The sequence below is a fragment of the Streptomyces abikoensis genome (assembly GCF_014648775.1).
Taxonomy (GTDB): Bacteria; Actinomycetota; Actinomycetes; order Streptomycetales; family Streptomycetaceae; genus Streptomyces; species Streptomyces abikoensis.
In genome coordinates this window covers 619,384-730,858 of the sequence record NZ_BMRT01000004.1, presented here as the reverse complement: position 1 = coordinate 730,858, position 111,475 = coordinate 619,384, and the positions used below count along the sequence as shown (strand labels likewise).

Annotated in this window: 104 protein-coding genes, 5 tRNA genes, 1 pseudogene and 1 riboswitch (1 of these 111 cut by a window edge); of the genes and pseudogenes, 60 read left to right on the top strand and 50 right to left on the bottom strand. The window is 72.6% G+C overall.

What is annotated here, in order from left to right; genetic code table 11:
• From IE096_RS17575 to IE096_RS17545, 7 genes are all read left to right on the top strand, one after another.
• Window positions 1-346 carry the 3' portion of a DUF2017 domain-containing protein gene (locus IE096_RS17575; protein WP_189452685.1) on the top strand. It extends 248 nt beyond the left edge of the window, so 346 of the gene's 594 nt are visible here — the last part of the coding sequence; its start codon lies beyond the left edge, outside the window; its stop codon occupies window positions 344-346.
• A gap of 322 nt (window positions 347-668) precedes the next feature.
• A complete protein-coding gene (locus IE096_RS17570; protein WP_189452683.1) occupies window positions 669-2,117 on the top strand; it encodes an amino acid permease in 1,449 nt (482 codons plus the stop codon).
• A 76-nt stretch (window positions 2,118-2,193) separates the two neighbouring features.
• Entirely contained in the window at window positions 2,194-2,616 is a 423-nt protein-coding gene (locus IE096_RS17565) for a M67 family metallopeptidase (RefSeq protein ID WP_189452674.1), read from the top strand.
• A gap of 137 nt (window positions 2,617-2,753) precedes the next feature.
• Window positions 2,754-3,035: a MoaD/ThiS family protein gene (locus tag IE096_RS17560; protein ID WP_189452672.1), complete on the top strand. Its 282-nt coding sequence runs from the start codon at window positions 2,754-2,756 to the stop codon at window positions 3,033-3,035.
• A 17-nt stretch (window positions 3,036-3,052) separates the two neighbouring features.
• Window positions 3,053-4,003, top strand: a complete 951-nt coding sequence (locus IE096_RS17555; protein WP_189452671.1) for a PLP-dependent cysteine synthase family protein — start codon at window positions 3,053-3,055, stop codon at window positions 4,001-4,003.
• 121 nt (window positions 4,004-4,124) lie between these two features.
• On the top strand, window positions 4,125-4,244 hold the full coding sequence (locus IE096_RS32175) for a transposase (RefSeq protein ID WP_126914323.1): 120 nt from the start codon (window positions 4,125-4,127) through the stop codon (window positions 4,242-4,244).
• Between the two features lie 397 nt (window positions 4,245-4,641).
• Window positions 4,642-5,394 (top strand): MBL fold metallo-hydrolase, encoded by a 753-nt coding sequence (locus IE096_RS17545; RefSeq protein ID WP_189452669.1) that lies wholly within the window; start codon window positions 4,642-4,644, stop codon window positions 5,392-5,394.
• Window positions 5,395-5,471: 77 nt separating this feature from the next.
• On the opposite strand, the gene IE096_RS17540 is transcribed toward IE096_RS17545, so the two are convergent.
• Window positions 5,472-6,668, bottom strand: a complete 1,197-nt coding sequence (locus IE096_RS17540; protein ID WP_189452869.1) for a PTS transporter subunit EIIC — start codon at window positions 6,666-6,668, stop codon at window positions 5,472-5,474.
• A 347-nt stretch (window positions 6,669-7,015) separates the two neighbouring features.
• Entirely contained in the window at window positions 7,016-8,326 is a 1,311-nt protein-coding gene (locus IE096_RS17535; protein WP_189452666.1) for a PTS transporter subunit EIIC, read from the bottom strand.
• A 192-nt stretch (window positions 8,327-8,518) separates the two neighbouring features.
• Here IE096_RS17535 and IE096_RS17530 point away from each other — a divergent pair, with 192 nt between their 5' ends.
• The 3 genes from IE096_RS17530 to IE096_RS17520 all read left to right on the top strand — a co-directional run bounded on the left by IE096_RS17530 (window position 8,519) and on the right by IE096_RS17520 (window position 10,230).
• On the top strand, window positions 8,519-8,752 hold the full coding sequence (locus IE096_RS17530; RefSeq protein ID WP_189452664.1) for a PTS sugar transporter subunit IIB: 234 nt from the start codon (window positions 8,519-8,521) through the stop codon (window positions 8,750-8,752).
• A gap of 91 nt (window positions 8,753-8,843) precedes the next feature.
• Window positions 8,844-9,575 (top strand): ribonuclease PH, encoded by a 732-nt coding sequence (gene rph / locus IE096_RS17525; protein ID WP_189452663.1) that lies wholly within the window; start codon window positions 8,844-8,846, stop codon window positions 9,573-9,575.
• A gap of 52 nt (window positions 9,576-9,627) precedes the next feature.
• Entirely contained in the window at window positions 9,628-10,230 is a 603-nt protein-coding gene (locus IE096_RS17520; RefSeq protein ID WP_189452661.1) for an XTP/dITP diphosphatase, read from the top strand.
• 63 nt (window positions 10,231-10,293) lie between these two features.
• On the opposite strand, the gene IE096_RS17515 is transcribed toward IE096_RS17520, so the two are convergent.
• Window positions 10,294-10,377 (bottom strand) — tRNA-Leu (locus tag IE096_RS17515).
• Between the two features lie 203 nt (window positions 10,378-10,580).
• Between IE096_RS17515 and IE096_RS31855 the strand changes: the two genes are divergently transcribed.
• Together IE096_RS31855 and IE096_RS31850 are read left to right on the top strand one after the other, a co-directional pair.
• Complete coding sequence (locus IE096_RS31855; RefSeq protein ID WP_189452659.1) at window positions 10,581-11,105, top strand: hypothetical protein; 525 nt, start codon at window positions 10,581-10,583, stop codon at window positions 11,103-11,105.
• The gene (locus tag IE096_RS31850; protein WP_189452657.1) at window positions 11,105-12,397 is read left to right on the top strand and encodes a sensor histidine kinase; all 1,293 of its coding nucleotides are present in this window, start codon (window positions 11,105-11,107) and stop codon (window positions 12,395-12,397) included. Before IE096_RS31855 ends, IE096_RS31850 begins: the two co-directional genes overlap by 1 nt.
• Here the strand turns inward: IE096_RS31850 and bcp are convergent.
• Window positions 12,378-12,845 carry a thioredoxin-dependent thiol peroxidase gene (gene bcp, locus IE096_RS17500; RefSeq protein WP_189452655.1) on the bottom strand — a complete coding sequence of 156 codons (468 nt, stop codon included), beginning with the start codon at window positions 12,843-12,845 and terminating at the stop codon, window positions 12,378-12,380. The genes IE096_RS31850 and bcp overlap by 20 nt on opposite strands.
• A gap of 149 nt (window positions 12,846-12,994) precedes the next feature.
• On the opposite strand from bcp, the gene IE096_RS17495 reads away from it, so the two are divergent.
• The 3 genes from IE096_RS17495 to IE096_RS17485 all read left to right on the top strand — a co-directional run bounded on the left by IE096_RS17495 (window position 12,995) and on the right by IE096_RS17485 (window position 14,181).
• Complete coding sequence (locus IE096_RS17495) at window positions 12,995-13,354, top strand: DUF3618 domain-containing protein (RefSeq protein ID WP_189452653.1); 360 nt, start codon at window positions 12,995-12,997, stop codon at window positions 13,352-13,354.
• A gap of 109 nt (window positions 13,355-13,463) precedes the next feature.
• Window positions 13,464-13,766: a GroES family chaperonin gene (locus tag IE096_RS17490; RefSeq protein WP_048831771.1), complete on the top strand. Its 303-nt coding sequence runs from the start codon at window positions 13,464-13,466 to the stop codon at window positions 13,764-13,766.
• Window positions 13,764-13,829, top strand: a riboswitch (guanidine-III (ykkC-III) riboswitch). (Overlaps the previous gene by 3 nt.)
• A 31-nt stretch (window positions 13,830-13,860) precedes the next feature.
• On the top strand, window positions 13,861-14,181 hold the full coding sequence (locus IE096_RS17485) for a DMT family transporter (protein WP_189452651.1): 321 nt from the start codon (window positions 13,861-13,863) through the stop codon (window positions 14,179-14,181).
• 20 nt (window positions 14,182-14,201) lie between these two features.
• Here the strand turns inward: IE096_RS17485 and IE096_RS17480 are convergent, their stop codons facing one another.
• On the bottom strand, window positions 14,202-16,511 hold the full coding sequence (locus IE096_RS17480) for a transglycosylase domain-containing protein (RefSeq protein WP_189452648.1): 2,310 nt from the start codon (window positions 16,509-16,511) through the stop codon (window positions 14,202-14,204).
• Between the two features lie 324 nt (window positions 16,512-16,835).
• Here IE096_RS17480 and IE096_RS17475 point away from each other — a divergent pair, with 324 nt between their 5' ends.
• The 4 genes from IE096_RS17475 to IE096_RS17460 all read left to right on the top strand — a co-directional run bounded on the left by IE096_RS17475 (window position 16,836) and on the right by IE096_RS17460 (window position 20,179).
• Window positions 16,836-17,636 (top strand): ABC transporter permease, encoded by an 801-nt coding sequence (locus IE096_RS17475; RefSeq protein WP_126918018.1) that lies wholly within the window; start codon window positions 16,836-16,838, stop codon window positions 17,634-17,636.
• Window positions 17,637-17,718: 82 nt separating this feature from the next.
• Window positions 17,719-18,483, top strand: coding sequence for an ABC transporter permease (locus tag IE096_RS17470; RefSeq protein ID WP_189452867.1), 765 nt, complete (start codon window positions 17,719-17,721; stop codon window positions 18,481-18,483).
• The gene (locus tag IE096_RS17465) at window positions 18,441-19,448 is read left to right on the top strand and encodes an ABC transporter ATP-binding protein (protein ID WP_373298149.1); all 1,008 of its coding nucleotides are present in this window, start codon (window positions 18,441-18,443) and stop codon (window positions 19,446-19,448) included. Before IE096_RS17470 ends, IE096_RS17465 begins: the two co-directional genes overlap by 43 nt.
• A 47-nt stretch (window positions 19,449-19,495) precedes the next feature.
• The gene (locus IE096_RS17460) at window positions 19,496-20,179 is read left to right on the top strand and encodes a DUF1707 SHOCT-like domain-containing protein (RefSeq protein ID WP_373298144.1); all 684 of its coding nucleotides are present in this window, start codon (window positions 19,496-19,498) and stop codon (window positions 20,177-20,179) included.
• Window positions 20,180-20,193: 14 nt separating this feature from the next.
• Here the strand turns inward: IE096_RS17460 and IE096_RS17455 are convergent, their stop codons facing one another.
• Window positions 20,194-21,516, bottom strand: a complete 1,323-nt coding sequence (locus IE096_RS17455) for an SGNH/GDSL hydrolase family protein (protein ID WP_189452646.1) — start codon at window positions 21,514-21,516, stop codon at window positions 20,194-20,196.
• A gap of 138 nt (window positions 21,517-21,654) precedes the next feature.
• Here IE096_RS17455 and IE096_RS17450 point away from each other — a divergent pair, with 138 nt between their 5' ends.
• The 8 genes from IE096_RS17450 to IE096_RS17415 all read left to right on the top strand — a co-directional run bounded on the left by IE096_RS17450 (window position 21,655) and on the right by IE096_RS17415 (window position 29,263).
• A complete protein-coding gene (locus IE096_RS17450; protein ID WP_189452644.1) occupies window positions 21,655-23,004 on the top strand; it encodes a DUF445 domain-containing protein in 1,350 nt (449 codons plus the stop codon).
• 59 nt (window positions 23,005-23,063) lie between these two features.
• Window positions 23,064-23,264 carry a DUF3311 domain-containing protein gene (locus tag IE096_RS17445; RefSeq protein ID WP_189452642.1) on the top strand — a complete coding sequence of 67 codons (201 nt, stop codon included), beginning with the start codon at window positions 23,064-23,066 and terminating at the stop codon, window positions 23,262-23,264.
• Window positions 23,261-24,808, top strand: a complete 1,548-nt coding sequence (locus IE096_RS17440; RefSeq protein WP_189452641.1) for a sodium:solute symporter family protein — start codon at window positions 23,261-23,263, stop codon at window positions 24,806-24,808. The genes IE096_RS17445 and IE096_RS17440 overlap by 4 nt, the downstream gene beginning before the upstream one ends.
• Window positions 24,809-24,879: 71 nt before the next feature.
• Window positions 24,880-25,191 (top strand): DUF6412 domain-containing protein, encoded by a 312-nt coding sequence (locus tag IE096_RS17435; RefSeq protein WP_189452639.1) that lies wholly within the window; start codon window positions 24,880-24,882, stop codon window positions 25,189-25,191.
• Between the two features lie 140 nt (window positions 25,192-25,331).
• The gene (locus IE096_RS17430; protein ID WP_189452637.1) at window positions 25,332-26,111 is read left to right on the top strand and encodes a YidC/Oxa1 family membrane protein insertase; all 780 of its coding nucleotides are present in this window, start codon (window positions 25,332-25,334) and stop codon (window positions 26,109-26,111) included.
• Between the two features lie 87 nt (window positions 26,112-26,198).
• On the top strand, window positions 26,199-27,071 hold the full coding sequence (locus IE096_RS17425) for a fumarylacetoacetate hydrolase family protein (RefSeq protein ID WP_189452635.1): 873 nt from the start codon (window positions 26,199-26,201) through the stop codon (window positions 27,069-27,071).
• A 214-nt stretch (window positions 27,072-27,285) separates the two neighbouring features.
• Complete coding sequence (locus IE096_RS17420; RefSeq protein ID WP_268248323.1) at window positions 27,286-28,668, top strand: choice-of-anchor A family protein; 1,383 nt, start codon at window positions 27,286-27,288, stop codon at window positions 28,666-28,668.
• Window positions 28,669-28,729: 61 nt separating this feature from the next.
• Window positions 28,730-29,263 (top strand): class I SAM-dependent methyltransferase, encoded by a 534-nt coding sequence (locus tag IE096_RS17415; protein ID WP_189452633.1) that lies wholly within the window; start codon window positions 28,730-28,732, stop codon window positions 29,261-29,263.
• 5 nt (window positions 29,264-29,268) lie between these two features.
• Here IE096_RS17415 and IE096_RS17410 read toward each other — a convergent pair whose 3' ends face one another.
• Complete coding sequence (locus IE096_RS17410) at window positions 29,269-30,201, bottom strand: NADP-dependent oxidoreductase (RefSeq protein WP_189452859.1); 933 nt, start codon at window positions 30,199-30,201, stop codon at window positions 29,269-29,271.
• Between the two features lie 87 nt (window positions 30,202-30,288).
• Between IE096_RS17410 and IE096_RS17405 the strand changes: the two genes are divergently transcribed.
• Entirely contained in the window at window positions 30,289-31,245 is a 957-nt protein-coding gene (locus IE096_RS17405) for a GlxA family transcriptional regulator (protein ID WP_189452631.1), read from the top strand.
• A gap of 19 nt (window positions 31,246-31,264) precedes the next feature.
• Here the strand turns inward: IE096_RS17405 and bla are convergent, their stop codons facing one another.
• Together bla and IE096_RS17395 are read right to left on the bottom strand one after the other, a co-directional pair.
• Window positions 31,265-32,191 (bottom strand): class A beta-lactamase, encoded by a 927-nt coding sequence (gene bla / locus IE096_RS17400; protein ID WP_373298143.1) that lies wholly within the window; start codon window positions 32,189-32,191, stop codon window positions 31,265-31,267.
• Window positions 32,192-32,309: 118 nt separating this feature from the next.
• Window positions 32,310-32,942, bottom strand: a complete 633-nt coding sequence (locus tag IE096_RS17395; protein ID WP_189452629.1) for a pyridoxamine 5'-phosphate oxidase family protein — start codon at window positions 32,940-32,942, stop codon at window positions 32,310-32,312.
• A 134-nt stretch (window positions 32,943-33,076) separates the two neighbouring features.
• Between IE096_RS17395 and IE096_RS17390 the strand changes: the two genes are divergently transcribed.
• The gene (locus IE096_RS17390; protein ID WP_189452627.1) at window positions 33,077-34,003 is read left to right on the top strand and encodes a phosphotransferase; all 927 of its coding nucleotides are present in this window, start codon (window positions 33,077-33,079) and stop codon (window positions 34,001-34,003) included.
• Here IE096_RS17390 and IE096_RS17385 read toward each other — a convergent pair.
• On the bottom strand, window positions 33,995-35,095 hold the full coding sequence (locus IE096_RS17385; protein ID WP_189452625.1) for a Gfo/Idh/MocA family oxidoreductase: 1,101 nt from the start codon (window positions 35,093-35,095) through the stop codon (window positions 33,995-33,997). The two genes, IE096_RS17390 and IE096_RS17385, sit on opposite strands and share 9 nt — an antisense overlap.
• 48 nt (window positions 35,096-35,143) lie before the next feature.
• Here IE096_RS17385 and IE096_RS17380 point away from each other — a divergent pair, with 48 nt between their 5' ends.
• The 13 genes from IE096_RS17380 (at window position 35,144) to IE096_RS17320 (ending at window position 47,705) form a co-directional block, all read left to right on the top strand.
• The gene (locus tag IE096_RS17380) at window positions 35,144-36,235 is read left to right on the top strand and encodes an ROK family transcriptional regulator (RefSeq protein ID WP_189452624.1); all 1,092 of its coding nucleotides are present in this window, start codon (window positions 35,144-35,146) and stop codon (window positions 36,233-36,235) included.
• 347 nt (window positions 36,236-36,582) lie between these two features.
• Window positions 36,583-37,398, top strand: coding sequence for a hypothetical protein (locus IE096_RS17375; RefSeq protein ID WP_189452622.1), 816 nt, complete (start codon window positions 36,583-36,585; stop codon window positions 37,396-37,398).
• 85 nt (window positions 37,399-37,483) lie between these two features.
• Window positions 37,484-38,239, top strand: coding sequence for a GntR family transcriptional regulator (locus tag IE096_RS17370; RefSeq protein ID WP_189452855.1), 756 nt, complete (start codon window positions 37,484-37,486; stop codon window positions 38,237-38,239).
• 111 nt (window positions 38,240-38,350) lie between these two features.
• Window positions 38,351-39,472, top strand: coding sequence for a TIGR03364 family FAD-dependent oxidoreductase (locus IE096_RS17365; protein WP_189452619.1), 1,122 nt, complete (start codon window positions 38,351-38,353; stop codon window positions 39,470-39,472).
• A gap of 5 nt (window positions 39,473-39,477) precedes the next feature.
• Entirely contained in the window at window positions 39,478-40,212 is a 735-nt protein-coding gene (locus tag IE096_RS17360) for a phosphonatase-like hydrolase (protein WP_189452617.1), read from the top strand.
• The gene (locus tag IE096_RS17355; protein WP_189452616.1) at window positions 40,209-41,261 is read left to right on the top strand and encodes an ABC transporter ATP-binding protein; all 1,053 of its coding nucleotides are present in this window, start codon (window positions 40,209-40,211) and stop codon (window positions 41,259-41,261) included. Before IE096_RS17360 ends, IE096_RS17355 begins: the two co-directional genes overlap by 4 nt.
• Window positions 41,254-42,183, top strand: coding sequence for a 2-aminoethylphosphonate ABC transporter permease subunit (locus IE096_RS17350; RefSeq protein WP_189452614.1), 930 nt, complete (start codon window positions 41,254-41,256; stop codon window positions 42,181-42,183). Before IE096_RS17355 ends, IE096_RS17350 begins: the two co-directional genes overlap by 8 nt.
• A complete protein-coding gene (locus IE096_RS17345) occupies window positions 42,170-42,976 on the top strand; it encodes an ABC transporter permease (protein ID WP_189452612.1) in 807 nt (268 codons plus the stop codon). Before IE096_RS17350 ends, IE096_RS17345 begins: the two co-directional genes overlap by 14 nt.
• Window positions 42,977-43,004: 28 nt before the next feature.
• Window positions 43,005-44,054, top strand: a complete 1,050-nt coding sequence (locus IE096_RS17340; protein WP_189452611.1) for a 2-aminoethylphosphonate ABC transporter substrate-binding protein — start codon at window positions 43,005-43,007, stop codon at window positions 44,052-44,054.
• A 123-nt stretch (window positions 44,055-44,177) separates the two neighbouring features.
• Complete coding sequence (locus IE096_RS17335; RefSeq protein ID WP_189452609.1) at window positions 44,178-44,957, top strand: HAD-IIA family hydrolase; 780 nt, start codon at window positions 44,178-44,180, stop codon at window positions 44,955-44,957.
• A gap of 169 nt (window positions 44,958-45,126) precedes the next feature.
• The gene (locus tag IE096_RS17330; RefSeq protein WP_189452607.1) at window positions 45,127-45,759 is read left to right on the top strand and encodes a hypothetical protein; all 633 of its coding nucleotides are present in this window, start codon (window positions 45,127-45,129) and stop codon (window positions 45,757-45,759) included.
• A 25-nt stretch (window positions 45,760-45,784) separates the two neighbouring features.
• Window positions 45,785-46,474, top strand: coding sequence for a class F sortase (locus IE096_RS17325; protein ID WP_189452604.1), 690 nt, complete (start codon window positions 45,785-45,787; stop codon window positions 46,472-46,474).
• A gap of 175 nt (window positions 46,475-46,649) precedes the next feature.
• A complete protein-coding gene (locus tag IE096_RS17320) occupies window positions 46,650-47,705 on the top strand; it encodes a glycoside hydrolase family 6 protein (protein WP_189452602.1) in 1,056 nt (351 codons plus the stop codon).
• A 4-nt stretch (window positions 47,706-47,709) separates the two neighbouring features.
• On the opposite strand, the gene glxA is transcribed toward IE096_RS17320, so the two are convergent.
• From glxA to IE096_RS17305, 3 genes are all read right to left on the bottom strand, one after another.
• Window positions 47,710-49,737 (bottom strand): radical copper oxidase GlxA, encoded by a 2,028-nt coding sequence (gene glxA, locus IE096_RS17315; protein WP_189452600.1) that lies wholly within the window; start codon window positions 49,735-49,737, stop codon window positions 47,710-47,712.
• Complete coding sequence (locus IE096_RS17310) at window positions 49,734-51,581, bottom strand: glycosyltransferase family 2 protein (protein WP_189452597.1); 1,848 nt, start codon at window positions 51,579-51,581, stop codon at window positions 49,734-49,736. Before IE096_RS17310 ends, glxA begins: the two co-directional genes overlap by 4 nt.
• 344 nt (window positions 51,582-51,925) lie before the next feature.
• Window positions 51,926-51,999, bottom strand: a tRNA-Lys gene (locus IE096_RS17305).
• 172 nt (window positions 52,000-52,171) lie between these two features.
• On the opposite strand from IE096_RS17305, the gene IE096_RS17300 reads away from it, so the two are divergent.
• Window positions 52,172-52,972 (top strand): C40 family peptidase, encoded by an 801-nt coding sequence (locus IE096_RS17300; RefSeq protein WP_189452595.1) that lies wholly within the window; start codon window positions 52,172-52,174, stop codon window positions 52,970-52,972.
• Between the two features lie 116 nt (window positions 52,973-53,088).
• A complete protein-coding gene (locus IE096_RS17295) occupies window positions 53,089-53,679 on the top strand; it encodes a lytic polysaccharide monooxygenase auxiliary activity family 9 protein (RefSeq protein ID WP_189452593.1) in 591 nt (196 codons plus the stop codon).
• A 51-nt stretch (window positions 53,680-53,730) separates the two neighbouring features.
• On the opposite strand, the gene IE096_RS17290 is transcribed toward IE096_RS17295, so the two are convergent.
• The 5 genes from IE096_RS17290 to IE096_RS17270 form a co-directional block, all read right to left on the bottom strand.
• Entirely contained in the window at window positions 53,731-54,588 is an 858-nt protein-coding gene (locus IE096_RS17290; RefSeq protein WP_189452591.1) for a cytochrome c biogenesis CcdA family protein, read from the bottom strand.
• Window positions 54,585-55,349, bottom strand: a complete 765-nt coding sequence (locus IE096_RS17285) for a DsbA family protein (protein WP_189452589.1) — start codon at window positions 55,347-55,349, stop codon at window positions 54,585-54,587. Before IE096_RS17285 ends, IE096_RS17290 begins: the two co-directional genes overlap by 4 nt.
• A 75-nt stretch (window positions 55,350-55,424) precedes the next feature.
• Entirely contained in the window at window positions 55,425-55,826 is a 402-nt protein-coding gene (locus tag IE096_RS17280; protein WP_189452587.1) for a hypothetical protein, read from the bottom strand.
• A gap of 157 nt (window positions 55,827-55,983) precedes the next feature.
• Window positions 55,984-56,057 (bottom strand) — tRNA-Lys (locus IE096_RS17275).
• 73 nt (window positions 56,058-56,130) lie between these two features.
• A complete protein-coding gene (locus tag IE096_RS17270; RefSeq protein WP_189452585.1) occupies window positions 56,131-56,919 on the bottom strand; it encodes an IclR family transcriptional regulator in 789 nt (262 codons plus the stop codon).
• A 222-nt stretch (window positions 56,920-57,141) separates the two neighbouring features.
• On the opposite strand from IE096_RS17270, the gene IE096_RS17265 reads away from it, so the two are divergent.
• On the top strand, window positions 57,142-58,251 hold the full coding sequence (locus IE096_RS17265) for an LLM class flavin-dependent oxidoreductase (protein ID WP_189452583.1): 1,110 nt from the start codon (window positions 57,142-57,144) through the stop codon (window positions 58,249-58,251).
• 161 nt (window positions 58,252-58,412) lie between these two features.
• Here the strand turns inward: IE096_RS17265 and IE096_RS17260 are convergent, their stop codons facing one another.
• Complete coding sequence (locus IE096_RS17260) at window positions 58,413-60,356, bottom strand: putative bifunctional diguanylate cyclase/phosphodiesterase (protein ID WP_189452581.1); 1,944 nt, start codon at window positions 60,354-60,356, stop codon at window positions 58,413-58,415.
• A 418-nt stretch (window positions 60,357-60,774) separates the two neighbouring features.
• On the opposite strand from IE096_RS17260, the gene IE096_RS17255 reads away from it, so the two are divergent.
• Window positions 60,775-62,004: a M6 family metalloprotease domain-containing protein gene (locus IE096_RS17255; RefSeq protein WP_189452579.1), complete on the top strand. Its 1,230-nt coding sequence runs from the start codon at window positions 60,775-60,777 to the stop codon at window positions 62,002-62,004.
• Between the two features lie 82 nt (window positions 62,005-62,086).
• On the opposite strand, the gene IE096_RS17250 is transcribed toward IE096_RS17255, so the two are convergent.
• The 7 genes from IE096_RS17250 to IE096_RS17220 form a co-directional block, all read right to left on the bottom strand.
• Window positions 62,087-62,160 (bottom strand) — tRNA-Lys (locus IE096_RS17250).
• Between the two features lie 56 nt (window positions 62,161-62,216).
• Window positions 62,217-62,846 (bottom strand): bifunctional DNA primase/polymerase, encoded by a 630-nt coding sequence (locus tag IE096_RS17245; RefSeq protein ID WP_189452577.1) that lies wholly within the window; start codon window positions 62,844-62,846, stop codon window positions 62,217-62,219.
• Between the two features lie 145 nt (window positions 62,847-62,991).
• Window positions 62,992-63,360 (bottom strand): DUF8844 domain-containing protein, encoded by a 369-nt coding sequence (locus IE096_RS17240; RefSeq protein WP_126914274.1) that lies wholly within the window; start codon window positions 63,358-63,360, stop codon window positions 62,992-62,994.
• Between the two features lie 172 nt (window positions 63,361-63,532).
• Window positions 63,533-64,885 carry an AAA domain-containing protein gene (locus IE096_RS17235; protein ID WP_189452574.1) on the bottom strand — a complete coding sequence of 451 codons (1,353 nt, stop codon included), beginning with the start codon at window positions 64,883-64,885 and terminating at the stop codon, window positions 63,533-63,535.
• Window positions 64,882-66,477, bottom strand: coding sequence for a hypothetical protein (locus IE096_RS17230; protein ID WP_189452572.1), 1,596 nt, complete (start codon window positions 66,475-66,477; stop codon window positions 64,882-64,884). The genes IE096_RS17235 and IE096_RS17230 overlap by 4 nt, the downstream gene beginning before the upstream one ends.
• A 103-nt stretch (window positions 66,478-66,580) precedes the next feature.
• The gene (locus IE096_RS17225) at window positions 66,581-67,795 is read right to left on the bottom strand and encodes a hypothetical protein (RefSeq protein ID WP_189452570.1); all 1,215 of its coding nucleotides are present in this window, start codon (window positions 67,793-67,795) and stop codon (window positions 66,581-66,583) included.
• On the bottom strand, window positions 67,716-68,690 hold the full coding sequence (locus IE096_RS17220; RefSeq protein WP_229820261.1) for a phosphatase PAP2 family protein: 975 nt from the start codon (window positions 68,688-68,690) through the stop codon (window positions 67,716-67,718). The genes IE096_RS17225 and IE096_RS17220 overlap by 80 nt, the downstream gene beginning before the upstream one ends.
• Before the next feature lie 288 nt (window positions 68,691-68,978).
• Between IE096_RS17220 and IE096_RS17215 the strand changes: the two genes are divergently transcribed.
• A complete protein-coding gene (locus IE096_RS17215) occupies window positions 68,979-69,572 on the top strand; it encodes a histidine phosphatase family protein (protein ID WP_189452566.1) in 594 nt (197 codons plus the stop codon).
• A 172-nt stretch (window positions 69,573-69,744) separates the two neighbouring features.
• Here IE096_RS17215 and IE096_RS17210 read toward each other — a convergent pair whose 3' ends face one another.
• Window positions 69,745-71,121 carry an NsdA family TPR-like regulatory protein gene (locus tag IE096_RS17210; RefSeq protein ID WP_189452564.1) on the bottom strand — a complete coding sequence of 459 codons (1,377 nt, stop codon included), beginning with the start codon at window positions 71,119-71,121 and terminating at the stop codon, window positions 69,745-69,747.
• Between the two features lie 280 nt (window positions 71,122-71,401).
• On the opposite strand from IE096_RS17210, the gene IE096_RS17205 reads away from it, so the two are divergent.
• Window positions 71,402-71,863, top strand: coding sequence for a hypothetical protein (locus tag IE096_RS17205; RefSeq protein ID WP_189452563.1), 462 nt, complete (start codon window positions 71,402-71,404; stop codon window positions 71,861-71,863).
• A gap of 43 nt (window positions 71,864-71,906) precedes the next feature.
• Window positions 71,907-72,776, top strand: coding sequence for a spermidine synthase (locus IE096_RS17200; RefSeq protein WP_189452561.1), 870 nt, complete (start codon window positions 71,907-71,909; stop codon window positions 72,774-72,776).
• 37 nt (window positions 72,777-72,813) lie between these two features.
• Here IE096_RS17200 and IE096_RS17195 read toward each other — a convergent pair whose 3' ends face one another.
• The 9 genes from IE096_RS17195 to IE096_RS17155 all read right to left on the bottom strand — a co-directional run bounded on the left by IE096_RS17195 (window position 72,814) and on the right by IE096_RS17155 (window position 80,586).
• Complete coding sequence (locus IE096_RS17195) at window positions 72,814-74,202, bottom strand: GH1 family beta-glucosidase (protein WP_189452559.1); 1,389 nt, start codon at window positions 74,200-74,202, stop codon at window positions 72,814-72,816.
• 40 nt (window positions 74,203-74,242) lie between these two features.
• Window positions 74,243-75,091 (bottom strand): carbohydrate ABC transporter permease, encoded by an 849-nt coding sequence (locus tag IE096_RS17190; RefSeq protein WP_189452557.1) that lies wholly within the window; start codon window positions 75,089-75,091, stop codon window positions 74,243-74,245.
• A 9-nt stretch (window positions 75,092-75,100) separates the two neighbouring features.
• Window positions 75,101-76,078 (bottom strand): carbohydrate ABC transporter permease, encoded by a 978-nt coding sequence (locus IE096_RS17185; protein ID WP_189452555.1) that lies wholly within the window; start codon window positions 76,076-76,078, stop codon window positions 75,101-75,103.
• Between the two features lie 10 nt (window positions 76,079-76,088).
• The gene (locus IE096_RS17180; protein ID WP_189452853.1) at window positions 76,089-77,339 is read right to left on the bottom strand and encodes an ABC transporter substrate-binding protein; all 1,251 of its coding nucleotides are present in this window, start codon (window positions 77,337-77,339) and stop codon (window positions 76,089-76,091) included.
• 71 nt (window positions 77,340-77,410) lie between these two features.
• Window positions 77,411-77,620, bottom strand: a complete 210-nt coding sequence (locus tag IE096_RS17175; RefSeq protein ID WP_189452553.1) for a cold-shock protein — start codon at window positions 77,618-77,620, stop codon at window positions 77,411-77,413.
• Between the two features lie 148 nt (window positions 77,621-77,768).
• Window positions 77,769-77,841, bottom strand: a tRNA-His gene (locus IE096_RS17170).
• Between the two features lie 107 nt (window positions 77,842-77,948).
• Window positions 77,949-78,554 (bottom strand): oligoribonuclease, encoded by a 606-nt coding sequence (gene orn / locus IE096_RS17165; RefSeq protein WP_189452551.1) that lies wholly within the window; start codon window positions 78,552-78,554, stop codon window positions 77,949-77,951.
• Window positions 78,555-78,559: 5 nt separating this feature from the next.
• Window positions 78,560-79,885, bottom strand: a complete 1,326-nt coding sequence (locus IE096_RS17160; protein WP_189452549.1) for a helix-turn-helix domain-containing protein — start codon at window positions 79,883-79,885, stop codon at window positions 78,560-78,562.
• 368 nt (window positions 79,886-80,253) lie between these two features.
• A complete protein-coding gene (locus tag IE096_RS17155) occupies window positions 80,254-80,586 on the bottom strand; it encodes a hypothetical protein (protein ID WP_229820259.1) in 333 nt (110 codons plus the stop codon).
• Window positions 80,587-80,922: 336 nt separating this feature from the next.
• Here IE096_RS17155 and IE096_RS17150 point away from each other — a divergent pair, with 336 nt between their 5' ends.
• Window positions 80,923-81,444, top strand: a complete 522-nt coding sequence (locus IE096_RS17150) for a universal stress protein (RefSeq protein ID WP_126918008.1) — start codon at window positions 80,923-80,925, stop codon at window positions 81,442-81,444.
• 337 nt (window positions 81,445-81,781) lie between these two features.
• On the opposite strand, the gene glmS is transcribed toward IE096_RS17150, so the two are convergent.
• The 7 genes from glmS to IE096_RS17115 all read right to left on the bottom strand — a co-directional run bounded on the left by glmS (window position 81,782) and on the right by IE096_RS17115 (window position 90,916).
• Window positions 81,782-83,602, bottom strand: coding sequence for a glutamine--fructose-6-phosphate transaminase (isomerizing) (glmS, locus tag IE096_RS17145; RefSeq protein WP_126914259.1), 1,821 nt, complete (start codon window positions 83,600-83,602; stop codon window positions 81,782-81,784).
• A 121-nt stretch (window positions 83,603-83,723) separates the two neighbouring features.
• Window positions 83,724-83,999, bottom strand: coding sequence for a hypothetical protein (locus IE096_RS17140; protein WP_189452547.1), 276 nt, complete (start codon window positions 83,997-83,999; stop codon window positions 83,724-83,726).
• A gap of 86 nt (window positions 84,000-84,085) precedes the next feature.
• On the bottom strand, window positions 84,086-85,003 hold the full coding sequence (locus IE096_RS17135; RefSeq protein WP_189452545.1) for a DUF4429 domain-containing protein: 918 nt from the start codon (window positions 85,001-85,003) through the stop codon (window positions 84,086-84,088).
• A gap of 86 nt (window positions 85,004-85,089) precedes the next feature.
• On the bottom strand, window positions 85,090-86,253 hold the full coding sequence (locus IE096_RS17130; protein ID WP_189452849.1) for an acyl-CoA dehydrogenase family protein: 1,164 nt from the start codon (window positions 86,251-86,253) through the stop codon (window positions 85,090-85,092).
• A 9-nt stretch (window positions 86,254-86,262) separates the two neighbouring features.
• A complete protein-coding gene (locus IE096_RS17125) occupies window positions 86,263-87,201 on the bottom strand; it encodes a hydroxymethylglutaryl-CoA lyase (RefSeq protein WP_189452543.1) in 939 nt (312 codons plus the stop codon).
• A complete protein-coding gene (locus tag IE096_RS17120; RefSeq protein ID WP_189452541.1) occupies window positions 87,198-89,276 on the bottom strand; it encodes an ATP-binding protein in 2,079 nt (692 codons plus the stop codon). Before IE096_RS17120 ends, IE096_RS17125 begins: the two co-directional genes overlap by 4 nt.
• A gap of 8 nt (window positions 89,277-89,284) precedes the next feature.
• Entirely contained in the window at window positions 89,285-90,916 is a 1,632-nt protein-coding gene (locus IE096_RS17115; RefSeq protein ID WP_189452538.1) for a carboxyl transferase domain-containing protein, read from the bottom strand.
• An 89-nt stretch (window positions 90,917-91,005) separates the two neighbouring features.
• Between IE096_RS17115 and IE096_RS17110 the strand changes: the two genes are divergently transcribed.
• From IE096_RS17110 to IE096_RS17095, 4 genes are all read left to right on the top strand, one after another.
• Window positions 91,006-91,626, top strand: coding sequence for an SACE_7040 family transcriptional regulator (locus IE096_RS17110; RefSeq protein ID WP_373298141.1), 621 nt, complete (start codon window positions 91,006-91,008; stop codon window positions 91,624-91,626).
• A 140-nt stretch (window positions 91,627-91,766) separates the two neighbouring features.
• On the top strand, window positions 91,767-92,924 hold the full coding sequence (locus IE096_RS17105; RefSeq protein WP_189452536.1) for an acyl-CoA dehydrogenase family protein: 1,158 nt from the start codon (window positions 91,767-91,769) through the stop codon (window positions 92,922-92,924).
• 44 nt (window positions 92,925-92,968) lie between these two features.
• Window positions 92,969-93,874: an acyl-CoA thioesterase II gene (tesB, locus tag IE096_RS17100; RefSeq protein WP_189452534.1), complete on the top strand. Its 906-nt coding sequence runs from the start codon at window positions 92,969-92,971 to the stop codon at window positions 93,872-93,874.
• Between the two features lie 62 nt (window positions 93,875-93,936).
• On the top strand, window positions 93,937-94,179 hold the full coding sequence (locus IE096_RS17095; RefSeq protein ID WP_229820257.1) for a hypothetical protein: 243 nt from the start codon (window positions 93,937-93,939) through the stop codon (window positions 94,177-94,179).
• A 37-nt stretch (window positions 94,180-94,216) separates the two neighbouring features.
• On the opposite strand, the gene IE096_RS17090 is transcribed toward IE096_RS17095, so the two are convergent.
• Window positions 94,217-95,650, bottom strand: a complete 1,434-nt coding sequence (locus IE096_RS17090; RefSeq protein ID WP_189452530.1) for a serine hydrolase domain-containing protein — start codon at window positions 95,648-95,650, stop codon at window positions 94,217-94,219.
• A gap of 61 nt (window positions 95,651-95,711) precedes the next feature.
• Window positions 95,712-96,419 carry a hypothetical protein gene (locus IE096_RS17085; RefSeq protein ID WP_229820256.1) on the bottom strand — a complete coding sequence of 236 codons (708 nt, stop codon included), beginning with the start codon at window positions 96,417-96,419 and terminating at the stop codon, window positions 95,712-95,714.
• A 128-nt stretch (window positions 96,420-96,547) separates the two neighbouring features.
• On the opposite strand from IE096_RS17085, the gene IE096_RS17080 reads away from it, so the two are divergent.
• Window positions 96,548-97,183 carry a TetR/AcrR family transcriptional regulator gene (locus IE096_RS17080; RefSeq protein ID WP_189452526.1) on the top strand — a complete coding sequence of 212 codons (636 nt, stop codon included), beginning with the start codon at window positions 96,548-96,550 and terminating at the stop codon, window positions 97,181-97,183.
• Here the strand turns inward: IE096_RS17080 and IE096_RS17075 are convergent.
• The gene (locus IE096_RS17075) at window positions 97,180-97,968 is read right to left on the bottom strand and encodes a phosphatase (protein ID WP_189452524.1); all 789 of its coding nucleotides are present in this window, start codon (window positions 97,966-97,968) and stop codon (window positions 97,180-97,182) included. The genes IE096_RS17080 and IE096_RS17075 overlap by 4 nt on opposite strands.
• Window positions 97,969-98,153: 185 nt before the next feature.
• Here IE096_RS17075 and speB point away from each other — a divergent pair, with 185 nt between their 5' ends.
• The 4 genes from speB (at window position 98,154) to IE096_RS17055 (ending at window position 106,878) form a co-directional block, all read left to right on the top strand.
• Window positions 98,154-99,125 (top strand): agmatinase, encoded by a 972-nt coding sequence (gene speB, locus IE096_RS17070; protein WP_126914246.1) that lies wholly within the window; start codon window positions 98,154-98,156, stop codon window positions 99,123-99,125.
• Between the two features lie 205 nt (window positions 99,126-99,330).
• A complete protein-coding gene (gene kdpB / locus IE096_RS17065; protein ID WP_189452522.1) occupies window positions 99,331-101,439 on the top strand; it encodes a potassium-transporting ATPase subunit KdpB in 2,109 nt (702 codons plus the stop codon).
• Between the two features lie 128 nt (window positions 101,440-101,567).
• A complete protein-coding gene (locus IE096_RS17060; RefSeq protein WP_189452521.1) occupies window positions 101,568-105,320 on the top strand; it encodes an ABC transporter ATP-binding protein in 3,753 nt (1,250 codons plus the stop codon).
• A gap of 127 nt (window positions 105,321-105,447) precedes the next feature.
• The gene (locus tag IE096_RS17055) at window positions 105,448-106,878 is read left to right on the top strand and encodes a S28 family serine protease (protein ID WP_189452518.1); all 1,431 of its coding nucleotides are present in this window, start codon (window positions 105,448-105,450) and stop codon (window positions 106,876-106,878) included.
• Window positions 106,879-106,900: 22 nt separating this feature from the next.
• On the opposite strand, the gene IE096_RS17050 is transcribed toward IE096_RS17055, so the two are convergent.
• The 3 genes from IE096_RS17050 to IE096_RS17040 all read right to left on the bottom strand — a co-directional run bounded on the left by IE096_RS17050 (window position 106,901) and on the right by IE096_RS17040 (window position 109,463).
• Complete coding sequence (locus IE096_RS17050) at window positions 106,901-107,569, bottom strand: hypothetical protein (protein WP_229820254.1); 669 nt, start codon at window positions 107,567-107,569, stop codon at window positions 106,901-106,903.
• 300 nt (window positions 107,570-107,869) lie between these two features.
• The gene (locus IE096_RS17045) at window positions 107,870-108,511 is read right to left on the bottom strand and encodes a TetR/AcrR family transcriptional regulator (RefSeq protein WP_189452516.1); all 642 of its coding nucleotides are present in this window, start codon (window positions 108,509-108,511) and stop codon (window positions 107,870-107,872) included.
• A gap of 46 nt (window positions 108,512-108,557) precedes the next feature.
• Window positions 108,558-109,463, bottom strand: coding sequence for a LysR family transcriptional regulator (locus tag IE096_RS17040; RefSeq protein ID WP_189452514.1), 906 nt, complete (start codon window positions 109,461-109,463; stop codon window positions 108,558-108,560).
• Between the two features lie 93 nt (window positions 109,464-109,556).
• Here IE096_RS17040 and IE096_RS17035 point away from each other — a divergent pair, with 93 nt between their 5' ends.
• Complete coding sequence (locus IE096_RS17035; protein WP_189452512.1) at window positions 109,557-110,531, top strand: EamA family transporter; 975 nt, start codon at window positions 109,557-109,559, stop codon at window positions 110,529-110,531.
• On the opposite strand, the pseudogene IE096_RS17030 reads toward IE096_RS17035, so the two are convergent.
• Window positions 110,482-111,159, bottom strand: a pseudogene (locus IE096_RS17030) (sugar phosphate isomerase/epimerase family protein); the annotation flags it as partial. The gene IE096_RS17035 and the pseudogene IE096_RS17030 sit on opposite strands and share 50 nt — an antisense overlap.
• Window positions 111,160-111,475 lie beyond the last annotated feature (316 nt).

Genomic DNA, 111,475 nt, shown 5'->3' with positions numbered 1-111,475 from the left:
CCAGCAGGAGCGCGCCCACGCGGCCGAATTCCGCCGCTACACCGAGAACGACCTTCGCGAACGCAAGCGCCAGGACGCCCTCGGCGTCGTCCGCTCCCTGGACTCCCTCAGCCCCGGCGGCGAGGGGGGCGCCGTGTTGCGCCTGGAGGCCGAGGGCTGCCGGCAGTGGCTGGGCACGCTCAACGACCTCCGGCTGACCATCGCGGCCCGGCTGGAGATCACCGCCGACGACGACGGCGACGCCCTCTACCGGCTGCCGGACAGCGATCCGCGCAAGCCCATGGTGATGGCCTACCTCTGGCTCGGCGGACTGCAGGAGACGCTGGTGGAGGCGCTCACTTCGTGAAGTTACTTTCCGGTATTCGGAGTACTCTTCGGACGTTCGCTAACCGAACGCTCAATTCCGAATAACGATCACGTCACTGTGACGGCGGCAATTAAGCCGCCGTCTTTGCTTTTGTCCTGATTTATTTGTGTCATGCGCCACAAGAGACACATTGATCTCGCCTTTAGACGTGATACTTCTTGCCGACCTGCCTCCGTGACGCCACCCCTGTCACGGCGGGGGCGCTGAGCCGGCCGACCGTCGGCACCTAGCAGGACTCCATCCGGGGGGATCGGTACCCGATCCGGAGCAACCGGATCGGTATGGAGAAAGGCGCACCACCATGACCTCTGAGCAGGTCGCCGACCGCACCGCAGTGCGGGACGGAGAAGGAAGCGGACAGGAAGCTTCCGAAGGTTACGAGCGGGGACTCGGCAACCGACAGATTCAGATGATCGCCATTGGTGGCGCCATCGGCACCGGGCTGTTCCTCGGCGCGGGCAAGGCCATATCCAAGGCCGGACCCAGCCTCATCCTGGCCTACGCCATCGCAGGCCTGGTCATCTTCTTCATCATGCGAGCGCTCGGCGAGCTGCTCATGTACCGCCCGGTCTCGGGCTCCTTCTCGGACTACGCCCGAGAGTTCCTCGGCCCCTTCTGGGGTTATGTGACCGGCTGGACGTACTGGCTCTTCTGGGTCGTCACCGGCATCACCGAGGTCACAGCGGCCGCCGCCTATGTCCAGTACTGGAACAAGGGCATTCCCCAATGGGCTTCGGCGCTGGTCTTCACCGTCATTCTCTACTTCGTCAACCTGATCTCCGTAAAGCTCTTCGGTGAGCTGGAGTTCTGGTTCTCGATGGTCAAGGTCACCGCCATCATCGGCATGATCCTGATCGGCGTCGGTGTCATCACCCTCGGCTTCTCCAAGGCCGGCGACACCGCTTCCTTCAACCTCCTGTGGAACCACGGCGGGTTCTTCCCCAAGGGCATCGGCGGCACGCTGATGACCCTGCAGATCGTGATGTTCGCCTTCCTGGCCGTCGAGCTCGTCGGCGTCACGGCGGGCGAGGCCGCCGACCCCAAGAAGACCCTGCCCAAGGCCATCAACACCGTGCCGTGGCGCATCGCCGTCTTCTACCTGGGCGCGCTCATCATCATCCTGTCGATCGTCCCCTGGACCGAGTTCATGCCGGGCGTCAGCCCGTTCGTGGCCGCCTTCGCCAAGATCGGCCTGCCCGCCGGCGCCGGCATCGTCAACTTCGTGGTGCTCACCGCGGCGCTGTCGTCCTGCAACTCCGGCATGTACTCCACCGGCCGCATGCTCCGCGACCTGTCCCTCAACGGCCAGGGCCCGAAGTTCTTCGGCCAGCTGTCCAAGAAGGGCCTGCCCTTCCGCGGCACGACCTTCTCCGCCGCGCTGATGCTCATCGGCGTCTGGATCAACTACCAGTGGCCGGGCAAGGCGTTCGACTACGTCGTCTCCTTCGCGACCATCTCCGGTATGTGGGCCTGGATCATGATCCTCGTCGCCCAGCTCCGCTACCGCCGCAAGGCGGACCGCGGCGAGCTGCCCCAGTCCGAGCTCAAGGCCCCGGGCGCGCCCTGGACCAGCCTGTTCGCCCTGGCCTTCATCTTCATGGTGATCGTGCTCATGGGCATCGACAAGGACGCGCGGATCTCGCTGTACTGCGCGCCCGGCTGGGCCGCGATCATGTGGGTGTCCTACCTCGTGCTCAAGAAGCGCAACCCCAAGGCGTTCGAGCGCAAGGACTACACGCCGGCCGCGTAAGCCAGTGTGAATTCTGCCGGAACAGGCCCCGTACCGACCTCGGTACGGGGCCTGTCCTGTGCTTATCCTGACGCGCATGCTGACCATCACCCAGGCCCTGTACGACCGGATCGTCGAGCACGCCCGCGCCGACCACCCCGACGAGGCGTGCGGCGTGGTCGCGGGTCCCGAGGGCGGCGGGCGGCCCGAGCGGTTCATCCCCATGCTCAACGCCGCCCGGTCGCCCACGTTCTACGAGTTCGACTCGACCGACCTGCTCAAGCTCTACCGCGAGATGGACGACCGCGATGAGGAACCGGTCGTCATCTACCACTCGCACACCGCGACCGAGGCCTACCCCTCCCGCACCGACATCTCCTACGCCAACGAGCCCGGCGCCCACTACGTGCTCGTCTCCACCGCCGACACCGACGGCTCCGGCCCCTTCCAGTTCCGCTCCTTCCGCATCGTCGACGGCGAGGTCACCGAGGAGGAGGTGAAGGTCGTCCCGGCGTACTGAGCGGGTACCGGGACCCGAGACGGCACATCCCGCATACCGGGACGAACATACGGCTGGCGCACGGGGAATCGATACGATGCGCCCACCGTTCTCCCACTGGAACCAGGCACCTCTCCGCACTCCGACAGGAGCACCCCATGGCCATCGAGGTCCGCATCCCGACCATCCTCCGCACCTACACGGACGGCCAGAAGGCCGTCGAGGGCAGCGGCGCCACGCTCGACGAGCTCTTCAAGGACCTCGAGACCCGGCACGCGGGCATCCGCGAGCGCCTCGTCGACGACAAGGGCGAGCTCCGCCGCTTCGTCAACGTCTACCTCAACGACGAGGACGTCCGCTTCCTCGGCGGCATCGCCACCGAGCTCGGCGACGGCGACAGCGTGACGATCCTCCCGGCCGTGGCCGGCGGCGCGGTCTGATCGGCGGCGCGTCCCGCATGCGCTACGACAGCCTCCTGGCCGCGGTGGGCAATACCCCGCTCGTCCGCCTGCCGCGCCTGTCCCCGGCCGAGGACGTCCGCGTCTGGGCCAAGCTGGAGGACCGCAACCCCACCGGCTCGGTCAAGGACCGCCCCGCCCTCCACATGATCGAGCAGGCGGAGAAGGCCGGCCGGCTCACCCCGGGCTGCGTCATCCTCGAGCCCACCTCCGGCAACACCGGCATCTCCCTCGCCATGGCGGCCAGGCTCAAGGGCTACCGCATGGTGTGCGTGATGCCGGAGAACACCAGCGAGGAGCGCCGCTCGCTGCTCGCCATGTGGGGCGCCGAGATCATCCCCTCGCCCGCCGCCGGGGGCTCCAACACGGCCGTGCGCATGGCCAAGGAGCTCGCCGAGCAGCACCCCGACTGGGTGATGCTCTACCAGTACGGCAACCCCGACAACGCCGGCGCCCACTACGCGACCACCGGCCCCGAGATCCTCGCCGACCTCCCCGAGATCACCCACTTCGTCGCCGGGCTCGGCACCACCGGCACCCTGATGGGCGTCGGCCGCTACCTGCGCGAGCACAAGCCGGACGTGGCGGTCGTCGCCGCCGAGCCGCGCTACGACGACCTCGTCTACGGCCTGCGCAATCTCGACGAGGGCTTCGTGCCCGAGCTCTACGACGCCTCCGTCCTCACCACCCGGTTCTCCGTGGGCTCCGAGGACGCCGTCCGCCGCACTCGCGAACTCCTCACCGAGGAGGGAATCTTCGCGGGCATCTCCACCGGCGCGGTCCTCCACGCCGCGCTGGGCGTCGCCCGGAAGGCCGTACGGGCGGGGGAGCGGGCCGACATCGTCTTCATCGTCGCCGACGGCGGCTGGAAGTACCTGTCCACGGGCGTCTACACCGCCCCCACCACGGAAGAGGCCGTCGAGAACCTCCACGGCCAGCTCTGGGCCTGACCCCGGTTCCGCCCCAACGCGCCGTCCGAGCGCGCCGGTCCGTAAAAAACAGAACTGTGCACGGGTGAACTTGCACTACCGATGTTGGGAAGCGGCTGACATCATCACGTAGGAGACGCGCATGAACTGTCCCGCATGTGGATCTTCGGACATGAGGCAACTCAACAATGGAAACTGGCAGTGCGGAAGCTGCGGCGCAGTCACGGCTGGATCGAGCGGCCTGGGATGCGCTCGCCCCTGAGACGCGCGAGCGGCTGGCGGCGTTCATGACGCCGGAGGTGTTCACGGTGACGGCCGGCAGCAAGGAGTCGGCCGAGCGCTTCCAGCGCTTCATGGACACGCTGGACCGCGCCGAGGCGCACCGGCCGCCGCTGTAGCCACGTCCGCCGCCCGTTCTCCGTTCCTTCTCGTTCTCCGATCTCTGTTCTCCGTTCTTCACGTTCGCGGGGCCCCGATCGCGCTTCACCGGCAAGCGCGGCCGGGGCCCCGGCGCGTGCGGGCCCACCGGCGCGACCACGTCCGTCCTGGTGATTCCGCCCACACGCACCGTCCCGGAGGAGTCACGGCCCGTTCTCTCGCCTTACCCTCGACTGCACCGCATGGCCCCCCGTAACCGGCCCACGGAGGTTCAGGCCCGCATGAAGCTCACCGTCGTCGGATGCTCGGGCTCGTTCCCGTCCACGGAATCGGCCTGCTCGAGCTATCTGGTGGAGGCCGACGGCTATCGGATCCTCCTCGACATGGGCAATGGCGCCCTCGGCGAGCTGCAACGCCACATCGGTCTCTACGACCTCGACGCCGTGCTCCTGTCGCACCTGCACCCCGATCACTTCATCGACATGTGCGGCTACTTCGTCGCCCGCTACTACCGCCACGAGGGCGGCCGGGCCGACGCCATCCCGGTGTACGGCCCCGCGGACACCGAGCGGCGGCTGGTCACCGCGTACGGCGACGTCCCCGACGAGGCCTGCATGAGCGAGGTCTTCGACTTCCGGACTTTCAATCCGGGCACCTTCACCCTGGGCCCGCTGACCGTCCGCACGGCCCGGGTGAGCCACCCCGTGGAGGCGTACGCCTTCCGGGTCGAGCACGGCGGCACGTCGCTGGTGTACTCGGGCGACACCGGCCCCTGCGAGGCCCTCCACGAGCTGGCCCGGGGCACGGACCTGCTGCTGTGCGAGGCGTCCTTCACCCACGGCAAGGAGGACATCCCCGACCTCCACCTCAACGGTCTGGAGGCGGGCGCGGTCGCCGCCGGCGCCGGGGCGGCCCGGCTGGTCCTCACCCACATCCCGCCGTGGACGGACCCCCTCGCCAACCTCCGCGACGCGCGCTCGGTCTACGACGGCCCGGCGGAGCTGGCGCACGCGGGGGCGGTGTACGAGCTCTGATCCTCGGCGCCGATACGCCGAAGCCCCCGGAACACCTGACAGTTCCGGGGGCTTCGTGACGAGCGCTCGTCAGATCGTCACTTGACGTCCTCGAGCTGGGCCTCGGGCTCGCGGCCCGGGGTCGGGAGGTTGAACTTCGTGATCGCGAAGCGGAACACCACGTAGTACAGGGCGCCGAAGGCGAGGCCCACCAGGGCCAGCAGCCACGGCTTGGTGGCGATGCCCAGGTTGAGCACGAAGTCGATGGCGCCGGCGGAGAAGCCGAAGCCGTCCTTCATGCCGAGCGCCCAGGTCAGGGCCAGCGAGACACCGGTGAGGGCCGCGTGGATCGCGTAGAGGACCGGGGCGACGAACATGAAGGTGAACTCGATCGGCTCGGTCACGCCGGTGACGAACGCGGTGAGCGCGAGCGAGGTCATCATGCCGCCGACGACCTTGCGGTTCTCCGGGCGGGCGCAGTGGACGATCGCCAGGCAGGCCGCCGGGAGGGCGAACATCATGATCGGGAAGAAGCCGGTCATGAACTGTCCGGCGTTCGGGTCGCCGGCGAGGAAGCGGGCGATGTCGCCGTTCTTGCCGTGGAACTCGCCGGCCTGCAGCCAGGGGAAGGAGTTCAGCAGGTGGTGCATGCCGACCGGGATCAGGGCACGGTTGGCGACACCGAAGATGCCCGCGCCCACGGCGCCGGAGCCCACCAGCCACTCGCCGAAGTTGTGGAGGCCCGCGCCGAGGACCGGCCAGATGAGGCCGAAGACGATGCCGATGAGCAGACCGGCGAAGGCCGAGAGGATCGGGACGAGACGGCGGCCGCCGAAGAAGCCCAGCCAGTCCGGGAGCTTCTTGCGGCTGTAGCGCTGGAAGAGCAGGGCCACGACCAGACCCATGACGATGCCGCCGAGCACACCGGCGTCGACCGGCTTCTCCACCATCACGATCTTGTTGTCGACCACCGTGGCGACCTTGGGCAGGTTGCCGTCGGTGAAGGTGGCCAGCACCTTCTGGAAGACCAGGTAGCCGGTGACGGCGGCCAGGGCGGTGGAGCCGTCCGACTTCTTCGCGAAGCCGATGGCGACACCGACGGCGAAGAGGAGCGCCATGTTGCTCAGCAGCGCGTTGCCGCCGGCCGACATATAACCGGCGATCTTGATGATGAACTCGGGGAACGACTTCCGGCCGAGCATGTCGTCGTTGCCCAGGCGCACCAGCAGCGCGGCGGCCGGCAGCACGGCCACCGGCAGCATCAGGCTGCGACCGATACGCTGGGCGATCGCCATGGCGCCGGCGCCGATCTTCTTCTTCTTCTTCTCCGGTGCGTTCTTCTGCTCCGGTGCGGCCTTTTCGGGCTTTTCAGCCTTCTCGGCCTTCCCGGCCTTTCCAGGCGCCTTCTTCGCCGCCTTGGCTGCCGTACTCATCGGATTCCTCCAGGTGAGGCGGGCGCTCGGGGGAAAGGGGGACGGCCCGCGATTTGGTCTACACCACTACTGGTTTAGACCTGTTGTAGCACGTGAGTCGGGCATAAAGGAATCCATCGTTCCAGGTGGCCTGGAGCACAGACGTAAGGGCGGCGTGAGCGCTCAGCGCTGTGTCACGCCACCCTTACGGCACGTTCATTAACGCGGGGTTACCCGACGTTGTCCTTCTCGATCCGCTCCGCCAGCTCCTCCGGCTCACGGCCCGGCGTCGGCAGGTCGAAGAAGGTGATCGCGAACCGGAAGACCGCGTAATAGACGACGGCGAAACACAGCCCGATCGGGATGATCAGCCACGGCTTGGTCGCCAGTCCCCAGTTGATGACGTAGTCGATCAGGCCCGCCGAGAAGCTGAAGCCGTCGTGCACCCCCAGCCCCCACGTGACCGCCATCGAGACGCCCGTCAGCACCGCGTGGACCACGTAGAGCGCCGGCGCGATAAAGAGGAACGAGTACTCGATCGGCTCGGTGATGCCCGTGACCAGCGAGGTCAGGCCCACCGACAGCATCATGCCGCCCACCACCTTGCGGTGGTGCGGCCGGGCGCAGTGGGTGATCGCCAGTGCCGCCGCTGGCAGCGCGAACATCATGATCGGGAAGAAGCCCGAGGTGAACTGGCCCGCGTGGGGGTCGCCCGCCAGGAACCGGTTGATGTCACCGTGCACCACCGTGCCGTCCGGCTTGGTGAACGAACCGAACTGGAACCAGACGAACACGTTCAGGAACTGATGCAGGCCGATCACCAGCAGAGCCCGGTTGGCCACACCGAAGATGCCCGCACCCCACGAGCCCAGATCCGACAGCCACTGGCTGAAGCTCGTCAGACCGCGCCCCACCGGCGGCCAGATCCACAGACACAGCGCGGCGAAGGCGATCGCCACGAACGCCATGATGATCGGCACCAGCCGGCGGCCGTTGAAGAACCCCAGCCAGTCCACCAGCCGCACCCGGTGAAAACGCTGCCAGAACCACGCCGCCAGCAGCCCGATCACGATCCCGCCGAACACCCCCGGGTTCTGGTACGTCGCCGGGCCCGCCGGCCCGGCCGTCCCCACGCACACCCCGCTCAGCAGCCCCAGCCCCGTGAACCGGCCCCCGCCCGGACACGTCTCCGGGAACTGGTGCACCACCGCGTAATAGACGAGGAAACCCGTCACCGCCGCCAGCGCCGTCGAACCGTCCGCCTTCTTCGCCATCCCGATCGCCACACCCACCGCGAAGAGCAGCGGCAGCCCCAGCGAGGAGTCCAGCAGCGCCCCGCCCGCCCCGGCCATCACCTTGGCGACGTCCGTCCACCCCAGGCCGTCCTTGCCGAAGACGTCCGGCTGGCCGAGCCGGTTGAGGATGCCGGCCGCCGGCAGCACCGCGATGGGCAACTGGAGGCTGCGGCCCATCTTCTGCAGCCCCTGGAACAGCCCCTGCGACCACTTCTTCCGGGGCGCCGCCGCGGCGACCGAACTCATCTGCGTCCTCCGGCTGCTGGCATACTGGTGTAGACCACTTATGGGCGGTGAGGCCCCCGGAACGCAGTCCCGGGTGGTCGCCATCTTTCGTGAGATGGCGGACATACGCCCGCATAGTTGGGCTATACGTGGAATACCGTGTGAAAGCCGGTCGGCGACATCGCCGAGGGGCCGAGACAACCAGGAGTGCACATGGCCAGCAAGGCTGAGAAGATCGTCGCCGGCCTCGGCGGCATCGACAACATCGAGGAGATCGAGGGCTGCATCACCCGTCTCCGCACCGAGGTCAAGGACCCCGAGCTCGTCGACGAGGCCGCGCTCAAGGCCGCCGGCGCCCACGGCGTCGTCAAGATGGGCACCGCCATCCAGGTCGTCATCGGCACCGACGCCGACCCCATCGCCGCCGACATCGAAGACATGATGTGAGCTGAGCCACGCGCTCTCCCTCGAGGGCCCTGTTCCGGTTGCTCCCTCAACCGGAACAGGGCCCTCTGCCGTTGCGGATAGGCTCACACCCATGTCTCGCATCGACGGCCGTACCCCCGACCAGCTCCGCCCCGTGACCATCCAGCGCGGCTGGAGCAAGCACGCCGAAGGCTCCGTCCTCGTCTCCTTCGGCGACACCAAGGTCTTCTGCACCGCCAGCGTCACCGAAGGCGTCCCGCGCTGGCGCAAGGGCTCCGGCGAGGGCTGGGTCACCGCCGAATACGCGATGCTGCCCCGCTCCACCAACACCCGAGGCGACCGCGAGTCCGTCCGCGGCAAGATCGGCGGCCGCACCCACGAGATCTCCCGCCTCATCGGCCGCTCCCTGCGCGCCGTCATCGACTTCAAGGCCCTCGGCGAGAACACCATCGTCCTCGACTGCGACGTCCTCCAGGCCGACGGCGGCACCCGCACCGCCGCCATCACCGGCGCCTACGTCGCGCTGGCCGACGCCATCACCTGGGCCCAGGGCAAGAAGCTCATCAAGCACGGCCGCAAGCCGCTCACCGGCACCGTCTCCGCCGTCAGCGTCGGCATCGTCGACGGCGTCCCCCTCCTCGACCTCTGCTACGAGGAGGACGTCCGCGCCGAGACCGACATGAACGTCGTCTGCACCGGCGACGGCCGCTTCGTCGAGGTCCAGGGCACCGCCGAGGCGCAGCCCTTCGACCGCGACGAGCTCAACAGCATCCTGGACCTCGCCGTCGCCGGCTGCGCCTCGCTCGACGCGGCCCAGCGCGAGGCCCTGGCCCGCACGCTGTAAGCGGGCCCGGCCGCCCGGGGGCACCGTCGGAGCCCCCGGGATAATCGGCACCATGAAGCGCCTGATCCTCGCCACCCGCAACGCCAACAAGGTCACCGAGCTCCGCGCGATCCTCGCCGGCGCCGGCCTCGACGTCGAACTCGTCGGCGCCGACGCCTACCCCGAGATCCCCGACGTCAAGGAGACCGGCGTCACCTTCGCCGAGAACGCCCTCCTCAAGGCCCACGCCCTGGCGCGGGCCACCGGCCACCCCGCCGTCGCCGACGACTCCGGCCTCTGCGTCGACGTCCTGAACGGCGCCCCCGGCATCTTCTCCGCCCGCTGGGCGGGCCGCCACGGCGACGACAAGGCCAACCTCGACCTGCTCCTGGCCCAGCTCTCCGACATCGCGGAGGAGCACCGCCGCGCCCACTTCGCCTGCGCGGCGGCGCTCGCCCTGCCGGACGGCACCGAGCGCGTCGTCGAGGGCCGCCTGGAGGGCACCCTCCGCCACGAGCCGGCGGGCACGGGCGGCTTCGGCTACGACCCGATCCTCCAGCCCCTGGGCGAGACCCGCACGTGCGCGGAGCTGACGGCGGAGGAGAAGAACGCCATCAGCCACCGGGGGAAGGCGTTCCGGGCGCTGGTGCCGGTGGTGCGGGAGCTTTTGGGGTGACGGCACGCCGCCGTCCGTACGCCGAAGGGCCGTCCCGCCGGAGCGGGACGGCCCTTCGGTCTGTGCGGCCGGAGGGACTCGAACCCTCACGGGTGTTACCCCACTGGGACCTAAACCCAGCGTGACTGCCAGTTCCACCACGGCCGCCCGGCACCGCCATCGTACTGGGCCGGGCGGCGCGGCCGGGCGCCGCCCGGCCAGGAACCGGGCGGAAGGGGTGACTTGACGCATGGCACACCAAGCCAAGCGGGCCATAAGGGAACGCGCGGGCGCATTTCTCCGTCAGTCAGAGCGGGGAAGGGGACAGGCCCGTGGACGAACAGCCGCCTGTGAGTGAGGAAGAGAGCCCGATGACCGACCGCACCGTGGCCCGCTGGGCGGGTTGGCGCAGCGTGGTGGCGATCCTGGTGGGGGTGGCCGTGCTGGTGGCGGGCGGGGTGTGGCTGGAGAGCGCCACGGACCGGGCGAGCATGGTGGACGAGGCGCCGAAGACCGCGGCGGCGCAGCGGTCGGGGGCCGAGGGCTCGCAGGTGGAGGCCGAGGATTCGGCGGCGCGGGAGTTGCCCGGGGTGCGGGACTGCGGGATGGGCGAGCCGGTGCAGGAGCCGACGATCATCACGCTGGACTGTTCGACGTCGGGCCGGGTGGCCAGTGGTATCCGCTGGGACGCCTATACGGAGGACGGTGCGAACGGCAGCGGTGTCGTGCAGGTGTCGGGCGGGGCGTCGGGGGCGGCGGCGAAGTCGTTCCAGGCGAAGCTGCGGCTGTACGGGCCGAAGGAGGTCGACGGTTCGGTGGCGTTCACCGCGCTGGAGGTCGTTTATACGGGTGCCACCCCTTCCGGTGAGCACCGAGAGGTTCTTCCGATCGCGTGATGGGTATTCGTGGGCGGATCGCGTTCGCGATCTCTTTCGTCACCGCGTTGGCCGTGGTGGTCCTGGGTGTGGCCGTGCACCACATCTCGGGGCTGGAGCGTGACCGGCAGGCGAAGGCGTATCAGGACGGTTTGCTGAGTTCGGCGCTGCAGATCTATCAGCGGGACGGGACGCTGGCGCTGGGGGCGCAGCTGGACGATTCGACGTTGCCGTTCACGTTGTCGCAGGCGGTGGCGCGGGGGCAGTCGGGTACGTACATCAGCGGTGGTGAGGATCCGCGGGTGTGGGCGGCGACGGGGGTGGCCGGGGACCGGGTGTTGTCGATCTCGGCGTCGTACCCGGCGCGTGATCCGTTGCAGCGGGCGCTGGACAAGGCGCTGGTGGTGGCGGGTGCCGCGACGGTGGCGTTGATGGCCGTGGTGGCGTGGTTCGTGGCGCAGGGGTTGTCGCGGCGGTTGCGGTTGAGCGCGGCGGCGGCGCGGCGGATCGCGGCGGGGGAGACCCTGGACGCGGGGGCGCTGGGCGGTGGTGGCCGGGACGAGGTCGCGGAGCTGGGCCGGTCGGTGCATCAGATGGCGACGTCGTTGGCGGCGCGGGTGTCGGCGGAGCGGCAGTTCACGGCGGATGTGGCGCATGAGTTGCGGACGCCGGTGGCGGGGCTGGTGGCGTCGGCGGAGTTGTTGCCGCATCCGCGGGCGGTGGAGATGGTGCAGGAGCGGGCGCAGACGATGCGGGCGCTGGTGGAGGATCTGCTGGAGGTCTCGCGGCTGGACGCGGGGGTGGAGAGCGCGCAGCTGGACGCGGTGGAGCTGCCGTCGTTGGTGCGCGGGATCGTGAAGCGGGCGCGTGGTCAGCGGGGCGTGGACGACGTGGCGGTCGAGGTGGTCGGCGAGGGCCGGATCGTGGCGACGGACGCGCGTCGGGTGGAGCGGATCCTGGTGAACATCCTGGCGAACGCGGCCAAGCACGGCCGGCCGCCGATCGAGATCACCGTGGACGGGACGCGGATCGTGATCCGGGACCACGGGGACGGTTTTCCGCCGGGTCTGGTGGATCAGGGGCCGCGGCGGTTCCGTACGGCCGCGCCGGAGCGGGGCACGGGGCATGGCCTGGGGCTGACGATCGCGGTGGGGCAGGCGGCGGTGCTGGGTGCCCGGCTGGTGTTCGGTTCGGCGCCGGGTGGTGGCGCCCAGGCCGTCCTCGACCTGCCGGAGGCCGAGGACGTGCCGGAGGGCGATCGTCCGGTGTGCCGGGGCGCGCTGGCGCCGGGGGCTACAGCCCCAGGTCCTTGATGACCTTGGCGACGTGGCCGGTGGCCTTGACGTTGTAGAGGGCCCGCTCGACCTTGCCGTCCTCGTCGATGATGACGGTGGAGCGGATGACGCCGGTGACGGTCTTGCCGTAGAGCTTCTTCTCGCCGAAGGCGCCGTAGGCGGTGAGGACCTCCTTGTCGCGGTCGCCGAGGAGGGTGACGCGCAGGTTCTCCTTCTCGCGGAACTTGGCGAGCTTCTCGGGCTTGTCGGGGGAGATCCCGATGACGTCGTAGCCGTGGCCGGCGAGGAAGTCGAGGTTGTCGGTGAAGTCGCAGGCCTGCTTGGTGCAGCCGGGGGTGAGTGCGGCGGGGTAGAAGTAGACGATGACCTTGCGGCCCTTGTGGTCGGCGAGCGACACCTGCTTGCCGTCCGCGTCGGGCAGGGTGAAGGCGGGGGCGGTGTCGCCGGTCGTAAGGCGCTCGCTCATGGCTCTCCTCGACAGATGGTGGTTATGGTCCCGAGGGTAGCCAGGTCACGGTTCGGGGGTGCCGCGGGGCGGTGGCCCCGGGGAGCTGACAGACTGTAGTCATCACTCTTCATCATTCTTATCGACATCGACGGGACGGAGGCAGCGCGGTGGCGGAAGCCAGGACCCCTGCGCAGATCGAGGCGGACATCGACCGCCGGCGGCAGGAGCTCGCCGTTGTGCTCGACGAGATCGGGGTGCGGATGCACCCGAGCACGATCATCGGGGACGCCCGGGCGAAGGTGACCTCGAAGGTGGACCATGTGGCGGGCCGGGCCTGTGTGGCGGCCAGCCGGGTCGTCTCCGAGGTGCGCTCGCGCTTTGTCACCGAGGAGGGCGAGCCGCGTCTGGAGCGGATCGTTCCGGTGGCGTTGGTGGCCGTGGGTGTGATCGGTCTGCTGGTGTCGTCGTCGAAGTCGGGCGAGAAGGCCGCCGAGGCCGCCAAGGCGTCGGGCCGCCGCAAGCGCTAGCGGTGGCCGGTTCGGGCCGGATGACCGCCCAGTGGCCTCGGTGCGGCCTTCGGGCAGGTACGGTCGTGGCGTGAGTACGAATACCACCCACGACAAGCTGCCCATCCGGATGCTCCACGACCGGGTTCTGGTCCGGACCGACATTCCCGAGGGCGAGCGCCGGTCCACCGGCGGGATCGTCATTCCGGCGACGGCGGCGGTGGGCCGCCGGCTGGCCTGGGCCGAGGTCGTCGCGGTCGGGCAGAGCGTGCGTACGGTGGAGCCGGGCGACCGGGTGTTGTACGACCCGGAGGACCGTGCCGAGGTCGAGGTCCGCGGGGTCGCCTATGTGCTGATGCGCGAGCGGGATCTCCACGCGGTGGCCGCGGAGCGGCTGGAGGGGTCCGAGGACTCCACGGGTCTGTATCTGTAGTTGCTACGCTCGTAGGGAACCCGACGAGACGCGCCGTACCGGGTCAGGACAAGACGACGCACCCCAGAGAGTCGTTTCCGCTGGAGGTGCCGTCATGGCATGGGTCCTGCTCGCTGTCGCCGGTCTGCTCGAGGTCGGCTGGGCGATCGGCATGAAGTACACCGAGGGTTTCACGCGGCTGTGGCCGAGCGTGTTCACGGTCGCGGGCATCGTCGCGAGCATGCTGTTGTTGTCGCGTGCCGCGCGGACGCTGCCCATCGGTACGGCGTACGGCGTCTGGGTCGGCATCGGCGCGGCCGGGGCGGCGGTGCTCGGCATGGCGGTGCTGGGTGAGCCGGCGACCGCCGCCCGGATCTTCTTCGTCTGTCTGCTGTTGGTGGCCGTGGTCGGCTTGAAGACGACCTCCGGCCACTGACGGGCCCTGCCCGGTCGCTCTCAGTACTCGTACCCCAGGAGATCGCCGTGGCGGTCCGACTTGCCCTCGCCCGGTGGGCCGAAGGTCGGCGGGCCGGGCGGGGTCGGGAAGCCCGGCGGGGTCGGCGGGGGCGCCGGGATCGTCGGCGGCAGGGTGGGTACCGGGAGGGTCGGCGGGCCGGTCGGCGGGGCCGTGGACGGCGGGCCGGTGGGCGACGGGGGCGCGGTCGTCGGCTCGGGCTCCAGCGTCGGCGGGCTCGCGCCGCTCTCGAGTTCCAGGTCGAAGTCGGTGGCCTCGGTGCCCTCCAGGGCCTGCGCGGTGTAGGCGCCCCAGATCTGGGCCGGGTAGCCGCCGCCGTTGACGCGGTCCTCGCCCGTGGCGCCGTACAGCGGCTTCTGGTCGCCGGTGTCGGGGTCCTGGCCCATCACGGCGACGACGGTGGCGAGGTCGGGGGTGTAGCCCGCGAACCAGGCGGCCTTGTCCTCCTCGGCCGTGCCCGTCTTGCCGGCCGCCGGGCGGCCCGCCGACTGGGCGCGGCGCCCGGTGCCGGCCTCCACGACGCTCTGGAGGATGGACGTGGTGGTGTCGGCGGCCTCGCGGGAGACGGCCTGCCGGGTGTCCTCGCCGTCCGGGAGCTGGAGCTCCTCGCCGCCCTTGGAGATCTTCTCTACCAGCGTGTAGGGGCCGTGCCGGCCGTGGTTGGCGAGGGTCGCGTAGGCCTGGGTCATGTCCAGGACGCTGGCGGTGGCGGGGCCGAGCGCGATGGAGGGCGTGGCGGTGAGGTCGGGGGTCTTCTCGGGGACGCCGAGGGCGACGGCGGTGTCCTTGACCTTGCCGGGGCCGACGTCCTGGGCCATCTGCGCGTAGACGGCGTTGACGGACAGGTCGGTGGCCCGGGTGACGGTGATGTGGGGGTAGGAGTAGCCGTCCTCGTTCTCGGGGGCGTAGCCGACGGGGCCGTTCGGACCCTGTACGGGGCGCTTGTTGGTGCCGTCGTAGACGGTGTTCGGGGTGATGGTCTGGCCGGCGAGGGTGGTGGCGTGGTTGTCGACGGCCGAGGTGAAGACGAACGGCTTGAAGGTGGAGCCGACCTGGTAGTCGCGGCGGGTGGCGTTGTTGACGTACTGCTTGGTGTAGTCGATGCCGCCGTAGAGGGCGACGACCTTGCCGGTCTTGGGGTCGATGGAGGCGCCGCCGGCGCGGACGTAGCGGTCGACCTTGCGGGTGTCGCTGAGTTCGCTCATCAGCTGGTCGCGGACGGCGGCGACGAAGGCGTCCTGCTTCTTCTTCTCGATGGTGGTGGTGATGCGGTAGCCGCCGGTGGCGAGGGTGTTCTCGTCGACGATCTTGTTGCTGGTGAGGTAGTCCTTGACGGCCTCGACGAGGTAGCCGCGCTGGCCGGACATGCTCAGGCGGGGCTTGGTCTTGCCGGGGGTGGGGAAGGTGATCGCGGCCCGGTCGGCGGGGCTGAGCCACTTCTTCTTGACCATGCCGTCGAGGACGTAGCGCCAACGGGCCTCGGCGCGCGGTCTGTTCTCGGGGTGGGCGCCGACGTCGTAGGCGCTGGGGGCGTTGAGGAGGGTGGCCAGGTAGGCGCCCTCGGCGGTGGTGAGTTTGTCCGAGTCCTTGCTGTAGTACGCCTGGGAGGCGGCCTGGATGCCGTAGGCGTTGCGCCCGAAGTAGCTGGTGTTGAGGTAGCCCTCGAGGATGTCGTTCTTGCTCTCCTCGCGGTCCAGCTTGATGGCGATGAAGAATTCCTTCACCTTGCGGCTGATGGTCTGTTCCTGGCCCAGGTAGTAGTTCTTGACGTACTGCTGGGTGATGGTGGAGCCGGACTGCTTGCCCTTGCCGGTGACGGTGTTCCAGGCGGCGCGCAGCATGGCCTCGGGGTTGACGGCGGACTCGGAGTAGTAGTCGCGGTCCTCGGCGGCGAGGACGGCGTGCTGGACGTTTCTGGGGACCTTGCTGAGCGGCACGCTCTCGCGGTTGACCTCGCCGTCGCGGGCGAGCTGGGAGCCGTCGGAGTAGAGGAAGACGTTGCTCTCGGCGGTGGCCGCCTTGTTGGCCGGGGGGATGTTCACGAGCATGTAGCCGGCGATCAGGCCGCCGACGATGATCAGCACGATCAGCAGGAAGCCACCGAGGATCATCCGCCAGGTGGGTACGAGCCGGCGCCAGCCCGTCCGGCGGGGGCGCGCGGCGCGGCCGTTCCGGCCGGGGCCGCCGCCCGGCCCGGCGGGCGGCGCGCCGTGCGCCGGGCCCCTGGGGGCCCAGCCCGGCGGCGCGTGGCCGCGTCCGGCGGGACGCCGCTGTGACTGCTCGTCGCTCATGTCTTAGGGACTCCTCGGCCGCCGCCGGGGTTGTGCCGCCTCGGCGGAGGGGTGTCGTCTCGGGCGGGTCCGGACTGCGTCGTACGCCCCGGAGGACACTGTCGCATCATGCGTTCCGGCGGAAGGGCCCAGCGCACCGTTGGGAGGCCCGGAAGGGCCGTTCGGGCCAGTCCGACCACTCCATGGAGTGAAAATCCGTGGTTCCTGGACGTGGTGTGCGGCTAGGCTCCTGCGCTTCGGGGCGCGGCGGCCCGAAGCGTCCGGACCCGGATCGGGGACATGCGGCGACGTTCAACCGGGTTCAACGAGCGGGGGGTCGGCAGGATGCGGTTGTACGCGGCGGTCGCGGTCAGCGGCTTCCGGCGGCACGCCACCTACCGGGTGGCCACGGCCGCCGGGGTGTTCACCAACACCGTCTTCGGCTTCATCCTCGCGTACACCTACATCGCGCTGTGGAACGAGCGTCCCCACCTGGGCGGTTACGGCCGGGAGCAGGCGCTGACGTTCGTGTGGACGAGCCAGGCGCTGCTGGGCGCCGCGTGCCTGATCGGCGGGGGGTTCCAGGAGGAGTTGCAGGAGCGGATCCGTTCCGGGGACATCGCCGTGGACCTCTACCGGCCGGCCGATCTCCAGCTGTGGTGGCTGGCGAGCGACCTGGGCCGGGCCTTCTTCCAGCTGCTGGGGCGGGGCGTGGTCCCGCTGGCCGTGGGTGCGCTGTGCTTCGAACTGGCCTTGCCGGGCCTGTCCTTGACCTGGGCGGCCTTTCTGCTGTCGGTGCTCTTGGGGCTGCTGGTGAGCTTCGGGCTGCGGTATCTGGTGGGGCTGTGCGCCTTCTGGCTGCTGGACGGGGCGGGGGTCAACATGGCGTTCGCCCTGCTGAGCATGTTCTTCTCCGGGACGCTGCTGCCGCTCAACGTCTTCCCGGGCGTCTTCGGCGAGGTCGCGCGGGTGCTGCCGTGGTCGGCGATGCTGCAGGTGCCCGTGGACGTCCTGCTGGAGCGGCGGACCGGCGCGGGGCTGGCGGCGGCGCTGGGGTTCCAGGCGGCGTGGGCGGTGGCGCTGCTGCTGGCGGGGCGGGCGCTCCAGACGGCGGCCACCCGGAAGGTGGTGGTCCAGGGTGGCTGAGGTTCAGGCTGAGGTGGAGGCGTACGCGCGCGGGCTCTCGCACGTCCGGGACGGGGTGCGTGCCTACGGGCTCGTGGTGCGGATGTGGGTGCGCTCGACGATGGCGTACCGCGTGTCGTTCGTGATGATGACGGTCGGCAACTTCGCGGCGACGGCCCTGGACTTCGTCGCGATCGCGTTCATGTTCTCCCACATCGACGCGCTCGGCGGGTTCACGCTGCCGGAAGTGGCCTTCCTCTACGGCACGACGAGTGTGTCCTTCGGGCTCGCGGACCTCGTCCTGGGCAATCTGGACCGGGTCGGGCGGCGGGTGCGCGACGGGACGATGGACACGCTGCTGACGCGGCCCGCGCCGGTCCTGGCGCAGGTGGCCGCCGATCAGTTCGCGCTGCGCCGGCTGGGCCGGGTGACGCAGGGCGGGCTGTTGCTGGGGTGGTCGCTGGCGCGGCTGGACGTGGCGTGGACGCCGGTGACGGTGCTGCTCGTGCCGGTGATGCTGGTGGCCGGTGCGGTGATCTTCGGGGCGCTGTTCGTGGCGGGCGCGGCGTTCCAGTTCCGGGCGGTGGACGCGGCCGAGGTGCAGAACGCGTTCACCTACGGCGGGACGACGCTGCTGCAGTACCCGCCGTCGGTGTTCGCCAGGGACCTGGTGCGCGGGGTGACGTTCGTGGTGCCGCTGGCCTTCGTCAACTGGCTGCCGGCGCTGCGGGTGCTGGGGCGGGACGATCCGCTGGGGCTGCCGGGCTGGGTGGACTTCACGTCGCCGCTGGTGGCGTTGGTGTGCTGGGTGCTGGCGGGGCTGGCCTGGCGGGTGGGGCTCAGGGGCTATCGAAGTACGGGGAGTTGACGGACGCGGTGGATGATCTCATCGTTCTCGAAGGCGTCGAGAAGGTCTTCGACGTACGCCGCCGGGCGGGTTTCCTGCGGCGGGAGCGGCACCGGGTGCGCGCGGTGGACGGCATCGGCTTCCGCGTCCCGCGCGGGGAGATGGTCGGCTACATCGGGCCGAACGGCGCGGGCAAGTCCACCACGATCAAGATGCTGACGGGCATCCTGACGCCCAGCGCGGGCCGGCTGCGGGTCGCGGGCATCGACCCCTCCCGGGACCGCTCGCGGCTGGCGCGCCGGATCGGGGTCGTCTTCGGGCAGCGCACCACGCTGTGGTGGGACCTGCCGCTGCGGGATTCCTACGGGCTGGTGCGCCGCATGTACCGCGTTCCCGACGCCCGTTACCGGGCCAATCTGGAGCGCTGCGTGGAGCTCCTCGACCTCGGGGAGCTGCTGGACGTGCCGGTGCGGCAGCTGTCGCTGGGGCAGCGGATGCGCGGGGACATCGCGGCGGCCCTGCTCCACGACCCCGAGGTGCTCTACCTCGACGAGCCGACCATCGGACTGGACGTGGCGAGCAAGGCCAAGGTGCGGGAGTTCCTGCGGGACGTGAACGCCGAGCGCGGGATGACGGTGCTGCTGACGACCCATGACCTGACCGACATCGAGCAGTTGTGCAAACGGGTGATGGTCATCGACCACGGCCGGCTGGTCTACGACGGCGGGCTGGACGGCCTCCACGCCAAGGGGGAGAGCGAGCGGACGCTCGTCGTCGACCTGGAGCGGGAGTTCCCGCCCATCACGGGCGTACCCGGGGCCCGGGTGGTGCGGGTCGAGGGGCCGCGCCAGTGGCTGGCGTTCGCCGCCACGCACAGCGCGGCGCCGGTCGTGGCGGCGGTGGCCGAGCGCTATCCGCTGGTGGACCTGTCGGTGCGGGAACCGGACATCGAGCAGGTCATCGCCCGCATGTACGCCGAGGGGTGACGACGGCGCGCTGTGGTCATCCGGCCCGGCCATCTAATCTGTCCGCCATGATGAGCGAACTTCCTGAGATGCGGGCCTCCGACGCGGAGCGCGAACGGATCGCCGAGGTCCTGCGCGAGGCCGTCGCCGAGGGCCGGCTGACCATGGAGGAGTTCGAGGAGCGCCTGGACGCCGCCTACAAGGCCCGTACCCACGCCGAGCTGACGCCGCTGGTGCGGGATCTTCCGGTGGCCCCGGACGCCGGGCGGGCGGCCGTCGCGCCGGTTCCGGCGGGCGGGGGCGGCTGGGCGGAGCGCGTCGGCGGGTCCGCCACATCCACCTGGGCGATGGCGATCTGGGGCGGCTTCAGCCGGGCGGGCGGCTGGACCGTGGGGCGGCGCTTCACCGCCTTCACCATGTGGGGCGGCGGGAAGATCGACCTGCGCGAGGCCCGCTTCGAGGACCGCGAGGTCGTCATCCGGTGCTTCGCCCTCATGGGCGGCATGGCCGTCGTCGTGCCCCCGGACCTCGACGTGGAGGTGCGCGGCATCGGCATCATGGGCGGCTTCGGGGACAGGGCGACCGGGGCCGGTACGCCCGGCTCGCCCAAGGTGCGGATCACCGGTCTGGCGCTGTGGGGCGGCGTCGGGGTCGAGCGCAAGGCGACCCGGGCCGAACGGGAGCGGCTGCGCGAGCGGAAGCGGCTGGAGTGGGAGGACCGGCGGCACGGCGAGGGCAAGAGCCTCGGCTAGCCGCCGGCCGGGCGTCACAGCGCCGCCCTGACCTCCCCCTTGAGCACGCCGAGGTCCAGCGCCCGGGCCATCACCAGATAGCCCGCGTCGTTCGGGTGGAGATGGTCCCCGCAGTCGTACACCGGGAGGAGCCGCTGCGGGTCGGCCGGGTCGCGCAGCACCCGGTCGAAGTCGACGACGTCGTCGAAGACGCGCCCCGAGCGGATCTCGGCGTTGAGGCCCCGCCGGACGAGCTCCTGGTCCGGCCCGGTGCCCGTCCGCCCGCCGAAGGGCGACAGCGTCGCGCCCGTCACCCGCAGCCCGCGCTCGTGCGCCCGCTCGACCAGCGTCCGCAGCCCTGCCGCGATGCGTGAGGGATCGGTCTGGCGGGGGAGGCGCAGGATGTCGTTGACGCCGAGCTCGACGACGACGGCGCGCACACCCGTACGGGAGAGCACATCGCGGTCGAAGCGGTCCAGGGCGCTGGGATTGTTCACGGCGGAAGAACTCATTCCGCCGAGAAGGACGCGATTGCCGCTGATGCCCTCGTTGAGGACGCCCAGGCGCGGGGCGCCGGGCTCGGTGCGCAGCCGGCCCGCGAGGTAGTCGGTCCAGCGGTGGTCGGCGCCGATGGTGGCGGAGACGCCGTCGGTGATGGAGTCGCCGAGGGCCACCACCGCGCCCGTGGCCTCGGTGGTCCAGACGTCGACGGCCGTCGCGTAGCGCCAGAACAGGCTCTTCGCGGTGAACGCGGCGCCGCCCGCGTCCTGCGTCCGGTCGCCGGGGGCGAGGTAGGAGATCTGCCGGGCGTGCGGGTGGATCGTCACCGGGCCGGCCGGGCGCGAGACATAGGTGCTGATCAGCAGGTCGGCGGGGGCGGCGAGGGCGAGGCGGACCGGGTCGCTGTAGGTCGCCCGCCCGGCCGGGACGGTCACCGACCGCTCCCCGCCGAAGGTCAGCTCCCGCATGCCGCCCGGTGCCGCCGCCGGGCCGCCGGGGGTCGCGGCGAGGGCGAGCGAGGCGTGGTCGACGGTCAGCGGGGCGCCGCCGAAGAGGTTGGAGAGCTGGACACGGGCCATGCCGCCGCCGAGCGTGGTGTGCACCACGTTGCGGATGGAGCGGCCGGGATAGCCGCGCTCGGTGCCCGGCTCGGCGGCGGCCGGGGCCGCCGACCAGGCGCCGATCCAGCGCCCGGCGGCGGCGGGCGCGGCCGGGCGCGGGGAGCGCCGCGCCTGGCCGGCCGGGCCGTCCGCCCCGCCCACGCCGGTGAATATCGCCACCGAGGCGGCCACGACCAGGGCCAGCAGCGCGGCCAGCAGGGCGTGGGCCGGGCCACGGGACAGGGGCGGACCGTTCATCGCGGACAACTCCCGGGGACACATCGACGGCGGGCGACGGCCGGACGCGGGGAACGACGCGGGGAACTCTTCGTCCGTTCCCCGAGTACGTCGGGTAGGGACAATGCACAGCGAGGACAGTCGGAACGGGTGGTGTCGATGAAACGGTTCCATGAAGAGGAGCCGGCTGCCGCCGGGGGCGGCGCGAATGCCGCCGATGGAGTGATGCTGCCCGGACCGGCGGCCGGATTCACCTACAGCGCGGCCGACGAGGAGAAACGGCGCGGCGTGCGCCGGATGAAGGCCCTCGCGACGGGGCTGCTGCTGACCGTGGCCCTGGTGTACGCCCTCGCGAAGTGGGCGCAGTCCGCCGGCGCGGGCGGCTGGGCCGGGTACGTGGCGGCCGCCGCCGAGGCCGGCATGGTCGGCGCGCTGGCCGACTGGTTCGCGGTCACCGCGCTCTTCCGGCGGCCCATGGGCCTGCCCGTCCCGCACACGGCGATCATCCCCACCAAGAAGGACCAGCTGGGCCAGAGCCTGGGCGAGTTCGTCGGCGAGAACTTCCTCTCCGGCGACGTGGTGCGGGTGCGGCTGCGGGCCGTCGGCATCGGCTCCCGGCTCGGCGCCTGGCTGTCCGACCCCGCGCACGCCGACCGGGTCACCGCCGAGCTGGCCACGGCCCTGCGCGGCGCCCTGACCGTGCTGCGCGACTCCGACGTCCAGGCGGTCGTCGGCGAGGCCATCACCCGGCGCGCGGACGCCGTCGAGATCGCCCCCGGCCTCGGCGCGACCCTGGAGAAGGTCGTCGCCGACGGCGGCCACCACCGGGTCGTCGACCTGGTGTGCGTACGGGCCCACGACTGGCTCGTCACCCACAGCGACTCCGTCATGTCCGCCGTCACCGGCGGGGCCCCCGGCTGGACGCCGCGCTTCGTCGACCGCAAGGTCGGCGAACGCGTCTACAAGGAGCTGCTGCGCTTCGTCACCGAGACGCGCGACATGCCGGACCACCCGGCGCGCGGCGCGGTCGACCGCTTCCTGACGGACTTCGCCCGCGACCTCCAGTCCGACGAGGACACCCGGGCCCGGGTGGAGCGGCTGAAGTCCGAGGTGCTGGGGCGTGGTGAGGTCCAGGACGTGATCGCCTCGGTCTGGTCCTCGGTCCGCGCGATGATCGTCGCCGCCGCCGAGGACGAGCGCAGCGAGCTGCGGCTGCGCACCCGCGCCTCGATCCTCTCGCTGGGCGCCCGGATGACGGAGGACGAGCGGCTGCGCCGGAAGGTCGACGGCTGGCTGGAGGACGCGGCCGTCTATGTGGTGACGACCTATCGGAACGAGATCACCGCCCTGATCACGGACACGGTGGCGGGCTGGGACGCGGAGCACACCTCCCGCAAGATCGAGGCCCACATCGGCCGGGACCTCCAGTTCATCCGCATCAACGGCACGGTGGTGGGCGCCCTGGCGGGCCTGCTGATCTATACGGCGTCCCGGCTGCTGGGGGCGTGAGCCATGTCGCCAGGGGCGTGAGCCCCGGGACGCGCGCCCCCACCCCCTAGGGTCGGGGCGTGCTGAAGAAACGTCCCCATCTCCTGTGGCTCCTGGGCCCCTACGTGCTCTACCTGGCCGCCCTGCCCCTCGCGGACCGCGTCCACCCGACCGTGCTGGGCCTGCCCTTCCTCTTCTTCTGGCTGCTCCTGGCCACCCTCCTCACTCCCGTCGCCGTCTTCCTCGCCTGGCGCGGCGACCGCGCGCGGGGGCGGGCATGAGCGGGAACGCCGCCGTCGCCTCGGCCATCTTCGGCGTCTTCATGCTCCTGACCGTCGCCCTCGGCCTGCTGGCCGTCCGGGGGCACGGCCGCGGCGGCGGGCTCACCGAGTGGTCGGTGGGCGGCCGCAGCCTGGGCACGGTGTTCATCTGGGTGCTGATGGCGGGCGAGGGCTACACCAGCTTCAGCTACCTGGGCGCGGCGGGCTGGGGCTACAACTACGGCGCGCCCGTCCTCTACGTCGTCGCCTACCTCTCCTGCGGCTACGCCATCGGCTACGTCGTCGGCCCGACGCTGTGGGCCTACGCCCGCCGCCACGGGCTCGTCAGCATCACGGACATGGTGGCCCACCGCTACGGCCGCCCGTGGGTGGGCGCGCTGGTGGCGGTCCTGGCGACGGTGTGCCTGCTGCCGTACATCCAGCTGCAGATCACGGGAATGGGGGTCGTCGTCTCGACGATCTCCTACGGCGCGATCAGCCTGAACTGGGCCTACTTCATCGCCTTCGCCGTCACCACCACCTTCGTGGTCGTGAGCGGCCTGCGCGGCAGCGCGTGGGTGTCCGTGCTCAAGGACGTCCTGGTCATCGGCACCCTCGGCTTCCTCGCCGTCTACGTCCCGCTGCACTACTTCGGCGGCTACGGCCCGTTCCTGGACCGGATGGTGGCGGAGAAGCCGGCCTGGCTGACGTTCTCCGGGCACGGCGGGAGCGGGATGGGCGGGGGCTGGTTCGTCACCACCAGCTTCCTCAACTCCCTGACGGTCGTCATCTTCCCGACGACCGTGGCGGGCTATCTGGGCGCCCGCAACGCCGACGCGCTGCGGCGCAACGCGATACTGCTGCCCTTCTACAACGTGCTGCTGTTCGTGCCGATGCTGCTGGGCATGGCGGCGATCTTCGTGGTGCCCGGGCTCACGGGCGCGGGGTCGAACCTGGCGCTGTTCAAGCTGGTGGTCGACTCGCTGCCGGCGTGGGCGGTCGGGGTGATCGGGGTGGCCGGAGCGCTCTCGTCGATCGTTCCGATGGCCGTGTTCATGCTGGTCATCGGCACGATGTGGGGGCGGAGCGTGCTGGGGGCGATCCCCCGGCTCGCCCAGCGCCCGGAGCGGCAGACCGCGGCGGCGCGGATCGTGGTGGTCGGGGCGGGCGCGCTGGCGCTGCTGCTCACGTACACCGCGCCCAACACGCTGGTGCGGCTGTCGCTGATCTCCTACGAGGGCATGGCGCAGCTCGTGCCCATGATCCTGCTGGGGCTGATGTGGCGGAGGCTGACGCTGTGGGGCGCCCTGAGCGGACTCGTGGTGGGCGGTGCGCTGGTGTGCGCGCTGGTCTTCACCGAGCACGACCCGGTGTGGGGGGTGAACGCGGGCGCCCTGGCGCTGGTGGCGAACGTGCTGGTGGCGCTGGCCGTCTCGTGGTGGGGGCCGCGACCGGGCCCGGCCGAGGCGGCCCGGCCCGACGACGAGGTCCTGGCCCGGGACCCGGGCCGTGATCCGGAGCCGGCCGACGCACCGGCCGGTGGCGTTGTCAGTGGCAGGGGCTAGTATCGACGACAGTTGAGATGTGATCAGGTGTTCGCCTGATCGTGAGACCTGGTCGGCAGGGGGGAGCTGTGGTGAACGTCGTCTTCCGTACGCACGTCGGCGTGCTCCTCTTCGTGCTCGCCGAACTGTGGCTGGCGCAGAGCGGGCTGAGCGGCCTGATGGCCTCGGTCGCCGTCGCCGTGGCCGCCTCCGTGGTGGCCACCGCGGCGCTGCTGCTGGCCGCCGTCGCCGCCCGGACGTCCGGCCCGCTCACCCCGACCCGGATACGCACGGCGATCCGGGACCGTGAGCTGCGGACGGCGTTCCTCGCCCAGCGCGATCCCGATGCCCGGGGCCGTCGACGGCCCCGGGCGCCCGGCCGTCCCGTCCCGACGGCCGCGTAGGCGCGCCCACCCCGGCTCTTCTCGCCCCGTGGGGGTGCCCGCCCGGCTCGTCACACCGAAATTCCTCGCCTCGCCTCTTTTGGCTTCTGGCTTCTGGCTTCGTTCGGTCACGACGGGACCCCGTGGAGGGCTCACTCGCCATGTCTTTCCTCTCACCGCTGTTCACCACTCTCGGTTCGCTCCTCACCCACCTCGCGGACGCGGTCGAACCGCTCTTCGGGGCCTCGGCCACGGCCGCCGCGATCGTGGTCCTCACCTGCTGCGTACGGCTCGCGCTGCTCCCGCTCGCCCGGTCGGCGGCCCGGGGCGAGCGCACCCGGGCCGAGCTCGCGCCCCGGCTGGCCGAGCTCAAGCGCAAGCACGGCAAGGACCCCGAGCGGCTGCGCGAAGAGGGCGCGAAGCTGTACGCGGAGACGGGGGCGTCGCCGCTGTCCGGCTGTCTGCCGACGCTCGCCCAGCTCCCGGTCTTCTATGTGATGTACCACCTGTTCTCCACCGGCGACGGCGGCGATCTGCTGGAGCACACCCTGCTGGGCGCCCCGCTCGGCGGCCGCTGGGCGGGCGCGCTGGGCCACGGCGGAGTGTTCGGCTCCCAGGGGCTGGTGTACCTGGGGCTGTTCGCGCTGATCGCGGCCGTGGCCACGTGGACGTACCTGCGCAACCGCAAGGCGGCCGCCGCGCTGCCGGCGCCGGTGGCGGGCGACGAGCAGGTGCCGGGGATGGCGGCGATGGCGAAGGTGCTGCCGCTGCTGTCGTTCGGCACGCTGGTCACGGCCGGGGTGGTGCCGCTGGCGGCCGGGCTGTACCTGGCGACGACCACCACGTGGACGGCGGTCGAGCGCGCGCTGCTCCAGCCGCTGCGCACACCGCGCGAGGCGGCGGCGGAGCGGGGCCCGAAGGCGCGGCCGTCCGCCGCCTAGGCGGCCAGGGGCTCCTGGGGCTCCGGGGCCGAAAGGGGGCTTGTGGAGAGAGCCTCCGGTCCTGTTCGATCATGTGGGGGTGTGGCGATGAGACTGCTGAGGGTCGGGCCCGCCGGGGCCGAGCGCCCGGCGCTGCTGGAAGAGGACGGGACGCTGCGCGACCTGTCGCCCCTGGTGGCGGACGTGGACGGGGCGCTGCTCGGCGACCCCGCGGCCCTCGCCCACATCAGGGCGGCGGTCGGGGCCCGGATCCTGCCCGTCCTCGACCCGGTGGGGCTGCGCACCGGCCCGCCCCTGGCCCGGATCGGCAAGCTCGTGGGCATCGGCGTCAACTACCGCGATCTCGTCGCCCAGTCGCGGGTGGCGACACCGGCCGAGCCGGTGGTCTTCCTCAAGGCGCCCGACACGGTCGTCGGCCCGGACGACACGGTGCTGGTGCCGCGCGGCAGCGTGAAGACGGACTGGGAGATCGAGCTGGGCGTCGTCATCGGCCGCACCGCGCGCTACCTGCGGACGGACGAGGAGGCGCTGGCGGCGGTCGCGGGCTACGTCCTCTCCCACGACGTCTCCGAGCGGGCGTACCAGAACGGGCGCAACGGCGGGCAGTGGGGCAACGCGTGGGGCAAGGGCAAGAACTACGAGACGTTCAACCCGCTGGGCCCCTGGCTGGTGACGGCCGATGAGATACCCGACCCACAGGCGCTGAGGATGCGTCTGTGGGTCAACGGCCGGCTGATGCAGGACTCCAGCACGGCGGAGCAGATCTTTCCGGTGGCGCATCTGGTGCGCCACCTGAGCCAGTACATGACGCTCCACCCCGGCGACGTCGTCAACACCGGCACCCCGGCGGGCGTGGCGCTGGCGCGGCCCGAGCCCAAGCCGTACCTGCGGGCCGGGGACGTGGTGGAGCTGGAGATCGAAGGACTGGGGCGGCAGCGGCAGCAGCTCAAGGACGCGTGAGCGCTCCGCCGGAGGCACCGGTGGGAAGCGTGTGGTCCGGTCACCCGCGGGCCGGCCGGGGGCTGGTCGCGCCCACGTGGCGGCAGCCGCATATCGACACTGCCCCGCGCCCCTTCGGGTGCGGTACCGCGCCTCCTGGGCCGTCCGGGGGGACGGAGGCGTGTGCTGCGGCGATCCGCCATCCCCAATAGGCATATTTTCGGATATGCACCCCATGCAGCACAAAGAATATGTGCGATGGCTCCGGGTGAACCGCCCGGCGGCCTCGGTGATGGCCCTGCTGTCCCTGATCGGGGGCGCGCTGCTGGCCTGCGCCTTCAGCATGATGGGCCCCGAGGACTCGGCGCCCGTGGCGGGCCCGGGGCCCTGCGTCCCGGGGACGTGCCCGGGCGCGTACCCCGAGCCGAACAACGGGCCCGTCACCAGCCGTGACAACGGCCTCAACATCTTCGTCGGCGGCGACTACACCGTGCGCCAGGCGGCGGCGGACGCCGAGGGACGGATCGTCGTACTGGGCGACTTCGACGTCTCCAAGGCCGCCGGGGTCCCGCCCGTCTACAACGTGGGCGTCGTCGGGACCGGCTCGCGGGTGCCGCCGGAGAACGGCTCGCCGTTCCTGCGGATCGGCGGCGACCTCAAGGTGGCCGCCGGGCAGCGGCTCGTCGCCGAGGAGGGCGCGGTCAGCGGGACCGTGGCGTACGCCGGGAGCGTCCACACCGGGACGGTCAGCCCCAAGGCCGTGCGCGACGTGGGCGCCGTCGCCCTCTACGGGCCCCTGCGCGAGGAGGTGACCTCCGCCAGCGGCTGCTACGCCTACGACCGGGGCGTGGCCCGCCGGAGCACCGGCACGGCCGTCAACCTGGGCGCCGCCACGGTCTTCACCGGCGACGGCCGCTCCCGCCTCCAGGTCTTCAACGCCCCCTTCGACCTGGTCGCGCCCGGCGGCGGCGCGCAGGAGCTGCTGTTCCGCGGCGTCCCGGACGGGGCGACCGTGCTCGTCAACGTCACCAACCCCGAGGGCGGCACGACCCGGGCGCTGAGCACGTCCTCCGGCAGGCTCGCCGGCGTGCGGCGCGAGCGGCTGCTGTGGAACTTCCCCGACGCGAAGGAGGTCCGCCTCACCGGCGCCGGCCAGCTGGACGGCACCGTGCTCGTCGGCCGGCGCTCCAGCGTCACGCGGGTCACCATGGCGGGTGTCAACGGGCGGTTCTTCACGGCCGGTTCGCTCATCCACGAGTCCGGCGCGGGCGCGGTCGGCCAGGCCCTCCACGCCTACCCCTTCGACGGCTCCCTCCCCGACTGCGGCACCACCGTGCCCGCCGGCCCGGCCGACTCCGGCGAGCCCCTGCCGCTGCCGATGCCCAGCGGCCCCGCCGCCCCGGCCGTCGGCCCGGCCGGACTCGCCGGGGCCCCCGGCGCCTCCTGGTCCACCGCCCCGGACGCGCCGGTCGCCCCGGTCGCCGGAGACGGCCACGAACTGGCCCGCACCGGACCGCCGATGGGCGCGTACATGGCGGCGGGCACCGCCCTCGTCGCCGCCGGCGCCGGGCTCGCCCTCGTCGTCCTCTTCCGCACCCGGATGAGGGTGGTGGAGTGAGGGCGGCGGACACACGCGGAAACGTCTCACGGTCCAGCGGTCTCGCGCGGAAAGGTCTCCCATGCCCCGCACCCCCAGCGGCTGCTACCCCGTCGTCAGCCTCCGCCTCGCCCGCCGGATCCTCGGCGACGACCCGCGTCGCGACGTGCGCTGGATCGCGGCCGGACCGGGCATGCGCTGCGCCGAGATCGGCAGCGGCGGCGGGTACTACACGCCCGCCCTCGCCGCCCACCTCGGGCCCGGCGGCCTGCTGGTCGCGCTCGACCCGGCCGCCCACGACCCCCGCGCCCACCGCCGGACGGGCCCGGGCGCGACGACCGTCCACATCAGCGGCGACGGACTGGCCCTGCCCTTCGCCTCCGGCGCCCTGGACGCGCTGCTCTACAGCTACAGCCTGGAGGAGATGGCCGACCCGGCGGCGGCGCTGGCCGAGGCCGCCCGGGTCCTGCGCCCGGGCGGACAGCTCGTGCTCTTCCTCTGGCGGCCCGTGCTCCGGCGGGGGCACGTGGCCGCCCTCGGCGACATCGACGCCTTCGACCTGCGGCGGGCCCGGCGCGGCGGCCAGAACCTGCGCCTGGCCTACCGCAGACGCTGACGTGTTCAGGAAACAGTGAGGACGACCTTCCCGGTCACCCGGTTGGTGTCGCCCAGCGCGTGCCCCTTCGCGGCCTGCTCCAGCGGGAAGACGGCCTCGACGACCGCCTTCAGCCTGCCCGCGCGCATGAGGTCCGCGATGGACCGCATGCCCTCCTGGTCGGCCTCCACGAGCAGGGGGCGGAACCGCACGCCCCGGGCGGCGGCCCGCTCCGGGAGGTCCTCGGCGTAGGACCGGATGGCGATGTTGATCAGCTGCCCGCCGGGCTTGAGGACGTCCAGGGAGCGGTCGGCCGTATCACCGCCGATGGTGTCGAAGACCAGGTCGACGGGGTCGATCTCGGTGAAGTCCTGGTTCCGGTAGTCGACGGTCTCGTCCGCGCCGAGCTCGCGCAGCAGCGCGTGCTTGGGGGCGCTGGCCGTGCCGATCACATACGCGCCCCGCGCCTTGGCGATCTGCACGGCGAGGTGGCCCACGCCGCCGGCCGCCGCGTGGATCAGCACCCGCTGTCCGGGGCGGACGTCCGCCGCGTCCACGAGCACCTGCCAGGCGGTCAGCGCGGCCAGCGGGATCGCGCCCGCCTGGACGTGGTCGACGCCCTCCGGCTTGCGCACCAGCGCGCGGGCCGGGGCGACGACGTACTCGGCGAAGGACCCCACGCCGTAGGGGTAGGGGAGCATGCCGAACACCTCGTCCCCGGGCTCGTGCAGCGTGACGCCGGTCCCGACGGCCTCGACGACGCCGGAGACGTCCCAGCCCAGCACCAGCGGGAGCCGGTCGAGGAAGCCGGAGCCCTGCCGGTGCTTCCAGTCGGTGGGGTTCATGCCCGCCGCGCGGACGCGGACGAGGACCTCGGAGGGGCCGGGGACCGGGCGCTCGGTCTCGATCATGTGGACGACCTCGGGGCCGCCGTAGGTGTCCTGGCTGATCGCCTTCATCGTGCTCTTGCTCATGACGGCAAGGATTCCCCGGGCCGGAACCCCGTCGACAGTGGCCCGGAGGCCATGATGTGCAAGGATCGGGCCATGCATCGTGTGGTGGTCCTGGCGCTGGACGGCGTCATCCCGTTCGAGCTGAGCCTGGCGTCGCGCCTGTTCGGCGTGGCCGTCGACGCCGAGGGGCGGCACCTCTACGAGGTGGTCACCTGCTCGCCGGACGGCGGCCCGGTCCGTACCGGCGCCGACTTCTCGATCAGCGTCGAGCACGACGCGTCGGTGCTGGCCACGGCCGACACCGTGGTGATCCCCGCGTCCGAGACGTTCGCCGAGATCGTCGACAGCGCCGCGCTGCCCGCCCCCGTCGCCGAGGCCCTGGCCGTGATCCGGCCCGGCACCCGGATCGTCGGGATCTGCCTCAGCACCTACGTCCTGGCGGCGGCGGGCCTGCTGGACGGCAAGGGCGCGGCCACCCACTGGTGCCACGCCGACCGCTTCCAGCGGCTGTACCCGCACGTCGCCTTGGAACCCGACGTGCTGTTCGTGGACGCCGGCCGCGTCCTGACCTCGGCGGGGGCCGCGGCGGGCATCGACCTGATCCTCCACCTCGTCCGCCGCGACCACGGCAGCGGCGTCGCCAACCACGTGGCCCGCCGCTGCGTCGTCCCGCCGCAGCGGGAGGGCGGCCAGGCCCAGTACGTGGAGCGCCCGGTGCCGCACAGCGCCGACACCGGCACGTCCGCGACCCGCGCCTGGGCCCTCGACCGCCTCCACGAGCCCCTCCAGCTCGCCGACCTGGCCCGGCACGCGGGCATGAGCCGGCGCACCTTCACCCGCCACTTCCGCGCCGAAGTGGGCCTCAGCCCCGGCCAGTGGCTCACCCAGCAGCGCGTCGACCTGGCCCGCCACCTCCTGGAGAGCAGCGACCTCCCGGTGACCCGCGTCGCCGAACGCGTCGGCTTCGGCACGGACGCGACCCTGCGCCAGCACCTCCACGCGGCGATCGGCGTCTCACCGGGGGCGTACCGGAGGACGTTCCGGGCGTGAGGGGCCGGCCTCGGCCTCGTCAGCCTCGGGTGAGAGCCGTCCCCACCAGGCCGGCGATGTCGGCCACCAGCTGGTTGTTCGTCGGGGCGGTGGCGAAGAGGCTCGTCGTCAGGACGGCGAGGACGATCGGGGCGCGGCGGTGCGGGGGCCAGACGACGCCGACGTCGTTGGCCACGGCGTAGTCCGAGCCGCCGCCGGTCTTGTCGGCGAGGGTCCAGCCCGGCAGGCCCTTGCCGAAGCGCTGCTTGTTGGTGGTGTTGGCGATCAGCCAGCCGGTCAGCCGCTCGCGGTCCGGGCGGGTGAGCGCGTGGCCGAGGACGAGGCGCTCGTAGGTCCGGCCTATGGCGCCGGGGGTGGTGGTGTCGGTCTCGCGGTCCGGCTCGGCGGAGTTGAGCTGGGGCTCCCAGCGGTCGAGGCGGGTCGTGTCGTCGCCGATCGAACGGCAGAAGCGGGTGATCGCGGTCGGGCCGCCCAGCTCGCGGAGGAGCAGGTTCGCGGCGGCGTTGTCGCTCTCGCTGACGGCGGCGGCGCACAGCTCGGCGACGGTCATGCCGTTCGCGAGGTTCTCCGGCTTCTTGGTGGAGTCGGCGTAGCCCGAGTCCTTGAGGAACTGCTCGGTGTACCGGATGCGCTTGCCGAGGAGTTCGCCGTGCCGGTCCTGGCGCAGGACGGCCGCCGCGGCGAGGGTCTTGAACACCGAGCACATCGGGAAAGCGTCGTCCGCGCCGAACTCGACGGTCCGTCCCGTGGCCGTGTCACGCGCGTACACGCCGATCCGGACGGAGTGCTCCCGCTCCCACTCCTTCAGTTGCCGGGTGATCTCGTCCTCGCGCCGCGGCGTGGCCGCCACGGCGCTTCCGCCCGTGGTCAGGGTGGCGGCCAGCGCGGCTCCGGTGCCGAGGGCCAGCATGGCGCGGCGCGACGGGTGTGCCCCTGTGGTCTCCAACGTCTCGGTTTCCTCTCCAGTTGCGGCCAGAACATCACTCACGACGCGGCGAAAGGGTGCATCGGTTCCGCTTCGTGAGCGATCCGGTCAAACGGCTGGAAAGTGCCCGGGGCGCAGGTCAGTCGTACAGATGGTCCGCGTAGCGGGGGCCGTAGTAGCGCTCCAGCTCCTCCAGCGGCGCCTCGGGGCGGTCCAGGCGCTTGGCGATCCGCGCGCGGGAGGGCATCTCCTCGGGCCGCCACGTCTCCGGCTTCCAGAGGGAGGACCGCAGGAACGCCTTCGAGCAGTGGTGGAAGACCTCCTCGATCTCGACCAGGAGCGCCAGTTGGGGGCGGTGCCCCTTGACCACCATCGCGTCGAAGAAGGGCGCGTCGCGCACGATCCGCGCACGGCCGTTGACGCGGAGCGTGTCCCCGCGCCCGGGAATGAAGAAGATCAGCCCGACGTGAGGGTTGCTCAGGACGTTGAAGAAGCCGTCGGCGCGGCGGTTGCCGGGGCGTTCGGGGATGGCGACGGTGGTGTCGTCGAGGACGAGCGCGAGGCCGTCCGGGTCGCCCTTCGGTGAGACGTCGCAGGTGCCGTCGGCCGCCGCCGTCGCCACGAGGCAGAACGGGGACAGGGCCAGCCACTCCTTGTCCAGCTCGTGCAGCCGCGTGCGGACCTTGTCGCGCACGGCCGCCGTGGGCTCGCCGAGCAGTTCGCGCAGTTCCTCGGGCGAGGTGATCTCGGCTATCGAGGCTGTCGAGGTCATCGAGGCTGTCCCGGCGGTTGTACCGGCGGTATCCATGAGTAAGTCCTCCCCGTTGGGCTGGATCATGCTGTCTCGAGCTTAGGTCCCGGGAAAACTCTTCGACAGGACCCCGACCGGACGGCAAGATCATTTCCATGACGAACCTCAGCGAACGCGCCGAACGTGCCGTGGACATCGCCACCCGGGCCGGACGCCGGCTGGGGCTCGACGCCCGTGAACCCCGCGTGCTGCACGACGTGTTCAACGTCCTGGTGCACCTCGCGCCCGAGCCCGTCGTCGTGCGGGTGCCGTCCCTGGGCTTCGCCGGGGCCGAGGACCTGAAGCGCAAGCAGCGCCGCGAACTCGCCGTCGCCGGCTGGCTGGCGGACACCGGCGCACCGGTCGTCCGGCCCAGCCCGCTGGTGCCGCGCGAGCCGGTCGTGACCGACGGGACGTCGCTGACGTTCTGGGAGTTCGTCAGCGAGGAGAAGCCCGCCGCCGACGAGGACCTCCAGGCGCGGTTCGTCGAACAGACGGGGAACGCCGCCGAGTTGCACGCCCTCCTGGCCGGCTACCCCGGCGAACTCCCCGTGCTGTCCCCGCTCGTGCCCGGCCTGCGCCCCCTGCTGGACGAGCTGGGGAAGCGCCGCCCGGACGGGCTCACCACGGCGGACCTGGACCGGGCCGAGAGCGAGTACGCCGCGCTGGAAGCCCTGGTCGCGGACTTCCCCGCGCACTTCCCCGGCGCCCGTCTCCAGCCGCTGCACGGCGACTCCCCGGCGTACAACATGCTGCGCGTCACCGGCGGCCGGCGGCTCTTCAGCGACTTCGAGGACGTCACGCTGGGCCCCGTCGAGTGGGACCTGACCCTCGTCGGCCCGCAGGGCATCGAGGCGTACGAGCGGGCCGGCGGCGGGCCCGTGGACCCCGCCCTCCTGGAGGTCATGGAGGGCGCGCGGCTGCTCCAGGTGGTGGGGGCGCTGGCGTTCGTGCCGGTGATGCCGGAGATGGGCGCGATGCTGGAGCCCGCCGTCGCGCGCTGGCGCGAGAGGGCCCCGCTGTCCGTCGGCCGTTCAGTCTGACAGCGTGACCGTTCGGGCCTCGGCGGCGGAGGTCTTCGCCGCCTCCAGCACCCGCAGCGCGGCCGCCGCCTCCCGGGCCGTCACCGGCGGCAGGCCGCCCGTGCGCAGCGCTTCGGCGATCGCGGCGTAGTACGCGGGGTAGTCGCCCGGCAGCGTCGGCACCGGTTCGCCACCGCCCGTCAGCGGGGACTCGCCTGCGCCCAGCCGGCCCCAGGAGGACTCCGCCTCGACGCCCCAGGAGGCCGCCGTGCCCGGCCGCAGGCCCTCGCGGAGCGCGCCCTCCTGCGGGTCGAGTCCGTACTTCACATAGCCGGCCGTGTCGCCCAGCACCCGGAAGCGCGGGCCGAGCTGGGCGGCGGTGGCGCTCATCCACAGGTGGGAGCGGACGCCGGAGGCGTGGCCGATGGCGATGAACGTGTCGTCGTCGGCCTCCGCGCCCGCCCGGCGCACGTCCGACTCGGCGTAGACCGTGACGGCCGGGCCGAAGAGGGTGAGGGCCTGGTCCACGAGGTGGCTGCCCAGGTCGTAGAGGATGCCGCCGATCTCGGCGGGGTCGCCGGACTCCCGCCAGCCGCCCTTGGGGCGGGGCCGCCAGCGCTCGAAGCGGGACTCGAAGCGCTGGACCTTGCCGAGCGCGCCGCCCTCGACCAGCTTGGCCACGGTACGGAAGTCGTTGTCCCAGCGGCGGTTCTGGAACGCGCTGAGCAGCAGCCCGCGCCCTTCCGCCAGCGCGGCCAGCTCCTCCGCCTCGGCGGCGGTCGCGGCCAGCGGCTTGTCCACGACCACCGGCAGCCCGGCCTCGAGCGCGGCCCGCGCGAGCGGGACGTGCGTGCGGTTGGGCGAGGCGATGACGATCAGGTCGAGCTCGTCGGCACGGCCCAGGAGCTCCTCGGCGGTGGCGGCGGTACGCACCTGGGGGTGCTCGGCGACGGCCTGGTGCCGCCGCTCGGGGTTGGCGGTGACCACCGTGTCGAGGGCGAGCCCGTCGGTGGCGGCGATGAGCGGGGCGTGGAAGACGGAGCCCGCGAGGCCGTAGCCGATCAGGCCGACGCGGAAGGGGGCACGCAGGGAGGCGATGTCGGCGGTGTCCATGCCCACCACTTTGGCAACGCTGTTGCGTAAGCGCAAGTGGAGGGGAGAATGGGCTCTGTGAGCAATCTTGGAGCCAACCTCGCCGCCCTGCGCGATCACAACGCCGCCGTCGTCCTCGGGCTGCTGCGCGACGCGGGCGAGGGCGGCGCGAGCCGCGCGGAGCTGGCGGCGCGGTCGGGGCTGACGCCCCAGGCCGTCAGCAAGATCACGGCCCGGCTGCGGGCGGACGGCTTCGCGGCCGAGGCCGGCCGCAGGCTCTCCACGGGCGGCAAGCCGGCGACGGCGCTGCGGCTGGTGCCGGGGGCGGGGCGGGCGGTGGGGGTGCACGTGGAGCGGGACGCGGTGACGGCCGCGGTCGTGGATCTCGCGGGGGCCGTCGTGGCGACGCGTGCGGTGGCGCTTTCGTCCGGCGCGACAGCGGAAACCTTGGTCGGCGTGGTGGCGGAGGAGGTGCGGGCGCTGGTGGAAGGCGGCGGAGTCCTCGGCGTAGGGGTCGCCGCGCCCGGGCCGCTCGATCATGTCGGGGGCGTCCTGCGGGACGTCACCGGTTTCCCGCACTGGAGCGGCTTTCCGTTGCGGGACGCGCTGGCCGAGCGGCTCGGGCTGCCCGTCGTCCTCGACAAGGACACCAACGCCGCCGCGCTCGGCCTCCTGCGGTCGGCCCCGCGCGAGCCGGGCTCCTTCGCCTACCTCCACCTCGGCACCGGCCTGGGCGCCGGGCTCGTGCTCGGCGGCGAGGTGCACCGGGGCGCCCGGACCGGCGCCGGGGAGTTCGGGCACCAGGTGCTGCGGCTCGACGGGCCGCCGTGCCCCTGCGGCAGGCGCGGCTGTCTGGAAGTGCTGTGCCTGCGGGCCGTCGCCGACGGCGACACCGCCCTCGCCGCGCGCCTGCTCGGCGTCGGCGCCGCCAACCTCGTCCAGCTCCTGGACATCGACCGCGTGCTGCTCGGCGGCCGGACCGCGCTGGCCGACCCCGACCCGTACGTCCGGGGCGTACGTGCCGAACTCCCGGCGTCCGTGCCCGTGGCCGTCGCCCCCGGCGGGGAGCGCGTCGTGGTTGAGGGCGCGGCCGAACTCGTCCTCGCGCCGCTCTTCGGCGCGGGCCGCGCGGGCCGCGTGCTGGCGCCCGCCGCGCCCTAGGCTCTGTCCGGCGGATCTTCGTCACGCGCCACCACGGCGCCCCGTAGGGGCGCGGGGAACTGCGCGATCGGCCGGCGACGGCCCGCAGCCGACACGACACCCCGGGGTCCGGCAATCTGCGGGCACGTCGTGGCTTGTCGCGCAGTTCCCCGCGCCCCTACGGGGCGCCCGCCGCGCCCGGCGTGCTCACCCGCTCGGCCGAGTGACCCGACCGGATCAAACGACTGTCGGCTCATCGGGCGGCGTTTGACGCCCGGTCGGCCGTACGGGGCCGTGCCGCGCGCCCCCGGCGGCGGGGGCCGTGGGAGGTTGCGGACGACCGGAGCCCCCAGCCGCAAAGGTCCTCGATGAACAGGCCATCCACGTCGTCGTCCCGCTCCGCCCCCCGCCGCGCCCTGCTCGCCTGCGCCGCCGTGCTCGCGCTCGGCGCCCTCGGCGCGGCGCGGCCGCCCGCCGACCCGGGGCGGCAGCAGTGCGGCGACCCGCACAGCACCGAGTTCCCGATCACCTCGCGGATCGCCGGCGGCCCCGCCGGGTACGAGCGCGGCGGCACCCCGCGCACCTGGCGGCTGGAGCTGCGCAACGCCACCGGCACCGAGTGCCGGGCCATCCACCCCGTCGCGGTCCTCGCCGACCGGGCCCGGGCCCTCGAACCCGCCGACTTCCACCTGGACTTCCAGGACCCGGGGGACGGCCGCTGGCTGCCCGTGCGGTTCGAGCGGACCGACGAGGCGGAGAACGTCGGCGTCCTGGACGGCGGTTCCCCCGCCCCCGGCGGCGAGGCGCCCGCCTTCCCCGGCTTCACCGTGCCCGCCCACGGCTCGGTCACCGTGCCCCTGCGGCTGGGCTTCGCCGGCGACGCCCCCGAGGGGCCGGTCACGGTCAACGTCACGGCCGTGCAGAAGCGCGGCGGCGACGGCGCGTGGGTGGGGGAGTCGGGCGACTACACGTTCGCCGTCGGAGCCGTCGGGGCCGACGGCGGGGCCGTGACGCCCTCGGCCGCCGCCTCTCCGGCGCGGCCCGACGCCGCCGCCCACCTCGAACCGCCCGGCCTGGCCGACACCGGTGACGAACGGCCCGTGTTCGCCGTCGGTGCGGCCGCCCTCGCCCTGCTGATCGCCGGGACGGCACTGGTCGTCGGGGCACGGCGGCTGAACCGCTGACGCCGGCCGCCCCCGGCGACGCCGGGGCTTCACCCGCGGATGCGAGGATCGCGCCGTGGACAACACGCACACGCACCACCACGACATGGCAGGTCAGCGGCCCGGCGCCGCCATCCGCGCGGGCATCCCGGAACACGGCCGGATCCCCAAGTACTTCGCCGTCAAGACACGCGTGGCCGCGCTCCTCGACGAACTGGGAGAGGGCGGCACGCTGCCTGCCGAGCGCGAGCTCGCGACGCGCTTCGAGGTCTCGCGCGAGACCGTACGACAGGCCCTGCGCGAGCTGCTGCTGGAGGGACGGCTGCGCCGCATGGGGCGTGGCACGGTCGTCGCGGGGCCCAAGCTGGAGCAGCCGCTGTCCCTGGCCAGCTACACCGAGGGCGTGCGCCGCCAGGGCCGCCGCCCCGGCCGCGCCCTGATCGGCCTGGACCGGCTCCCCTGCCCGGAGGGCCTCGCTCCCGACCTCGGGGTGGCGCCGGGGGAGCCCGTCTGGCACATGGAGCGCGTCCTGCTCGCGGACGACGAACGGGTGGGGCTGGAGAGCACGTACGTGGCGGTTGCGCGGGTGCCCTCGCTGGACACGGAGTTCACCCCGGACTCGTCCTTCTACAGCTACCTGCGCGAGCGGCTCGGCATCTCCTTCGGCGACGCCGACGAGCGGCTGGAGACCGTGCTGGCCACCCCGCGCGAGGCGCTGCTGATCGGCACGCCGCCCGCGCTGCCCATGCTGCTGATCCACCGGGTCTCGCGCGACACGGAGGGCCGCCCGCTGGAGCGGGTGCGGTCGCTGTACCGGGGCGACCGGTTCTCGTTCACGGCGCATCTGCGGGGCGAGGGCTGAGCGAGGAGATAACGGAACGATAACGGGTCTAGGCCAAGTTTGGCGGCTCGTTCACCGCCGCGTCGCCGCGCGGCCGCCTCGGCGACACCGCGTCCGACGACCGTTCGAGTCATGCGAGTCATAGTCGTCGGAGCGGGCGTGCTGGGAACCATGCACGCCTGGCAGGCAGTCCAGCGCGGCCACGAGGTCGTGCACGTCGAGCGGGAGGCCGAGGCCCGGGGCGCCTCCGTCCGCAACTTCGGCCTCGTCTGGGTCAGCGGCCGGGCGGCCGGCGAGGAGCTGGCGACCGCCCTGCGCGCCCGGGAGCTGTGGGAGGAGATCGGCGCCGCCGTCCCCGCCCTCGGCTTCCGCGCCAACGGATCCCTGACGGCCGTCACCGACGAGACCGAACTGGCCGTCGCCCGCGCCGCCCTGGCCCGCCCCGACGCCGCCGCCCGCGGCTTCGCACTGCTCACCCCCGACGAGGCCCGCGCCCTCAACCCCGCCCTGCGCGGCGACCTCCTCGGTGCCCTGTGGTGCGAGCGCGACGCGGCCGTCGAACCCCGCACCGCCCAGCGCGCCCTCAAGGACGCCCTCCTCGCCTCCGGCCGCTACACCTTCCTCGGCGGCCGCGAGGTCCGCGAGGTCGTCGGCGAGCGCGCCGTCCGCGACGACCACGGCGAGACCCACACCGGCGACGCGGTCGTCCTGTGCACGGGCGCCTGGCTGGGCGGCCTCGTCCGCGAGCTCGCGCCCGCCCTCCCCGTCCGCCGGGTCCGGCTCCAGATGATGCAGACCGCGCCGCTGGGCGAGAAGCTCACCACCTCCGTCGCCGACGCCGACAGCTTCCGCTACTACCCCGCCTACGCGGGCCCCGGCCTCGACGCCATGGTGGCGGCGAAGCCCCAGCCCCCGGTGGCGGCGGAGCACCGGATGCAGCTGCTCATGGTCCAGCGCGCCGACGGCGGCCTGACCATCGGCGACACCCACGAATACGCCGAGCCCTTCTCCTTCGACGTCGTCGAGGACCCCTACGAGCACCTGACCGCCGTCGCCGAAGGGCTCCTCGGCCGGCCGCTGCCGAAGGTCCGGCACCGCTGGGCCGGGGTGTACGCGCAGTGCGTGGACACCACCCGCGTCGTCCACCGCGAGCGGGTGCGCGACGGGGTCTGGCTGGTCACCGGCCCCGGCGGCCGCGGCATGACCTGCTCCCCGGCGATCGCCGAGACCACCGCCGACGCACTGGAGTGGTGAGAGAGATGCGAGAGACACAAGAGAACGAGAAGATCGGCCTGGTCGTCCTGGACATGGCCGGTACGACCGTCGCCGACGACGGCCTGGTCGAGCGCGCCTTCGACGCCGCCGCCCGCGCCCTGGGCGTCGAGCCCGGCACCCCCGAGCACGCCGCGCAACTGACCTACGTCCGCGCCACCATGGGCGAGTCGAAGATCTCCGTCTTCCGCCACCTCTTCGGCGGCGACGAGGAGAAGGCCCAGCGCGCCAACGCCGCCTTCGAGACCGCCTACGGGCGGCTCGTCGACGCCGGGCACGTGGCGCCGCTCCCCGGCGCCCGGGAGGCCGTCGAGCGACTGCGCGCCCAGGGCCGGACCGTCGTCCTCACCACCGGATTCGCCCGCGTCACCCAGGACGCCGTCCTCGCCGCCCTCGGCTGGACCGGCCTCGCCGACCTCACCCTCTGCCCAGCCGACGCCGGCGGCCGCGGCCGCCCGTACCCCGACATGGTCCTCACGGCCCTGCTGCGCACCCACGCCGCCGACTCCGTCCGGGGCATCGCCGTCGCGGGCGACACCTCGTACGACATGCGCAGCGCCCGCCGCTCCGGCGCCGCCCTCGCGGCCGGCGTCCTCACCGGCGCCCACGACGAGACCGCCCTGCGCGCCGCCGGCGCCACCCACGTCCTGGGGTCGGTCGCCGAACTCCCCGACGCCATCGCCGCGTACGAGCGCGCCGCCGCGGTGGCAGGCGATCGATGAGCGGAATCACGTTTGAGAACGTGACGGTCGCCTACGGACGAACCGTCGTCCTCGACGCGCTCGACCTCACCGTCCGGCCCGGCGAGGTCATGGCACTCCTCGGCCCCTCCGGCTCCGGCAAGACCACCGCGCTGCGGGCGGTCGCCGGGTTCGTCCAGCCGGCCTCCGGACGGGTGCTCATCGGCGACCGGGACGTCACCGCGCTGCCCCCGCACCGGCGCGGCGTCGGCATGGTGGTCCAGCAGTACGCCCTCTTCCCGCACATGCGCGTCGACGCCAACGTCGCCTTCGGGCTCAAGGCCCGCAAGGCGCCCCGCGCCGGGATCGCCGCCCGCGTCGCCGAGGCGCTGGAGATGACCGGCATGACCGCCTACGCCAGGCGCTACCCGCGCGAACTGTCCGGCGGACAGCAGCAGCGCGTCGCCATCGCCCGCGCGCTGGCCGTCCGGCCCGACGTCCTCCTCCTCGACGAACCGCTCTCCGCGCTCGACGCCCGGCTGCGCTCCGGCATGCTCGCCGAACTCGCCCGGCTCCACCGCGAACTGCCCGACGTCTCCATGCTGTACGTCACCCACGACCAGGTCGAGGCGCTCACCCTCGCCGACCGCGTCGCCGTCATGGACAGCGCCCGCCTCCAGGACTGCGGCACCCCGCACGACCTCTACCGCCGCCCGCGCAGCGAGTTCACGGCGTCGTTCGTCGGCGACGCGAACCTGCTGCCCGTCACGGTCACGGAGGGCGGCGCGGATTTCGCGGGCACGCGGCTGGACGTTCCCCCGGCCGGGGACGTCGCCCCCGGTGCCTCGGCCACGCTGTGCGTCCGCCCGCACCTGCTCGCCCTCGGCGCCGGGCCCAACACCCTGCGCGGCACGCTCACCGAGCTCCAGTGGCGCGGCGCCACGCACCGGCTGTGCGTCGACGTGGCCGGGCACCGGGTGAAGGCGGACGTGCGGGAGCTGAGGGAGGCGCCGCCGCTCGGCGCGGAGGTGGCGCTGCACTTCGCGGGGGAGGACGCGGTGTTGCTGCCGACGGGGGTGGCACGTGGCTGAGCGCGGCGGGAGCGAGCCCCGGACCCGCCCCTTCCCGTTTCCCGGGGGGCAGGCCCCCCGGACCCCCCGGGGTCCGAGGGCTCGGGGGGCCGTTCCCGCCTGGGCCCTCGCGCTCCCACCCCTCGCCGTCCTCGGCCTCGTCTTCCTCTACCCCCTCGCCCTCGTCCTCCGGCAGTCCGTCTCCCCGGACGGCGGCGGATTCTCGCTGTCCGCCTACGGCGACGTCCTCGCGCAGGCCGCGTTCCGCGACGCCCTCGTCAACACCGTCCTCATCGCCGTCGGCGCCACCCTCGGCGCCGTCGTCCTCGGCTTCGCGCTCGCGCTCGTCATCGCCTTCGTCCCCTTCCCGGGCGGAAAGGCGCTGAGCCGCTTCGTCGACGTCTTCCTCTCCTTCCCGTCCTTCCTGATCACCCTCGCCCTGCTCTTCGTCTACGGCACCGCCGGCATGGCAAACGGCCTGTGGACCGGGGCGACCGGGGCCGCCCACGGGCCGTTCGACTTCCTCCACACCCCCTGGGGCGTCCTCCTCGCCGAGGTCACCTACTTCACGCCGTTCGTGATGCGCCCGCTCCTCGCCGCCTTCTCCCAGGTGGAGACCGCGCAATTGGAGGCCGCCGCCTCGCTCGGGGCCACCGCGCCCCGGATCGTGCGGCGGGTGATCCTGCCCGAGGCGCTGCCGTCGCTCGCGGCCGGTGGCTCGCTGGTGCTGGTGATGTGCCTCAACGAGTTCGGGATCGTCCTCTTCACCGGAGCCAAGGGCGTGACGACCCTGCCGACGCTCGTCTACGGCAAGGCGATCCTCGACGGCGACTACACGGGCGCCTGCGTCGTCGCGGTCGTGAACATCGCCCTCTCGGTGGCTCTCTACGGGCTCTACCGGTCCATCACCTCCCTCAACGGAGTCCGACGTGCTCGTGCATAGCCGCCCCGCCCGGTGGGCCGTGTGGGCCGCCTTCGCCGCGGTCTTCCTGCCCGTCTTCGCGCTGCCGTTCCTGGTGATCGTCGCGGCCTCCTTCGCCACCGGCTGGAGCGGCGCGCTCCCCTCCGGTGCGACCCTCGCGCACTACCGGGACGCCGCCCGCGGCGACGCGCTCGACGCCCTGGTCACCAGCCTGCTGACCGCCCTCGCGGCGAGCGCGTCGGCCCTCGCCGTCGGCACCTGGTCCGCCCTCGCCGTCCAGGCGCTGCGCACCCGGGCCCGCCGGCTGGGCCGGGCCGTCGACACGCTGTTCATGCTGCCGGTCGCCGTGCCGTCCGTGGTCGTGGGCCTCTCGCTCCTCGTCGCCTTCTCCCGGCCGCCGCTGCTCCTCAACGGCACGCCCACGATCGTCGTCCTCGCCCACGCCGTGCTGGTGACGGCCTTCGCCCACCAGTCCGTGACCGCCGCGCTGAGCCGTCTGGACCCCGTGTACGAGCAGGCCGCGGCCAGTCTCGGGGCGAGCCCGGCGCACGTGCTGCGGCGGGTCAAGCTGCCCCTGCTGCTGCCGTCGCTGTCGGCCGCCGCCGGGCTCTGCTTCGCGCTGTCCATGGGCGAGCTGAGCGCCACGATGATGCTCTACCCGCCGGACTGGCTGCCCCTGCCGGTCACGGTCTTCGCCGCCACCGACCGGGGGTCGCTCTTCTCGGGCGCCGCGCTCGCCGTCGTCCTCATGGGCGCGACGCTGATCGTCCTGACCGCGGTCTCCCGGATCCGTACGAGGGCCTCCTACCGCTAGCCCACCACCGAAGGAGTTCCGGCCCACCATGCCCCGTCCCCTCCGCTTCCTGCCCCTCCTGTGCCTCGGCGGCGCGCTCCTCACCGGCTGCGGCACCTCCGCCGCCGGTGACGCCAAGGAGATCACCGTCTACAGCGCCGACGGCCTCAAGGCCGAGGACGGCTCCGGCTTCTACGACAAGGTTTTCGCGGACTTCCGGAAGGAGACCGGAATCAAGGTCAACTACGTCGAGGGCGGCTCCGGGGAGCTCGTCCAGCGCCTGGACCGGGAGAAGTCCAACACCAAGGCCGACGTGGTCGTCACCCTGCCGCCCTTCATCCAGCAGGCCGACGGAAAGGGCCTGTTGCGGCCCTACACGCCCAAGGGTGCCGAGAACGTCGCGGCCGGCGACAAGGACCCGAACGGCAAATGGACCTCGATCGCCAACAATTACCTCTGCTTCATCTACAACTCGAAGGAACTCAAGGAAACTCCGCCGAAGACCTGGAAGGACCTCCTCGACCCGAGGTTCAAGGGAAAGCTCCAGTACTCCACCCCCGGCGTCGCGGGCGACGGCACCGCCGTCCTGATCAAGGCCATGCACGACCTGGGCGGCAAGGACAAGGCCATGGCCTTCCTCAAGGACCTCCAGGCCAACAACGTCGGCCCCTCGAAGTCGACCGGCCAGCTCGCCCCCAAGGTCGACAAGGGCGAACTCCTGGTGGCCAACGGCGACGTCCAGATGAGTTTCGCGAACATGAAGTCCATGCCGAACCAGGGAATCTTCTTCCCGGCCGGCGACGACGGAAAGCCCACCACCTTCGCCCTGCCCTACGCGGCCGGACTGGTGAAGGACGCCCCGCACGGCGAGAACGCCAGGAAATTCCTGGACTACCTCCTCACCGAACCCGTCCAGAAGGCGGTCTCCGGCGTGGGCGGCGGTTTCTCCTCCCGCACGGATGTGAAGGCCACCGACCTCAGCGCCACCTCCCTCGCGAACCTCATGAAGGGCGTCGAGATATTCCGTCCCGACTGGGCGGATATCGACAGGAACCTGCCCTCCTACGTCGGCGCCTGGAAGGCGGCCACCGGCAGCTGATCAGGGCGACTGATTAGGCTGGAGGTGTCGGGGCGACGCACGAGTGGTGTCGTCCCGGCGTCCCCGGACGCGTCCCGCGACGGGCACGGCACGGCAGGTGCACAGCACGGCAGGAGTCCCGCAGTGGCAGAACGCAAGCCGATCGAGTCCTGGCTCACCGACATGGACGGTGTCCTCATGCACGAGGGCATCCCGGTTCCCGGCGCCGACGCCTTCATCGCCCGGCTACGGGAGTCCGGCAAGCCCTTCCTGGTGCTGACCAACAACTCGATCTACACCGCCCGCGACCTCCACGCCCGGCTGAAGCGGATCGGGCTGGACGTGCCCGTCCCCAACATCTGGACGTCCGCCCTGGCCACCGCCCAGTTCCTGGACGACCAGCGGCCGGGCGGCACCGCCTACGTCATCGGCGAGGCCGGCCTGACCACCGCCCTCCACGACATCGGCTACGTCCTCACCGACGCCGACCCCGACTACGTGGTGCTCGGCGAGACCCGCACCTACAGCTTCGAGGCGCTCACCAAGGCCATCCGCCTGATCAACGACGGCGCCCGGTTCATCGCCACCAACCCCGACGAGACCGGCCCCTCCGCCGAGGGCGCGCTGCCCGCCACCGGCTCCGTCGCCGCGCTCATCACCAAGGCCACCGGCCGCGAGCCCTACTTCGTCGGCAAGCCCAACCCCCTGATGATGCGGGCCGGCCTCAACGCCATCGGCGCCCACTCCGAGACCAGCGCCATGATCGGCGACCGGATGGACACCGACATCCTGGCGGGCCTGGAGGCCGGCATGGAGACCTTCCTGGTGCTCACCGGCCTCACCCGCGCCGAGGAGGTCGACCTCCACCCGTTCCGCCCGTCCAGGGTCGTCGACTCCATCGCGGACCTCGTCGAGCTGATCTGACGCCCGCCCCCGCGCCCGAGCCCCGCGCCCGAGCCCCCGTCCCACCGCCCGGCCGGGCCCGCGCTGACCCGACCGGCTTGGTTGATCGTCAAATGGAGCAATACGGCTACGGAGCGGATGCGTCCACGGACATCGCCGGGTGAACCTCGGGAGTACCAGGAGGTTCACTATGGATGCAGTCCGCTCCGCCCTCTGCGGGGCCCTGACGGCGGCGGCCCTCGTCGCCGGCGCGGGCGCCGCCGACGCCAACGACGGGCCCGTCACCATGTCCGGGACCATGGAGCTCACCCCCGTCACCAGCCGGCCCGGCGCCGAGGTGCAGCTGAGAGTCTCCGGCTGCGCCGGCGACCGCGGGACCGCCACCTCCGAGGCGTTCGTCTCCGACGCCAAGCTCGCCAAGGACTCGGCCGGGCTGTTCGCCGAGGCCACCGTCCGCGAGGCCGTCCGCCCCGGGACCTACCCGGTCCGGGTCAGCTGCGACGGGACGGAACACACGGCCGAGGGCAAGCTGACCGTCGTCACCGACGGCTCCGACGTCCGCCGCGGCGACCACCCCGACGCCGAACACCCGGCCGCCGGCTCCCTCTCCGACCGCGACGACCACGCCCTCACCGGCCGCGACCACCGGCTCGGCCACTCCTCGCCCGTCGCCCCCGTCCCCGCCGGAGGCGGCGGCAGCACCACCCGGGCGACCGCCGTGGAACCGCCCGACACCGCCGGCCTCGTCCTCGCGGGCACCACCGCGGCCATCGCCGGCGCGCTGATCTGGCACCGGCGGCGCACCACCGCGGCCCGGCGCTGACCCGGCCGGAGGACGGACGACCGCCATGGACGAGGACCGCCCCAAAGGCACCGGCCGGCTGCTCACCGGCACGGCCTGGGCCGCCCTGCTGGTGGCGCTGTGGCTGTGGGGACGCGACATCACCGAGGTGCCCATGGCCACCGCCCCCACCACCGGCGACGTGGCCGCCGTCGGCCGGCCCGCCGACCCCGCGCTGCCCCCCGCCCACCGGCCCCTGGCCGGGAGCGCCCCACGCGGCCTGACCATCAAGGCCATGAACGTCCGTGCCCCCGTCGAGGACCACGGCCTGACCCCCGAGGGTGCCGTCGCCCCGCCCCCGTACGCCCGGCCCGGCGCCGTCGCCTGGTACCGGGACGGGCCCCAGCCGGGCAGCCCCGGCGCTGCCGTCCTCGTCGGCCACCTCGACACCGACCACGCGCCCGCCGTCTTCTACGGGCTCGGCGGCATCCGGCGCGGCACCGAGGTCGACGTCACCCGCGCCGACGGCTCCGTCGCCCGGTTCACCGTCGAGGACATCTCCGTCTTCACCAAGGAACGCTTCGACGCCGCGCGCGCCTACGGACCCCGCGTCAAGGACCGCGCCGAACTGCGCCTGATCACCTGCGGCGGCTACTACGACCGTGACCGGCGCTCCTACAGCGCCAATGTCGTCGTCTCCGCCTATCTGACCGGCGCGACCGAGGCCGCCGCCACGGGATCCGGCCGTGCCGTCTGAGCCCCCGGCGGGCGCTCCGGCCCGGCGCCCGGGCGCCCGCCGGCCGGGTCGCCCGACAGGGCGACCCCCCACGTGTCGTGGCATGACTGCCCCCGGGCGTGGGCACGTCTGTGCCAGCATGGGGACGGCACTTCCGTCAATCACCTCCACAGGCAGTACACCCAAGGGGGAGTGGATGTACCGCAGTTACTCCGGCCGCGCGCGCCGGGGCCGCAGGGCATGGGCGCGGACGGGAACGGCGGCGGGGGTGCTCCTGCTCCTGGCGGCCACGGGCTGCGGCTCCTCGGACGAGTCCGGTGTCCCCCGGAAGGACGCCCTCGCCGTCCAGGCCCCCTCCCAGCTCCCCAAGTCCACCTCCCCCTACTGGGTCAACCCCGACGGCACCGCGGCCCGGGAGGCCGTCCGGCTCGGCAAGGCCGGCAAGGCCGAGGACGCCGCGCTGATCGCCAAGATCGCCGGCCAGCCCGTCGCCGAATGGGTGGGCGCCGACGACCCGGACTCCCAGACCCGGGGCTTCACCGAGGCCGCCACGGCCGTCGACCGCGACGCGCTGCTCGTCCTCTACAACATCCCGCACCGCGACTGCGGCCAGTACTCCCAGGGCGGCGCCTCCGACGGCGACGCCTACCGGGCCTGGCTGGACAAGGCCGCCGCGGGCATCGGCGACCGCAGGGCGACCGTCATCCTCGAACCCGACGCCCTGCCGCACATGGAGGACGGCTGCACCCCCCAGCAGTTCCACGAGGAGCGCTACGCGCTGCTCAAGGAGGCCGTCGGCAAGCTGAAGGCCCTCCCGAGGACCAAGGTCTACCTGGACGCGGGCAACCCCAGCTGGGTGACGCCCGCCGGCCGCATGGCCGACCCGCTGCGCCGCGCGGGCATCGACCAGGCCGACGGCTTCGCCCTCAACGTCTCCAACTTCCAGACCACCCAGGACAGCAAGGACTACGGCCACCGGATCTCCGAGCTGCTGGGCGGCAAGCACTTCGTCATCGACACCAGCCGCAACGGCAACGGCCCGCTCTCCGGCGGCGACCACGAGAAGACCTGGTGCAACCCCTCCGGCCGCGCCCTCGGCGCCCCCCCGACCACCCGGACCGGGGACGCGCTCGTGGACGCCTATCTGTGGGTCAAACGGCCGGGGGAGTCGGACGGCGCCTGCAAGGGCGGCCCGGACGCCGGCCAGTGGTGGGAGACCTACGCCCTGGAGCTGGCCCGCAACACCCGCTGAGCACTCATCCCTCCCCTTGCTCCCCGGAGGGCTCCCCCTGCTCCCCGGAGGGCTTCTCCTGCTCCCCGGAAGGCTGTTCCTGCTCCCCGGACGGCTTCTCCGCCACCGGGACCTTGATCCACACCGCCTCGGACGGGGTGCCCTTCTCGTCGACCAGATCCAGCATGTACCAGCCGGGCGGCACCAGGGACGGGTCCCCGGGGATCGTCACGGTCACACCGTCGGCCGATCTGGCCAGGTCCACCGCGATCGAGCGCTGCTCGATGTTGGTGACATGGGTGAAGGACCCCGGCCGGATCAGCCGCGCCCGGGAGATCGCCTTCGGGTCGCTGGTGCGGTACGAGGTCCGCTCGCCCAGCCCGACGGTCCGGGGGCCGGTGTCCTTGAACGCCGGGCGCTCGTCGCGGAAGAGGTACGGCGGGGTGTAGAGGTCGATCTGCTGCTGGAACGTACCGGGCCTGGTGTTGTCCTTGTCGCCGAACAGCGAGTCGGAGCCGAAGGTCATCACCCGGCCGTCGGGCAGCAGCAGCGCACCGGAGTGGTAGTTGCGGCCCACCAGCGGATCGGCGACGCCACGGGTGGAGTTGGCGCCCGGGTCGTAGAGCTCGGCCCGCAGGACGTTGGACTGGCTGCGCCCCCGGTAGTCGCCCGAGCCGTTGGTGGTCAGCACGGTGTCGTCGGGGAGGATGACACTGCTGGGGTAGCGGACCTCGGCGTAGAGGTCGGGGCCGTCGTGGAAACGGGGCTTGTCCTCGCGCAGGTCCACGATGCGCGTCCTGGCCGTGGACTTGCGGTCCTCGCCCACCCCGCCGCCGCCGAGGACCATGAAGCGCTGCTCCTGGGCGGGCGGCAGCAGCACGGACATCGACGTCTCCAGGACGTCCGGGTCGCTGATGCCGGGTACCTCGGTGAAGGAGTTGCTCTCCAGGTCCCACAGGCCCGGGGTGCGGCCCTTGTCGGCCGGTCCGTAACCGGCGTTGGAGCCGGTGTAGAAGATCTTTCCCTTGTCGGCGAGGAAGAGGGCCGGATAGGTGGGGAAGAACCGCTCCTGGGGGAGATACGTCCACTTCTTGGTCTTCGGGTCGTAGATCTCGTTCTTCCCGGGGACGACCTGGCCGATCTCGTCCAGCCCGGAGACCGAGAGCACCCTGCCGTCCTGGAGGGTGGTCAGGGTGGGGTACCAGCGGGCCTCGTGCATCGGGTCGACCGTGATGTAGCGCTCGGCCACGGGGTCGAATTCGAAGGAGTCCTTGATGCCCTGGAAATCCTTCTTGTCGAAGGAGAGTTTGTTGGCGATGCCGTAGTTGTTCTGCGCGTCGACGCCGGTGAGGCCGTCGATGCGGTAGTTGTCGGTGGTTCCCGTCTCGTACGTGGGGCCCTTCTCCAGGGCCTCGACATAGACGCGGGCGGTACTGGCCGTGACCTTGACCTTGTCGCCCTCGCCGGTCTTGGTGGCGCGCGGTACGAGGACGGCGTCCTTGGACTCGAAGGTCTTGTGGTTGGCCTTGCCCGTGAAGCGGGTGCCCGCCGGGAAGGTCATCGGCTTGTCCGGGTTCTCATTGTGGACGATCATCAGGCCGCCGGCCTTGGTGACGTCGCCGTTGAGCTTCTCGTAGCGCTGGGTGCCGCCCGCCACCAGGAGCTTGCCGTCGGGGAGCTGGGTGTGGCCCGCGCAGAACAGGTCCTTGGGCGTGGGGATGTTCTTGAAGGTGTTCTTGCGGGGGTCCCACAGGACCGTGCGGAAGGACTTGGCCTTGAAATTCGCGGCGTTGTTCCCGGAGCCGGCCACGAGGAGCACCTTGCCGGTGTGCAGCAGGGCGGCGTGGATGGTGTTGATGCGGTATTCCGGGGGGACGTCCACGACGTCCCAGTGGCCGTTCCGCGCCTTGTAGGCGGGCTGGTTGATCGTGTACGCGTGATACCGGGCCGCGGTGTAGTCCCAGAGCGCCGGGCCGTTCATTCCCGCCAGGGCGCACACGACCGTCGCGCCCGCCGCCGTTCGCCGGGTGCGGCGGCTCGGTTGGAATCTCATCGCTGACGGGCTCCCTCGGGATGCTTGGCGCGGTACAGCGTCCACGACCACGCGACGATCGGCGCCACGGTGACCGCGAGGGCGAGCGACGCCCAGGTGCGCATGGCCACATGGGTGTGGCCGAGGACGAAGGAGGCCACCAGCGACCCCCCGAAGACGAGTAGGAAGAACAGATGGATGCGGAAGGTGCCGAAGAGGGTGTCGGGGCTGGCCGAATCGCCCTTGGGCGTCACCACGAAGGAGCTCTTGCGGCGCAGCACCGCGTCCGTCAGCGAGCGGGCGTAGATCGGCGCGGAGAGCGCGGACATCACCATGCCCGCGAGGCCGCCCGAGCCCTCGGGCTCATGGGGGGAGACGTTGTGCCGGCGGTTCCAGATGTAGAGGCCGATCTGGAGGGCCGCCGCGTCGCTGTAGAGCATCATCCAGATCTCGGAATTGATCGAGATCCCGGAGGCGCCGAGCCCCAGGAAGAGCGCGCAACTCAGCGCTCCGAGCATCCAGTTGATCGCCGTCATCGGATAATAGATGACCATCAGGGTGTAATTGAGGAACTTCCCCGGCGACAGGGTGAAGGGGCCCTTCCAGTACTGCTTGATGATCGTCTCGTAGGTGCCCCGGGACCAGCGCAGCTGCTGGGTGAAGAAGTCCGTCCAGGCGTTCGGGCCCTCTCCCACGGCGAGGACGTCCGGGGTGTAGACCGAGCGCCATTTCCGGCCCGTTTCCGGATTGCGGTGGCGGTGGAGCTCGAAGCCGGTGGCCATGTCCTCGGTGATCGAGTCGTAGAGGCCGCCGATGCCCTTGAGGGCGCTGATCCGCACGGCGTTGTTGGTGCCCACGAACATGGGTGAGCCATAGCGGTTCCCGGCGCGCTGGATCAGCGCGTGGAAGAGGAACTGCTGGCTCTCCGCCGCCTTGGTGACGGCCGCCTCGTAGTTCCCGTAGACCTGGGGGCCGACGACGAAGGCGATGTCCGGATCGCGGAAGTAGCCCAGCATCCGTTCGAGGAAATTGGGCAGCGGCACGTGGTCGGTGTCGACGGACGCGAAGAAGTCGTAGTCGTCGCCGTGGGCGTCGAGCCAGGCGTTGTAATTGCCGTGCTTGGTGCGCGCGCGGTGGGGACCCTTCGGCTGGTTCCACTTCTCCACGCCCTTGCGGGAGAAGTGCCGGACGCCCAGGCGCTCGCAGACGGCCTTGACCTCGGGATCGTCGCCCTCGTCCAGCAGCCAGACGTGCACGGGGCCCCGGTGGCGGACCGCGACGGCCGCCTCCAGGGTCCTGGTGACCATTTCCAGGGGCTCCTTGCCCGGCACGAAGGAGGTAAGGAAGGCCACCCTGGTGCCGGTCTCGGGGACGACCGGTATCGGGTCGCGGGCGACGAGGGTGGCGTGGGCGTTGGACGTCACGTTCAGCGTGCGGAACAGCTCGATCAGCCCGATCGACACGAGCATGACCGTGTCGAGGGCACGCATCAGCGGGGTGCCGTGCTCCCGCTGGGTCCAGTGGGCGGGCTGCATCAGCCAGATCAGCAGGCCGAGCGAGACCACGGGCGCCGCGCCGAGCAGCAGCGCCGCCTGGACGCGGTGCGGCTCGTCGGCGAGGAGGCTGCGATAGCGCACCCGGTACGGGCCGGGGCCCTCCGGGGGCGGGCTCAGCGGGCCGGCGAGCCGGCTGTAGTGCTCGTAGTCGAAGCGGGGGAGGGGCTCGCGGCGGCGCGGCGACGCGCGTCTGGGCGGGTGGGGCGCCGGTGGCGGTCCGTCCGCGCCGGCCGGGGCCGGAAGGCGCGGGCGCGCCGTCACCGCTGGGTCGTAGGGCTGCTGCCGGGCGTCGGCAGGCGTGGACGTCATGTGTCATTCCCCCCGCACGCATGCTCACTGCGTGTGTGTGCCGTTTCGCGGGCCCCCCGGCCCCCCTGGCCGCGCGCGGGCATGCCCCGTGCCGGCTCCCTGCGGGCGCCACCCAACTACCCGTTGGCGACGTGACATTGGGTGAAGCCGTGCGCTTTAGGATCTCGGACCGCGCATCATGATCGCAAGGGTGAAACAAGGTGTTTACCGGGCAAAGCGGTACGTCGAACGAAGATGCTTACGAATGTTGCGGAAGCGGTCATCAGTGATGCGTGTAGATGTTCGCATCGAACAGAGAACGACTCAGGGCTCCTCACCGATGGTGAGGAGCCCTGAGACTCGCGTGCGCCGCCAGGGACTCGAACCCCGGACCCGCTGATTAAGAGTCAGCTGCTCTAACCAACTGAGCTAGCGGCGCCTGCTGACAGAGAAGACTCTACCCGACGTTCGGGGTGCCCCCGACCATCGAGATCGCTATGCCCGAAAATCAGGCGATATTTATTACGGAGGGTGACTGTCGTGCGACATGCGGTTCTCCTCCGGCGCTGAGAAGCTGTGCCGAGCGGAACCGAGGGAAAGGCGGCGGGGAGATGCCCGAGGAGATACCCGCCGGGCGCGGCCGGCACCGACACTCCCGACATCGACGCCCCGGGCGTCCCCGGCGCACCGGGTGCCGGGCGCTGCTGGCGGCCGCCGGGGCGACGCTGCTGGCCGGTACGGGCACGTTCGCCCTCGCGACCGAGCGGCCCGACCCCACGCCGGACCCCGTGGTGGCGGCCGTGGACGACCCGGACGGCGGCCCGCCCGCGACCAGGCCCGAGGACCTGCCCGCCGAGGTGCCCCCCGAGGCCCTGGCCGACGCCGACGACACGACCGCGGTCGACGGCGACGACATCGCCGATCAGGGTGGCGGGAGCGGTGGCGGCGAGAGCGCCAGGATCCGCGGGCTGGAGCCCGCCATCGCCTTCGCGCTGGCCCATCTGGGCGACCCCTACGGCTACGGCGGTGCCGGGCCCCACCGCTGGGACTGTTCCGGGCTCGTCCAGGAGGCGTACCGGCGGGCGGGGGTCCGGCTGCCCCGGCTGGCGGCCGACCAGTACCGCGCCACCCGGCGCATCCCGCGCTCCGCCCTCAGTCGTGGTGATCTCGTCTTCTGGTCCAGCGACGGCCGGGCCTCCGGGGTGCACCACGTCGCGATCTACCTGGGCGGCGGGCGCTACGTCGAGGCGGCCCGCCCGGGGACCCGGGTGCGGATCTCCAGCCTCGCGTACTTCGACGCGCGCATGTACGGCCGGATCGAGTCACCCGACCGTGACGGGCCTCGCTGGGACGAGGAGTCCGAATCGCCGGTCACCTGTACGGGCGACGAGGAGCGGTGCGACCGACGGTGACGTCAAGACCCCAATTTTGGCCTGGACATGACCGTCGGCCGGTACTAGCGTCACTCTTGGTCTAGACCGCAATCCACTCGGCTCACAGAACCCCCCACGTTCTCGAGGAGTGACGTATGCGCAAAAGGATCAGTGCGGCGATCATCGGCCTGAGCGTCGCCTGTATCTCCCTCGTCTCCACCGGAAGTGCCAACAGTCACGGCTACACCGACGCACCCACCAGCCGTCAGGTGTTCTGCGCCCAGGGTGCGGTGAGCGACTGCGGTGAGATCCAGTGGGAGCCCCAGTCCGTCGAGGGCCCCAAGGGCTTCCCGTCCCACGGGCCGTCCGACGGCACCCTCTGTGCCGGCGGCAACAGCCGCTTCGCGGAGCTCGACGACCCGCGCGGCGGGGAGTGGCCGGCCACCAAGGTCACGGCAGGGCGGGACTACACCTTCCGCTGGAAGCTCACGGCCCGCCACGCCACCACGGACTTCCGCTACTACATCACCAACGACCACTACGACCCGAACCGGCCGCTCAGCAGAGCGGATCTCGAACCCCAGCCGTTCCTGACCGTCCCCTACGGCGGCCGGATCCCCGACGCCACGGTCACCCACCAGGGCACGCTCCCGGCGGGGAAGAGCGGCAAGCAGCTGATCCTCGCCGTCTGGACCGTCGCCGACACGGGCAACGCGTTCTACGCCTGTTCCGACGTGCAGTTCTGACGGTCGCCGTGGGGTGCCCGGCGAACGGGCGCCCCACGGCGGCACCGGGGCCTACGGGCCGTCGGACCCGTCCGGGCCGTCACCGGCCTTGTCGGCCGGGCGCCGCAGCGCGAACCACGCCAGCGCGCCCGCCGCCACCAGGGCGAGCGCTGCCAGCAGCGCGTAGTCCGGCACCGCGCCGCCCACCCGGGAGACCAGCTCCTCCAGCCGGAACTCCTGCTCGGCGTCGACGAGCCCCGGCAGCCCGGTGGTCCCGCCCCAGCCGAGGAAGAGCACCCCGATGGCGATGAAGAACAGTCCGGACACCAGCGAGGTGGTGTGCAGCCGCAGCCGGCCCAGGCGCAGCTCCCGCCCGCGCAGCCAGCGCCGCTGCCCCAGCTTGAAGCGGTCCCAGAGCAGGGCCAGCACGAACAGCGGCAGCGCCATGCCCAGCGCGTAGACGGCGAGCATCGACGCCCCGTGGAGGGGGTCGCCGTCCACGGCCGTCACGGTCAGCACCGCGCCGAGGATCGGCCCGGCGCAGAAGCCGGCCAGCCCGTAGACGCAGCCCAGGAGGAAGGTGGAGGCGGCCGTGCGCGGAGTGATCCGGCCCGCCGCGGCCTGGGCCTTCTTCGAGGCGAAGCCGAGGCCGACGATCTGGGCCGCGCCCAGGGCGATCACCACCCAGCCGCCGACGGTGATCAGCAGCTCGCGGTGGCCGTTGAAGAGCCGGCTGGCGGCGGTGGAGGCGGCCCCGAGGGGGACGAGCGTGGTGGCGAGGCCCAGGTAGAAGACGCCGGTGCGGGCGAGGAGCCTGGTGGGGCTCGCCAGGGAGTAGGCGAAGAACGCGGGCAGCAGCAGCGCGCTGCACGGGCTGACCAGGGCGAGGACGCCGCCGAGGAAGGCGGCGAGGTAGCCGATGTCGGTCACTTGCCCGACTTCCCGGCGGCCTCCTTGACCGCCTTCGCCTGGGCGATGGCGGCCTCGAACTCCTTCATCGGCTGGGCGCCCGCGAGCGGCCGGCCGCCGACGAGGAAGGACGGGGTGCTCTGTACGCCGAGGGAGTAGCCCTCCTCCTGGTCCTTCTTGACCGCGGCCTCGGACTCGGCGCCGGACAGGTCGGCGCGGAATTTGTCGAGGTCCTTCACACCGGCCTTGCCGGCCATGTCGACGAGCTTGTCCTCGGCGAGCGCGTCGCCCTTGCGGAGCTTGGCGAAGACCTCGTCGTGGAACTGCCGGAAACGGCCCTGCCGGCCGGCGGCCCAGGAGGCGCGGGCGGCGCGCTCGGAGTCCTTGCCGAAGATCGGGAAGTTGCGGAACTCGACGCGCAGGACGCCCGCGTCGACGTACTTCCTGACCAGCTCGGGCTGGGTCTCCCGGGTGAAGCGGCCGCAGTAGGAGCACTGGTAGTCGGCGTACTCGACCAGCACGACGGGGGCGTCGGCCTTGCCGAGCGCGAGCGGGTCGCCGTTCTCGCGGCGGCTGGTGGCCTTCTCCAGCTTGTCGTAGGTGGCCTGGTTGGGGTCGAAGGACGGCCCGGCGTCGGCGGCGGGCTTGTCCTTGCCGGAGCCGCCCGTGTTCTTGGCGATGGCGATGCCGGCGGCGACGACCGCCACGACGAGGGCGAGGACCGCGCCGATGGCCGCCAGACGGCGGGAGGGCGAGGAGAGGCGTGCGGGACGTGCGGACATGAGGAGGGGACTCCCTGGGTCGTACGGAATCTGGGTGTGCCGGAGCACGGCCCGGCGCGGGCCGTGGTGGGCGGTCTAGATCCGTAGGACGGGGAGCAGCTCGGCGCGGCCGGCCGCCGCCACGGGCGGGGCCCTGGGGGCGGTGACCTGCGGGGCCCGGGCGCGGGGGAGCGCCGTGCGGGCGGTGCCGGGGGCGCCGAGCGGGTCGGCCTGGGTGTGCGGGACGGCGGTCTCGGCGCCCTTGAGGGGCGTGTCCTGCTGCCGGCAGCTGCCGCCGGTGTCCTTGACGTCGGTGCGCGGCCGCAGCTCGGGCGCCGTGGGGGCGGCCGGGTGCCGGACGGGCGCGGAGACGGCCTGGACGGAGCCGCTGCCCGTCGCGTACGCGGCCGAGCCGGCGCCGCAGACGACCGGGCCGAAGAGGACCGCGAGGAGGAGCAGCAGCGCTGCGGCTGCTTCTCTCCGGCGGTGCTGCGGCACGTGCCCTCTCCTCCCTGTTCCCTGCCCGTCGTCGGCGCGCCCCGGGATCCGGTGCCGGGACGGCCTTCCATGCTACGGGCCGTCCGCCCGCCCGCGACCGCGCGCCCGGGCATACGCCGAAGGCCCTCACCGTGTGGTGAGGGCCTTCGACCGTCTGTGCGCCGCCAGGGACTCGAACCCCGGACCCGCTGATTAAGAGTCAGCTGCTCTAACCAACTGAGCTAGCGGCGCCTGCCGACAGAGAGAACTCTACCCGATGTCCGGAGGTGCTCCGAACCACTGGTCACACCGGCCCCTGCCGCCCCTAGAGGGCCAGGGAGATCAGCATCGGGGCCGCGTGCCGGTTCAGGGTGTCCGCGGCCTCGCGCAGCCGGTGGGCGTGGCTGACCGGGAGCGAGAGCGCCAGCGAGCCCACCGAGCGCCCGGCGGACATCGGCACGGCCGCGCAGACCGTGCCCACGGCGTACTCCTGGAGGTCGAGAACGGGGACGGTCGAGGGCTGGGCGTCCAGCTTGCTGAAGAGGATCCGCTCGTTGGTGATCGTCTTGGAGGTGAGCCGGGCGGTCTGGTGGCGGGCGAGGTGGTCGCGCCGGTCGTCGTGGTCGAGCTGGGTGAGCAGGCACTTCCCGAGCGCCGTCGCGTGGGCGGCGGAGCGGAAGTCGACCCACTCGTGGACCTTCGGGGTGCGCGGCCCGTCCGCGTACTGCGTGATCCGGATCTCGCCGTCGATGTAGGTGCTGAGGTAGACGGCGGCGCCCACCGTGTCGCGCAGCGTGGACAGCGCGTGCTGGAGCTTGCGCTCCAGGGCGGCCGCGCGGTCGCCGCTCGTGCTCAGCAGGAGCAGCGACGTGCCGGTGACGTAGCCGCCGTCGCCGGTCAGCTCCACGTACTCCTCGCGGTGGAGCATCGCCAGCAGGTGGGCGAGCCGCCCCAGGGGCAGCCCGGTCTCGCGGGCGATCTGGGCCTGGCTGACGCCGCCGGTGTATTTGGCGACCGTCTCCAGTACGCGCAGCGCGCACTGCGCCGAGTGGAGCGGTCGGCTCGGGGCTGAGCGCCACGGTCTCCCCCTTGTGGTTACTTGCGGGTGTACCACCCTCCACGGTAACGGCGAAACCGACCGCCGCGAGAGGGAGTTGGCGAGAATCGCGGCGACGGTCCTTTCCTGTTCCTGCCCGCCGCGACCTTGGCATATGCCGGTGTCCCGGGACGTTCCGGCCGCGTCCGGCGGAATAAGCGGAGATATTCTCCGGTTGCTGCTGGTCGGAGCGCCACGAGCGCTCCGGACCGAGGCAGTCAACCAGGGAGGCGGGCCACCGTGGCCGACGTGCAGGACGACATCATCCGGGCGAAACCCCTCGGCAGCGCGCCCGTTGCCCTGTCCGTACTGGATCTCGCGACCGTCGGCAGCGGCCGGACGGCACGGCAGGCCCTGACCGCGACGGTCGAGATGGCGCGGCTCGCCGAGCGGCGCGGCTACCACCGCTTCTGGGTCGCGGAGCACCACTCCATGCCCGGCGTCGCCAGCTCCTCCCCGGCCGTCATCCTGGCCCACCTCGCCGCCCACACCGAGCGCATCCGCCTCGGCTCGGGCGGAGTGATGCTGCCCAACCACGCGCCGTTGGTGATCGCCGAGCAGTTCGGCACGCTGGAGGCCCTCGCGCCGGGGCGCGTCGATCTGGGGCTGGGGCGCGCGCCCGGCACGGACGGCGCCACCGCGGCGGCGCTGCGCCGCCAGGACCGGCTCGCGGAAGGCGCGGACGACTTCCCCCAGCAACTGGCCGAACTGACCCGCTTCCTGGACGACGACTTCCCCGACGGCCACCGCTTCGCCCGCATCCACGCCGTCCCCGGACCCATCCAGGGGCGGGTGCCGGGCGGGGTGCAGCGCGCCGACCGGCCCTCGATCTGGCTGCTGGGCTCCTCCGGCTTCAGCGCCCGCCTGGCCGGGCTGCTCGGCCTGCCGTTCTCCTTCGCGCACCACTTCTCGTCGGCCCACACGCTTCCCGCGCTGGAGCTCTACCGCGAGTCCTTCCGGCCCTCGGACGTCCTCGACCGCCCCTACGCCAAGATCGGCGTCCAGGCGCTCGCCGCCGACGACCCCAAGGAGGCCCGCCGCCAGGTCCTCACCGGCGCGATGGCGATGCTCCGCCTGCGCACCGGCCGGCCGGGCCTGGTCCCGTCGCCGGAGGAGGCGGAGTCCACCGCACTCGGCCTCGCCGAGCAGGAGTTCGTCGCCGATTGGCTGCGAAACGTGGTCTTCGGTACACCGGACGAGGTACGCGAGGGCCTCGACGCGCTGGCCAAGCGCACGGGCGTGGACGAGCTGATGATCACGGCCAACACCCACACCCCCGAGACGCGGCTGCGCAGCTACGAGCTGATAGCCGACGCGTACGGGTTCCCCGGCGGCGCGGCCGGGCAGTGACGTGAGGGGGCGGGGTGGGGCGGATGGGCCCTGGTAGGGGCGTAAAGGCCTCTTCGCCGCTGGAGCCACATACGGGGCAACCAGCACCGCGATAGCAGGCACCGCGAAGAGGCCAGCCCCGTAAGGGCCCGTCCGCCCCACCCCGCCCCCGCCCCGCGGACTTACGGACGTACCCCCGTGGTGAGCAGCGCCGAGATCCGGTCCGCCGGCACGGGGCGGGAGTAGAACCACCCCTGGCCCGTGTCGCACCCGATCCGCCCCAGCCGTTCCGCCTGCTCCGCGCTCTCCACGCACTCCGCCGTCACCGTGAGCCCCAGACGGTGGGCCAGTTGCACCAGCGCCTCGACGATCGTCTCGTCGGCGGGGTTGGGGTGCTCCTCGGCCCGGAAGCCGTGGACGAAGGAGCCGTCGAGCTTGAGGGTGGAGACGGGCAGCCGGCTGAGGTAGGCGAGGTTGGAGTAGCCGGTGCCGAAGTCGTCGATGGCGATGGCGACGCCCATGTCGCGCAGCGCCTGGAGCTGCTGGAGCGGCCGGCCGGCCGAACCCATCACCGCCGACTCGGTGAGCTCCAGCTGCAGCAGCCGCGCCGGCAGCCCCGTCTCGGCGAGGATCCCGGCGACGTCCGCCACCAGGTCGGAGTCCCACACCTGACGTACCGCCACATTGACGCTGACCACGAGCGGTTCGCCCGGGTGGTCGAGCTGCCAGCGGCGCGCCTGACGGCACGCGGTGGCGAGGATCCAGCGGCCGAGCGGCACGATGGCACCGGTCTCCTCGGCCAGTCCGATGAACCGATTCGGCGCGAGCGTCCCGTACTGGGGGTGCCGCCAGCGCACCAGCGCCTCCACCCCCCGTACGACACCGTCGCCCAGCCCCACGAGCGGCTGGTACTGGAGGACGAACTCCCCCCGCTCCACGGCCGGCCGCAGGGTGTTGGACAGCGCCTGCCGGGTCATCCGGTGGGCGTTGCGCTCGGGGTCGAAGAGCGTCCAGCGGGCCTTGCCGTCGGCCTTGGCCCAGTAGAGCGTGGTGTCCGCGGCCTGCATCAGCTCCGTCGCGTGCGTCCCCGCCGCCGGGCGCTCGACGACGCCGATGCTCGCCGACACCGCCAGCCGTTGCCCCGCCACCTCGAACGGGCGGGTGAGCGCCGCCTGGACGGCCGCGGCGAGATCGACCAGCTGCTCGGTGCCCGCGGACTCCTCGACCAGCAGCGCGAACTCGTCGCCGCCCAGCCGGGCCACCAGATGCCCGTCCGGGGCCGCGCACTCCGTCAGCCGCCGGGCGACCGCGCCCAGCAGCAGATCCCCGGCCCGGTGGCCGAGGGTGTCGTTGACCGCCTTGAAACCGTCGAGGTCGAGGTAGCAGAGCCCGATCCGCCCGCCGCGGCGCCGGTCGCCGCCCGACAGTCCGTCCGGGTGCGGTCTGGCGTCCGGGTGCGGCCTGGCGTCGGGGTAGGGCGGGGCGTCGGGGTGGTGCGGGGTGTCCGGGGGCGGTACGCCCTCCGGGCGGGGCATGGCGGCCGCCAGGGCGGCGGCCAGGCGTTCGAAGAACAGGCTCCGGTTGGGCAGCCCGGTCACCGGATCGTGCATCCGCAGGTGCCGCAGCCGGGCCCGCAGATCGCGCCGGTCGGTGATGTCGGAGACCGACAGCAGGGCGTCGCGGGTCTCCGGCAGCGCGGTGACGGTCACCTCGGCCCACACCTCCCGGCCGCCGGGCCGTCTGAGCCGGCGGGTGCAGTTCAGCCGGTCGCGGCGGCCGAGGAGGACCTCGCGGTAGGCGCTCCACGCGCGGGGGTCCTCGCGCAGCCCGGCGAGTTCGGCGGCGGGGGAGTCCCGCAGCAGGTCGGGGTCGGTGCCCAGCAGTACGCCCAGGGCGGCGTTGGCGGTGCGTACGCGGCCGTCGCGGCCGACGACGGCCATGCCGAGCTGTGCGGCCCGGAAGGCGGCGCGGAAATCGTCCGGCGTGACATCCGACGCGACGTCCGACGCGAAATCCGGCGTGGCATCCGAAACGTTCGAGGCGTCATCCGACGTGGCATGACGTTGCGTGACGACTGGCGGCGTGGGGTCGGGCGGACCGCCGTGGCCGTCGAGTGTTCCGCTCAACGCTCGCTCCCGCGTGACAGTGGTTCCGCACGGGGTCCGTGCGGGGAGTCGTACGTCTCGTACGCGTGGTGGAAAAGACGGCAAATCGCCGTCTGTAGGGGGATTCCGTGCTGGAAGTGTGGCGAGCATAGAGCCCGCGCAGGGACCGTTCCAGCGGCCCGGCCGCGAGGGGTGGAGCCGTCGGCTTGGGTCCGACCGTTTCTGTCCGTCCATGCGCGTCCGCGCACACTCACGCCTGAGGCTGGATGGTTGCGTCTAGTCGATTGACCGTCAGTGACTGAGTGTGATGTACCCAGAAGTCGGCTTAGTCACTCGACTGGGGTAGTGAAACGGGGCATAACACCGCAAATAACAAGAGGGTGGGTGAGGTCTCCCGATTCCGTCCCCGGAGGTCGACGTGGTGCGTCCGCTGACACCCATGGGAGTGGACCGGCCGCGACGCGCGGAGCGGTCCCGGCTGCGCCGCATCGGCGCGGTGCTCACCTGCCTGTGCGCGATCGCCACGACCGTGGTCGCCGCGCCGGCCCATGCCACGGGGCCCGGCGGCCCCTGTGCGCTGCCCCGCAGTCAGGCCCACCACTCCGAGGGCCTCGACACCTGGAATCAGGACTACCCCCGGCCCGTCGGACGGCTCGACGCCGTGATGGTCTTCCTGTCCTTCCCGGACTCCAAGCCCTTTGTCACCCCCGACCGGCTCGCCGCCGACCACTTCCCCGGCACCTCGCGCTTCTTCGAGCGCGCTTCCTACGGCAGGTTCACCCTGCGTGTCCACCCGCTGAAGAAGTGGTTCCGGATGCCCCGGCCCTCGGGCGACTACCACATACAGCGCGACTGGGACGGGGAGCAGCGCTCCGCCTATCTGCGGGACGCCATCGCCGCCGTCGACAAGGAGGTCGACTTCCGGCGCTACAACCTCGTCTATCTGGTCGCCGACCCCGACGCCCCCGGCGTCGACTCCGACGCGACCAAGGTCGTCAACCTCGAGGAACCCATCTCCGTCGACGGCACCGAGCTGCGCCGGGTGGTCACGGTCTTCGAGCACCACCCGCCGGACCGCAATGTCCTCGCGCACGAGACCGGTCACGTCCTGGACCTGCCCGACCTCTACCACCGGCCGACCGACGGCAAGGGCGACTGGGACACCCACGTGGGCGACTGGGACATCATGGGCAGCCAGTTCGGGCTCGCCTCGGAGCCCTTCGGCTGGCACAAGTGGAAGCTGGGCTGGCTCGCCCCGCGTCAGGTCGACTGCGTCAGCGGGCCGGGCACCACCGTGCACACCGTTCAGCCGCTGGAGTCCCCCATGCGCCCGGGCCCGGACGCCCGCACCCGCATGGTGGTGGTCCGTACCGGGGTGACCAGCGCGATCGTCGTCGAGGCGCGCAGCGCCACCGGCAATGACTCGGCCACCTGCACCGAGGGGGTCCTCGTCTACCGGGTGCGCAGCGATACCGCCTCGGGCGGCGGGCCCATCCAGGTGCTGGACGGGCATCCGGGCGGGCACGCCTGCTGGGGCGAGTCCGTCTACCCGCCGCTGGCGGACGCGCCGCTGGGGGCGGGGGAGGCCCTGGAGGCGGACGGGGTGCGGGTGGAGGCGCGCGGACACCTGGCGACCGGGGCGTGGACGGTCCGGGTGACCCGGGGCTGACCCCTGGTGGATATACGTCTGGATGCACGTCTGGATACACGTCGAAGGCCCTCACCGTGTGGTGAGGGCCTTCGACCGTCTGTGCGCCGCCAGGGACTCGAACCCCGGACCCGCTGATTAAGAGTCAGCTGCTCTAACCAACTGAGCTAGCGGCGCCTGCTGACGTGGAAGACTTTAGCACCCCGATCCGGTGGAAAGAAAATCCGTATGTTTCAGCCCCCCGTGGTGATGGGTAGGGTCGTCGCCCGGGCGGCCCGGACGCAGGCCCAGAGCAGGGCGTCGGCGCCCGGCAGCCGGGGGCGGCGCACCTCCGGGGCGATCAGCCAGCGGGCGACGGCCGACGTGGGCTCGCTCCCCTCGGGCGACGGGTAGAGCGGGGGGACGGTCACGGCGTCGCCCGTGCCGTAGCAGAGCAGCGGGGGAGCCGTACGGTCCCGGCGGCCCCATTCCTCCCAGGCCAGCAGCGCGGGCAGCCGCTGGGCCGTGCCGGGCGCGGCGAACAGCAGCAGCCTGCCGCGGTGGGCCGCCACCGGCCCGGAGCCGGGGCCGCCGGGCGACCACAGCCGGGCCAGTATCCGGCGGCCGAAGAGGGCCGGGGCGTCGATCACGTCGAACACCGTGCCGCAGGGGAGCACGACCGGGGCCATCGGGTCGTCGGCCCACAGGGCGTGCACCTCGTGGGGCGCTCTGCCGGCGGACGCGAGCCAGTCGGCCCCGGCCAGGGTGACGTACGCGGGGGCGGGCGGCGCCCAGGAGGCGGAGGGCGCGGGGGCGGGCGCGGGTGAGGGAACGGGCGTGGGCCGGTGGCGGGCGGGGCGCGGGTCGTACGGCCGGGAGCTCATGGGCCCATGCTCCAGCCAGGACGGGGGGCCGTCGGGGCGAGTTCCGGGAAACCGGGACAGGGGCGGTGACAGTGCGCTACCTTGTGCGCCGCATATGCCAACGGCCCATGATCGAGGACCATGGGCCGTCCGGCCGTGGGCCGGGTCAGTCGGCCTGGCTGCTGCCGCGCAGCAGGTCACGGCCGAACTCGACCATCTTCTTCGTGTAGTCCTCGCTCCACTCCGCCCGCTCGGCGATCACCGCCGTCGGCAGTCTGTCGAAGCGCCGGGGATCGGCGAGCTGAGCCGCCGCCACCGCCTGGAACTCCGTCGCCCGGTCCGCTGCCGCGCGGAACGCCAGGGCCAGCTCGGTGGAGCGGGCCAGCAGCTCACGCGGGTCCTCGATCGATTCGAGATCGAAGAAGTGCTCGGGGTCGGCGACGGCCTCGGGTGGCTCGAAGAGCAGCTGCGCGGGCTTCAGGCGGCGCGGGCCCTCACTGCCCGGCCCACCGGGAGCCTGCTTCGGCTCGCACATGTACATACCTCCAGAATCGTCTGCACCGTCATCCATTGTCCTGCCGCGCGCAAGTGCGCCCCCGCCCCGCCCCGGGCCGCGCCCCCACGCCCCACACCGCCCGACACGCCGCTGAACACGCCCGACAGCGCTGACCGGACGGGCTCCGAACGGGCTCGGCCCGGGCCCCGGCTCACGGCCGCCACGGGACGCGGTGCTCGGCCAGATGCGCCCACACCGCGTGATTCGCCTCCCAGCCGTCCGGGAACTTCACCGTCACCCCCAGCCGTACCGGCTCCGTCGACGGGTGCTCGTCCAGCAGGCGGTCGACGCCGGCACGGCTCACCACGACGCACGCGTGCCGGTGCCGTGAGGCCAGCACGCACAGGCGACCCGTCTCCAGGTGGAACGCCGTCGCGTCCGGGCGGCCCGACAGCGGGTGGAGCACGACCGTCACGTCGAACTCACGGCCCTGGAGCCGGTTCGCCGTATCCACTGTCACCCCGGTCACCCCCTGTTCCGCAAGGGCCGCCCGGACGGCCGCGGCCTGGTCGCGGTGGGCCGTGCCCACCGCGATCCGGTCCGCGGTCAGCGGCGCCGGATCCGGCGAGCGCTCGCCGGTCACGGCCCCGCCCCGGTCCAGCATCCGGCGGACCACCAGCGCCACCGCGCCCACCGCCTCCGGGTCCGTGCGCGGCGTGTGCCGCGCGGGCAGCTCCAGCAGGCCCCAGCCCGACTCGGCCGCCTCGTCCAGCACCCGGTCCGGGCCCGAGCCGTCGGAGGGCACGCCGAAGGACAGCAGCCGGTCGCCGTGGTCCGTGCCGCTGCGGAACGGGGTGTACGGATAGAAGGCCGCCGACACCAGCGGCGCCGCCGACGCCGGCAGCCGCCACGACACCGGCAGCCGGTGCTGCGGCAACCCCGGATTGTGGGCGAGCAGTGTGCTCACCGCGCTCGCCGACGGGTCGTACGACAGCCCCGCCCACTGCTCCGCACCCACCACGCTGAACGGATCCAGCTGGCCCGGGTCGCCCACGAACAGCGCCCGCTCGAACAGCCCCGCCACCGCCAGGAGCGCGTCCGAGCGCATCTGGTACGCCTCGTCGACGATCGCGTGCCCCCAGGGCTCGGCCACCTTGGTGTGCGCCCACTTCGCCGCCGTGGAGATCACCACGTCCAGCCCGGCCAGATCCGCCGCCTTCGCGGAGGTCACGACCGAGTCGAGCGCGTCGAGCGCCGGGTCGTAGGGGTGGCGCTCATTGCTGTGCAGCCGGCCCACCGGCAGCCCGGGATCCTGCTCGGCCAGCCGCAGCACCAGATCGTCGACCTGGGCGTTGGTCTGGGCGACGACCATCAGCGGGCGGCCGGCGGCGGCCAGCTCCCGGGCCGCCCGCACCACCAGCGTCGACTTGCCCGCGCCGGGCGGCGAATCCACCACGACGCCGCGGTGCGGGCCGTGCAGCGTGTCGCGCAGGATCGCGTCCGTGGCCGCCTTGGCCGCCGCGGCGGGGTCGAAGGCGCGCTCGCGCGCCAAAGGAACGGTCACAGCAGATCCTCCGCGGTCACCGGGTCGGGAGCCTCGGCCGGGCCCTCGGCGGGCGGGCCGCCATGGGTCCAGGGCGTCCGCTCGGGGTCGGGCAGCTCGGGGCCGCCCCGGGGCGCGTGCTCGAACAGCGTCCAGCACACCCGATCGCCCACCTCGGGCACGGAACCCGCGTCGGGCACCTTGCCGCGCCCCATGCCACCGGTCAGCCGCACGGTCAGAATACCGGGGCCGGCGGGGTCGTACGCCACGAACTCGGCGCTCTGCGATCTGCCGTCCGGCAGGGCGCGGTGGAGCGCGACGCCCTCCGCGAGCAGCGGCGCGTCGGCCGTGCGGACGGTCACCAGGGGCCGCGGCCTCGGCACCTTGGCCTCGGTGTACTCCATCACCACCTCGGCGACCTCCCCCGCGAACGCCTCCCCGGCCAGCCGCCGGCCCGCCATCACCAGCGGGTCGTCCAGCGCCTCCTGGGCGTCGAGCTGCGCCTGCGCGCTCTCGCGGGCGGCCAGCTTGCGCGCGGCCGTGACCGCGTCGTCCCGCCGGGGCTGCGGCGGCTCCCCGGCGCGGACGCGGTCGCGGTGCGCGGTGTACGACCAGCGGTCGCGCTTCCAGCGCTCGGCGACCCGCGCGCCCTCCGGGAGCGTCCGCAGCAGGTCGACGCCGTGCCAGACGGCGTCCCAGGTGGGGCGCAGCTGCGTCGCCAGCAGCTCGCGGATCTCGCTCTCGGCGGCGGCCAGCTCCGCCCGGGCGGGCGCGAACCGGTGCGCCGACGCCTCCAGGACGGCCGCGCGGGCCCGGTCGTAGCGGGCGACGGCGGGGGCCAGCCGCTTGTTGTCGAAGACCGGGTCCGTGGCCGGGCCGGCGGGCGGGTGGACCAGCAGCCCGTCCGGCCCGCGCGCCAGCTCCGCGCGCAGCGCCGCCTCCGGGCCCGGCACGCCCTGCGGCGGGTCGATCCAGGCGAGCAGGGAACCGAGGTGCTGGTCCTCCAGCACGCTCTGGCCCGTCGCCCAGTGCCGGCCCAGCACCTGCGTCATCGCCAGCAGCAGCGACGACCCGGGCACCCGGGCGCGCTCCCCGAAGTGCGTCAGCCAGCGCCCCAGCATCGGCACGCGCGGCGGCGCGGGGTGGGGCGCGTCGGGGTCCTGCTCGGCGGTGCGGCGGAAGCGCATGGACCGGCCGAGCAGCCGGACGTACTCCACGCCCGCCGCGCTCGGCACCAGCAGCTGCGGGGCGTCCGCGCACAGCTCGACCTCGACCGGCACCTTCCTCCCCGTGCCGGGGTCGGTCTCCTTGCGCTGCTCCAGCTCGACGGCGTCGCCGAACTCCTCCAGGTACGGCAGCAGCGCGTCGGCCAGCTCGGCGAGGAACGCGGACCGCAGATCCCTGTCGCGCGGCTGCGCCACGAACAGCAGCCGGGGCGCGTCCCGCTCCGTGCCCACCATCGCCCCGAGCGGCGCACCGGCCTCACCGGCGGTCGTCAACGGCACGAACACACACGGCCGCTCGGCGACATGCCGGTGCCGCACGGTGACGACCGGCCGCGCCCGCCCGTCCCGCACGGCTTCCATCCGGGCGAGGGTACTGATCAGTGACATGGGGGCTGCTCCCTTCTTTCCGCCGCGACGGCGCTCCGCCCGCGCCGCGCCGGCCGGCGGTGCCCGGCGGGCATCGGCCGATCCGCCGGCCAGGGCCGCCGGCTCACCGGCCCGCCCCGGCCAGGGCGCCCTCGTCGGCCGGGGCGAGCGCCAGCGCCTCCGCGCGGAGCGCGGACGCGCGGCGGAGGGCCGCGACCGCCGGGTCGTCGGGGGAGCCGGCCTCGCCCGCGGCCGCCGCGAGGACGGACGCGACGGTGGTCAGGCCACCGAGCTCCGCGCGGACGCCGCGCCCCAGGGTCTGCACGGAGTCCGCCGCGCGGGCCCGCGCCCGGCAGTGGAAGGCCAGCTCGCACGCCGCGAGGCACTCCGGCGCGTACGCCGCCGCGACCGCGTCCAGAGCCTCGGCCAGCTCGTCGGCGGGCCGGGTGGGGGTGCGGCCGTCGTCGGCCGGGCACAGATCGAACGTCGTGCCCTCCGGGAGCCCGGCGGCGATCTCCGCCACGCCCGTCAGCCGCTCCAGCTGGCGGCGCGTGGTGGCCAGCGGCTTGCGGAGGTCGACGAGGGCGGCGGCCGGCAGGTTGGAGAAGTCCTTCGGGCAGACCAGCAGGGCCTGCTCGCGCACCGCCGCCGCGCCCTCCGCCATCCGCTCGGCCACGGCCTCGAGCGCCAGCGCGTACACCGCCGCCTGCCGGGCGGCCGCGCCGACCTTCGCCGCGTCGGCGGAACCGTCGATCATCGCGAAGGACTTGATCTCGACGACCGTCCAGCCGCCGTCGGGATGGACGACGATCGCGTCCGGCTCCAGATACGCCGGCGTCCCGGCGACGGTGAGCGCCAGCAGGGGGTGGTCCAGCACGGCCCACCGCCCGGCGGCGGTCGCCTCGCGCAGGGCGAGGGCCGTGCGCGCCGTACGGCCCTGGAGCCCGGTGGCGGAGAGGTCGGGCGTGTCCACGGAGCCCGGGCCGGGCGCGGGGGAGCCGTCGGCCAGCCGGTCGTGGAGCAGGCGGACGAGCTCCGCGCCGCCGTCGGACTTGACGCGGGCCTCGAAGGAATGGCCGCGTACGAAGGCGAACTGCGACTGCCCGAACGTCACGGGCGCGCCCACGGCCCGTGCCAGCGCCGCCTTGTCCACCCCCGCCCCGTCGAGCAGGGCGCGGCGGTGACAGCCGGGGTTCGCGGCGAGCGCCGCGAGCGCGCGGGCGTCGAGCGGGACGGGCGCGACGGAGGGGCCGCGCAGCTCAGCGAGCCGCTGTCGCAGCGCCGTCGGTGCGGCTGTCCCCGGCCCTGCCCCGGGCCGGCTGTCGGGGGATCTGGTCACTGGCGTCCGCCTCGCGAAGTCTCTCCGGCGCCCCCGGGCGAACCCGGGACGGCGCAGTACCCGCTGTACCCGCCGAAGTCTCGCACCCGGCACTGACATTCGCCGCTGCCACGGCCGTTTCCGCAGGTACGGCGGGTGCCGCCGGGGCGAGGCGGGCGCGGATCCGTTCGGCGAGCCGCAGCGCCGGGCGGGCGAGGAGGAAGCCCGTGCCCATCACGGCGGCGCCGGCGACGGCGTCGAGGAGGTAGTGGTTGGCGGTGCCCATCACCACGAGGGTGATCAGCAGCGGATAGGCGACGCCCGCGACCTTGGTCCAGACCGTGCGGCCCTGGGCCCACAGCACGACGCCGCACCACAGGGCCCAGCCCACGTGGAGGCTCGGCATGGCCGCGTACTGGTTGGTCAGCCCGCCCAGGCCGCGCGGGGCGCTGGCGTCGCCGCCCCACCAGCCGTACTCGGAGTACTGCCGCATCGTGTCGACGAAGCCGTAGGACGGGTCGAGGAGGCGGGGCGGGCAGGTGGGCAGGAGGGTGAAACCGATGAGGCCGATGAGGGTGGAGATCATCAGCCAGGTGCGCATCCGGCGGTAGTGGTCGGGGCGTCGCCTGAAGAGCCAGACCAGGAGCGCGGGGGTGAGGAGGTAGTGGAGGGCGGCGTAGGCGAAGTCGGCGGGTATGCCGAGCGCCGAATGATCGGTGAACAGCCGGTTGAGCGAGGGCTCGATGTTTATTCGGAACGTTTTTTCAAGATCGAGTATCGCCACGCCGTGATCCACGGCCGACTGCACATCGCCTCTTACCAACAGCCGCCCGGCCGAGTAGAGCCCGTACACCACGGCGATCAGTGGCAGTTCGGTCCACCAGCGCGGCCGCTTCCCCAGTGGTGCGGTGTACATCCGGACGCTCTCCATGTGTTCAGGCGGCCAATAAGCGCGATATGCAACCGTACGGTGTACGCCACATCTCTCGCACACCGCCCCGTGAGTCCACCCGAACCCCGAGGTGCGGGGTGGGAGACGCCGGGAATGGCCGGAGGGTTGCCCGTTGGTGAAGTGAGTGATGATGGGGAGCGAAACTCATCCTGTTCCCGAGGTGACCGACTTCACGCCTTTCACCCGGGTCCACGATCACGGCACGAAGATCACCGCAGGCATCACCGCACGCACCTCGTAAGGACTCACCCCATGGCACCGCGCATCCTGCTGGCCCGGCACGGACAGACGGAGTGGTCGCTGTCCGGCAAGCACACCGGCCGCACGGACATCCCCCTCCTCGACGAGGGGCGGCGCGGCGCCAAGCTGCTGGGCGAGCGGCTGCACCGCGCCCCGTGGGACGGCCTGCCGGACGTGGAGGTCCGGACGAGCCCCCTCGTCCGCGCCAAGGAGACCTGCGAGCTGGCCGGCTTCGGCGGCCGGGCCGCCGAGTGGGACGCGCTCATGGAGTGGGACTACGGCGCCTACGAGGGCATGACTCCCGCCGAGATCAAGGCGGGCCGTCCCGACTGGCTGATCTGGCGCGACGGCGTTCCCGAGGGCGAGACCCGGGCGGAGGTCGCCGCCCGGGCGGACGAGGTCGTGGAGTGGGCTCGCTCGGCCGACCGCGACGTGCTCGTCTTCGCCCACGGCCACATCCTGCGGACCATCGCCGCGCGCTGGATGGGCGAGGACATCTTCTTCGGCTCCCGCATCCGCCTCGACCCGACCTCCCTGTCCATCCTGGGCTGGGCGTACGGCGCGCCGGCGATCGAGCGCTGGAACGACACGGGCCACCTCGCCTGACGGCTCGGTGGATCACCGGGGTGCGCCCCCCTGGGCGTGGGCCGGTTCGGCACCGCCGGACGCGCGGGCGGGGCGTCCCGCCGTCGCGGCGGAAGGGGGACCCCACCCCGCCGCGACGGTGATCAGCCACCGCGCCGGAGTCCGGCGGTGCCGAACGGCCCAGGGGCACCCCTCAAGCCGGCCGCACGGCCACCTCGTGCCGGCCCAGGAAACCCGACACCGCCGGGTTTGAGGCGTGACGGCGCAACATACGGGCCGTCGACGCCAGCATCGTCCTGATGCGGGCCGACTGGACCTGCTCCAGCAACTCCAGCGCCTTCCCCCCGGCCACGGCCGCCGCGTCCGGGGAGCCGCCCCGGGCCAGGTCGCCCGCCAGCTGCGCGGTGTAGAGCGCGATGTTCCGGGCGAAGTGCGGGTCCTGGAGCGCGACCGCGCGCTCCGCGTGGTCCGCCGCGCGCCGCCAGTCGCCCAGGGCGGACCAGCACTGGGCCTCCAGGCCCTCCAGCTCCGCCTCGCCGAAGAAGGTCATCCACTCCGGGTCGGCCTCGGCCGCCCCGCGCCCGAAGAGCGTCCGGGCCCGCCCCAGCGTCTCCTCGGTCGCCTGCCGGTCGCCCAGCCGCGCCCAGCCCCCCGCCTCGCGCAGGGTCAGCAGGGACATCAGCCGCGCCGACCCCAGCCGCCGCCCCGCCCGCTGCGCGGCCTGCGCGGCGCGGATCGCCTCGCGGGGGCGGGCCGCGTCCCGGGCGAGGAAGGCCATGTTGCAGAAGGCGTGCGCCTCCAGCGCCGGGTCCCCGGCCACCCGCGCGGTGGCCAGGGCCTCCGCGTAGTGGGAACGGGCGTCCGCGAACCGGCCGGAGTCGTGCGCCAGCCAGCCCACGGAGATCGCCAGTTCGCCCGCGCCGGAGTGCAGCCGGTCGGCGACCGACCGCCGTCTGGTCTCCGCGTCCAGCAGTCCGTAGGCCGCCTTCAGGGGACGCGCGGCGCGCCGGTAGAGCCCGTCCGCGCCGTGCCGGTCGTCGAGCAGCCGGATGTGCCGCACCGCCTGTTCGACGGCGGCCGCCTCGGCCTCCCCCGCGTGGCGCCGGTGCGCCCGGGGACCGGCGCCCAGGGACGCGGCGGCCACGGCGACCGTGCCGGAGGTCATGAACGCGCGACGCAACACGTCGCTCTCCTCGCTGCTCTCGGTGGAGCTCTCCGCCGCACCGGAGGAGGTACGGCTTTCGGCGGGGCTCTCGGATGAACCGGGCGGCGCGGAGCCCTTCTTGCGCGCCCCCCTGCCACGCACGCTCTCGCGGGGGGCGAAGCCCATGTCCGCCGGCTCGCGGCCGGGGAACATGTGCCGGAACACCCGCTCGTAGGCGTAGTTGGGGCAGCGGATCTCCCCGGACTCCACACGCCCGATGTAGCGCGCGTCGCACGAGACGTGTTCGCCGATCTCCCGGGCCGCACGACGCACGGCGGCCGCGAATTCCCCTGGTGAACGCGGGCCGCGCAACTGCCGGAACGCGAGGTTGGGACGGGGTGACGAGGACGCGTGGGGCGACGCCATGGCCGGACCCTCTCCTGGCGAGCCGCCCCGAGGGCAACCCGCGAGGCGGGCGGCTGTGCTTGCCGTGTGGCGTGATGACCGTACCGGCTGCGGCGATTCCGCTACATCCGGTTTGACTACAAAACGGATATCCCACCTGTCATCCGCCATGAACTGCCATCCTTTGCGGCGGCACGGCGCCGTAGCCGTTGACGCGTCCACGCGTTGAACCGGAAGAGCGCGAGCGCGCTCGGCGTGGATCCCGACGCGGAGTCGGGCACGGCGTGAGGAGGGGTTTCCCGTGGTGGAGGCCGGAGTGGACATCGACGGCTCGCGGACGACGGCCCTGCGGCGGCCGTTCCAGGACCACAGCACGTCCCCGTACCCGCCGCAGGCCGGAGGCGACGGCGCCGAGGCAAACCCCTGCGACCTGGTCACGGTCCCCGCGCGCCAGGGCCTGGAGGCCGTCGACATCCTCCGGCTGCGCGACGGAGTGGGCCCCGTCCTCCACGACGGCGACTGCGACACCCTCGGCTTCCTCGTCCCGCCCGGCACGGCCGACGGCTGGGACCTGCCCGGCAGCGCCTGCACCCAGACCTACGGCCGCGGCCTGCGGACGAGCGCCGCCGAGCCCCCCGTCAACGGCACGGGCTGGCTCGTCGCCCCCGACGCCGCCTACGCCTCCGCCACCGACCCCGCCGTGCTCCGCGCCGCCCTCGGCGAGGCCGCCCGCACCATCGAGGCCGTCGACCGCTGCCGCTAGCGCCCCCCGTGGGCCCGCCGCCCGCACCGGCGATACTGGAGGGGTGGCGAAGGGCAAGCAGAAGCAAGGGCGCGGGCGCGCCGCCGAACCGATATCCGTGCGGGTGGCGGGCGGTCTGGCGGAGCTCGTCCCCGACCGCGACCGGCCGCGCGGCCGCACCCTGCTGATCGACGGGGCCCCGCAGTCCCACGTCGACCTGGACGACCCCGCCCACCTGGACTTCTCCTACCAGCGACGGCTCGGCCACATCGCCGACCTCGTCGCACCGCCCGGCAAACCCCTCCAGGTCGTCCACCTGGGCGGCGGCGCCTTCACCCTCGCCCGGTACATCGCCGCCACCCGGCCCCGCTCCACCCAGCAGATCGTCGAGATAGACGCGCCGCTGGTCCAGTTCATACGGGCCGAGCTGCCGCTGGAGCCGGGCTGGCGCATACGGGTGCGCGGCACCGACGCCCGGGAGGGGCTCGCCAGGATCCCCGACGGCTGGGCGGACCTGATCATCGCCGACGTCTTCAGCGGCGCCCGCACCCCCGCCCACCTCACCAGCACGGAGTTCGTCACCGACGTCCGGCGCGCCCTGCGCCCCGGCGGCCACTACGCCGCCAACCTCGCCGACGGCCCGCCGCTGGCCCACCTCAAGGCCCAGATAGCGACCGTCCGCACCGTCTTCCCCGAGCTGTGCCTCACCGCCGACCCGGCGGTGCTGCGCGGCCGGCGCTTCGGCAACGCCGTGCTGCTGGCCTCCGACCACGAGCTGCCCATCGCCGAGCTGACCCGCCGGGCCGCCACCGACCCCCACCAGGGACGGGTCGAACACGGCCGCCCGCTCCTCGACTTCACCGGTGGCGCCGAGCCCGTCACCGACGCGAGCGCCCGGCCCTCGCCCGCCCCACCGCCCTCCGTCTTCGAGTGATGGGCCTTCGTGTGACGGGCCTTCGCGTGACGGCCCTTCAGTCGATGGGCAGCTGTCCCGTCCGCGCCACCCGCGCGTACCACCGCGCGCTGGACTTCGGTGTACGGGCCTGGGTGGCGTAGTCCACGTACACCGCGCCGAACCGCTTGCTGTAGCCGTACGCCCACTCGAAGTTGTCCAGCAGCGACCAGAGGAAGTAGCCCCGGACGTCCGCGCCGTCGCCGAGGGCCCGCAGCACAGCCTCCAGATGGGCGCGGAGATAGGCGGTCCGCTCGGGGTCGTCGACCGTGCCGTCGGCGCCCGGCTTGTCGTCGTACGCGGCGCCGTTCTCGGTGACGATCAGCGGCAGCCCGGGGGCCTCGCGGGCGAAGCGCGTCAGCAGGTCGTACAGGCCGGTGGGGTCGACGGCCCAGTCCATCGCGGTGAGCTTGCCCGGCGGCCGGTGGAAGGCCACACCCCCGGCGCCCGGCCAGGGGGAGGGCTCCCGCCGGCCGGGCGCCGGGGGATTGTCAGTGGCGGCTGATACGACTGTGGGCGAGTAGTAGTTGATGCCCAGCGCGTCGAGGGGGTGCCGGATGACGTCCGTGTCGTCGCCGCGTACGAACGACCAGTCCGTGATGGCCGCCGTGTCGGCGAGGAGGTCCTCGGGGTACGCCCCGCGCAGCATGGGCCCGGTGAAGATACGGGTGGCCAGCGCGTCCACGCGTCGTGCCGCGTCCTGATCGGCGGGCGAGGGCGTACGGGCCCGTACGGCGGCGGGGTTGAGCGCCACGGTCAGCCGGGCCCGCGAGGGCAGCACGGCGCGCAGCGCCCGAGCGCCCAGGCCGTGCGCCAGGTTGAGGTGGTGCGCGGCCCGCAGCGCGGCCTCGTCGTCCGTGCGGCCTGGGGCGTGCACCCCGGCCGCGTAGCCCAGGAAGGCGCTGCACCAGGGCTCGTTGAGGGTGGTCCACAGCTCGACGCGGTCGCCGAGCGCCTCGCCGACGAGCCGGGCGTACTCGGCGAAGCGGTGGGCGGTGTCGCGCTCGGGCCAGCCGCCCGCGTCCTCCAGCTCCTGTGGCAGGTCCCAGTGATAGAGCGTCAGCATCGGCTGGATGCCGTGGTCGAGGAGGTCGTCGACGAGTGCCCGGTAGAAGTCGAGCCCGCGCGGCGAGGCCGGGCCGCGGCCGGTGGGCTGGACCCGGGGCCAGGAGACGGAGAAGCGGTACGCGCCCAGGCCCAGCTCCGCCATGAGGCGGACGTCCTCGGCACGGCGGTGGTAGTGGTCCGTCGCCGTGTCCCCGGTGTCGCCGCCGAGCACCCGGCCCGGCGTGCGGGAGAAGGTGTCCCAGATGGAGGGGGTGCGGCCGTCCTCGCCGGCCGCGCCCTCGACCTGGTAGGCGGCGGTCGCGGCGCCGAAGAGGAAGCCGGGCGGGAAGTCCACGGTCATGTCGCACGCTCCGGAAGGAGAGGGGGAAACGGTGGGGGAGTCAGCCCTTGAGCGCGCCGCGCATGATGCCGCCGACGATCTGCCGGCCGAGGAGCGTGAAGGCCAGCAGCAGCGGCAGCGTGCCCAGCAGCGCCCCGGCCATCACCACGGCCTGGTCGGGGACATAGCCGCGGCCGAGCCCGGTGAGGGCCACCTGCACGGTCGGGTTCTCCTGGGTCAGCGCGATCACGGGCCAGAAGAAGTCGTTCCACGCCTGGACGAAGGAGAGCATCCCCAGCACGGCCATCGCCGGCCGGGCGACGGGGAGGACGACGTGCCACACCACGCGCACGCTGCTCGCCCCGTCCACGCGGGCCGCCTCGATCAGCTCGTCGGGCAGCGCCTCGATCAGGTACTGCCGCATGAAGAACACCCCGAAGGCGCTCACCAGCGCCGGCAGGACGACGGCCCGCAACTGGTCGGTCCACCCCAGCCGTGCCACGATCATGAAGAGGGGGACGACGCTCAGCTGCGGCGGCACCATCATCGTGCCGACGGTCAGCAGGAGCAGCGCCCGCCGGAAGCGGAACCGCAGCTTGGCGAAGGCGAAGCCGGCGATGGTGCAGAAGAGCACCGTGCCCAGCGCCACCGTCCCCGCGACGAGCGTGGTGTTGGCGAGGGCGAGGCCCAGCCGGGCGTCGGTCCACGCCGTGCCGAGGTTGGTGAGCAGCCTGCCGCCGAACCACAGCGGCGGCGGGGTGTGTGCCAGCCGGGCGCTGTCGCCGGAGGCGGCCACCGCCGTCCACACGAGCGGGAAGAGCGAGCCGGCGGTGAAGAGCGTCAGGACGGCGTACGCCACGGGCCCCGCGCGCGGCCGTCGCCCGATGCCGGTACCGATGCCGGTCGTCACGTCGCCCTCTCACCGGTCCTTCCCCAGCCACCGCGCGAGGAGCGCGTTCACGGCGGCGATCAGCAGCAGGAGCAGGAACATCGTCCAGGCGACGGCCGAGGCGCGCCCGAGGTGGTAGTTGAACCAGCCCTGTTCGTAGAGGTAGAGCCCCAGGGTCTGGAACTGGTGGGAGGCGCCGCCCTTCTGGCCGCCCGCCCCGCCGAACAGCAGGGGCTCGCCGAAGAGCTGGGTCGCCCCGATGGTGGAGACGACGACGGTGAAGAGGATCGTGGGCCGCAGCGCCGGCACGGTGATGTGCAGGAACTGCCGCGCTCGCGAGGCGCCGTCGAGCGCCGCCGACTCGTAGAGCTCGTCGGGCACGGCCTGCATGGCGGCCAGGTAGATCAGCGCGTTGTAGCCCGTCCACCGCCAGATCACGATCGAGGAGACCGCGCACCGCGAGCTCCAGGTGCCGTTCTGCCAGTCGACCGGGCCGACGCCCGCCGCCTCCAGCGCCCAGTTCACCATGCCGTAGTCCCGCCCGTAGAGGACGACGAAGACGAGCGTGGCGGCGGCGACGGAGGTGGCGTAGGGGGTCAGCAGCGCGACCCGCCAGAAGGTGGCGGCGCGCAGCCGGTAGTGGAGGAGGTGCGCCAGCCCCAGCGCCATCAGCAGCTGTGGCACGGTCGACAGGACGCCGATGGTGAAGGTGTTGCGCAGCGCGTTCCAGAAGAAGCCGTTGCCGAGCAGCCGGGCGTAGTTGGTCAGGCCCGCCCATTCCATGCGCTCGGGGGAGGTCAGCTCGACGCGGTGCAGTGACGTCCACCCGGTGTAGAGGAGGGGGAAGAGCCCGAACGCGGTGAAGGAGAGGAAGAACGGGGCGATGAACGCGTAGGGGCTGTAGCGGAGGTCCCAGCGGTGGAGGCGGCTGCCCGGGCGCTCCCGGCCGCGCGGCCGGGACCCGGGGGCGGTGGCCGCGCCCTCGACGACGGGGGTCGTCGCGGTCATTCGTCCACCGTCATTCGTCCACCGCGTTCTCGATCTCCCGCTGTGCCGCCCGCCAGCCGTCCCGGGGCGATCTGCCCTGCTGTTCGACCTGGGGGATGCCGACCTCGGTGAACGCGAGCCCGATCTGCTGCTCGCGCGGCCCGAAGAACAGCGTCGGGACGTGCCGGGCCGCCTCCGTGAAGATCCTCCCGATGGGCGCGTCGCCGAAGTAGGGGTTGCGGGCGTCCCTGACCTCCGGCATGGCGTAGGAGGCCGGGGTGGAGGGGATGCCCGCCTGCCGTTCGAACAGCTTGGCCTGCTGGGCGGGGGCCGTCAGCCAAACGGCGAGCTCGATCGCGGCGGCCCGGTGCCGGGCGGCCCTGGGCACGCCGATGAAGGAGCCGCCCCAGTTGGCCGGCCGGGGCGCGGCGGCCACGTCCCACTGGCCCCGGCCCGCCGGGCCCGACTTCTCCTTGATGTAACCGAGCATCCAGGGCGGGCAGGCGACGGTGGCGAAGCGGCCGTTGGCGTACGCCTGGTCCCAGGGCTTCTCGAACTGTTTGAGCCGGGCCGTCAGCCCGTCCCGGGCGGCCCGCGTCGCCAGGTCCCAGGAGGCCCGGACGGCGGGGCCGTTCCGGTAGCGGGGACGGCCCTCGCGGTCGTAGTAGCGCTCGGGGTAGCCGTGCACGGCGGCGTTGTAGAGGCCGGCCGCCGAGTCGGTGAAGACCGTGCCCGCCGGGGCCCGGCGCCGGTAGGCCCGGCCGGCCTCCAGATAGCGCCGCCAGTCCCCGGCCCACAACCTGCCGACCGCCTCCCGGTCCGTGGGGAGCCCCGCCCGCTGGAAGAGATCCTTCCGGTAGCAGACGGCGATCGGCCCGATGTCCGTGCCGAGGCCGATGGTCCGGCCGTCGGGGGTGGTGGCCTGCGCCCACTTCCAGGAGAGCCAGTCGCCCTGGTGGACGCCCTTGGCGCGGGAGAGGTCCTCGAAGAGGTCGCCCCGGGCGGTGGCCAGCTCATGGACGTTGGCGACCTCCATGGCCTGGATGTCGGCGAGGCCGCTGCCCGCCGCGAGGTGGGTGAGCAGCTGGGGGTAGTAGGCCTCGTTCCGGTCGATCACGGATTCCTTGATCGTGACGCCCGGGTGGAGCCGTTCGTACTCCGTGTAGAGGCCGGCCTGCTTGTAGCCGAAGACACCGAAGGTGCCGACGGTGATCGTGGTGCGCCGGGCGCCCCTGCTGTCCCCGTCGTCTCCGTCCTTGGCGCAGCCGTCGAGCAGGCTCATGCCGAGGACCAGGGCGGCGGCGACCACGAACAGCAGGGCGCGGCGTCGGTAGGGCCCGCTCGACCAGGCGGTCACTGGATGACGGTGACGTTCTCCGCCTGCGGCCCCTTCTGTCCCTGGGTGACGTCGTACTCGACCCTGTCGTTCTCGTGGAGCTCCTTGAAGCCGGTTCCCTGGACGGCGGAGAAGTGGACGAACACGTCCGGGCCTCCGTCGTCCTGTGTGATGAAGCCGAATCCCTTTTCGGCGTTGAACCACTTCACTGTGCCTGTTGATGCCATCGGTCATGACCCTTCGTCCGGTACCGGCATCTCAGCTTTGCCCGGATGGAGGGCAGAAGTCCCCCGACCGCCCCTGGCGTCACCCCTGAGGACTACAAAACGAAAAGAGCCCGGTCCGCTTGAAGCGGACCGGGCTCTTCCCGATCAGGGTGAGTAACGGGACTCGAACCCGCGACATCCTGGACCACAACCAGGTGCTCTACCAGCTGAGCTATACCCACCACGTCCGGCGTTTGTTTCCGTGTTTCCCACCGGCCGAGAAGAAGTCTACAGGGTCTTGAGGGGTGCTCGCTCCCAGCTTTCGCCGTGCCGGGAGCGAGCTACGTCACTATGCCTGAGCGGACAGGACGTGCTTGGCCGCGATGGCCTTCGCCGTGTCGGAGTCCGGCCCGGGCTGGGGGACGAAGATCGCCTCGCGGTAGTAGCGGAGCTCGGCGATCGACTCGCGGATGTCCGACAGCGCCCGGTGGTTGCCGTTCTTCTTGGGGCTGCTGAAGTAGGCGCGCGGGAACCAGCGGCGGGCCAGCTCCTTCACCGAGGACACGTCCACGATCCGGTAGTGCAGATGGCCTTCGAGCGCGGGCATGTCCCGCAGCAGGAAACCGCGGTCGGTGCCGACCGAGTTTCCGCACAGCGGGGCCTTGCCCGGCTCCGGGACGTGCTCGCGGATGTAGGCCAGGACCTGCCGCTCGGCGTCCTCGAGCGTGGTCCCGCCGTCCAGCTCCGCCAGCAGCCCGGAGGCCGTGTGCATCTCGCGCACGACCTCGGGCATGGTGGCGAGGGCCTCGGCGGGCGGGCGGATGACGATGTCCACGCCGTCCCCGAGGATGTTCAGCTCAGAGTCGGTGACCAGGGCGGCCACCTCGATGAGCGCGTCGGACGACAGCGAGAGCCCGGTCATCTCGCAGTCGATCCACACCATGCGATCGTTCATACGTCTCACCCTACGGGGCGTTCCCGCTGTCCGGGCAGGCGCGGAGCGTAGAGGTCCGTATCCGGCTTCCCCGGATCTCCCGGACCCAGCCCGTGCCCGCCGTGCCCCGGCGAGTGAGAGATGTGTCCGCTGTGTCCACCCGGCGGCGGAGGAGCGCCCAGGGGCGCGCCCGTCATCGCGTGGGCGGGCAGCGCCGCACGGCGCATCGCCATCAGCGACGGCTCCCCCGGCCGGGGATCCAGTGGATCCGGCCGGTCGAACCGGTCGCCGCGCTCCGGCCGCTCGCCCCGCTCCGGCCGGTCCACCGGGCCGCCCTGCGGCCGGCGCGCCCGGTAGGCGGCCCGGTAGGCGGCGGGGGAGGACCCCAGCTGCCTGCGGAAGTGGCCGCGCAGGGCCACGGGCGAGCGGAAGCCGCAGCGTCCGGCGACCTCGTCCACGGAGTAGTCCGAGGTCTCCAGGAGCCGCTGGGCCTGGAGCACCCGCTGAGTGATCAGCCACTGCAGCGGGGCGCTCCCGGTGAGCGAGCGGAACCGCCGGTCGAAGGTGCGACGGCTCATGTACGCGCGGGCGGCCAGGGTCTCCACGTCGAACTGCTCGTGGAGGTGCTCCAGCGCCCAGGCGACGACCTCGGCCAGCGGGTCGGCGCCGATCTCCTCGGGTAAAGACCTGTCGAGGTAGCGCTCCTGTCCGCCGGCGCGGCGGGGCGGCACGACGAGTCGGCGGGCCAGGGCCCCCGCGGCGTCGGCGCCGTGGTCGGTGCGGACGATGTGCAGGCACAGATCGATGCCCGCCGCGGTGCCCGCGGACGTCAGTACGTCGCCGTCGTCCACGAAGAGCTCCCGGGGGTCCACATGGACCGACGGATAGCGCTTCGCGAGCGTGGGCGCGTACATCCAGTGGGTGGTGGCGGGCCTGCCGTCGAGCAGGCCCGCGGCGGCCAGTACGAAGGCCCCGGTGCACAGCCCGACGATGCGGGCACCCTCCTCATGGGCACGGCGGAGCGCGTCGAGCGCGGCGGCGGGCGGCGGCTGGGTGATCGACCGCCAGGCCGGTACGACGACGGTCCCGGCCCTGGAGAGTGCCTCCAGGCCGTACGGTGCGGTCAATTCCAGGCCGCCGGTCGTTCGCAATGGCACATCTTCGCCCGCGCACACCAGCAATCGGTAGCGGGGAACCCCCGCGTCCTGCCGGTCGATGCCGAACACGGAAAGCGGGATGGAGCTTTCGAAGATGGGGCCGCCGCTGAAAAGCAGCACGGCGACGATCTCCCGGCGGCGGCGTCCGGAGAGCTTGCGCGCGGTCTCCGGTACGGTCGTGGAGTCCTGGCTCATGGCGCTAAGCCCCCCTCGGCGGTCGAGTCCTCTCGGTCCTGCACGTTTCCCCTCGGTCCTGAACGGTTCCCCCGCCGGTCATGGCCAAGATCGAATCTACTGCGTCGCTTGGAGACGCGGTGACCAGTTCACCACCCGCCTCTAAATCGACATGACAACTTGGCGCGAAGCGTTCGATCACGAAGCGTTGCACTTGCAGGCTCCGGTGAAAAGTACGCCTCTCGCCCCTGCCCACACTCCTCAGTCGGCAACCGCCCTCAGCGGTTCTTTCCTTGCTGGTCGACCGGCTGATGGGAGGGGTTCAGGCCGAGGTGTGAAGTTCGGACCCAAGTTGGCTGAAAATATATGGGTGCAGGCGTGCGAGGAGGTCAGTCGGCGGGGCTACCGGACCCCTGGCGGCGGGCTCCGCGATGGCTCCCCGCGCCCGTCCGGCCGTGCCGGCCCCGGTGCGGGGACGCCTGCTCCGCGGACACCCTGGCGGCAGTGCGCTCGGACTGGCGCAGGAGTGCGTGGCAGACGCAGGTGAGTGCCACCAGACCGGCGGCCGTACCGGCCGCGCCGCCGAAGGACTGACCGCACATCAGCAGGACGACCGGGACCAGGGCACAGCTGAAGGCCGCCCAGCGGACCACATCGCTCACCGGATCGGGGGACGGGCCCTCGGGCGTCTCCTCGCGGGCGAAATCATGGGTTCCGGGCACGGAACGGCTCCCTGCTGGCGGCTGCTGGCGGTACTAACAACGGCCCGCCGGGGGCGTGGGTCACTGGGCAGTGGGTAGCAGGGGGTGTGAGCCCGGGCCATTGCGCTACGCGCCGCGCTCGTGCATGCTCCGGGGAACCGCCCACGGGGCCGCCGGCCCGGCGGGCGGCCTCTGGGCAGGCAGCGACTGTCGCCGTACCCTGGGGGGTAAGCACTTGAAAAGATGAATCCCGGACGGATTTGGCCGTCCAAGATCCATCAGTGGGCGCGCCCCTCGACAACTCCAACCAGTCCACCGCCGATCCCTCGACCAGAGGCTTCCTTCGCCGAGACACCGATGGCCGGTCACGAATTCTCCGAACCCGCGGACCGCAAGCGGATCGCCGATCAGGCGGCGAATCCCGAAGCGGCGGAAGAAACACGTCATTCCTGCGATCCGGCGTTCCGGCACGGCGTCGTGGTGGGCTTCGACGGTTCCATGTCGAGCGAGCGAGCGCTTGCGTATGCAATCGGTATGGCCCGGCGCTCGGGCTCGGGACTGATCATCGTCCATGTGGCCAACCGGCTGCCGACGACCGTCTGGGCGGGCTGCGAGCCGCCGGTCTTCGTGGACGTCCCCGATCACCGCACCGAGGTCCTGGGCCTGGAGCTGGCCTGCGCCGACCATCTCTCCGAGGTCCCCTGGATCCTGGTGGAGCGCGGCGGGGACATCTGCCACGAACTCGAAGAAGTCGGGCGTGAGTACGCCGCCGACGCCATCGTGGTGGGCTCCACCCACGGTCTGGTCGGCCGGATCTTCGGTTCCGTGGCGGGCCGGCTGGCGCGCCGGGCGCAGCGGCCGGTCGTCGTCATCCCGTAGGTGCCGCAGGGAAACGGTTCCGCCGATCCCTTGGCTCCCCCGGAATCTACTCGCGCGTAGAGGTGCCGGTGGCATCCCGCATGGGTACAACTCCGGCAGTACGTCCCAGGGCGTGCCAGGACGTGCCGCCGGACGGGAGGTGACGGTTCCCGGGGCCGGTGGCATCACCGCCGGCGTGAGGGCGACGCCGGCGCGAAAGGAGGCGGCCCTCCCCGCGCGCGTGGTGGCACGCGTGGGGAGGGCCGTTCTCTCGTACCTGTCGCGGACAGGTGCGGACAGGTCCGAGAGGTCTCGTGGGGCCCGCGGCCGGAGCGGCCGGGCGGGCCCGGGGGCCGGACTACTCGACGGTGACGGACTTCGCCAGGTTGCGCGGCTTGTCGATGTCGCGGCCCATGGCCTTGGCCGTGTAGTACGCGAAGAGCTGGAGCGGGATGCCCATGAGGATGGCGTCCAGCTCGTCCTCGTTCTTCGGCACGACGATCGTGTGGTCGGCCTTCTCCTGCTCCCGGTGGGCGACGGCGAGGATGCGGCCGCTACGGGCCTTGATCTCCTCGAGCGCGGCGCGGTTCTTCTCCAGCAGCTCGTCGTCCGGCACGATCGCGACGGTCGGCATCGCGGGCTCGATCAGGGCCAGCGGGCCGTGCTTCAGCTCGGAGGCCGGGTAGGCCTCGGCGTGGATGTACGAGACCTCCTTGAGCTTCAGCGAGGCCTCGCGGGCCACCGGGTAGCCGCGGACACGGCCGATGAACATCATCGACTTGGCCTCGGCGTACTCCTTGGCCAGCTCCTCGATCTGCGCCTCGTTGGCGAGGATCTCCTCGATCTGGCCGGGCAGCTTGCGCAGGCCCTCGATGATCCGCTTGCCGTCGGCGACGGACAGGTCGCGGGTGCGGCCCAGGTGGAGGGCGAGCAGGCCGAAGGAGACCACCATGTTGGTGAAGCACTTGGTGGAGACGACGCAGACCTCGGGGCCGGCGTGGACGTAGATGCCGCCGTCGGTCTCGCGGGCGATCGCCGAGCCGACCACGTTGACCAGGCCCAGGACGCGGGCGCCCTTGCGCTTGAGCTCCTGGACGGCGGCGAGCACGTCGTAGGTCTCACCCGACTGGGACACCGCGATGTAGAGGGTGTCGGGGTCGACGACCGGGTTGCGGTAGCGGAACTCGGAGGCCGGCTCGGCGTCCGCGGGGATGCGGGCCAGCTCCTCGATCATCTGGGCGCCGATCTGGCCGGCGTGGTACGAGGTGCCACAGCCGAGGATCTTCACCCGGCGCACGGCGCGGGCGTCACGGGCGTCCAGGTTGAGGCCGCCGAGGTGCACGGTGGAGAAGCGGTCGTCGATGCGGCCGCGCAGCGCGCGGTCCACGGCGTCGGCCTGCTCGTGGATCTCCTTGTGCATGTACGTGTCGTGGCCGCCCATGTCGTAGGACTCGGCCTCCCACTCGACGGTGGTCGGCTGGGCGGAGGTGCGGGAGCCCTCGGTGGTGTAGGTGCGGTAGTCGTCCGCCTTGAGGGTGGCCATCTCGCCGTCGTCGAGGGTGACGACCTGGCGGGTGTGGGCGACCAGGGCGGCGACGTCGGAGGAGACGAACATCTCCTTCTCGCCTATGCCCAGGACCACGGGCGAGCCGTTGCGGGCGACGACGATGCGGTCCGGGAAGTCGGCGTGGAGGACGGCGATGCCGTACGTGCCCTCGATGTGCTTGACGGCCTCGCGGACCTTCTCCTCCAGCGTGCCGGCCTCGGAGCGGGCGATGAGGTGGGCGAGGACCTCGGTGTCGGTGTCGGACACGAAGGTGAAGCCGTCGGCGGTCAGCCGGGTGCGCAGCTCGGCGGCGTTGTCGATGATGCCGTTGTGGACGACGGCCACCTTCTCCTCGGCGTCGAGGTGGGGGTGGGCGTTGACGTCGTTCGGCGCGCCGTGGGTGGCCCAGCGGGTGTGGGCGATGCCGGTGGTGCCGTTGAAGCGCTTGGGCAGCCGGGACTCGAGCTCGCGGACGCGGCCCTTGGCCTTGGCGGACTTCAGGCCGCCGGTCTTGCCGCCGGCGTGCAGGGCGATGCCGGCGGAGTCGTAGCCCCGGTACTCCAGGCGCTGGAGACCCTCGAGCAGCAGCGGCGCGACATCACGCTTGCCGATGTATCCGACGATTCCACACATAGGTGACCCTCCCAGGTAAAGCGTTCGTGGTGCCCGGTACTACGGCGGCACTCGATGGCGGTTGCGAGGACGGAACGGGGCGGCTGTGCGGACCGGCCCCGGCCGTCGTCGTCCCGGCGGCTCAGCCGTAGACGATGCGGCGCAGTTGCCGCAGTGAGAGCTCGGGTGGTGCCACCGCGCGGTGCGGCAGCTCCCCCGCGATGCGCTCGAAGATCTCCGCGTTGTTCAGTCCGCCGGACTGGAGCTCACGGTGGCGGCGACGCACGAATTCCTCGGCCGTCTCGTCGAAGTACGCCAGCACGTCCAGCACCACCCGGGCGGCCTCGCCGCGCTGTAGCGGCGTGCTGCGCACCAGGTGGTCGACCAGGTCGTCATGGGACATGCGGCGTTCGAGCACCCGTCGATAGTGAGGGGAAGACGAGTCTTTCGCAAGAATCCTGCCCGATTTCGGGCAGGAGTGCGGGGTGCGGAGTGGGAAAAAGGTTAGAAACGCCGCAGGACAGCCTGTTTCGCCGCGGCGAACTCCTCGTCCGTGAGGATTCCCGCGTGACGCAGCTCACCCAGCTCGCGCAGCCGGCGCAGCAGGACGTCGTGATCGGCGGGGGCGGCGGGCCCGGCCGGGGGCGCGCTCTCCGGGGCCTTCGAGAGGCCGAGGGCCGGGGCGGCCGCCGGAGCGACGGCGGACCGCGCGGCTCCGGCGGCGGAGGGGTGCGGCAGCCGGGCGGTCACGGCGGCGGCCACCAGCGCCATCAGCGGGTCCTTCTTGAAGCCGTAGAGCTCGATGGCGTGCGGGTCGTGCTTGGGCGGCGCGTTCGTGGGCGCCTGGGGGACGGTGAAGCGGAGGTAGCCGTTCTCCAGGCCGGCGGAGGGCTGCCACTCCACGGTGGCGATGTCGGCCACGGGCAGGACGCGCGTCCCCGCGGACTTCTTCCCCTCGGCGGTGACCCAGTTCCACTCCAGGCGGACCCGCTCGCCGTCGAAGGAGGCGGTGCCGTCCCCCGCGCTCACCGACAGCGGCACGGCGGGGCCCGGCAGCAGATAGCGGTCCGTGGGGCCGTCCGGCAGCTGCTCCAGCAGCAGGGCGTGGCGCACCTCGTCCACGAAGTACTCCGCGACGCCCGTACGGTCCTGCTCGACCGCGAGCTGATACGGATCCGCCGCCTCCGGAAGCCGGCCGCGGGCGGCCTGGGTCAGCGGGTCGGACCCGTCGCGCAGCCGCAGCCGGAGCCGTCCGCCCTTGCGGGCCGGCTCGAAGGCGACGCCCGCCACCGCGCCCAGCGGAACGGCGAGCTCACCCAGGGTCTGGCGCAGCGGATGCACTCCCCGCTCCCGGCCCGGCACGATGCGTATCGTGTCGCCGTCGAAGGTCCATGTCCCGTCCTTCTGGAGGATCTCAGCCATGGACGGAATTCTCGCAGGCGGGCCGGGGGCGCGGGGCGGGGAGCGGGGGCGTGACAGGGGTGGGCGCCGGGCGGCGGGCGTGGGCGTCAGGCGCCGGGCAGGCCCAGCTCGCGGGCGATGAGCATCCGCTGCACCTCGCTGGTGCCCTCGCCGATCTCCAGGATCTTGGAGTCCCGCCACATCCGGGCCACGGGGTACTCGTTCATGAAGCCGTAGCCGCCGTGGATCTGGGTGGCCTCGCGGGCGTTGGTGACCGCGATCTCGGAGGAGTAGAGCTTGGCCAGCGCCGCCTCCTTCTTGAACGGCTCGCCGTGGACCAGCCGGGACGCGGCGTCGCGCCAGGCGATCCGGGCCGTGTGGGCCCGCATCTCCATGTCGGCGATCTTGAACTGGATGGCCTGGTTGGCGCCGATCGGCCGGCCGAAGGCCTCCCGGGTCCGGGCGTATACGACGGACTCGTCGACACAGCCCTGGGCGAGCCCGGTGGCCAGCGCGGAGATCGCGATCCGGCCCTCGTCCAGTATCCGCAGGAACTGGGCGTAGCCGCGGCCCTGTTCGCCCAGCAGATTGGCGGCGGGCACCCGGACGTCGGAGAAGGACAGCTCCCGGGTGTCCGAGGCGTTCCAGCCGACCTTGGAGTAGGGGGCGGCGACGGTGAAGCCGGGGGTGCCGGACGGCACGATGATCGAGGAGATCAGCGGCTTGCCGTTCTCGGCGTGGCCGGTGACGGCGGTGACGGTGACCAGGCCGGTGATGTCGGTGCCGGAGTTGGTGATGAAGCACTTGGTGCCGTTGATCACCCATTCGTTGGTCGCCTCGTCGAGCCGGGCCGTGGTGCGGGTGGCCCCGGCGTCGGAGCCGCCGTCGGGCTCCGTCAGACCGAACGCGCCCAGCATCTCGCCGGAGCACAGCTTCGGCAGCCACTCGCGCTTCTGCTCCTCGGTGCCGAAGCGGAAGATGGGCATCGCGCCCAGCGAGACCCCGGCCTCCAGGGTGATCGCCACGGAGGAGTCCACCCGGGCGAGCTCCTCCAGGACCAGCCCGAGGGCCAGGTAGTCCCCGCCCATGCCGCCGTACTCCTCGGGGAACGGCAGCCCGAACAGGCCCATGCGGCCCATCTCCCGCACGATCTCGTACGGGAACTCATGGCGCTCGTAGAAGTCGCCGATCTTCGGGGCGACGACCTCGTGGGCGAACTCCTCCACGGTGCGGCGGAGTTCCTCGTGCTCGGGGGAGAGGCGGTGGTCCAGCGACATGGCTCAGGGCTCCTGGTGGGAGAGGGCACGGACGGTGCGGGACGGGCTGGGTCGGCCCAGGTGGCCGGCCATCCAGACGCTGGTGGCGGTGAGACGGCCGAGATCGACCCCGGTGGCGATGCCGAGGCCGTCGAGCATCCACACGAGGTCTTCGGTGGCGAGGTTTCCGGTGGCGCTCTTGGCGTACGGGCAGCCGCCGAGCCCGCCGGCGGAGGCGTCGACCGTGGTCACGCCCTGGCGGAGGGCGGCGAGGGTGTTGGCGAGCGCCTGCCCGTAGGTGTCGTGGAAGTGCACGGCGAGCCGGTCGACCGGCACACCCGCCTCGTGGAGAGCGGTGAGCAGCGCCGTGACATGGCCGGGCGTGGCGACGCCGATGGTGTCGCCGAGGCTCAGCTCGTCACAGCCCAGGTCGAGGAGGCGACGGCTGACCCGGACGGTCTGTTCCAGGGGGACGGCCCCCTCCCAGGGGTCGCCGAAGCACATGGAGAGGTAGCCGCGCACCCGCAGCCCCGCCTCCCGGGCCGTCGCCACGACGGGGGCGAACATCTCCAGCGACTCGTCGACGGAGCGGTTGAGATTGGCCCGGGCGAAGGACTCGGTGGCGCTGCCGAAGACGGCGATCTCCCGGGCGCCGAGGGCGAGGGCGCGGTCGAGCCCCCGCCGGTTGGGCACGAGCACGGGGAGCCGGGCGGGGACGCCGTCGAGCAGCGGCAGCAGCTCCTCGGCGTCGGCGAGCTGGGGCACCCACTTGGGGTGGACGAAGCTCGTCGCCTCGACGGTGTCCAGGCCGGCGGCGGCCAGCCGGCGGATGAACTCCGCCTTGACCTCGGTCGGGACGGTCGTCTTCTCGTTCTGCAGACCGTCGCGGGGGCCCACCTCGTGGATTCGCACCCGGGTGGGGAGGGCGGGGTCGGGGAAGGCCATGGGCAGTCCGTCGATCATGACTTCTCCGCAAGCGCGACCGGGGTGGCATCGGGAGTGACGACCGGGGTGACGACGGCCAGGACCTGGTCCATCGCCACGGTGCTGCCGGGCGTCACGTCGAGCTCGGTGACGGTGCCGGCGTGGGGGGCGGCGATGACGTGCTCCATCTTCATCGCCTCGACGACGAGGAGGCTCTGACCGGCCTCGACCTCGTCCCCCACGGCCGCCTTGACGACGGTGACCGTGCCGGGCATGGGGGCGGTGAGCGTGCCGGCGTGGGCCCCGGCGCCGCCGCCGGTGAGCGCGGCGAGGACGGGGTCGTACGGCACGAGGTGCCAGGTGTCGCCCTGGTGGGCGAGCCACGTGCCGCCGTCGGGCGTGCGGGTGACGGTGAGGGTGCGGGTGGTGCCGTCGAGCTCGACGGTGGTTTGCTCCCCGGATCCCCGGGAGGGCAGCAGCTTCGCGCTGCGTGGGGCGTCCGGCGCGGCCTCGCCCTCGGGGCTCAGCAGGAACTCCGTGCCCGCCGCGGTGTCGCGCACGCGGACCGTGACCGGGGCGTGGCCCGGGGCGCGGAAGTGGTGGGGCGTCCAGGCGGCCTCGCCGCCGAGGCGCCAGCCGCTCGGGACCGAGAAGGGGTCCACCCAGGTGGGGGTTCCGGTGGGGGACAGCTCGCGCTGGCGCAGCAGCCCACCCGCCACGTACACCTCCTCCGGCACCTCCGCCGGAACGAGCGTCGCCGCGTCCCGGTCGACCAGGCCCGTGTCGAGGTCGCCCGAGACGACGGAGGGGTGCGCCAGCAGCCGTCGCAGGAAGCCCACGTTCGTGTCGACGCCCAGGACGACCGTCTCCGCGAGGGCGGCCCGCAGGCGGCGGAGGGCCGTGGCCCGGTCCGGGCCGTGGGCGACGACCTTCGCGAGCATGGGGTCGTACGACGTGCCGACCTCCGCGCCCGCCACGAGCCCGGAGTCCACCCGGATGCCCTCGCCCGACGGCTCGCGCAGTGCCAGGACCGTGCCCGCCGAGGGCAGGAAGTCGACGCGGTCGCCGCTCACCCGGGCGGTCTCGGCGCAGACGCGCGCCTCCACCGCGTGCCCCGTGAGCGTCACGTCCTCCTGGGCGAAGCCCAGCCGCTCGCCGGCCGCGACCCGGATCTGCCACTCGACCAGGTCCAGCTCGGTGATCAGCTCCGTGACCGGGTGCTCGACCTGGAGACGGGTGTTCATCTCCATGAAGTAGTACGAGGACGGATCGCCGCCCGGGACGATGAACTCGACCGTCCCCGCGCCCGTGTAGCCGCAGGAGCGCGCGGCCTGCGCGGCGGCCTCGCCCATCGCGGCGCGCGTGGCCTCGTCCAGCAGGACGCTGGGCGCCTCCTCGATGATCTTCTGGTGGCGGCGCTGGAGGGAGCACTCGCGCTCGCCCAGGTGGACGACGCCGCCGTGGCCGTCGGCCAGCACCTGGATCTCGATGTGCCGGGGGCGGTCGATCCAGCGCTCCACGAGCAGGGTGTCATCGCCGAACGACCCGCGCGCCTCGCGCCGCGCGGCGGCGATCTCCTCGCCGAGCAGCGCCGCGTCGCGCACCAGCCGCATGCCCTTGCCGCCGCCGCCCGCGGACGGCTTCAGCAGGACCGGCATCCCGATCCCGTGCGCCGCGTCGGCCAGTTCGGCGTCCGTCAGGCCGCTGCCCGTCGAGCCCGGTACGACGGGCACGCCCGCCGCCCGGACCGTCTCCTTCGCCCGGATCTTGTCGCCCATCAGCTCGATCGCCCCGGCGGGCGGGCCGATGAAGACGAGCCCCGCGTCCGCGCAGGCGCGGGCGAAGGCCGCGTTCTCCGCGAGGAAGCCGTAGCCGGGGTGGACGGCCTGCGCGCCGGTGCGGGCGGCGGCGTCCAGCAGGCGCTCCACGGACAGATAGCTCTCCGTGGCGGCCGCGGGGCCGATGCGCACGGCGGTGTCGGCCTCGCGGACGTGCCGGGCGTCGGCGTCGGCGTCGCTGAAGACGGCGACGGACCGGATGCCGAGTGCGCGCAGCGTACGGATGACGCGTACGGCGATCTCGCCCCGGTTGGCGACAAGGACTGTCTCGAACATGCTCCGCCTCACATCCGGAAGACGCCGTAGCCGGGCGCCGCGCCGTCCCTGGCGGGAAGCGGGGCGTTGGCACAGGCGGTCAGGGCCAGGCCCAGCACCTGCCGGGTCTCCAGGGGGTCGATGACTCCGTCGTCCCACAGCCGGGCGGTCGCGTAGTAGGCGTTGCCCTGGGTGTCGTACTGCTCGCGGATCGGCGCCCGGAAGGACTCCTCGTCCTCCGCGCTCCACTCCTCGCCGCGCGCCTCCAGCTGGTCGCGCTTGACGGTGGCGAGCACGGACGCCGCCTGCTCGCCGCCCATCACGGAGATCTTCGCGTTGGGCCACATCCACAGGAAGCGGGGCGAATAGGCCCGGCCGCACATGGAGTAGTTGCCCGCGCCGTAGGAGCCGCCTATGACGACCGTGAGCTTCGGGACGCGGGTGCAGGCGACGGCCGTGACCATCTTGGCGCCGTGCTTGGCGATGCCGCCCGCCTCGTACTGCCGGCCCACCATGAAGCCGGAGATGTTCTGGAGGAAGAGCAGGGGAATGCCGCGCTGGTCGCACAGCTCGATGAAGTGGGCGCCCTTCTGGGCGGATTCGGAGAAGAGGATGCCGTTGTTGGCGACGATGCCCACCGGGTGGCCGTGGATCCGGGCGAAGCCCGTCACCAGCGTCTGCCCGAACTCCGCCTTGAACTCGGCGAATCGCGAGCCGTCGACGATCCGGGCGATGACCTCGCGGACGTCGTACGGGGTGCGGGAGTCCACCGGGACCGCGCCGTAGAGGCCCGCCGGGTCGGCCTTGGGCTCCTCGACGGGCTCCACCGGCCACGGCGGCGCGCCGCGCTCGGGGAGCGTCGAGACGATCGTCCGGACGATGCGCAGGGCGTGCTCGTCGTTCTCGGCGAGGTGGTCGGTGACGCCCGACACCTTCGAGTGGACCTCGCCGCCGCCCAGCTCCTCGGCGGTGACGACCTCGCCCGTCGCGGCCTTCACCAGCGGCGGGCCGCCCAGGAAGATCGTGCCCTGGCCGCGTACGATCACGGCCTCGTCGCTCATCGCCGGGACGTAGGCGCCGCCGGCCGTGCAGGAGCCGAGGACCGCCGCGATCTGCGGGATGCCGGCGCCGGACATCCGGGCCTGGTTGTAGAAGATCCGGCCGAAGTGCTCGCGGTCGGGGAAGACCTCGTCCTGCATGGGCAGGAAGGCGCCGCCGGAGTCGACCAGGTACAGGCACGGGAGCCTGTTCTCCAGGGCGATCTCCTGGGCGCGCAGGTGCTTCTTGACGGTCATCGGGTAGTACGTGCCGCCCTTGACCGTGGCGTCGTTGGCGACGATCACCGTCTCGCGGCCGGAGACCCGGCCGATGCCCGCGATCACACCGGCGGCCGGGGCGGCCCCGCCGTACATCCCCTCGGCGGCCAGCGGGGCGATCTCCAGGAAGGGCGAGCCGGGGTCGAGCAGGGCGTCGACGCGGTCGCGCGGCAGCAGCTTCCCGCGCGCGGTGTGCCGCGCGCGGGCCTTCTCGCCGCCGCCCAGCCGGGCGGTGGCGAGCCTGCCGCGCAACTCCGCCGTCAGCTCGCGATGGGCGGCCTCGTTGGCCCGCCAGGCGTCGGACGCCGGATCGGCGGCGCTCCCCAGCACCGGTGCCTGCTGCATGGACTCGAGCTCCCTTGCTCGGTTAATGAGCGTTAACACAGTGCCTTCAGGTTAACGACCATTAACGCCCGCTGTCTAGAATTACCTTCGTGAAAGACGCTGTGAGCACCCCCCGACAGGCCCCGGCCCCCCTCTCCCGCCGCGAGCAGATCCTGCGGGAGGCCGCCCGGCTCTTCGCCGAGCGCGGCTTCCACGGCGTGGGCGTGGACGAGATAGGGGCGGCGGTCGGCATCAGCGGCCCCGGGCTCTACCGCCACTTCGCCGGCAAGGACGCGATGCTCGCCGAGCTGCTGGTGGGCATCAGCGGGCGGCTCCTCACGGGCGGCCGGCGGCGCGTCGCCGAGGCCGCGGAGGCGGGCGCGGACCCGGCCGAGGTGCTGGACTCGCTCATCGACGGCCACATCGACTTCGCCCTGGACGACCGGGCGCTGATCATCCTCCACGACCGGGAGCTCGGCCAGCTCCGCGACAGCGACCGCAAGCTGGTGCGCTCGCTCCAGCGCCAGTACGTGGAGCTGTGGGTCGACGTCGTCCGCCGGCTCCACCCCGGCACCCTGGAGGTCGAGGTACGGGCCGCCGTCCACGCCGTCTTCGGCCTGCTCAACTCGACCCCCCACCTCGGCCGCCCCGGCGCCCTCCCCGCCCGCACGGCCATGGCCGCGCTGCTGCGCCGCCTGGCGCACGGCGCGCTCGGCTCCCTGGCGGGCTGACGAGCACATCTGGACAGCCTTGGTGACCGGCCGGTAGCTTCCGCTGAGCAAGCGCTTATACAGCAGCGCTTGTACAGCAAGCGCTGATGCGGCGAGCGCCCCACGGCGAGCGCTGCCACAGCCCGAGCGGGGAGGCCGCTGTGCGACGCACTGTCTTCACCGAGGACCACGAGGCGTTCCGGCGGACGATCCGCGACGTCATCGCCGCCGAGGTGGTGCCGCACTACGACGAGTGGCGCGCCGCCGGGGCCGTCCCCCGCGCGTTCTACAAGAGGCTCGGCGAGCTCGGCGTCTTCGGCATCGAGGTCCCCGAGGAGTACGGCGGCGCGGGACAGCGCTCGTTCAAGTTCCAGGCCGTCGTCACCGAGGAGTGCGCGCGTGCGGGCGTCAGCTTCGGTGCCGCCGGCGCCCACACCGCCCTCTGCCTGCCCTACCTCCTCACATACGGCACGGAGGAGCAGAAGCGGCGCTGGCTGCCCGGCTTCGTCTCCGGCGAGCTGATGACCGCCATCGCCATGACCGAGCCCGGCACCGGCTCCGACCTGGCCGGGATGCGGACCACCGCCCGGCTCTCCGAGGACGGCACCCACTACGTCCTCAACGGCGCCAAGACCTTCATCACCGGCGGCGTCCAGGCCGACCGGGTGCTCGTCTGCGCCCGTACGGCCCCGGCCACCGCCGAGGACCGGCGCGGCGGCATCTCCCTCCTCGTCGTGGACACCTCCTCGGAGGGCTACGCCGTCGGCCGCACGCTGGAGAAGCTCGGCCTGAAGGTCTCCGACACCGCCGAACTCTCCTTCACCGACGTCAAGGTGCCGGTCACGGACCTCCTCGGCGAGGAGGGCGCGGCCTTCGGCTACCTCACCCACAACCTCCCGCAGGAGCGCCTCGGCATCGCCGTCGGCGCGTACGCCCAGGCGGCCGCCGCCGTCGCCTTCGCCACGGAGTACGTCCGCGACCGCACGGTCTTCGGGCGGTCGGTGGCCTCGTTCCAGAACACCAAGTTCGTCCTGGCCGACTGCCGTTCCGAGGTGGACGCGATGCAGGCGGTCGTCGACCGGGCCCTGGAGGCGCACGACGCGGGCGAGCTGACCGCCGCCGACGCCGCCTCCGCCAAGCTCTTCACCACCGAGCGGGCGGCCGTCGTCGTCGACAAGTGCCTCCAGCTCCACGGCGGTTACGGCTACATGATGGATTACCCCATCGCCCGCCTGTACGCGGACACCCGCGTCACCCGCATCTACGGCGGCACGAGCGAGGTCATGCGCTCGATCATCGCCAAGTCGATGGGCCTGTAGGGCCCGCCGCGACAGCACGGACACCCGTTAAGGACCACCGGCACATGAACGAACCCCTCACCATCGAGCCCCCCGCCCCCCTCGACGAACTCCTCGGCCTGCTCGACCTCGAGCGGATCGAGGAGGACATCTTCCGCGGCACCACCTCCCGGCCCGTGCTCGTGCCGCGCGTCTTCGGCGGCCAGGTCGCCGCGCAGGCGCTGGTCGCCGCCGGACGTACCGTCCCGGCCGACCGGCACGCGCACTCCCTGCACTCCTACTTCCTGCGCCCCGGCGACCCCGCGGTGCCCATCGTCTACACCGTGGACCGCATCCGCGACGGCTACTCCTTCACGACCCGCCGCGTCGTCGCCGTCCAGCACGGGCAGCCGATCTTCCACCTCTCCGCGTCCTTCCAGACGTACGAGGAGGGGCTGGAGCACCAGGAGCCGATGCCGCCGGCACCGGACCCGCTGACCCTCCCCACGGCCGCCGAGATGCTGCCGCACTACGCCCATCACCTGGGCGGCCAGGACGTCGTCGAGCGCATCCTGGAGGCGCGCGGGGCGGTCGACCTGCGCTACGCGGAGGAGCCGACGTTCGCCCGCGTGGGCGAGCCGCGCGAGCCCAAGTCGCAGGTTTGGTTCCGGACGAACGGCAAACTGGCGGACGATCCACTGCTGCACATCTGCCTGGCCACGTACGTCTCCGACATGACGCTGCTGGACTCGGTGCTGCTCGCCCACGGGCGCGGCGGCTGGGCCATCGGCGACGTCGTCGGCGCGAGCCTGGACCACGCCATGTGGTTCCACCGCCCCTTCCGCGCCGACGAGTGGCTGCTCTACGACCAGGAGAGCCCCACCTCCCAGGGCGGCCGGGGGCTGGCGAGGGGGCGGATCTTCACCCAGGACGGGCGGCTGGCGGTGTCGGTGATCCAGGAGGGGCTGATACGCGTCCCGCGTGGTCGTTAGGCGGATGACCCGCCCTTTACCCTCGGGGGACCGATCCGCAAGCGATCCACCGGGGGGATCCCATGCCGCGCACGAACACGCCCATGCCCAGTGTCGTACGGGCGCTCCTGATAGCCATGGGTGTCCTCGTCATCGGCATCGGCGCGGTGCTGCTGTTCGTCTGGCACACCCACATCGTCGACCGCACCGGCGCGTACCGGCTGGTGGCCGGGCTTGCCCTGCGGGCCACGGAGGCCGCCGTGCTCTACGGCGGCTCCTGGCTGGTCGTCCGCGGCTGGAACGGCGGGCCCCGGCCCCGGACCTAGTCCGGGCGGCCCGCCGTCGGGCCGTGGGTTTCGGCTGTCAGGCCGTGGCCTTCGCCGTGGCGCGCACGCCGAAGTGGACGTAGCGGCTGCCGTCGGCCAGCGCGTAGAAGACCACCGGGATCCAGCCGTCCTTCTCGTTGCGGCGGCCGGCGAAGACCGTCCTCGACGGGCTGTCCGAGACCGGGGTCAGATTCCAGACGAGGGGGTCGAAGGTGCCCGCCAGGCCGTCGGCGCCCTCGTACGTCAGCCGGAGGACGCCCTCGCCGGAGGGACCTTCGCCAAAGGGGCGGTCGGCGATGGTCATGAGGAAGCCCTCGCGCTTGTACGTGCCGGTGAACGGGGCCGTGTTCACCACCGGAGGCTCCTCGGGCGGCCCGAACGCCGGCATGGAGATCCCGGCGAGCTCGGCGGTCAGTTCGCGGCAGAGCGTCTCGTAGACCTTGGGCGCGGCGCTGCCGCCGTTGGTCAGGAGGGCCACGGCGAGACCCTTCTCGGGGATGGCGCGCAGGTAGGCGAGCTGCCCGAACGTGCTGCCGTCATGGCCGAAACCGCGCGCGCCGTCCCACTCGAACAGCCCCCAGCCCAGGCCCCAGTGGGCACCGAGGAACCACTCGTCGGGCATCGCGACCTCGCGGTTCAGCATGGCCTCCACGGCGGCGGACGAGAGCACCCGCGTCCCGTCCGGTGCCGTGCCGCCGTCGATGAACAGCCGGGCGAACCGCACCACGTCGCCGGCGGTGGCGCTGATCCCGCCGTAGGGGCCGGCGGAGCGGGGCAGCATGTTCCACAGCGGGGTGGGGACCGGGTCCTCGCCGGGCTCGCCCATGTGCCCCATCGCCGCGCGGAAGCGCAGCACTTCCTCGGGGAGGGTCATGGTGCGGTCGAGCCCGAGCGGGTCGAGGAGCAGCTCCTTGAGCGCCTCGTCCCAGGTCCTGCCGGTGACGACCTCGATGATCCGGCCGAGGACGTTGTAGCCGGTGCTGGAGTACGACATGGTGGCGCCGGGCGGGTTGGTCATGCCGACGTTCCGCGCGCTTTCGACATAGCGGGCCAGGCAGTCGTCGCCGCGGCCCGTGTCGTTGACGTGGTCGCCTTCGATGCCGCTGGTGTGGTTGAGCAGCTGGCGCGGTGTGACCGTACGGGACGCCTCCGCGTCGGCGACGGCGAAGTCCGGCAGGACGTCCACGACGGGCGCGTCCAGGTCGAGCTTTCCGGTGTCGGCGAGCAGCACCGCGAGCGCGGCGGTGTAGCCCTTGCTGACCGAGCCGATCTGGAAGACCGAGTCCGTGGTCGTCTCGACGCCGGTCCCGGTGTGCAGGATGCCGCTCGCCAGTTCGTGGATCTCGCCGTCGGCGAGTACGGCCAGGGCGGCGCCGGGGACGTGGTGGGCGGTCAGGAGCTCGTCGAGCCGGGCCTGCCAGCGGGCGGTGTCGAAGGGCTTCGGCACTTCAAGGTGCGCGTTCTCGGACATGCGGCTTTCCCCCAGTGGTGGTCAAGTGATGTTGACAGGGTCCGTGACTGGTCGTCCGTGACTAGTCGGCCTGCCGCGGCCGCCTGCCCGCGAACCCGGCCAGCGCGGCCATGGTCGTCCGCGGGGGCCGGCGGAGGTCGCGGTCGGGGTGGATCAGACGGCCGCCCAGGGCGCGGACCAGGAGGCCGAGGACGAAGCCGTACACCGTCACCGTGCCGTGCCCGTTGGACTGGGCGAGCCACATGCCCAGGCCGAGCACGGGTGCGGCGATCGCGAGGAGCACGTCCTTGCGCTCACGGCCGCGCAGCAGGAGGGCGGCGGCCAGGGTCGCGGCGAGGAAGTACGTCGCTCCCGAACTCCCCGCGAAGTTCCGGGGATCGGTGCCGCCACCGGTCTGGCCGAACAGCGCGTCGATGTGCTCAGGCAGCAGGATGCCCGCGGCGAACAGGCCCACCATCAGGGGCCCGCCCCAGAACCACTCCGCGAGGGCGGCGATGACGGCGAGGGTGGCGATGTTCCACGCCCCGCCGAGGAACCCGCCGTTCTGCATGAAGACGGAGGTGACCACGCGCCACCAGCCCGACTTGCTCGGGTCGCTGTCGAAGGCGTCCATCGCCCCCGACCAGCAGAGCTGTGTCACGACTCCGGCGAGCGCGATCGCGGTCAGGCCGACCGCGGCCCAGGGGATCCGGCGCCGGCCCACGGTGTCCTGCCCGACGAGGGCCAGACCTCCGTTGAGCATCAGAACCATCAGTGCCGCAGTGGTCACGTTGAACAGCATCGCGCCCATCGCCACCAGCCCCCCTCGAACGCCGAATGTTTGTGCTGGACACGACATTAGTCGGGGAGGCGGCCAGTTTCAAACACTGTTTGAAAATTGCGGCTAGGGTGATCCCCATGAAGCTGACCGCAGACCGGATCATCGACGCGGGCATGGCCGTCTTCGCCGAGTCCGGCTACCACGGGTTGTCCATGCGACAGGTGGCGGAGCGCCTCGGCGCCCACGCCGGGAGCCTCTACTACCACGTGCCCAGCAAGAGCGCGCTGCTCCAGCTGATGGCCGACCGGGTCGCCCGGCAGGCCTACGACGCGGGCAGCGCCGCGCTGGCCGCGCTGCCCGAGGGGGCGGGCTGGCAGGCCGGTATCGAGGCCCAGGCGGTGACGCTGCGGCGGAGCATCCGGCGGCACGCGGGCGGCGCGATCATGTTCGCCGACAGCCCGAAGATGCTCAGTGGCGGGGCGCTGTCGCTGATGGAGCGGCTGCTGCGCACCCTGAGCGACGCCGGTGTGCCCGACGAACACCTCGTCGTCGCCGCCGACACCCTGCTCAGCCACGTCACCGGCTACGTGCTCCAGGAACAGAGCGAGCCGCCCGCCCTCCCCGTCACCGAGGAGGACGTCGCCGGCCTCCCCGAGCGCTTCCCCCTGACCCTGGCCGCCGCGGCCGCCTACGACCAGGAGGAGAAGTTCCTCCGGAGCGTACGGATGCTCTGCGCCGGGATCGCGACGCTGATCGAGCCGGGCGACGCCTAGCCCTGCGCCAACCCCGCCGCGCTCAGCAGGTACGCCGTCATCGGCTCGTAGAAGCGCGGGTCGGCCACGTGGTCGTCCAGCGGCACCGCCACCTGGAGCGTGCCCTCCGCCTCGGCGAGGAACAGCGCCGGGTCGTTGCAGTCCGCGAAGCCCACCGCGTCGATGCCCTGCCCCGCCGCGCATCCTGCCCAGCCGTGGTCGGCGACGACCAGGTCCGGCAGCGGGCGGCCCGCCTGCCGCAGCCCGTCGAGGATCGCGGCCATGGGTGCGGGGGAGTGGGTGTGCCAGAGCGTCGCCCCGCGTTCGAAGACGGCCACGTCGGCGACCTGGTACACCGAGCCCTCGTCCGCGCGCAGCCCGCTGGGGATCGCGACGATCTCGCAGCCCGCCGCCCGCAGCGCGGCCGCCGTCGTGCGGTGGACGTCCAGCAGCCCGCCCGGGTGGCCGGTGGCGAACAGCACCCGCTGCCGCCCCTCCGCCGCCTTCCGCAGGAACGCGGCCATCCGCTCCAGCGCGGCCACGGTCAGCCGGGGGTCGATCGTGTCCTGGCCCATCCGGTGCTCGAGGTCGTCGTTGACGCCGCAGCGCTCCGCCATGACCGCCAGCACGTCCTGCTCGTCCGTCCAGCGGTCGCCGAACTCCAGCCCGAACCAGTAGTGCCGGTCGCCCTGGGCGAGCCTGCGGTAGTGATCGAGGTTGTTCTCGCGGGGGGTGGCGACGTTCCCCGCGATACGCGTACGGACGAGGTGATCGATCAGTTCGGCGGGGCTGGGTGGTATCGGCATGGGCTCATTCTCCCCCGGGATGCGCGATGGACGCCGTGTCCATATGCAGAGGCCGGACCTTCAGTTCCGTACATGTGCGGAATCCGCCTCCCTGCCTACCCTCGGGTACGTCCAGACCCTCCGCTCCGACGTTGACGCGAACGTGACCCGTCGGCGCCCCGTCCGTGATCCGAGAGGCCCCCCGCATGAGCACCCCCGCCCCCCGTGAACCGCGCGGCCCCGTCGACTCCTCCCGCATCCCGCGCTACGCCGGCCCCGCCACCTTCGCCCGGCTGCCCCGCCTCGACGAGGTCGGCACCACCGACGTCGCCGTCGTCGGCGTGCCCTTCGACACCGGCGTCTCCTACCGGCCGGGCGCCCGCTTCGGCGGCAACGCGATCCGCGAGGCCTCGCGCCTGCTCCGCCCGTACAACCCGGCCCAGGACGCCTCGCCCTTCGCCCTCGCGCAGGTCGCGGACGCCGGTGACATCGCCGCGAACCCCTTCAACATCGACGAGGCCGTCGAGACCATCGAGGCCGCGGCCGACGACCTCCTGGGCACCGGCGCCCGCATGATGACGCTCGGCGGCGACCACACCATCGCGCTGCCGCTGCTGCGCTCGGTGGCCAAGAAGCACGGCCCCGTCGCCCTGCTCCACTTCGACGCCCACCTGGACACCTGGGACACCTACTTCGGCGCCGAGTACACCCACGGCACGCCGTTCCGCCGGGCCGTCGAGGAGGGCATCCTCGACACCTCCGCGCTCTCCCACGTCGGTACGCGCGGCCCGCTGTACGGCAAGAAGGACCTGACCGACGACGAGAAGATGGGCTTCGGCATCGTCACCTCGGCGGACGTCATGCGCCGCGGCGTCGACGAGATCGCCGACCAGCTGCGCCAGCGCGTCGGCGACCGCCCGCTGTACATCTCCATCGACATCGACGTCCTGGACCCGGCCCACGCGCCCGGCACCGGCACGCCGGAGGCGGGCGGCCTGACCTCCCGCGAGCTGCTGGAGATCATCCGCGGGCTGTCCTCCTGCAACCTCGTCTCCGCCGACCTGGTGGAGGTCGCCCCGGCCTACGACCACGCCGAGATCACCTCGGTCGCGGCGTCGCACGCGGCGTACGAGCTGACGACGATCATGTCGCGCCAGATCGCCGCCGCCCGCGGCTGACCCACGGGGGCCTTGCCCCGGACCTTGTCCTCAAACGCCGGACGGGCTGACAAAGTCAGCCCGTCCGGCGTTTGAGCGTAAAGACGGCGTAAGTCCCGGGCCGGGGCACGACAAGGCCGCGTAAGGAAGCGTTCACGGAGTGTGCCGGAGCGGTTGGGTGAGGTGATCGTTCCACCTCGCCGACCCGTCGAAGGCCACTCCGCTGATGCTGTACCGCGCCCCCGAAAAGGCCGTCCGGAACCGCCACCGCCGCGTCGCCGGCGGTCTCGTCGACCCCAAGCAGCTCGTCGCCTGTCTCCCGGACGCCGTCCGCAAGCTCCACCCCCGGGTGATGGTCCGGCACCCCGTGCTGTTCGTCGTCGAGACCGGCTCCGTCCTGACCACGCTCTCCGCCGTCCTCGACCCGTCCGTCTTCACCTGGCTGATCAGCGTCTGGCTCTGGCTCACCGTCGTCTTCGCCAATCTCGCGGAGGCCGTCGCCGAGGGCCGGGGCAAGGCCCAGGCCGAGTCGCTGCGGCGCACCCGTGGCACCACCGCGGCCCGGCGGCTGCGCACCTGGAAGGTGAGCATGGACCGCCGGGACTGGGAGGAGGAGCGGGTCCCGGCCGCCGAACTGCGGCCCTACGACTTCGTGGTCGTCGAGGCCGGCGAGCTCGTGCCCGGTGACGGCGAGGTCGTCGACGGCGTCGCGGCGGTGGACGAGTCGGCGATCACCGGCGAGTCCGCGCCGGTGATCCGGGAGGCCGGCGGCGACCGGGCCGGCGTCACCGGCGGCACTATGGTGCTCTCCGACCGGATCGTCGTACGGATCACCTCCCGCGCCGGCAACACCTTCCTCGACCGCATGATCGCCCTGGTCGAGGGCACCAGCCGGCAGAAGACCCCCAACGAGCTGGCGCTCAACATCCTGCTCGCCTCGCTCACCGTGATCTTCATCCTGGCGGTGGTGTCGCTCCAGCCGATGGCGAGCTGGTCGGGCGCCCCGCAGAGCATCACCGTGCTCGTCGCCCTGCTGGTCACCCTGATCCCCACGACCATCGGCGCGCTGCTCTCCGCCATCGGCATCGCCGGCATGGACCGGCTCGTCCAGCGCAACGTCATCGCGCTGTCGGGCCGGGCCGTCGAGGCGGCGGGCGACGTCAGCACCCTGCTGCTGGACAAGACCGGCACCATCACCCACGGCAACCGGCGGGCCGCCGCGTTCGTCCCCGTCAAGGGCATCGCGCACGAACTCCTCGCCGACGCCGCCCAGCTCTCCTCGCTCGCCGACGAGACCCCCGAGGGCCGCTCCATCGTCGAGCTCGCCAAGCAGTACGGGATCCAGCACCACAGCGGCGACTTCACCCACGGCCGGTTCGTGCCCTTCTCCGCGCAGACCCGGATGAGCGGGGTGGACTTCTCCTTCGACGGGGACTTCTGCCGCATCCGCAAGGGCGCCGGGAGCGCGGTCGCCGACTGGGTCGCCCGGCGCGGCGGGCACGTGCCCGAGGAGGCCCACTGGATCGCCGACTCCATCGCGGCCGAAGGCGGCACCCCCCTCCTGGTCGCGGTCGAGGACCCGGAGGGCATCCGGGTGCTGGGCGCCGTTCATTTGAAGGACGTCGTCAAACCCGGGATCGGCCGGAGATTCGCCGAACTCCGCGCCATGGGGATCAAGACCGTCATGGTGACCGGCGACAACCCGCGCACCGCCAAGGCCATCGCCGCCGAGGCCGGTGTCGACGACTTCATCGCCGAGGCCACCCCCGAGGACAAACTGGCCCGCATCCGGGCCGAGCAGGCGGGCGGCAACCTCGTCGCCATGACCGGCGACGGCACCAACGACGCCCCGGCACTGGCCCAGGCGGACGTGGGCGTGGCCATGAACAGCGGCACCTCGGCCGCCAAGGAGGCCGGGAACATGGTGGACCTGGACTCCGACCCCACCAAGCTCATCGAGATCGTCGAGGTCGGCAAACAGCTGCTGATCACCCGAGGGGCGCTCACCACCTTCTCCATCTGCAACGACGTCGCCAAGTACTTCGCGATCGTCCCCGCCATGTTCGGCGGCGTGGCGGGCTACGAGGGCCTGGAGAAACTCAACGTCATGGGCCTCCACAGCCCGACCTCCGCCATCGCCTCCGCGATCATCTTCAACGCGCTCGTCATCGTCGCCCTCATCCCGCTCGCCCTGCGCGGCGTCCGCTACGCCCCCTCGTCCGCCCACGCCCTCCTCCGGCGCAACCTCGGCGTCTACGGCCTGGGCGGGCTCGTCGCCCCGTTCCTCGGCATCAAGCTCATCGATCTGCTGCTCCAGTTCGTCCCGGGCATGTGACGGGCGCGGGAACGGGCGTGGGAACGGGCGTGCGAGCCCGGATTTTTGTTGCGGCGGGATGAAATCCGCAGCCCAGAGCGTTGGGGCCTTCCGTCAGAACAGGGAGCGGGAGACAGCGGAGGTCTCGGGTGGCCGCGACGGACACGACCGGACAGGGCTGGGCCAGGCGGCTCACGGGATACTGCTGGCGCTACCGCGGAGCGGTGCTGCTGGCGCTCGGTTCCTCCCTCGCCGGGATGGCCGTCATGGCGCTCGTCCCCCTCATACCCAAGCTCATCATCGACGACGTCATAGGCAGCCATCAGCGCCCCCTCGCCCCCTGGGCGACCCTGCTGATCGTCGCGGCGGTGGTGGTCTACGGCCTCACCTACGTCCGCCGCTACTACGGCGGACGCCTCGCCCTCGACGTCCAGCACGACCTGCGGACCGAGATGCACGAGGCGATCGCCCGCCTCGACGGCAAACGGCAGGACGAGCTCTCCACCGGCCAGGTCGTCGGCCGGGCCACCAGCGACCTCCAGCTCGTCCAGAGCCTGCTGTTCATGCTGCCGATGATGATCGGCAACATCCTCCTCTTCGTCATCTCGCTCGTCGTGATGGTCGCCCTCTCCCCGCTGCTGACCGTCGTGGCGCTCGCCGTCGCCCCCGCCCTCTGGTACATCGCCCGGCGCAGCCGCGCCAAGGTCTTCCCCGCCACCTGGTACGCCCAGGGCCAGGCCGCCGCCGTCGCCGGCGTCGTGGACGGCGCCGTCACGGGCGTACGCGTCGTCAAGGGCTTCGGCCAGGAGGCCCAGGAGGCCCGCAAGCTCCGCGAGGTCGGCCACCGGCTCTTCGCCGGGCGGATGCGCGCCGTCCGGCTGAACTCCCGCTACTCCCCGGCCCTGCAGGCCGTGCCCGCCCTCGGCCAGGTGGCCATGCTCGCCCTCGGCGGCTGGATGGCCACCCGCGGCCAGGTCACCCTCGGCACCTTCGTGGCCTTCTCCACCTACCTCGCCCAGCTGGTGGGCCCCGTGCGGATGCTCACCATGGTCCTCACGGTCGGCCAGCAGGCCCGCGCCGGCGTGGAGCGCGTCCTGGAGCTCATCGACACCGAGCCGGCGGTCCAGGAGCGCCCCGACGCCCGCGAACTGCCCGCGGACGCCCCCGCCACCGTCGAGTTCGACGACGTCACCTTCGGCTACGACCCCCGCCGCCCGGTCCTCGACGGCGTCACCCTGCGCGTCGAGCCCGGCGAGACCGTCGCCGTCGTCGGCGCCTCCGGCAGCGGCAAGTCCACCCTCGCGCTGCTCCTGCCGCGCTTCTACGACGTCACCGGCGGCGCCGTGCGCGTCGGCGGGCAGGACGTCCGCGAGCTGACGCTGTCCTCGCTGCGCGCCGCCATCGGGCTCGTGCCGGAGGACAGCTTCCTGTTCTCCGACAGCATCCGCGACAACATCGCCTACGGCGTGCCCGATGCCACGGACGAGCAGGTCCGGACCGCCGCCCGGGCCGCCCAGGCGGACGGCTTCATCTCCGCGCTGCCCGACGGCTACGCCACCAAGGTCGGCGAGCAGGGCCTGACCCTCTCCGGCGGGCAGCGCCAGCGCGTCGCGCTGGCCCGCGCCATCCTCACCGACCCCCGGCTGCTGCTCCTGGACGACGCGACCTCGGCGGTCGACGCCCGGGTGGAGCACGAGATCCACGAGGCGCTGCGCGGGGTCATGGCGGGCCGTACGACCCTGCTGATCGCCCACCGGGCCTCGACCCTCGCCCTGGCCGACCGCATCGCGGTCCTGGACGGCGGCCGCCTCGTCGACGTGGGCACGGCCGAGGAGCTGCAGGAGCGCTGCGCGCGCTACCGCGAGCTGCTGACGGACCCCGACGAGCTCGCGGGCGTCCCGCACGACCCGGCGGGCGCTGTGCCCGCCTTCGGCGGCGAGGCCCTCGCCACCGGGCTCGCCGAGCCCGTCACGCCTCTCGACGGGCAGCGCCGTGCCGTCGACGGCGTCACCCCGCACCTGTGGGTCCGCAAGGCCGCCGACGACCCCGCGCGGGAGCACGGCGCGCTCGCCGGGATGCCCGCGACGCCGGAGCTGCTGGCCCGGGTGGCGGCGCTGCCCCCGGCCACCGACACCCCGGACGTCGACGAGGAGCGCGCCGCCCGGGTCGAGGAGTCGTACGGCCTGCGGCAGCTGCTGCGCGGCTTCGGCGGGCCGCTGGCGGTGAGCCTGCTGCTGGTGGCCGTCGACGCGCTCGCGGGCCTGCTGCTGCCCGTCCTGATCCGGCACGGCATCGACCAGGGCGTCCAGCGCCTGGCGCTCGGCGCCGTCTGGGCGGCCTCGGGGCTCGCGCTCCTCGTCGTCCTCGGGCAGTGGGCGGCGCAGGTCGGCGAGACCCGGATGACGGGGCGCACGGGCGAGCGCGTCCTCTACGCCCTGCGCGTGAAGATCTTCGCCCAGCTCCAGCGGCTCGGGCTGGACTACTACGAGCGCGAGCTCACCGGCAAGATCATGACGCGGATGACGACGGACGTCGACGCCCTGTCGTCGTTCCTCCAGACCGGTCTGGTCACCGCCGTCGTCTCCGTCCTGACCTTCTTCGGCATCCTCGTCGCGCTCGTCGTCATCGACGTCCAGCTGGCCCTGGTCGTCTTCGCCACGCTGCCGCCGCTGGTCGTCGGCACGGTCTTCTTCCGCCGGCAGAGCGTCAAGGCGTACGAGCTGGCCCGTGAGCGCGTCGGTTCCGTCAACGCCGACCTGCAGGAGAGCGTCGCCGGGCTGCGCGTCGTGCAGGCGTTCCGCCGCGAGGAGTCCGGCGCCCGGCGGTTCGCCGAGCGCAGCGCCGAGTACCGGCAGGCGCGGGTGCGCGGCCAGTGGCTGATATCGGTGTACTTCCCGTTCGTGCAGTTGCTGTCGTCCGTCGCGGCGGCGGCCGTGCTGATCGTGGGCGCGGGCCGGGTGGGCGACGGGACGCTGACGACGGGCGCCCTGGTGGCGTACCTGCTCTACATCGACCTGTTCTTCGCGCCCGTCCAGCAGCTCTCCCAGGTCTTCGACGGCTACCAGCAGGCGACGGTGTCGCTGGGCCGGGTGCAGGGGCTGCTGCGCGAGCCGACGACGACGCCGGTGGCCGAGCGGCCGCGCGAGGTGCGGGAGCTCAAGGGCGAGGTCGTCTTCGACGACGTCCGCTTCCGGTACGGCGGCGAGAAGGGCGAGGCGCTGGCCGGGATACGGCTGACGATCCCCGCCGGGCAGACGGTGGCCTTCGTGGGCGAGACGGGCGCGGGCAAGTCCACGCTGGTGAAGATGGTCGCGCGGTTCTACGACCCCGTCTCCGGCGCCGTCCTCGTCGACGGCCAGGACCTGCGCGAGCTGGACCCGGTCTCCTACCGGCACCGCCTGGGCGTCGTCCCCCAGGAGTCGTACCTCTTCCCGGGCACCGTGCGCGACGCGATCGCCTACGGCCGTCCGGACGCGAGCGACGCCGAGGTCGAGGCGGCCGCGCGGGCGGTCGGGGCGCACGAGATGATCGCCACGCTGACCGACGGCTATCTCCACGAGGTCGCCGAGCGCGGCCGCAACCTCTCCGCCGGACAGCGGCAGTTGATCGCCCTGGCCCGCGCCGAGCTGGTGGACCCGGACATCCTGCTGCTGGACGAGGCCACCGCCGCCCTGGACCTCGCCACCGAGGCGCTGGTCAACCAGGCCACCGACCGGCTGGCCGGGCGCCGTACGACGCTCGTGGTGGCGCACCGCCTGACGACCGCCGCGCGCGCGGACCGCGTGGTGGTCCTGGACGGCGGCCGGGTCGTCGAGGACGGAACCCACGCCCAACTGCTGGCCCTGGACGGGCGGTACGCGGCGCTGTGGCGGACGTTCACCGGTGAGACGGTCGCGGTCTGAGGCCGGCGGCGGCCGGCGCGGGAGGGAGCTCCGGGGAAGGGAGCAAGATCACTCCGGCTCGACTCTGGCGTGGCGGATGTTGCCCCGGTAGGTTCGCGGCGACTTTCGCGAAACCAGGGGAGGGCACATGCGCAAGGTCGTCAGAGCCCTGCTGGCGCTGACCATGTCCATCGGGACGGTCGGCGCCGGCAGCACGGTGGCGGGGGCGGCGGGGACCGCCACCGAGTCGGACATCAAGGAACGCGTCCTGAAGATCCCCGGGATGCATTTCGTCGAGGAGAAGCCCTATGAGGGCTACCGCTACCTCGTGATGACCTATCGGCAGCCGGTCGACCACCGGAACCCGTCGAAGGGCACGTTCGAGCAGCGCTTCACGCTGCTGCACAAGAACACCGACCGGCCGACGGTCTTCTTCACCTCCGGCTACAACGTCAACACCACCCCGTCGCGCAGCGAGCCGACCCGGATCGTCGACGGCAACCAGGTGTCGATGGAGTACCGCTTCTTCACGCCGTCCCGGCCGCAGCCCGCCGACTGGTCCAAGCTCGACATCTGGCAGGCCGCCAACGACCAGCACCGCCTCTTCGAGGCCCTCAAGCCGGTCTACAACAAGAACTGGCTGGCCACCGGCGGCAGCAAGGGCGGCATGACGGCGACGTACTACCGCCGCTTCTTCCCCAAGGACATGAACGGCACCGTCGCCTACGTCGCGCCCAACGACGTGGTCAACGACGAGGACTCCGCCTACGACAGGTTCTTCGCGACCGTCGGCGACCAGGCCTGCCGCACCCAGCTGAACTCGGTGCAGCGCGAGGCCCTCGTCCGCCGCGACGAGATCGTCGCCCGCTACCAGAAGTGGGCCGACGAGAACGGCAAGACGTTCAAGACCGTCGGCAGCGCCGACAAGGCCTACGAGAACGTCGTCCTGGACCTGGTGTGGGCGTTCTGGCAGTACCACCTCCAGAGCGACTGCAAGACCGTGCCCGCGACCAAGGCGTCGACGGACGAGCTGTACAAGTTCATCGACGAGATCTCCGGCTTCGACGGCTACACCGACCAGGGACTGGAGCGGTTCACGCCGTACTACTACCAGGCGGGCACCGAACTGGGCTCGCCGAGCCCCAAGTTCGCCCACCTCAAGAGCCTGCTGCGGTACCCCGACAGCTACAAGCCGCGCACCTATGTGCCGCGTGACATCCCGATGAAGTTCCGGCCGGGCGCCATGGCGGACGTCGACCGCTGGGTGCGCGAGGAGAGCCGGAACATGCTGTTCGTCTACGGGCAGAACGACCCGTGGAGCTCGGAGCCGTTCCGCCTCGGCAGGAACGCCGCGGCCCGCCACGACCACCGCTTCTACGCGCCGGGCGGCAACCACGGCTCCAACATCTCCCAGCTCGTGGCCGACGAGCGGGCCGTGGCCACGGCCGAGGTGCTGCGCTGGGCCGGTGTCGCGAACGCCGCCGTGCAGAAGGACGACAAGCTGGCCAAGCCGCTGGCGCCCTTCAACGCCAAGCTCGACAAGCAGACCGTGGAGCGGCAGTCCACGCTCCGCCCGTAACCCCAGGGGGGCCGGAGCGGGGCTAGAGGCGGCGGGCGCACCCGACGGGGCGCCCGCCGCCGACCTGTACGTACAGGTCGGTCGAGGGCGGGCAGTCGTCGCGGGTGCGCACCGTCGAGTCCACCCGGAACTCCGGCGCGTGGCTCCGCGAACCGTCGCAGGCGGTCTCCTTCACGACCCCGCGCCGCTCGGTGTACACGCAGTCGCCCGCCACCGTCAGCGGGCCGCCGCCCATGCCGGGATCGCCCGGGTGCGGCGGGCGCAGACCGCGCATGCAGGCGTAGCCCTCGGGGGCGCTCTCCGACTCCGACGTGCCGGCGTTCACCGCCGTGATGTGCAGCACGAAGTCGGTGTTGTCGGGACAGCGCGGGCCGTCCTCCTGCGGGCCGTAGTAGCGGGCGAGGACGCCGGCGGTGGCGCGCTCGTCGGCGCAGTCCAGCTCGGTGAAGCCCGTCCGTCCCCGGCCCGCGCACGACCCCTGGGCCAGGAAGGTGGTGCTCCGGCCCGGATCGGCCCGTTCGAGCGCGGCCTGTCCGCCGCCCTGTCCACTCTGTCCGGCCTGGCCGCCCTGTCCGCCCTGGGTGACGATCTCCGCGCCGGGGCGCCCCTGGAGCTGACAGCCGACGAGGGTCTCGAACCCGCACAGGACGGCGAACGCGAACAGCGCCTTCGGTAGCGCGCGATGGCGCATGATCTCCCCCAACCCACCAACCGAGCGTCCAGAGTTACCCGACGGCCACCGGCGCACGCCAGGCGTGCGGGAGGGTTCGCGGAGGGTGACCGCGCGCCCCGCTCCCGCCCGCCGGCGTCCGCCGCCGGTGTGGTGGAGGGGGTGTGACCGGCGGCGGCGCGCTACCGGCCACAGGCGGCGGAGAGGGAGTGGCCCGCGCCGTCGGTACGGCGGGGCCGGTACCGCTCTGCGGGGACCGGCGGCAGCACGCCCCTTGGACGGGCCGCGCGCCGGAGCGGTTCCGCGCCGCGGCGCTCCGGGCTAGCCGGACCGGCGCCGCGCCCTGCCGAAGCCGCGCGACCGGCCGAAGCGCACGGGGACGCGCCGGGCCAGCAGCCCGGCGCGGGGCGCGAGCCGCCGGACCATCCCGAAGACCGACTCCGTCCGGGTGCGGTCGGCGTCCAGCACGGTGAAGAGGTTCACCCCGAGGTAGAAGACGACGGCGGCGTTGGCCAGGTCGCGCGGCGGGGTGAGCCGGGCGAGGGGGGTGCCGCCGATGACCCGCTCCAGGGTCTCCTCCATGAACGCCATCCACGGCTCGACCCGCACCCGGATCTCCTCGCGCAGCTCCGGCTTGGCCACGGCCGCCGCGACGAGCTCGGAGAGCAGGGTGATGTGGCCGCCCTCCAGGTCGTCGCGGTAGATGACGGTGGCCCGTTCGGCGAGCTCCTCCAGGGTGCGCGCGTCCGCGACGGTGGCGGTGTGGCGCGCCATCCGCTCGGCGGAGGAGCGGTCGAGAGCGGCGAACAGCAGGGGGTCGACGCCGCCGAAGTGGTAGAAGACCAACGCCGAGTTGACGCCGGCCTCCTTGGCGATCGTCCGCGCGCTGGCCTTGCCGTACCCCTGGGTGCGCAGGACCGTGCCCGCCGCGGTGATCAGCCGTTCCTTGGTCTCCACTGACATCCGCCGCCCCCTCGAAGAGCATTCATCATACGTTTTGAGCGGTTGCTCAAAACGATCGGTCCGGCCATTGCTCGCGCAGCATGCGCACCGTTTCACGTATCGCGGGGCGTCGGGCGGCGCCCTTGCGCCAGTAGGCGAACAGGTGCCGTACGGGCACGGGCTCCAGGGGCAGCGCCACGACCTCGGGGGGCAGCGGGCCGCGCCCGAGCCGGGGGGCCATGGCGATGCCCAGGCCCGCCGCGACGAGCGCGACGTGGGTGTGGTTCTCGGCGGCCTGATAGGCGAGGTCCGGCTCGTCCCCGGACGCGCGCAGCGTCCGTACGAGCCAGTCGTGGCAGACCGTGCCGGGCGGCTGGCTGATCCAGCGCTGCCCCTCCAGGTCCGCGTGGCACAGCCCGTCGCGCCCGGCGAGCTCGTGGCCTCGGGGCACCAGGATGTCGCAGAGGTCGGCGCCCACCCGTATCCGCTCCAGGCCCTCGGGCACGGGCAGCGGCGAGATGTCCCACTCGAACGTGACGGTCAGGTCGAGCACGCCCTGCTCCACGAGGCCCACGGACAGGTGGGGGTCGACCTCGACCAGCCGGGTGTCCAGGGACGGGTGCGCCCGGGCCAGCGCGGCCAGCACGCCGGGCAGCAGGCCGCGCGCGGCCGAAGCGAACGCCCCGACCGTCAGCCGGCCCGTCGGCAGCCCGCGCCGCTCCTCCAGCTCGGTCTCGGCCCGTTCGACGAGCGTCAGCAGCTCGTGCGCCGCCTCCGCCAGCCGGACCGCCGCGTCGGTCAGCGCGATCCCGCGCCCCCGGCGCTCCAGCAGGGTGGTGCGGGTCTCCCGCTCCAGCTTCGTGATCGACTGCGAGACGGCCGAGGGCGTGTACCCCAGGGCGACGGCCGCCGCGCTGACCGAGCCGTGCACGGAGACGGCGTGCAGCGCACGCAGACGGGACAGGTCCAGCATGGTCCTCCGACCCCCAATATTGAGCGTTGCTGAATCCCATCATGAAGAAACATGTGCTGGTGCTACATGGTTGACGCATCGGATCCTCGTCACATGCGTCCTCAGCACCTCGCCCTGGCCGTCGCGGTCGCCGCCCTCTGGGGCGTCAACTTCGTCGTCATCCACGTCGGCCTCGACCACTTCCCGCCCCTGCTCTTCTGCGCGCTGCGCTTCCTCGCGGCGGCGGTGCCCGCCGTCTTCTTCGCCGGGCCGCCCCCGGTGAAGTGGCGGTGGATCATCGGGGTGGGCCTGGCGCTGGGGGTCGGCAAGTTCGGGCTGCTGTTCGTCGGCATGCACGCCGGGATGCCCACCGGACTGTCCTCGCTGGTGCTCCAGGCCCAGGCGGTCTTCACCGCCCTCTTCGCCGCGCTCGCCCTGGCGGAACGCCCCGGCCGCGGCAGGCTGCTGGGCATGGCCGTGGCCCTGGCGGGCATCGCGGTCGCCGCCGTGGACGAGGGCGCCTCCGGCCCGCTGACGGGCTTCGCCCTGGTCGTGGGCGCGGCGGCCTTCTGGGGCGTGTCCAACGTCCTCACCCGCAAGGCCTCGCCCCCGGACGCCCTGCGCTTCACCGTGTGGATCAGCACCGTGCCCGTGCTGCCGCTGCTGGCACTGTCCCTCGTGTTCGAGGGACCGGCCGCCGACGCCGAGGCGCTGCGCTCCCTCGACTGGACCGGCGTCGGCGCCCTGCTGTTCGTCGCCTGGGTGAGCACGCTGCTCGGATTCGGCGCGTGGGGATACCTGCTGCGCGCCTACGACGCGTCGGTCGTCGCGCCCTTCTCGCTGCTGGTGCCGGTGTTCGGCATGTCCTCGGCGGCGCTGCTGCTGGGCGAGCACGTGAGCCCGCTGCGCTGGTGCGCGGCGGTGCTGCTGGTGGGCGGCGTCGCCCTCACGTCGCTCGCGGGGCGGCGGCGACCAGCCCCCGCAGATACTCCGCTCCCGCCCCCGCCAGCTGAGGAAAGGCGGCCGACCCCGGATACCAGCGCTTCTCGTACTCCCAGCTCAGCCAGCCGTCCCAGCCCGCGCGGCTGAGGGCGCGGACGCAGGCGCCCAGGGGCAGCACCCCCGCCCCGAGCGGCAACGGAGCGGTGTCCTCCGCCGAGGCGACGTCCTTCACCTGCACATAGCCCAGATGGGGAGCCAGCGCCGGGAGGCTGACGGCCGGTTGCTCGCCGCCCAGCCAGGTGTGCAGCACGTCCCAGAGGGCGCCCACGCTGCGGTGTCCCACGGGCCCCAGCACGCGCACGGCGTCCTGGGCCCGCCGGTGCGAGTCGTGGGTCTCCAGCAGGACGCGGACGCCGGTGTCGGCGGCGAGCGGGGCGATCGAGCCGAGCCTGCGGGCGGCCGCCGCGTCGGCCTCCTCCGCCGGCCGCTCGCCCCCGCCGGGGAACACCCGTACGTACGGCGCCCCGACGTCCCCCGCCAGCCGGACCAGCTCGGTGAGCTCCGCCAGCACCGGCTCGTCGGGCCCGGGGGCGGCCACTCGGGCGTACCCGGCCACGGCCAGGACGGTCACGCCCGCGTCCGCGAACTCCATGGCCACCGCCGCCCGCTGTGCGGCGGAGATGCCCGGGTGCACGGGCTCCTCGGGGTGGGCGCGCAGCTCCACGCCGTCGTAACCGCAGGTGGCGGCGAGCCGTACCACGTCGCGGGGCGGCATCCCGGGGACGCCGAGGGTCGAAAAGGCCAGCTTCATGCCTCTTTCGCTTCCCCGTGGGGGCGGGGGAAATGCGTGGGCGTCGTCAGGGAGAGGGGTGGGGAGCGAACAGGGGTTCCCTACGGTAAGTAACGGATTGATAACAGCTTGAAATCGGTGCAACCTCGCGGGGCCCCCGGGGGTCGTATTGGACATCGGGCTTCCCGGGGAGGGATCCGGGGGGATTCGGAGGAGGCCCGTTCAGGGGGGAGCGCGAGGGGCCCGGTCGTCGGACCGGGCCCCTCGAATCATGCGCGTCGACATCACGCGCGCCCCGGCC

What these genes read in the sequence shown, in the direction of transcription:
- IE096_RS17570 (WP_189452683.1), top strand. Translation starts at nt 669, where the DNA reads ATGACCTCTGAGCAGGTCGCCGACCGCACCGCAGTGCGGGACGGAGAA.
- IE096_RS17565 (WP_189452674.1), top strand. Translation starts at nt 2,194, where the DNA reads ATGCTGACCATCACCCAGGCCCTGTACGACCGGATCGTCGAGCACGCC.
- IE096_RS17560 (WP_189452672.1), top strand. Translation starts at nt 2,754, where the DNA reads ATGGCCATCGAGGTCCGCATCCCGACCATCCTCCGCACCTACACGGAC.
- IE096_RS17555 (WP_189452671.1), top strand. Translation starts at nt 3,053, where the DNA reads ATGCGCTACGACAGCCTCCTGGCCGCGGTGGGCAATACCCCGCTCGTC.
- IE096_RS32175 (WP_126914323.1), top strand. Translation starts at nt 4,125, where the DNA reads ATGAACTGTCCCGCATGTGGATCTTCGGACATGAGGCAACTCAACAAT.
- IE096_RS17545 (WP_189452669.1), top strand. Translation starts at nt 4,642, where the DNA reads ATGAAGCTCACCGTCGTCGGATGCTCGGGCTCGTTCCCGTCCACGGAA.
- IE096_RS17540 (WP_189452869.1), bottom strand. Translation starts at nt 6,668, where the DNA reads ATGGCGATCGCCCAGCGTATCGGTCGCAGCCTGATGCTGCCGGTGGCC.
- IE096_RS17535 (WP_189452666.1), bottom strand. Translation starts at nt 8,326, where the DNA reads ATGAGTTCGGTCGCCGCGGCGGCGCCCCGGAAGAAGTGGTCGCAGGGG.
- IE096_RS17530 (WP_189452664.1), top strand. Translation starts at nt 8,519, where the DNA reads ATGGCCAGCAAGGCTGAGAAGATCGTCGCCGGCCTCGGCGGCATCGAC.
- rph (WP_189452663.1), top strand. Translation starts at nt 8,844, where the DNA reads ATGTCTCGCATCGACGGCCGTACCCCCGACCAGCTCCGCCCCGTGACC.
- IE096_RS17520 (WP_189452661.1), top strand. Translation starts at nt 9,628, where the DNA reads ATGAAGCGCCTGATCCTCGCCACCCGCAACGCCAACAAGGTCACCGAG.
- IE096_RS31855 (WP_189452659.1), top strand. Translation starts at nt 10,581, where the DNA reads ATGACCGACCGCACCGTGGCCCGCTGGGCGGGTTGGCGCAGCGTGGTG.
- IE096_RS31850 (WP_189452657.1), top strand. Translation starts at nt 11,105, where the DNA reads ATGGGTATTCGTGGGCGGATCGCGTTCGCGATCTCTTTCGTCACCGCG.
- bcp (WP_189452655.1), bottom strand. Translation starts at nt 12,845, where the DNA reads ATGAGCGAGCGCCTTACGACCGGCGACACCGCCCCCGCCTTCACCCTG.
- IE096_RS17490 (WP_048831771.1), top strand. Translation starts at nt 13,464, where the DNA reads ATGCTCCACGACCGGGTTCTGGTCCGGACCGACATTCCCGAGGGCGAG.
- IE096_RS17485 (WP_189452651.1), top strand. Translation starts at nt 13,861, where the DNA reads ATGGCATGGGTCCTGCTCGCTGTCGCCGGTCTGCTCGAGGTCGGCTGG.
- IE096_RS17480 (WP_189452648.1), bottom strand. Translation starts at nt 16,511, where the DNA reads ATGAGCGACGAGCAGTCACAGCGGCGTCCCGCCGGACGCGGCCACGCG.
- IE096_RS17475 (WP_126918018.1), top strand. Translation starts at nt 16,836, where the DNA reads ATGCGGTTGTACGCGGCGGTCGCGGTCAGCGGCTTCCGGCGGCACGCC.
- IE096_RS17470 (WP_189452867.1), top strand. Translation starts at nt 17,719, where the DNA reads ATGTGGGTGCGCTCGACGATGGCGTACCGCGTGTCGTTCGTGATGATG.
- IE096_RS17460 (WP_373298144.1), top strand. Translation starts at nt 19,496, where the DNA reads ATGATGAGCGAACTTCCTGAGATGCGGGCCTCCGACGCGGAGCGCGAA.
- IE096_RS17455 (WP_189452646.1), bottom strand. Translation starts at nt 21,516, where the DNA reads ATGAACGGTCCGCCCCTGTCCCGTGGCCCGGCCCACGCCCTGCTGGCC.
- IE096_RS17450 (WP_189452644.1), top strand. Translation starts at nt 21,655, where the DNA reads ATGAAACGGTTCCATGAAGAGGAGCCGGCTGCCGCCGGGGGCGGCGCG.
- IE096_RS17440 (WP_189452641.1), top strand. Translation starts at nt 23,261, where the DNA reads ATGAGCGGGAACGCCGCCGTCGCCTCGGCCATCTTCGGCGTCTTCATG.
- IE096_RS17430 (WP_189452637.1), top strand. Translation starts at nt 25,332, where the DNA reads ATGTCTTTCCTCTCACCGCTGTTCACCACTCTCGGTTCGCTCCTCACC.
- IE096_RS17425 (WP_189452635.1), top strand. Translation starts at nt 26,199, where the DNA reads ATGAGACTGCTGAGGGTCGGGCCCGCCGGGGCCGAGCGCCCGGCGCTG.
- IE096_RS17420 (WP_268248323.1), top strand. Translation starts at nt 27,286, where the DNA reads ATGCAGCACAAAGAATATGTGCGATGGCTCCGGGTGAACCGCCCGGCG.
- IE096_RS17415 (WP_189452633.1), top strand. Translation starts at nt 28,730, where the DNA reads ATGCCCCGCACCCCCAGCGGCTGCTACCCCGTCGTCAGCCTCCGCCTC.
- IE096_RS17410 (WP_189452859.1), bottom strand. Translation starts at nt 30,201, where the DNA reads ATGAAGGCGATCAGCCAGGACACCTACGGCGGCCCCGAGGTCGTCCAC.
- IE096_RS17405 (WP_189452631.1), top strand. Translation starts at nt 30,289, where the DNA reads ATGCATCGTGTGGTGGTCCTGGCGCTGGACGGCGTCATCCCGTTCGAG.
- IE096_RS17395 (WP_189452629.1), bottom strand. Translation starts at nt 32,942, where the DNA reads ATGACCTCGACAGCCTCGATAGCCGAGATCACCTCGCCCGAGGAACTG.
- IE096_RS17390 (WP_189452627.1), top strand. Translation starts at nt 33,077, where the DNA reads ATGACGAACCTCAGCGAACGCGCCGAACGTGCCGTGGACATCGCCACC.
- IE096_RS17385 (WP_189452625.1), bottom strand. Translation starts at nt 35,095, where the DNA reads ATGGACACCGCCGACATCGCCTCCCTGCGTGCCCCCTTCCGCGTCGGC.
- IE096_RS17380 (WP_189452624.1), top strand. Translation starts at nt 35,144, where the DNA reads ATGGGCTCTGTGAGCAATCTTGGAGCCAACCTCGCCGCCCTGCGCGAT.
- IE096_RS17375 (WP_189452622.1), top strand. Translation starts at nt 36,583, where the DNA reads ATGAACAGGCCATCCACGTCGTCGTCCCGCTCCGCCCCCCGCCGCGCC.
- IE096_RS17370 (WP_189452855.1), top strand. Translation starts at nt 37,484, where the DNA reads ATGGCAGGTCAGCGGCCCGGCGCCGCCATCCGCGCGGGCATCCCGGAA.
- IE096_RS17365 (WP_189452619.1), top strand. Translation starts at nt 38,351, where the DNA reads ATGCGAGTCATAGTCGTCGGAGCGGGCGTGCTGGGAACCATGCACGCC.
- IE096_RS17360 (WP_189452617.1), top strand. Translation starts at nt 39,478, where the DNA reads ATGCGAGAGACACAAGAGAACGAGAAGATCGGCCTGGTCGTCCTGGAC.
- IE096_RS17355 (WP_189452616.1), top strand. Translation starts at nt 40,209, where the DNA reads ATGAGCGGAATCACGTTTGAGAACGTGACGGTCGCCTACGGACGAACC.
- IE096_RS17340 (WP_189452611.1), top strand. Translation starts at nt 43,005, where the DNA reads ATGCCCCGTCCCCTCCGCTTCCTGCCCCTCCTGTGCCTCGGCGGCGCG.
- IE096_RS17330 (WP_189452607.1), top strand. Translation starts at nt 45,127, where the DNA reads ATGGATGCAGTCCGCTCCGCCCTCTGCGGGGCCCTGACGGCGGCGGCC.
- IE096_RS17325 (WP_189452604.1), top strand. Translation starts at nt 45,785, where the DNA reads ATGGACGAGGACCGCCCCAAAGGCACCGGCCGGCTGCTCACCGGCACG.
- IE096_RS17320 (WP_189452602.1), top strand. Translation starts at nt 46,650, where the DNA reads ATGTACCGCAGTTACTCCGGCCGCGCGCGCCGGGGCCGCAGGGCATGG.
- glxA (WP_189452600.1), bottom strand. Translation starts at nt 49,737, where the DNA reads ATGAGATTCCAACCGAGCCGCCGCACCCGGCGAACGGCGGCGGGCGCG.
- IE096_RS17310 (WP_189452597.1), bottom strand. Translation starts at nt 51,581, where the DNA reads ATGACGTCCACGCCTGCCGACGCCCGGCAGCAGCCCTACGACCCAGCG.
- IE096_RS17300 (WP_189452595.1), top strand. Translation starts at nt 52,172, where the DNA reads ATGCCCGAGGAGATACCCGCCGGGCGCGGCCGGCACCGACACTCCCGA.
- IE096_RS17295 (WP_189452593.1), top strand. Translation starts at nt 53,089, where the DNA reads ATGCGCAAAAGGATCAGTGCGGCGATCATCGGCCTGAGCGTCGCCTGT.
- IE096_RS17285 (WP_189452589.1), bottom strand. Translation starts at nt 55,349, where the DNA reads ATGTCCGCACGTCCCGCACGCCTCTCCTCGCCCTCCCGCCGTCTGGCG.
- IE096_RS17255 (WP_189452579.1), top strand. Translation starts at nt 60,775, where the DNA reads ATGGGAGTGGACCGGCCGCGACGCGCGGAGCGGTCCCGGCTGCGCCGC.
- IE096_RS17245 (WP_189452577.1), bottom strand. Translation starts at nt 62,846, where the DNA reads ATGAGCTCCCGGCCGTACGACCCGCGCCCCGCCCGCCACCGGCCCACG.
- IE096_RS17240 (WP_126914274.1), bottom strand. Translation starts at nt 63,360, where the DNA reads ATGTGCGAGCCGAAGCAGGCTCCCGGTGGGCCGGGCAGTGAGGGCCCG.
- IE096_RS17230 (WP_189452572.1), bottom strand. Translation starts at nt 66,477, where the DNA reads ATGTCACTGATCAGTACCCTCGCCCGGATGGAAGCCGTGCGGGACGGG.
- IE096_RS17220 (WP_229820261.1), bottom strand. Translation starts at nt 68,690, where the DNA reads ATGTACACCGCACCACTGGGGAAGCGGCCGCGCTGGTGGACCGAACTG.
- IE096_RS17215 (WP_189452566.1), top strand. Translation starts at nt 68,979, where the DNA reads ATGGCACCGCGCATCCTGCTGGCCCGGCACGGACAGACGGAGTGGTCG.
- IE096_RS17210 (WP_189452564.1), bottom strand. Translation starts at nt 71,121, where the DNA reads ATGGCGTCGCCCCACGCGTCCTCGTCACCCCGTCCCAACCTCGCGTTC.
- IE096_RS17195 (WP_189452559.1), bottom strand. Translation starts at nt 74,202, where the DNA reads ATGACCGTGGACTTCCCGCCCGGCTTCCTCTTCGGCGCCGCGACCGCC.
- IE096_RS17185 (WP_189452555.1), bottom strand. Translation starts at nt 76,078, where the DNA reads ATGACCGCGACGACCCCCGTCGTCGAGGGCGCGGCCACCGCCCCCGGG.
- IE096_RS17180 (WP_189452853.1), bottom strand. Translation starts at nt 77,339, where the DNA reads ATGAGCCTGCTCGACGGCTGCGCCAAGGACGGAGACGACGGGGACAGC.
- IE096_RS17175 (WP_189452553.1), bottom strand. Translation starts at nt 77,620, where the DNA reads ATGGCATCAACAGGCACAGTGAAGTGGTTCAACGCCGAAAAGGGATTC.
- orn (WP_189452551.1), bottom strand. Translation starts at nt 78,554, where the DNA reads ATGAACGATCGCATGGTGTGGATCGACTGCGAGATGACCGGGCTCTCG.
- IE096_RS17160 (WP_189452549.1), bottom strand. Translation starts at nt 79,885, where the DNA reads ATGAGCCAGGACTCCACGACCGTACCGGAGACCGCGCGCAAGCTCTCC.
- IE096_RS17150 (WP_126918008.1), top strand. Translation starts at nt 80,923, where the DNA reads ATGGCCGGTCACGAATTCTCCGAACCCGCGGACCGCAAGCGGATCGCC.
- glmS (WP_126914259.1), bottom strand. Translation starts at nt 83,602, where the DNA reads ATGTGTGGAATCGTCGGATACATCGGCAAGCGTGATGTCGCGCCGCTG.
- IE096_RS17135 (WP_189452545.1), bottom strand. Translation starts at nt 85,003, where the DNA reads ATGGCTGAGATCCTCCAGAAGGACGGGACATGGACCTTCGACGGCGAC.
- IE096_RS17125 (WP_189452543.1), bottom strand. Translation starts at nt 87,201, where the DNA reads ATGATCGACGGACTGCCCATGGCCTTCCCCGACCCCGCCCTCCCCACC.
- IE096_RS17120 (WP_189452541.1), bottom strand. Translation starts at nt 89,276, where the DNA reads ATGTTCGAGACAGTCCTTGTCGCCAACCGGGGCGAGATCGCCGTACGC.
- IE096_RS17115 (WP_189452538.1), bottom strand. Translation starts at nt 90,916, where the DNA reads ATGCAGCAGGCACCGGTGCTGGGGAGCGCCGCCGATCCGGCGTCCGAC.
- tesB (WP_189452534.1), top strand. Translation starts at nt 92,969, where the DNA reads ATGAACGAACCCCTCACCATCGAGCCCCCCGCCCCCCTCGACGAACTC.
- IE096_RS17095 (WP_229820257.1), top strand. Translation starts at nt 93,937, where the DNA reads ATGCCGCGCACGAACACGCCCATGCCCAGTGTCGTACGGGCGCTCCTG.
- IE096_RS17090 (WP_189452530.1), bottom strand. Translation starts at nt 95,650, where the DNA reads ATGTCCGAGAACGCGCACCTTGAAGTGCCGAAGCCCTTCGACACCGCC.
- IE096_RS17080 (WP_189452526.1), top strand. Translation starts at nt 96,548, where the DNA reads ATGAAGCTGACCGCAGACCGGATCATCGACGCGGGCATGGCCGTCTTC.
- IE096_RS17075 (WP_189452524.1), bottom strand. Translation starts at nt 97,968, where the DNA reads ATGCCGATACCACCCAGCCCCGCCGAACTGATCGATCACCTCGTCCGT.
- speB (WP_126914246.1), top strand. Translation starts at nt 98,154, where the DNA reads ATGAGCACCCCCGCCCCCCGTGAACCGCGCGGCCCCGTCGACTCCTCC.
- kdpB (WP_189452522.1), top strand. Translation starts at nt 99,331, where the DNA reads ATGCTGTACCGCGCCCCCGAAAAGGCCGTCCGGAACCGCCACCGCCGC.
- IE096_RS17055 (WP_189452518.1), top strand. Translation starts at nt 105,448, where the DNA reads ATGCGCAAGGTCGTCAGAGCCCTGCTGGCGCTGACCATGTCCATCGGG.
- IE096_RS17050 (WP_229820254.1), bottom strand. Translation starts at nt 107,569, where the DNA reads ATGCGCCATCGCGCGCTACCGAAGGCGCTGTTCGCGTTCGCCGTCCTG.
- IE096_RS17045 (WP_189452516.1), bottom strand. Translation starts at nt 108,511, where the DNA reads ATGTCAGTGGAGACCAAGGAACGGCTGATCACCGCGGCGGGCACGGTC.
- IE096_RS17040 (WP_189452514.1), bottom strand. Translation starts at nt 109,463, where the DNA reads ATGCTGGACCTGTCCCGTCTGCGTGCGCTGCACGCCGTCTCCGTGCAC.
- IE096_RS17035 (WP_189452512.1), top strand. Translation starts at nt 109,557, where the DNA reads ATGCGTCCTCAGCACCTCGCCCTGGCCGTCGCGGTCGCCGCCCTCTGG.